A 115,343-nucleotide genomic window follows, 5' to 3' on the forward strand; every position below is an offset into this window, starting at 1 on the left:
ACAGGGATTTCACCGCTTGGGTCTGTATAACGAATCGGATTATTGGCAGCGTAGCTGTAGGGAGACCAGTGCTGTGGATTCTCAAAACGCTCGCTTTGGACAAAGACAGGATCCGGCGTAATAAACTGCGCAGATGCATGTCCGAGATAACGATGGGAAAAATAGCCAAGGTCAGACTCATCGTCTTGCTTTTTACTACTAAACCGTTTGAGATGTTCTTTCTCTTAATTACCTTGGAAATATTTTACCAAATAAAATTCATTACGAGCTTTGATCTAAAATTTGTTCTAAATTGTGACTATTCGCGAACAACACAAAACAATTTCTGTCCCAAATCTATATGTTTGGTGCCAATTTTTTACTTTATGTTAGTTATTTAACAGTTCAGGGTCTTGCCAAACATCTTCATAACCTTCATCTATCAAAAATCGCCATCCTTCTGGCAATCCTAGATATGGTATTACAATCTCGGCCCAATCGACCAGATGTAAACCATGAAGAGGCGCAAAAAAATCTGACTTATCTGACCATTCACCTGCCCAAATATACCAGCCACTTGTTCCGTTTTCCTCTTTGACTCTCAGACCATGTAATGGCCTAACGCCATCTTTAATATTTTTTGAGACACCAACTTTCAAATTTAAATCGCATGCCTGGTATGAAGTAGAATACTTCTTACAAATGTCTTTTTGTTTTTTTGAATGCATCATAAACTCTTAAATTATGTATTTAAAATACCAATTACGAACTCGATATCATTTACATATCGTGACTATTTCATGCTCATTTTCTCGATAAAATTCTCGAATGGTTTTGAGGTTTCTAACTGCCTTTTTGAAGTAAAAGACTGATCTAATGTAGGTTTTTCTGATTCTATATCAATGACTTCTATATGACCTATGTCATTATCCCAGAAGATTAGTCGACAGTAGTAGGAGTTGTATTCAAAATCTACAGTGATTGATTTCGTATCTGACTCTTGAGGAGAGTAAGATACTTCAAATTTACAACCATACTGCTTAAATATGTTCGTGTTTGATTTTAGCCAATTAGTGATTTGTTCTAGCATTGAAATCACCCAAATTAACTTGCCTTATACAAGTTACTTTCCGTGTTTGAGTTTAACTTACTCTAGATTACTCATATCCGATCGAAATGAAAAATAATTGGCCATAAGCTCTTCAGCACTCCTTTTGTCGCCATTTAACCAGGATCTCTTTGATCCGCTAAAATTTCAGATAAGTCGGCTAGCAAGGCATTGTCATCATTACTAATCGTGGACAACATTTGAAAAAACCATTCCAGTAGTTCTCCATTGGTGATACGGGAAGTGCTGGAGAGTCTGATCATCAAGTATCAGTCCAGACGCTGGGATTCTGGAAGGCAAGCGGCTAAGACATAAAGTAAAGCCCGCGACTGCGGGCTTAGATATACTATTTAAGGTTTTTTAAGAAATCAGGATCTATCCAAGCAGATTCCACTTGGCCTTCCTTAAGTTCTACACTATCAGGGTCAAAAAGTTTCAATTTAGATAAAAAATCATAAACATCACTCCCTAGCAAGGTTTGATTTTCAGGCTCTTCGTGATCCCAAAAATAAATAGATGCATTTTTATCAAAATCAACAACCACATAGTTACCACCTTCTGCCCATGCGATTGGAAAAACATTTTCTCCGACATTATCTAAGTACTTTTGTTCCTCAATCATTTGAGAAATAGGAATCAACTTATTAACTCCTGATTCGTTTTTCTCATCAATTGAAAAAATATTCGTTTCTGGCTGAGCACCATTAAATTCTTGCAAATACTTCTTAAATTTTTCCGGCACAATAATACCAGTGCTTTGGACAAAGTAATCTATCTCACCTTGCAACAAAGCAACTGGATTCGAAAAATTAACACTCATAAATCACACTCCAGCCCTATTGATTCCGCAAAATCGCTGCTCCCCCAGTGTGACGAGCAGCGTTATGTATATCTTTAGATACTAATTGCATCGTCTTGGCATTTTCAACATGGTGCCAAACGTACCCACTTGGAGTACTTTTCAGGCCTACGGCTTTATTAGCCATTGCCGCATCTTTAGCGTAGTTACCAGTCAACCCTTTAATATCAACTTGAGCTTTAGCATGAGGTGAAAAATCTGGGAATCCTTGCTCATTAAATTTCACGCCAGAAGGATGAGTCTTACCAGCATACTTACTATTAATTGGTTTCCGACCATTTATGAGCTTAACGCCTCCACTGTTTGTAACCTCAGCCACATCCGAAGATAAGCGGGCTACTTTGGTGCTGCCAGCAGGAACATAGGGTATTAGAATCGCGGCGGTGTCGCAAGCTAAATCAACCAGGCCATCATTGACCATAACAGGGTTATTGGTCGCATAGCCGACGCCAACTTTACCCAAATCATACACAATGTTGAGCCCATCCCAAACGGTATCGACAGGGATTTCACCACTTGGGTCAGTGTAACGAATCGGATTATTGGCAGCGTAGCTGTAGGGAGACCAGTGCTGTGGATTCTCAAAACGCTCGCTTTGGACAAAGACAGGGTCCGGCGTAATAAACTGCGCGGATGCATGTCCGAGATAACGATGGGAAAAATAGCCAAGGTCAGACTCATCGTCTTGCTCTTTACCCGTAAATCCATAAGGTGTGGCGCTGGATTTACCAAACAAGGCCAAGCGATCGCCAAACGGTGTAAAGCGCTGAGCGCTGATGGCTTTGGCCTGTTTATTCAGCACCAAAGAGGTTGAGCCGATGTGGTCATTAAGATAGAACTGCTCAGGGCTAAACTTGGCACCAGCTTTGTCGCTTGATGCTACTTTTTTGCCATTGAGCTCAACATACTTGACCAGCTTGCCGTCGCGAATCTCATTTAAGCTGTCAAGATAGACTACCTGAGATGCCTTACCGTCTTTTAAGCTGACCTTTTTGTAGCGTCGCTGACCATCAAAATCGTACCCGTATTGAGCACGCCCATGGTCAGTATCAATACCAACTAGGCGATTATCCGCATTCCAATGGTATAAGCGAGTGCCATCAAACAGTCGATTGCCGACCTTGTCATAGCCGAGGCTCTCACCATTGGAGGTTACCGCGTTTGGCCCTGCGGAAAATTCAGCTTGATAGCCTTCTCGGCCAGTGTTGTCATCACTTCCACCGTAAAGGAAGGAAGTTAGCTTAGCTTGACCGTTATTGACTAGATTTTTGCTCAGCATATTGCCGATTGGATCGTAGCGATATTGGAAACGCAGAGCGCCATAGTCGGCATCGGTCAATCTTGAGTATGCATCGTAAACAAAGCTGGCACTCTGGTTGAGCTTGGCAATATCTGTTGCTAGTTGAGTGGCCAGCGCACCTTTGTCAGCGTCACTGCGAGTATCCTCAATGGTCGCCAAATTTGAGTCTGTACCATAGCCATAATGGCGGCGTTCAAACGTCATGGTTGGTGTCGATGAGGTTTGCTCAACTAAGCGGTGGCGCGCGTCAAACTCACGTTGTGTTGTCACGCCGTTACTAAAATCAAGTGCGCTGATTTGACCACTAGGATGGTACTCAATCCTATCCATCACATCGGCAATTGATGCCAGTTTGCCAGACGCATCATAGGCATAGCTTAACGTGCTGCCATCGGCATAGGTGTATTTGGTTAATCTATCTGCGCTATCAAATGTCTGACGGATTTGATAAAACGGCGTGTCAATCCCATCACCTGTCACTTTACGCTGATGCAGGACTTGGCGTCCACGCGCATCGTAACCAAAACGTGACTCCCCTGACTCATCCACAATACGCGCCACTTGCCCTGCAAGGTTAGTTTGGGCGGCATCAACAGCACTATCGTATTGATACTGATGAACAAGTTGAGCACCAGCTCGTGAAGGCGGCTCGGTGACATCCTCTGGGGTTAAGCTTTTGTAGTAGGTATGAGTAACGCGAGACGCCCCATCATACACAAAATGCTGCTCTTGATTACGACCATCACGAACGGCGGTTAGCTTACCTTGCGCGTCATAAAATGACCAATGTTCACCACGGTTGGGGTCGCTCACATAGCGCAAATTACCCAGGCTATCGTAGTCCATGATACGCTGGTTATTTAGGCTATCGGTTAAGCGGGTAAAGTTGCCTAGAAGATCAAAATCATAGCGGGTGACGTAAGTCTGAGCGCCAGTTTCTTCACCTTGGGCATCAATTCCTACCATTTCATTGACTTGGCGAAGGTTGCCCAGAGCGCTGGCCTTATTGGCTAAGCCATCATATTCAAGCAGCTTGCCTTGCCCAACGAGTGATGAAGTTTGGCTCTCATTTTGTCGCCAAATTGCGAGTGGGCGGTATTCATTTAGGCGATAGCTCGCCACAGCTTCATCTGAGGTTGTTGGATGAGTGTGGCGAAGCGCTCGCCCTAGCGCGTCATAGCGAATTTGTGTCTTTGCTTTATCGGCTTGAGGCTGATAGGCAAAGCCGCTGGCAGAGTAGGGCAGATAACGGTTTACCTCAAAGCCACGGGCACTGTAATCAACGCTATCTAAGACATCAACACCTGTTTTAGATTGTTTGCGTGTCATACGTAGGCGACTTAACCCATCGTAGTAACGGCGCGTATTAATCGAAGTGCCGGTTTTATCGCCTCGCTGCTCGGTGTGTATCCAGTTGATGCTGCCATTGGCAAGTGCATGCTTGACGCCGTAGCGGTAACTGAGTGTTGGCGCAGACAAGCTATCACCAGGGCGTGCAATGGCAGTTAGTCGGCCAAAATCATCGTAATCAAACTCAGTCGGATGGCCATTCATGTTGGTCACACGAGTCATCACACCGAAGCGATGATCATAACTGGCTTTGGTGGTTAAACGAGCGCTTCCGGTATCAATAGTCTCTTGGCTGGCAAAGGCATGGAAGGTGTCATCGTAGGAAAAATAACGAGCATGGCCTGGCTCTTCGCCCCACATAGGATCAAATTTGGCGATAACATTGCCGTATTGATCATAGCGTTGGCGCACTGTGTATCGAGCGCTTTCTGCTTGGTTTGGGTCACGCCATTCTAGCTGCGCCGTCAGTAACCCTGAGCCAATAATACTGCCGCCGCTGGCGTTAAAGCTTTCATCATCATAGAGCCAACGCTGTTTGTAAATAAGCGTTCCACTGTCATCAATAATGCGCTTTTCTATAGGGTAATTAACTTTGTTTTGTGCAAGGTTCGCAGGCTCGTCACCACTGTATTGCCACTCAGTGCGGTGAGCCGTTTGCCAACGATTGTCCGAGCGACCTAAGTGGCGCTCTAACGTCTTATTGCCATGCGGGTCGTAGTCAAATTGGGTGGTTAAGGTAATGGGGGAATATTGCCCGCCTTCAATAATGTGATGCTTTGTTTCGGTTAGAGCGGCAAAGTTAACGCTGCGCGTATCACCGTCTTGACCTTGATACAGCTCACGAGCTTGCCAAGTGTAGTCATCTTGCCAAAAAACCTTGCCAGCGCCATTACTTGCTTCGACATGTTTGGGTTTGCCCGCCAGTACTTCATCGGTCATTCCGAGATGGAATTTGTGCTTGGTAACTAAGGTGGTGGTATCACTGTCACCTTGTTCACGCTTCTCGGTCAATTCAAAACCGCGAAACGCTTTGTCAGCATGATGGTAATAGCCATTGCGGTAGCTAAGCTTGGTCAGCATAGCCTTATCGCTCACGCCATCGCGAGTTTCAACCTGATTCACGACTTGCATAGCGATAGGCACTTTATACTGCCAAGGCTCTCCAGATTGCTGTGATTGAGATTGCTGCTCGGCTATCGACTGATAAGACAGGGTCGTGTGACCACCAATGCCGTTGTCTATGGTCTTGAGTTGATTGGGTTGTTCGCCATTAAATAGCTCTATGTAGGTGTAACTGCCTTTTCTGTAGCCTCTTGAATACCAGACAATATCGGTGGAGCCATTGCCGTTGATGTCGACAAATCGCACCGCTTCTTCACGCATGTCACGTTTGCCTTTGAACCTAACGTGATTGGCCAGTCTAAAGCGTCCGTTTTGCATGCCTTGATTAAGCATAAGGCGCACGTTATTACCGACAATGTATAACACATCGGACAGACCATCACCGTTCATGTCTGCTAAATGAATCGCCGAGTCCTGAAAGAGATTCGCTGGCATGCGATCAAATTTCACCGCTCGACCAAAGCCTTCCAAACCGCGATTCGGGAAATAGGTCAGCTCGCCGTTGGTGGCATAAACAATGTCTTGTAACCCATCGCCGTTCATATCGGCAATATGGATTTGGCTGCGCGTAAACGAGGCAATATATTGAGAGCGGTTAAATGGCAGGGAAATATTGTCACTCCACCTATGGCCCTCAATATTTAATTTCACCGAAATACTGCTGACAATGCCGTCATAGCCGGATACCGTTTGTACCACATCGGTGCGCTTATCGTTGTTGATGTCCATCATGCGCACTTGAGGATTGTGTAAATCTAGCCCTGCTCGATAAAATTGACCGCTTTTCGCCCAGCTTCCGCGCTCGTCTATGCCGTAGTAAACCGTTCTACCACTGTCATAAACCACCAAGTTACTGTGGCCATCGCCGTTAATATCGGCCCATTTTATCGAGGGGGAGCGAATGTTGGCATGAAGGTTCACGCCCATGTATCGGCGACTTGACCAAAGCGGCTCGCCGTTTTGATCTATCCCTTGGTGCAGCCAATAACGGTGACGAGCGTTACTGGTGTCTATCATATCTGCTAGGCCGTCGCCGTTGAGATCGATAAAATCGACACTGGGTGAGCTTAATTGAGCGGTGGCCAGCGTAGGCAAATAGCCTTTTTTCTCTGTTGGCGTAGACGACGTGTAGCCAAAGCGTTGAGTCATTAAGGTGTTCTGGCCACTGGTATCAAGCTGAGCAATGTCAGTCAGTTGAGATTGGGTGCGCCAAGGAGTTAGCTCGGCATAGCTAAGCTGATAATGGCGTACATCTTGCCCAGCTACGCGCATGGTGACTTTGCTAAGTCGCTGCTTGGTCAGTAGCTCAAACGAAGGGCGATAATCAAGCAGCTCATCCGGTCTGGCTTGGTACTCAAACACCACCTTCATCGACTGAGCGCCGCTTTGGCTGTATTCAATGTCGCTCAAATAGACTTGCTGGGTGTCGTCTAACGATTGATAGTGATAGTGGGTGACATCACCGTTTAAGTGCTTCACCTTGGAAAGGTGCCAGCGAAAGACCTCGCCCGATTGAGATTGCACTGTGTCTGTTGCGCTTTGACCAAAAAAATACTGAGTGCCATCGGGATACAGGGCTTGCCAGCCTGCTTCTAGGCGCTGATAAACCACAAAACCTGTGGCAAATTTTGCTCGGTATTGGCCTTGACCCACTGCCACCAGCTCTTGACCTAATCCGGTAATAAAACTGTCTTTATCTTCGCCATCTCTTTGATAGCGCGGCAGGCCTTTTTCCGTTTGGCGCTGAATATAAGGCACAGACAAGCGCCGACCTAAACCAAGAATGCCGTTACCAAGACCACTGTTATAAGACAGTGATAACTGAGGCGCCGTATCGCCGCGCCCTTTAGGCACATTAAATTGAAATTCGTGATTGGCGGTGCCTGTGTTCAGATCTGGCACAAAAGATTCGCCCAATCCCTCGATTGAACCTGGCCCTGTGGGCAAAGATAAAAGGTTCGGTTTCAAAGCAGACTTGTCGAGTGCGAGCGCTGACAATGAGCACAAAGCAAGACAAGTTGCGACAATTTGTCGGTACATACATTTTCCGAAAGGTTGTTAAATGCGGTTGCTTGTAGAAAAACCAGCACGGCTGTGCTGGTTTGTTTGGTTTAACTCATTAATACAAATGGAAGTTGAGCATTACCAATCTTCATCGCCCCATGCGCCATCATCATCTGAAGTACAATCTTCAGGGAAGTCTCGATCGGCAAAGCGATGTTTAAACACCAGCTCAATATCTTTGATTTCATCGATATTGAGCACTGGGCGACGCTCGCTGCCAATAGCCAGTTTTAAGCGCCAATTGGTCGCGGCAACGCTACGCTCTTGAAACGCAGTGTTAAACGCCAGTGGGATGGTTTGGTCTACACGCGCCATCATGGATGTCTTCGAGCTATTAAGGTAGCTGTAGGGTTCTTGTGCTGTGTTCCAGAACTGGACTGGGAAGTTCAAAAACTCATTTTCTGCCAACAGTCCTTGGTCAAACACCTTACCTGTTGCTCGCGTTCTAAATAAACTCACGCCGCCATAGTAAAGTGTGGCTGGTAGGGCTTTTTTATTGGACGCGCCAGACTCGTTCTTAATATTGATCGCAATCGACTCAATTTTGTCCATATAGGTTCCGGTATCTACGAGACAATTGTTGTTTTTCGCGCCTTCAAGCACTTCTGGCCCTCTAAACAGCAGCGTATCGCCTGCGGTTTTGTTGGTCGCAAAAGAAAGATCCAAATAGCTAGGGTAGCGCTTGGAGCGTTTTTGGCTCAGTTGATAACGAAACGCTTCGCTGGCTGTGACTTTACCGCCCACTTCCGTATTCGGGTTGGCATAGACCGCTAGCTCGGCACCGTATTGATCAAACACGTCTTCATAACCCATCACATCGCGTTTAAGCGAGAAAGTATCGGTGTGCTGCTGAACAGAGGTTGAGCCCATGTTTTGCGTATTGTCGAAATCTTCTAGCGCAACTAAGTAATCTTCCAGTTGCTGCTCTGTGGTAAGGGCGAACAAGACGTCACGGCCACGCTGTCCTTCAAACTCAAAGCTTTCCATCCACTTATACTCAAGGGTATTAGTGGCGTAGAACAGCTGGCGCTGAGTATCGAGCAAGGCTTTTTCTGCCGCCAACAGCTCTTGGCTTAGCGCTTCAGAGTGAATGGGGTCGGCAAAATAGCGCTCTGCCAGACTGGCGTTAAAGCTGCTTTGCTGCTGAAGGGTAAACAAGGTGTCGTTGAGCAGGCCAAGGTAGCGCTGCACCTCAAGCTGAGCGTTATGCTGGGCAAGGGCAATATCGTACTCTAAGCGGTTAATGTCCAGCCACATATTTTCAATTAAGGCAGCGCTGCTGATTGAAGCAATGTCGCCATCGAGTAAGGTCAACTTGGCGCGCTCTTCGGCGGCAAGGCGCTGGCTAAGCCCTTGCAAAGCGCCAATGCTATTGGCCATACTGGCATCGGCTGATGCGGTCTTGGTTGCACTGGCCATAGACATGACCCCACTTGCTGCCGCCACATAATTGCCAGAGGCGGCGCCAACCACAGCATTTAAGCCACCAGTAAAGGCGCCCATTTTGCCTCTTTTCCTAGCTGCCTCTGCTTGTAATCTGGCAATCTTAATTGCGATTTGCTCTTGCTTTTCACCGTAATCAATAATGAGATCAGCTTTGGTTTGCACCACATCACTGACTTGCAGCATGCGGTCAATCTCTATATCAATCGAGTTGAGCTTTTGATCGTACTCGTTAAACATGCGCTCAATATTGAGCTTAGCGCCATGAATCGTGCTGATCTGATTGTACAATAGGCTGCCTTTTTCTGGCTTAAGCAGGCCTTTTTCAATGTTGTTTGAGGTGTAGCATACCTCTTGGTTACTGGCGCAAGGTTTGGTTGCCCAGCCAGTTAAATTAAACAGCTTTTGCTGGTATTGCTCTGAGCGAGCATTAAAATTGGCCGCTACTGCATCAGCGCTCACACTTAGGTTGTGTTGTCTTTGCTCTGCTGCTTGATAGCTTTGTTTTAAACGCTCAATTTCACCCAGTGGCGCTTTTAATTTTTTTAAGAACCAGTCAAAAGAATCAAACTCTGGGTTGTTATTAACAATAAACAACGCGTTATCTTCAAGGTTGAGCAGGTTACTGTCACCGCGTAGCCATGCTTTGGCTTGATCTAGCCTCATGGCAGCGGTTTGGGCAGAGCGAATATCTTTATCAAGGCCTGCTTGTTTGGCGGTTTGCGAGTCAACAAAGGTCTCAGCGCCTTGCGCAAACAGGGCTTGTACTGCGTGATCTTGCTCGGCAAAATCTTGCTGCCAAAGGCTGATCTTTTCAATCAGCGCTTGGCGATCGGCGTTGTCATAGCCTTGCGCCGTCATAAAGCGAGCTTGTCTTAATAACGCTTGTGAGGCTTTTTCCATCGCGCCGTAGATAAAGCGCACATCTTTATAGCCTTTGAAAAACCCTTCTTGGCTTGAAGAATACAAGGTTTTTTCCCCGGTTTGCGGGTTATACGCAAACGGCAAGTCTTGGTTGCGGTTATGACTAAAAGCAATTAAATCATCGCTGGCAATCGTTATACGGGCAAGATAATCGCTGACTGCTTGTTCAAGCAGGGCAAAGGCATCTTGATTAAAGCGCAGCTCATCGGCCACATTGCCGGTTGCGCTCACCAGTTGCATGCGGGCGCTGTCCATTAAGCCTTGCGCCTGCATTACCGCAGCGGTCACTTCATACAGCTCAGCATCGAGAATATACTCGCCAAGCACAGTGTGCGCAGGGTGGGCTTGGTAAGCGGCTTTAAAAGCGGCAATCGCTTGGCTAACCTTGGCTTTATCCTCTTGAGTAAATAAGCGGGCAAAATCGAAGTCACCATGTAAAGAAAAGCGGGTACTGACAAATTGTCCAGTGGCTTCATCGATGCGATACAACTTATCTAAATAGCGAAAAGCGGCCTCTTTATTGCCAGCTTTGCTTAGGTATAAACTATCCAGCGCATCATCGACCGTATTAGAGCGCCTAGCCGCTGCGCTGCGGCCACATTGCAAATTGCCATCGTAATCGATAAGCTCAAGGCCTAACTCACAGGCGTTAATCGATTTAACACAAGTTTCCCCTTGTAGAGTAAAATCAGCAGGGCAGCGTTTTAGTGCGTCAGTGACAACGGTTTTGGTTTTTTGATATTCGTATACTATCATCAAATCTGCAATAAGAGGTATTTGGCGGACAACAGTATAGTCCCAACCGTTATGCGAAAACCTGCTCTGCCTGCCTTTATTTATGTAAACGGACGGCCCCTTTAGCACTCGCTCCAACATTTGTGCTTTGTTTAGACTGCCAACATCTCCTAGTTCGTACATGCCACGTTCGGATCCTCTTATAAAAGAGTTACTTCCTCTTACAGTTTTTTTACATTGATTACTATTTTGCGGTGCCTCTCCTGCACGACAATAGAACTCGACAGGTTGAGTTGTTGTGCATAGATTGTTTTCTGTATTAAAGCTTTGGCCTTGATCACATTGTTCTTTAACTGGCTCTGGTTCACTCCATAAACATTGCTCAGGGTTGCGTGAGTTATCATAGCCGGGTTGGCAGTGGTAGGTGGTGAATTCGTCGTTTAAAAAATCGTGATTATTCCAAGTGAGGTTAACGGCTTGCGCCTGCGTACTGACGCCAAGCACCAAACCCCATTGGGCAAGTCGGCCCAAAATGGATTTTGCGGGTATTCTCATGAATGATTATCTTTTTGTTATGCGTGATATTAACGCGCCTTTAAGCCCTACCAACTGATTTTATTTCATCAGCCAGCGTTACCTTTAAAAGGCGACAGTAAAAATTGAAGTAAAATCAATCGCTAATGATTTTACTTAAATTCATTACGCATAAGAATGTATGAAATAGAGTTATCTAACATTTGTTTTGTATATGAGATTGTTATCACACTTTTGTGGCAAGCAGAGAGCTGTGCCAGATTTGATCTATTCCTTTAACCCATAAAGCACATGCAGCGCTTCTAATTTTCCCTTAGCGTGGTTTTTAAAATAGTTATTGAGAATCGAGACGATTTTTTCTGCCTCTGGGTGGTCTTTGCGCACGGCAGAATGTAATGGAGTGGAGTCAAAATAGGTTTTACTGTAGTGAAGGGTGCCTTTGGGAATTTTCATCCCATAGGCGGTCCACTTTGCCACGGCTTCATCGGCAACAAGCACATCGGCTTTTTTGGCCAGCAAATAGCGAAAGCTGTTGGGTAAATCTAAGGTTTTGACGATTGTCATGTCTGGGTAATCGCGCAAGTTGTTGGCGTAGGCGTAATCGTTAATTAGTGCTACCTTCATACCCTTTAAGCTATCGAGTGATTCGTATTCAAATTTGCTCCCGCTAAGTGAAATAAACACCATGTTATTGCGCATAAAAGGTTCGGTGTATAAGAGAAATTGCTGTCTTTCTTCGGTTTTCCACAGTGAAATAATCACGTCACTTTGGCCAGATTTGGTTTCTTTTAGTACTCGTGTCCATGGTTTTACTGAGTATTTGAGATCGTAACCAGCAGAGATAAGAGCATCGGCAACAATATCATGGGCAATACCGCTGCCTTGCACCGAATTCATAATGTAAGGGGGCCATAAATCTTGTGAGAGTTTTAAGGTGGCTGACCAAGTAAACTGGCTCCAGATAAGCAATAGCATAGAGCCTAAATAAGATAGCGTTATCCTCATTACCACAGTCCTCTCACCAAGTTTTCATCTTACATTAATTATTCACCTTACCTTTGGAGGATAGCTTATATCTGCTGGGTTAGCATTTGGGGATGTGACGGGAAATACCTTAATCTAGTCTTATCGCTGCTCTGAGGTAGTTCTCTTTGGTATTAAGTGGAAAAATTTTAACTATATCTGTGCAGTGAGCTATCAACTAAGTGCACTTAGTGTGCAAACTAGAATTGAAAGAGTTAGGCGCACAAAGCACCTAACTCGATAAAATCAAGTTCTGACCGTCAGGTTTTTAGGGTCAATTTGCCGAGTATATTCGTCCTATTGGTGTTGACTGCTGACTATGTAGATAGGTTGCACATAAACCTGGTAAAGTACATGCAGCAGCGTAAAGCCCTATTAAACTTGCAGAGTAGGATGTCGATATCTCTACAATTAGAGGTGTTAACCCACCGAATATAGAAAGAGCTATATTGTAGCTAATCCCCAATTGTACCGTTCTATTTTTAGCAACGTCTGCTAAAACTGAGGCTAAGTTTGTCAGTATGAAGGCTGAGATGAGTGTAATTGCCCCCATAGACATTATTGAAACAGTCAACGGACTATTCGTTAGGAGCCAGTACAAAGGGAAGTATAATACAACGCCAGCCAAGCATCCTTTTATGTATGTTTGCCGTGTTGTTGATAACTGATCCGTAACGTATCCTGCAAAAATGACTAAAACGAATAGAAAAGTTGAATTTAGTAATGAAAAATAAGGAATGTTTGTTGATTTGGATATTATCGAGCTCGCTAAATTTTGTATATAAAATACAGCGCCTCCTGTGACTGAAATAGAAAACAGTTTAACCCATAAGGTATTGGCTTTAATTCTAGCGCTTGACTTTACACTGGGGTTGACTTCATCAGGGAGCTTGAATCTGAACCAAAAACTGACAACGATATTGAGAGCGCCTATTAAAAGAGGAATTCTCCATCCGTAACTTTGCATTTCTTGTTCAGATAAGATGGTTTGAAGTATGGATACAATTAATAAAGACAATATGACACCAGCAATTGAACTGGCAACGATCATACTGCCAGTTCTGGCGTGTTGAACTTTAGGAGAGTTGTTCATTAAATAGTTGATGATGGTAGGAAACTCTCCTCCAAAGCTGAATGCTTGAACCATCTGTAGAGCTAATAGATAGAAAGCGATGTACTCTGAATTCAATGGTAGTAGAGCCATAGATAGTGTTGAAAGCCCTGTCAATGAGCTTGTGATGATTAGAGCGGTTTTCTTACCGTTATGGTCAGCAATTTTTCCTATAATTAATCCCCCAAAAGGCCTAAGTAGAAAACGCAGCCCGAACATTCCCCACACGAGCATGCCAGCATCGCTATACCCATTGGTTGAAAGTATATTAATGATAAATGGTGAAATTGCAGCGAATACAGCGATGTCATAATACTCAAGTGTATTACCAGTAACTACTCCGAGCCTATTCTTCCAGCTTAAGTTCATGAGTTTTCTCTTATTTCATAGTCTTTGGAAGCATGATGATAAGGGCAACTCTATCGCAATCTTTTGTTATTATTTCTTTGATATGATACCTGTCACATAATTGATGGCATTTTAAAGTAAAACTTGATGAATATTATGAAATTGACACAAGTAAGATGAACTAATATTGGATGCTCTACACCTTTTGTGTATTTTTTACCTCTTCTTTACGAACAAGAAATTTTATGAATAACGATAAGTTTGCAATAGTGACTGGCGGTAGTCGCGGTGTAGGGTTTGGTATAGCCAAAGTGCTTGCTGCGAAAGGATACAATATTGGCTTGATTTCGATAAATAGCGATAGATTAAGTAAAGCGGGTATTGAATTAGCCAATATGTATCCGAATGTAGATGTGGACATTTACTCAGCGGATGTGTCTGACGCCGAAAGAATAGGTGAAGCGATTAGTTTTTTTGCAAAGAAACACGGAAACGTTGATGTTCTTGTTAACAATGCAGGTTTGTTTGAAAGGGGAGCGATAGAGAGTTTCGATTTGAGTGATTATCAATCCTTAGTCATGACGAACCAGTTTGGAAGTTTTAATGTGCTTAAATGCATTGTACCTATGATGAAACAGCAAAAGAGTGGTTACATTTTTAACATTGCTTCTATGTCTGGCCTGAGAGCGTTGGCTGATCATGGTGCCTATGCATCTACAAAATTTGCGCTAATCGGACTCAGCCAGTCATTAAGAAAAGAAATGTTGCCATATGGAGTAAAGGTAACTGCAATTTGCCCTGGTGTAGTCGCGACAGACATGACTGCAAATATAGCTATATCTGAAGAAGATAAGATTCAGCCAGAAGATATTGGTAAGCTCATATCATGTTGTTTAGATATGAGCCATTCGGTAACTATTGACTACATACCTGTGGAGTGCTCGTCGCAGGTATAGGTATCAGTCAGTTTTAGTATTCGCCTTGTGGCAACGCATTTATCGCCAAATCTTTTTATTCCGTCTGCTCTCATATCGGCAGACATCTCATTAATATAGGTTTGAAGGTTATGTTCGTTGTCGACATAGTAGGAGGCCACGACATTTGTCTTACCGTCTTCCTGCTCGGTATTTTGGTAAAGTTCTGCCTTGATAAACCCTTCGAATTTTAACATCGCTTGGATATGTGGTTTGAGCCATGCCATATAGTCATCGGCAATCTCATTTGAAATAGTAAGATTTACTTCATATAAAATCATTGTTAATTCCTTTTTTAGCTCACCAGTTAATAAAGTTTATGTATTGTTAACCTATTTTTTAGTATTATCAAGTTAAATCCAATCGGTAACCTATTGATTATGAAGTTAATTAATAAATTTAACGTCTCCTCTCAGTATGACTTAAGTAGAATAACCAAATCTTTAGAATCTATTGGTATTACTTATGTTTCTTATGTATGCATTGGTCCTGATGGTAAGCGATTTCATTATCATACTAATGAAGAATGGAGTGGTATATTTTTGGGGAATGACTTATTAAAAGATTGTGTCTTGAACAAATTCTGTGAAAAGTCTGTTAGACCAGCTTTGCTTTCGTGGGAAAATGCTCATGTTGGAACTCGTGCTGAAAGAGAAGTTATGTGGGCTAGACATGATATGCAGATTTATAATGGTATTACGATTACCGATTTTTTCTCTGATTACCAAGATATAATCGCATTGGGAACAAACCATGAAAAGCACAATGTATTTGAAATGTATATGAGAAGCCGGCAGATTATCAGAGAATCTCTCCTAGACTGTAGAGCTGCCGCTTTAAAGGATTGAGCCAAGTTTAGTTCTGTGCCATATAATAGGAGCGATAGATATTATTGTGGCATTATAGATTATAGGAACATCCGAGCTGGTACACGGGTTTATTGAAGACAAATTGTAAGTACTTGTTTTTATTGCTTGATGAACCCGTCTTATTACAGTATCTCCTGTGCTGGTTTCTACAATGCAATTTTTACCTACGAACAATTCATGGTCTGTGTTAGAGATTAGTACCCCTCCCACGTAGCTTTGCCTTTGAAAGGTTGGCTCCATTGAGTCATCAAGTACGATTTTTACAATAGAATTTTTGTTGTTGTTTCGGAAAAAATTTATCTCGTTCTGTATTGCTTCATCTTCTGAAATTGACGCCTGATATCGCTCTTCTTCGGCTTCAAAGAATTTAGTTTGGGGAGGAAGCCCTTCACCATAAAGAAGCCACTCTTGGGAAATTTTCATACCCTCACTTTCAAAGACCTCAGCAAGTTTCTTTGCTCCTTTTGCGGATAATTTGTTTCTTCCCAGCTCCCAAGACTGCAGCGTATTGGTATTTAATCCATACTTGTCCAGAATATGCTGCCTAGTCAGACCAGAGAGGTTTCGAGCTGTTCTAATACGTTCACCTTGCGTCATTTTCATACTGATTGTGATTGCTTTATGGAGTTGAAATTGATTGTTTTTATCATATTTGAGACGTCACTTAAATACATTTTTTTTACACGTCTGTTTACTATGTGTATTTTATGTGTATTATGGGTGTGAAAACAAGATAGTGTAAAGACTTTTGTTACAGTCGACACTATTCATAGTGATCCTTTGGTTAATGGTGTTTTCGACACGTGATAAGGGAGGTTAATTAGATTTACAACGCCATGCTTTATTTGAAGCTAAGCTAAAATGTCACTTTATGTATACAGCTATTGGCTATGGACTTTTTAATACTGGAGAAAGTTCATAGCGCAGTATTTTCTAGAATCCAGAGTACTGCTAGTTAGCCAATATAAATTGCGCTCACCACTTGTTTTGGGCGATAGCTTAACCTTTCACCTCACTGTATTGGTGGGGTAACTTTTATAAATTTTATAGGTCTTCCAAGTGCCGTTAGCACAATAGCTAGCTTGGATCACTTAGCTAAGGGGTAAATCTATCTCAGCTAGCTCTGGATAATCGCTAAATTCTCGAATTATCGTTTTCGCTGAGTCCATCACCTTGTTTTTCAGTTGATTAAAGTGAAGTGGATTGTCGTATGGTTTCCATGGAGCGGTGACGATACATGATATTGATTGGTTTTCTTGGCTCAACGAAAATGAAAACAGGTTGTAGTACCCGTGGCTTGCCATTGTTTGAATGTAGTTTGAGTTATATTCCCCTAATTGATTTGGATAACACACTCGGCCAGCGTTTTGCTCGGTAAAGTCAAATGTATCATCGATTTTATGATACTGATTTTGGTAATAGATGTCTTTGTAAGCGCAAGGCATATTGGAGATGATCTGACTTTGTTCTCCACTGGTGAGTTTCAAAGAAAGGTATACTTCACCCAACTTTATCCTATGGTTAATTTCTGTAGTGATACTCATAAATCATCCGATATTCAGTCTCTTACAAGAAGAAAATAATGGTTGGCCGCCTTCGAGTCAATAAAAGACGGTTGTCCAGAAACGTTTCTCTATGAGTTGGAAAGGCTATGTTTTTGAGGTACTTAATTCCTGAATTTGATTGAACACTTCTTCAGCCTCGGCGGTAAGTCTAGAGTAGGTTCTTATGTCACCATTTCTTTGCGCGTGCATCGCTTGCTCTAGCAACATTGAGTGACGTTTTTTGAGTTTTTGCGCGGGTCTGTTCTTAAAAAAAGAAAACATGGATAGCTCCTTTGAGGTATGAACTTATGTGTACGTTCAAGGAGAGGAAAGAGCTCAAAGAAAAGCTCCCAATCGGGAGCTTTTTGTCGGTGTTATATCCGCGCTATTGTCTATCTTGATCAAAATCACCGTGGAAGTGATCATGATCAGACACGCTTTCGGCCGCTTTGAGCTTCTCGCCAATACGCAGTTTTTCCTTTGGTTGCGATGTGAGTGAGCTTGCCATTGCTTGTGGCTTGGTTTGATTCTCTTTATCAGGGAACAACTGCTCGCTTAACGCGTAATAGGTGGTGGTATAAGCCATGGCTTGAGTGTTTTTGTATATGGCTGAATGGTTGATGTTGTTAATATCATCACAGGCTTGGTGATAGCATTTATCGTAAGAAACCCCCGCTTCGCCACCATATTTTAACACTTCTGCGGCAGTTTTTACTTTTTCAGCCCCCGTAAATAGGCCGCCAAATGCAATCCCCCAATCAGCAAAACCCGCGTAGTCTGAACGCTTTGACAAAGCTTGAGGTATGGTTGATTCTTCTTTTTCAGTGAAAAACTCATTGAAGATAGATTCAATATCCGAGGTGCCGTAAGGAGGTTTGAAATCACCCTTATAGGCGTTATCTGGACTGTCTTTGGTATCGGATAAGTCGCCATCCATCACCCCGTAAATATAGTTAGGCGAGCCTATCATATCGAAGTTTAGGTACATTTTAACCCTGTTGATTTGCGTGTATCTGGCTTCGACTAAATCCACTTGTTCTGGGGTCAACTCACTTGGATCTTTTAGGCCAAGTTCATCGAGGATTTGCTGCTGTGCTTTATCATAAATGGGTGCAAACAAGTTTTCTGTGTAATATTCAGAGCCCACAAGCCCCGCTTCTTCGGCTGCCCACCAAGCAAAGCGAACCTTGTTTTTCACAGGCACTTCTAGCTCAGATAAAGTAACCGCATATTCAAGTAATCCCGCGCTGCCTGAGCCGTTGTCGTTGATCCCTGGGCCCTCAGGAACCGAATCAAGGTGCGCGCCGAGCATAACGACCTGCTCTGGGTTACCAATCGGGGTTTCGGCCAAAATGTTTTGTGTGACTACATCTTCATCTTGAGTATTGACCGTTAGGCTTGCCAATACTGGCTCAGATTGGCTCTTAACGTACCAGTCGTATCCAAGTTCAAAGCGTGCACCGATGGTGGGAATAACAACTTGGGTTGTGCTGCCCAAGGTGCCGCTCACCACGGATTTCCGCCCTTCATCGTTGCCTTGGTTAAACACGATTAGCGCTTTTGCCCCTGCATTTTGCGCATTAAAGGCTTTAGTATCAAATGCACATCCACCACGTTGAATTACTGCGATTTTTCCGTTGAGATCTTTACCTTCAAAGTCAGAAGCCTCACAACCGTCTGTGCTGTCATAATCGGGCTCATCGAATCTAAAATCAGGAGTGACAAAGGCCAGCTCGCCATTAAGCTCACCATCAGTTTTTCCTGAATATGACATCAGAGCAAAGTCAGGCTCGACCCCATCAGGTGCCGTTTTTTTGCTGATTAAGTTTTTACCGTCTGCTGTGGCTTTGGTTCCAGCAAGCTCTTCCCATGCCCTGAAATCGAATTCTTGGAGTGTGACAATAAAGCCACGCTCTTTCATTGTGGCGACGATAAACTCAGTCGAGTTCTGATAGCCCATAGTACCCGCCGCTCTGGTAATGGATTTTCCGTCAGTGGTTTTAGATGCCAAGCCTTCAAGAGTGACTAGGTGGCCAATTAACTGCTCTTTATCAACACTATCACTGACGTAATTCGCGCCGCGACGAGGATCATCCCAGAAACACCCTGTCAGCATGGTTGTACTGATCACTGTTGCGAGAATGGATCTTTTGCTTGTTATGCTTACCTGCATTTTTGACTCCTTTTTAAACAATCCGTTTTATCTTTAATCAAAAATTCAGATAGTAAGAAGACTAATACTTGTAAATATTTATGAATGTGAATGCTTATCAATAAATACTTGTCATAAAAATGAAAAGAGAGACGAAGATTAATATTTTCACGCGCTTTGCGTCACATATTTATCTTGATATTTATGTTTTTAGGGATGGGCGTAATAATGATTTTAAGAAAGGGATAACTCTATTTATTACATTTAAATGTGATTTGAAATTAATTTATTAAAGGGGGATGTACCCCCTATGAAATATTTAATTACTAAGTCTTATTAATTCTATAACGGTATGACCTGTTGGTAGCTTTTGAGTCTTAACCACTGTTAATTTACTTTCGCTAAATAACTCTTCAAGATCGGTAAAGCATCTTTGATAGGTACCATCTTCGCAGATGACAGATTGAAACAAGGCATTAAAAAGCAATCGAGGTGAGTTTTCTTCTGATTCAACGAGAGGTTCTATTACTAATAGCCTGCTGTTTTTTAGCGATTGACTAATGTTATTAAGAATTTTTAGACACGACTGTGCGTTCCAATTGTGTAATACGTTTTTTAATACATACACATCATAGTCTTTTGGAATATCAGCAAAAAAATCACCTGCGCAAGTTTGGATGCGATCTTTGATGTTCGCTGGCAGAGACTCAGAGCTTCGCCTACAGACATCGTGTCTGTCAAAGATGCATGCGGTCAGGTGTTGATGGTGTTTTACCAGCTCCATTGAGATGACGCCACTTCCTCCACCGATATCAATAACACTTTTCGCGTGGCTAAATAGTTCGGCGCAGACATTTGCTAACAAAGTGCCAACGGGCCTTGAGAAGTCGCGCATTGCTAAATCATAGACTGAAGCTCTGGTTGGCGTTTCATCCAAGTATTGGTACAAGGTTTTATCAAATACATGCTTAAACCCAGACTGACCAGTTTTGCATGTGTGATGCAAACCTTCATAGCCGCGATAATATTCGTCACCAAATAGCATGCAAAAATGGCGCATTGATTGAGGATGATCGGATATGAGTAGCTCTGAGCTTGGGCTATTTTTGACAATCTTTTCTTGGTCAATTGAGAAAAAACCCAATAGATCAACCACTTTAAACATATTGAGCAAGATGGTTTGGTCAGCATTGCAGGCTTGTGCCAGTGCATCGATTTCTAAAGGTACCTCTTTAAGTAAGTCGGCGACACCTAACTCAGCGAGAGTAGAGAGCGTCTTGGCTGCGAGAGGCATCATCATTATTTCTGATAACTTTTTTGCTGATTCTGCATTATTCATAACACCACCATTATTTGTCAGTTGTTATGCAGCAAGCTAGTTAACCTTTCTTAATATTTAATTAAGATGTGTAATCTCTTGTCGATAATCGATATATAGATAACTCAATCATCTTCTTTGTAAGAAAACAGTAAATTTAATATCAGAGAAATGTCTTAATGTTTTTTATGTTAATTCAATATCATGAAAGTAATGACATTTATTTTTTATAAATAATCAACTCTAATCATTAAACAAACATCAATTGATTTCCTTAAATAAATCCTAAGTTTCAAAGATTATCTTTCTAAGTATTCCCGATGCAAATATTGTGGCTTATATAAAGTTATAACTATATTTTATGAGAGGTGAGTAGCGTGATAAATCTAAATTCAATATTTAAAACCATCTCAAATTATTCGTCACTTATTCCTGATAAAGTTGCCGTTATATATAAGGACAGCTATTTAACTTTTGCTGAGCTAGAAGAAAAATCGGATCAATTAGCTGGCTATTTACGTGAACGATATCACCATCAAAAAGCAGGTAAAATTGCGCTTTATATAGAGCCCAGTCTTGATTTACCTATTGCGATATTAGGTATTATGAAAGCGGGTCATAGTTATGTGCCACTCTCCTCGTTTCAGCCAGTTCAGAGGATCGCGCAGATAATTGATGACTCACAATCCTTTCTTGTCCTAACCAATAAAACCTCTTATCAAAAATCCAAACTTCAGTTAAACCAATCGATAGTTCTTGATATGGACGATCTCAATTGGAGCGCACAAGCTGTCAATACCGAGTATCCAGAGATAGATGGGTCACAGCTTGCTTACACCCTGTATACTTCAGGCTCGACGGGCAGGCCCAAAGGCGTAGAAGTTGAGCATGGCCATTTAGCTTATTACATTGACTGGTTTAACACCCATGTATGGTCACAGACTAAGGCCCAACTGCCTTTGACGTCATCACTAAGCTTCGCCGCCGCCGTGACCCAATTATTCTCGCCACTTGCGCGTGGTGATACGCTGCATATCTTGCCAGAAAGTTCACTGAATAACCCCAAGTTCCTATTTGAGTGGTTTGCAGCTCATGCAAACACGGCGATTTACTGTGTACCGACTCTTTGGAAGGAGTTACTTAACTACAAACACTTGATCGATCCTACGGTGAGGTTTCCTGATACGGTCTTTTTGTCAGGTGAAGCAGTGGCAGAAGATCTCAAGCAGCGCACTTTTGCTGACATAGACAATATCAGAGTATTCAACCTCTATGGACCAACCGAAACCGTCGCCAATTGCTCCTTTATTGAATTACAGCCAGAGTCGCCCATCACAATAGGTAAGGCGATGTCGGGCAGTGAATTTATTCTACTCGATGACAATGGTGTGCAAATTGAGGGTGAGGCAATTGGAGAGATTTGTATTGCAGGACCTGGCGTTGCTCGTGGTTATGCGAACCTTCCACAGCTAAGTGACGATCGATTCTTTAACCATCAGGGCTTGTCGGCCCATAAAACTGGTGACTTAGGTCAATTCGATGCTGAGGGTAACATGGTCTACATTGGCCGAAAGGACCGTCAGGTCAAGTTGTGCGGTGTAAGAATTGAGTTAGGTGATATAGAGGTTTGTTTACGTCGTCATTCCAGCGTTCAAGATGCGGTGGTTAGGATGGTAGACGAAGAGCTTATCGCCTATTTGGTGACCAGTGCTAAGCCGACTGCTTGGGATCTCAGAGCTTATCTTAGTGACTATTTTTCGCCAGTGATGACTCCAGCTCAATTTGTCTACCTAGACAGTTTTCCAAAGCTACCGAATGGAAAGCTTGATAATGCGCGATTGCCAAAGCCTGCCTCGTCTCGGCCTGATCTTAAGCGTGTCTACCGTGCTCCCTCAAACGATCTAGAGCAAGATTTGGTCGATATATGGCAAGAGGTATTAGGTCTCAAGGGACTTGGTGTGGATGATGACTTTTTCGCCTTAGGCGGGAATTCATTGCAGGCGATGAGAGCCAGAAACATGATCCGCCGCCGTTTGTACAGTGACCTTGATTTTGATCTTGTGATGCGCAATGCCACGCCAAGTCAGCTTGCTGCAATTATTCCCTATTACCTCACCGACGGCATAGAATCAGACTCGATTTCTCAACCCAAAGCGGAGGAGTCAAAAGATACATTTAGCGTACTTTCTCCATCACAAGCGTACTTTGTTACTTTGGAGCAAACCAGTGTTAACCCTGTCGCTTATCAGCCTGCATTTAGTGTTTTGCTTGAAGGTCAAGTCAATGAAGACGCTATCCTATGGTCAATAAATAAGGTTTTGGATAACAACCCAGTACTGCGATCTCGTTTCAATCTTGATGATTTTACTGCTAAGCAAGGTGGCTATGCGCTTGAAAAATTTAATATTCAACATCACAAGCTAGCGAACATAGATAAACCTTTGGCGGATTATTCTCAGCAAGAATGGTTGGCAATGGCCGATATGTCAGTGATCGATATTGATAACACTCCTGCTATCAATGTGACCTTGCTTAGTCACCAAGATAGTCAATATGTGGTGCTGGTTCGAGTCCATCATGCTGTGTTTGATCATGAGTCAATTACGCTGTTTTTTAACCAGTTCAAACAAGCCTATCAAGCTTATTCGGTAGGCGATCTGAGCTTCTCAAGTAAGAGTGCTCACAATCTCAACTTGGCTCATCATAAAGGCGCTGTGGTTGAGCAAGAAAGTCAGATTCACTTTTGGCTTTCAACTTTGCAGCGATATTTACATCAGGGCGCGGACGCTTCTTTGCACGCAGTGAAAGACTACCCGACTCCAGATGGTTACCAGATTGAACTTTCTGACATCTTTACTCAGCAAATTAAAGCGTTTGCCCGCAAACATAACACCACTACATATGTGTTACTTCTCACGCTGTTTAATCTTACGTTAAGTCGAGAAACTAGATATAAGAATGTGACGATTGGCCTGCCTACATCGAGTCGGTCATTACTTCAAAATGATGATCAAATTGGCTGCTTCGTTAATATGGTGACTTATTTTCAGCCCGTCTCTGATGCTGACAACAGGCTGGCGCTAATACAGTCAAGCAGCAAGGCAGTGTATTCGCTTTTGGACAATCAATCTGTTTCTTATCAATTGCTTGTGGATGAAATGCGACGTCACGCTTGGTTAGATAAGCTGCGTTTTCCAATTACATTTAACTATTTATCTGCAATGCCTACGACACAAAATGTGGCGCAATGTCAAATGACGGTCCAGCACATAGTAGAACCATCTGCACGATGCGATTTAGCACTGACTGTCGATGATGGTGAGAGATTACGTTTGAGCTTTGACTTTGAAACCTCTGCCTTCACCAAGCAGCAAATCATGCTCTTTGCAGAGCAATATTTAGCCATGATATCCGAGACACTATCTTTGTGATTCTGGGTTTGTTTGACCAATGAAAGATCATCCAATTGTGGGAGTTTGGAAATATGTCGACATTAGTTCATCTTCAGTTTGCTAAACAATGCCAGTTAACACCAGATAATATTGCTCTGCGCAGTCGTGGTGGAAATCTCACTTACCGTCAACTTGAACATTGCTCAGATGTTATCGCACAGCAATTGCTCTCGCGGGGGATTAGCTCTGGTGATGTTGTAGGCGTTTATATGGAGCGCAGCCAACATCTAGTTTCGACACTATTGGGCATCATGAAAGTTGGAGCTTGTTATCTTCCGCTAGATCCTTATTACCCGCACAATCGATTAACCTATATGGTTGAGCACTCTGAAACCAAGCTGGTTGTCACTGACCGAGTGGACGAATTGGAATGGTTGCCAGAAGATTGCCAGATCATAGATATTGCAGCCGCTGATTTCTCTCAACCAGTATTGCCGGTTAAGCCTAGCACTGATGATAATCAGCTTTGCTACATTATGTACACTTCGGGGTCGACCGGCACACCCAAAGGCGTCATGGTCAAACATGATACCGTGGTCAACTATCTCAATTGGATGCAAAATGCTTTTAAGCTCGAGCAAGATAGCTGTGTCTTAAGCCAAACCACGTTTAGTTTTGATATCTCAGTTTGGGAGATGTTTTGGCCACTGATCACGGGCGCGAGTACTGCGCTCATCTGTGAAGAAGTTAAGTACGATCCGGCATTGTTGGCGGAGTTTATCAAGCATCATCAAGTAACGGTTGCACAATTTGTCCCAACCGCGCTTAGAATCATTGTCGATGAAAGAGTCCTAGATCAATGCCAGTCACTTGAACACATTTTCTCTGGTGGAGAAGCGCTACCCCAGTGTTTGGTTAATGATTTATCGACGCAATTTGAGGGTCAAATTCACAATTTATATGGCCCAACAGAAGCGACTATCTTTGCTTGCCATTGGTTATGTCAGCCTAATTCAGCCGACACCATAGTGCCGATAGGCCGCCCCATTCCACATGCGAAAGTTCTGGTATTGGATGAGAATTTAGAGCTGGTGCCACCCAATCACAATGGTGAACTTTACTTGGCCGGAGACATATTGGCTTTGGGGTATTTAAAGCGTGAAGACCTTACCGATGAACGTTTCTTAATAAATCCTTATGCATCCAGCAAGACATCGAAAATGTATCGGACTGGCGATCTTGTCAGTGTTAGAGATGATGGCGTACTGCTATTTCATGGTCGAATCGACTCACAAATAAAGCTAAGAGGCCATCGGATTGAGCTGGCGGAGATCGAAGCGCAGCTTCAGGCATTGCCTTGGATATCAAATGCTGCAGTTATAGTCGATGGCAGTGATGATGGAAAAAGCCAATACCTAACGGCGTTTTATGTCCCTTATCAAGACACGGATACCGATATACAGGCGATTAAGCGAGAAATGGCACAAGTGCTGCCTTATTACATGCAACCCTCGCGCTACTATGCCGTAGACAGTTTACCCACACTCCCCAATGGAAAAATCAGTAAATCAGCACTTAGTGCTAAGTAACGAGAAGGCGCGACAACATGCTAAACAACAGACAGGATTCTGAAGTCGAAAAGCAGATCATTGCGATTTGGAAATCAGTATTAGACGTTAAGAAAATAGCGGTAGATGAAAACTTTTTTGATGCCGGTGGAAACTCATTACTGATGAGTAAAGTGCATCGTCAAATCAAAAAACAACTTGATATTCCGATTAATATTATTGATTTATTTCAATGTCCTACTGTTGAGTCTCTAAGCAAAAATATATTGAAAAAGTATCCGAATGTTTTACGTGAAACATCAGATGAAGTTTAAACATCAAAACTTTTAATTAAACCTTAGTCATCAGGAAATACCGATCCCTCGCCTTGAGGCAGGGACGCATTTGCCCTGATTTTAGAAACCCAATACACCCTATTACCAAATCACGATATAGAACCATGAGGTAGCATATGAAAGACCAAGCAACATTGCGCGATAAAGACATAGCTATTATTGGCATGTCAGGCCGATTCCCTGGAGCCGAAGATCTCTCAACGTTTTGGAGTAATCTTGCTGAGGGGCTAGAAACCATTACCACTTTCAGTGAGCAAGAGCTGAGGGAGTCGGGCGTTGATGAAGAACTGATTGCTTCACCTCACTATATCCCTCGTCGAGGTATTTTAGGCAATGCCGAGCATTTCGATGCGCATTTCTTTGATATCACGCCTCGTGATGCGGAAATTATGGATCCTCAACACCGTGCGTTTCTGGAATGTAGCTGGCATGCGTTTGAAGATGCGGGCTATGTTCCGGCAAGTTATCCAGGCAAGGTAGGGGTCTTTGGCGGAACCGGTGCAGCATGGCATTTGAACAAAGTCCACTCGCATCCAAGCGTGACTCAGTTTGCAAGTGGCGCATCGATTGTTACCAACAATGATAAAGATTATGTCACCACTCGAGTGTCCTATAAGTTGGACCTAAAAGGGCCAAGCGTCAACGTACAAACTGCCTGTTCTACTGCTATGGTGGCGGTCGTAATGGGCATTAACAGCCTGTTAAGCGGTGAGAGTGATCTTGTGGTGGCGGGCGGTGTGTCCATAGATACTCCTGAACGTCGTGGCTATCCGTATATGCAAGGTGGCATGGATTCAGCAGATGGGCGTTGCTATGCGTTTGACTCTCGAGCCAATGGTACTGTCTTTAGCCGCGGAGTGGGGTCTGTATTACTGAAACGAGCAAAAGATGCCATAAAAGATGGCGATCATATCTACGCAATTATTAAGGGCGGTGCAATCAACAATGACGGCGGCTTAAAAGCAGGCTTTACCGCTCCGGGCATTGAAGGGCAAGTAGAAGTTGCCAAGCAAGCTATTGCGAATGCCGATATTGATGTAGAGAATATTCGCTTTGTTGAAGCGCACGGCACGGCGACAGCGCTTGGCGATCCGATTGAGTTTTCTTCTTTGTCGCAGACCTTTCAGCAGTACACAGACAAAAAGCAGTTCTGCCGTTTAGGTTCGGTTAAGACCAATATTGGTCACACAGATGCCGCATCTGGTGTCGCGAGCTTAATCAAAGCCTCGTTAGCACTCAAATCTGGTCAGCTTCCAGCGTCTTTGCATTATTCTAAGCCGAATCCAAACATCGACTTTGAAAGCAGTCCATTTGTGATGAATACTGAGCTTACCTCGTTTAAGCAGTCGGATAAGCCCAACAATGCGCTCGTCAATTCGTTTGGGGTAGGCGGTACTAACGCCTGCGTTATTTTGGAAGCGGCGCCGGAACTTTCCTCTGGCGATGAGCACCAAGCTCCGGTATTGATGACATTTTCAGCCAGAAGCCGCAATGCGCTTGGCGAAATGAAACGTCGAATGGCGGCGCATCTCGAAACGAACCCAGATGCAAATCTTGCTGACGTTGCGTACACTCTGCAAACTGGACGCAAGCAGTTTGAGTTTTCAACCAGTGTGGTTGGCCAAGACCGCGAGTCCCTTCTGGAATCTTTGGGCAAGGCATCCCCAGTTGCGGTTAAAAACAAGTCTAAGCGTCCTGTGGTCTTTATGTTCCCAGGACAAGGCAACCAATACGCAAACATGTCGTTGGATCTTTACCAGACATATCCCGTGTTCAAGCAGGCAATGGATCAATGTTGCGATTACCTCACTTCGATCCTTGAACAAGACCTGAGAGAGATTATCTTTCCAAAGGACGAAGAAGTCGCGGCACTTATTAACCAAACAAAATTCACTCAGCCAGCACTGTTTGTTGTCGAATACAGCTTGGCCAAATTGTGGATGTCGTGGGGCATTCAGCCAGATGTGATGATCGGCCACAGTGTCGGTGAATATGTTGCTGCTTGTTTATCGGGTGTTTTCTCTCTAGAAGATGCGTTAAAAGCGGTCGCAATTCGCGGCAAGCTGGTTCAAGCTCTGCCGCCAGGTGCTATGTTAGCGGTATTGATGGAAGAAGCGGAATTAAGTGAAAGAATCGCTAATCTGGACTTGGACATCGCTGCTGTTAACTATCCAGAGTTGTCTGTCGTTGCAGGTGAATTAGAAGCGGTGAAAGCCTTCCAATATGAGTTGGAAGAAGAAGGCATATTCTGCAAACACTTAGACACTTCGCACGGCTTCCATTCCAGCATGATGGATCCTATGTTGCCTGAGTTTAAACAGGTGATAGATGGTATCGAGCTTCATGCTCCGCAAATTCCGTTTGTCTCTTCGGTGACAGGTGAGTGGATCTCTGAGGCATTAGCCAAAGACAGTGATTATTGGGTGCGCCATGTAAGAAACCCAGTTTTATTCTCACATGCGTTTAAGACCTTGATGGAAGAACACCAAGACGGCTTTATTGCTTTGGAAGTGGGACCAGGTCGCTCGCTAGAATCAGCGGCAAAACAGCACTTTAAAGAAGAAACAGACATTGAAGCGGATATATTCTCTTCGCTCCCAACGGCAAAAGAAGTGGCGTTATCTGGTCAATATTTCGTCTCAACCCTCGGCTCTATGTGGGCGCACGGTCTGAAAGTGGATTGGTCGCTATTGTACACAGGTGAGCGTCGTTGCCGTGTATCTTTACCTGGTTATCCGTTTGAGCGAAACGAGTTTAAGCTGCCGAGCATTCAAGGCGGTAATGCTGATAGTCCATCCCTAGCGGTTGACGAATCTTCTCTAAAACGTAAAAAGCAAGATATTGCAGATTGGTTTTACATGCCAGCATGGAAACGCACTGTGCCTGCGGCATTTATGCCAAACGAGAAGGCTGAAAACGAGGCGGACTGCTGGGTGCTATTTGCCGACGAATACGGTGTTGCTGCCCAAATGCAAACTCAGCTACGTGAGACTGGTGCACGTATTGTGAGCGTGCTTCAAGGGGACAGTTATGTTGATAATTCAGTACCTGAAGATCATACCTTCAACTTCATCATTAACCCTCGTGAGCGTGAAGATTACATTCAGTTACTACAGGCAATCAAAGCACAGGGTATGGCGCCAGTGCGTATTGTCGATATGTGGAACTTGTCACCTCAGCATAAAGGCTTGGATCTAGAGCAGTGTCAGAATGGCCAATACACTTCTTTCTATGCGCCATTGTATCTACAGCAAGCCTTGGTGAGTGAAAATGTGTTAGATAGGGTGCGTTTATTATTCGTTACCAACAACACATTTAGCGTGTCAGGTGAAAAGGTTATTTGCCCAGAGAAAGCCTTGCTTGTTGGCCCTGCTAGAGTCTTCTATCACGAGTATCCCGATGTACAGTGTCATTTGGTTGATATCGATTTCCCACTTAATGAACAGGGTGAGATTGACCAATATAACCAGCAAGTCGCCAATTACTTAATTGCTGAAACTGACCTTGCGACAGATGGTAAATTAGTGGCGTATCGAAGCGGTTGCCGCTGGGAAGAAGAATATCAAGCGGTTCGTTTGCATGAACAAGTGTCTGGTATTAGCGCTGAGTTCAAAGATGAGGGCGTGTATCTCATTACCGGAGGGCTCGGTGGCCTTGGTATGTTAGTCGCAGGCCATATCAGTGAATTGTGTAATGCGACACTGGTATTAACTTACCGCAGTCGTTTACCTGCAAGGGAAGAGTGGCAAGCTTGGATCGAGCAACATCCCGTTGATGATGCCATGAGTGAGAAGCTGGTGAGCATTCTTCGTCTTGAGGAAATGGGTAACACCATAGACTTGGTTCAAGTCGATGTGTGTGATTACGCTGAAATGGAGAAAATGTGTCAGCGCTACCCAAGATTTGACGGCATTTTCCATACTGCGGGTATTGCGGGTGGAGGAATTATTCCGCTTAAATCTGATCAAGACTGCGCGAGCGTTATTGATCCCAAATTGACGGGAAGCCTTATCCTCGATGAATTAACCAAAGACAATCAACCTGATTTTATGGTGCTGTTCTCTTCCATCACATCGATACAAGCAGATGAAGCACGTATCGATTACTGCGCGGGTAATGCCTTTTTAGATACCTACGCCAGCTATCGTAACCAGAACCGTAATGGCCGCACTATTTCAATAAACTGGGGTAAATGGGGCGATGTCGGCATGGCGGTTCAATATGGCCGTGAATTGGATGAGAAAAAAGCGCAGCTGGCTCAACCTGAAGATTCGGGGCTATTGACACTGGTTGATCGTAAAGGTCTAGAAGAAGTGTATCGAGTGAATCTCGATGTCCATAAAGACTGGGTATTGAACGAACATTGTTTGTCTGAGCAGCCAACCATGGTCGGAACCACCATACTGTCTATGCTGCATAACTTCGTCAATTACTTTAAACCGCAAGAGCCGCTGCAGGTGAAAAATCTGCTGTTGACCAAACCGGCTATTTATCACAATGCTTGGCCACGTGAAATGCGCTTATTTGTTCGCGCAGAAGGCACTGGCTATAGTTTTAGCCTGCGTAGTCGAGGTATTCGAGAGATTGATTGGGAAGAGCATGCCATCGGTAATCTTGGTTCTGGTGTTGAGACTACAGAAAGTCTTGCCGCTTATATTGAGCCACTCGAAGTCATTCAAGCGCGTTGTAGTGAGCGTTTAGACGAAGAAGATGTTGGCAAAGAGTACATCAATGCGATAACTGGCGAGGTTTTCCTCTCTCTTAGTGACCGCTGGAGTACTACTAAGACAGCATGGCAAGGGGATAATGAGTGGCTGATCCACAAAGAACTTGATGCTCAGTATCAGGGTGATTTCGAGCAGTACCCCTATCACCCAGCGGTAATAGATTCTGTGTCGATTCGTTGTATCAACCTGATCTCAAAAGAAAACTTCTTGCCGATTAGTTACGGTAAGGTCAGCTACTTAGCGCCGCTTGACGTGGATTGCTATGCCCATATCAAGCTAAAGCAAGCCTACAAACAAGAAGATAACACCATCATCATGGATATCACTTTCTTGGGCGCAGATAGTCAGCCATTAATGGTGATAGAGAATTACACCTTGGTTCGCATGAAAGCAGATAACCAAGTGCAAGACTCCGTCTCAACGTCAAGCAAGGCAAGGTTTGATGTCAATGTGTCTGACAAAGACATCATGTTCTACGAAGGACTGGATGCTCTCAAGCGTCAGTTAGCTCACTTAGAGTTTGAGCAAATGGTGGTTGTGACGAGCGACTTGGGCCAGCTTATTCACGAAGCGATTCCTGAGCGAGAAGAGGTAGAAACCATCGCGACCAACTCAGAGGCAAACCAAGGTCATGCTCGCCCTGAGCTTTCCGTTGAGTATGTGGCGCCGGAAAATGATATTGAGAAAGAGGTCATTGCTGTCTGGCAGTCCGTTTTGGGAATTTCAGGGATAGGAATCGATGATAACTTTGTTGAACTTGGAGGCAACTCTCTGCTTGCGGTGCAAATTGTCTCCAAAGTATCGGCCAAGTTCGAAGTCGATATCCGAGTGGATCTTTTCTATCAAGATCAAACCGTAAGAGGGCTTGCTGGATTAGTCATTCAAGCTTTCGAGTCACTATTAGAAAGTGAGTAAAAATGATGCCCGGGTAAAGCTTGGGCATCACATGAATTTTTGGCTGCTTTCGCGAGCAGCCTAATCGACCAAATATGATAGGGGCATGGCTGTGACGACTAAAACACATAAAATTTTGCAATCAATGGGGATTGAAGAGCTCAAAAGACTTGCTAGAGAGAAAAAAAATAGCAAAGCACAGCTCACGGAAACGAATCCAACATCGGATAACAATCGAAAGATCTTTCCTTTGACTGATGCACAAAAGAGTATTTGGGCGTTAGAGCAGTACCAAAAAGGTAATAAAGCTTATAACAATCCGCTTGCGGTTACTTGTCACGTTGACCATGAATTTAGCCCCGATCGTCTTCAAGACACATTAAACAAAATGGCCGAGCGCCATAATATATTTCGAACTAAGATCCGCATTGTTGACAACGAGCCGTGCCAATATGTTGATGACAAAGTGACGATGGATGCTGGCTTTGATGATATTTCGTCTATGCCTGAAGAAGAAAAACACCATTGGATCATCCAAGTGGCAAAAGAAGAAGGATGTAAATCTTTTGACCTAGAAAATGGGCCATTATTTCGTTGGAGAATGGTGAAGACACAGCCTGGTGAATATGTCGTCATGCTGACCTTTCATCACATTATTTCTGATGGCTGGACGGTCAGTTTATGCTTTTTGGAGTTCATGAAAACCTATTTTGGGCACGGTAATGAAAAAGCGCCTCAATTTACGGAATATGCGCTAGACCAAAGCCTCTATTTTGAGCAAGGAAAATACCAAAAGGGTATTGAATACTGGAGTGATAAGCTAAGCGGAGCAGAAGGGATTCTAGATATTGCCACGGATCATCCTCGCCCCGATACCATGAGCTTTGCAGGCAGCTATGTCAGCAAGTTTCTTAGTGGAGACGTTTGCCAAAAGCTTCAATCGGCTGCTGCTAAGCAAGGTGCGACCACTTTTCATGTAATGCTGGCAGCCTACCAACTGCTCTTACACAAATACAGTGGTCAACAAGACATCATTGTTGGCGTTCCTTTCGCTAATCGTCTGGATGCTAAAACGCAAGATATGTTGGGGCTTTTCATGAATACCCTGCCACTGCGTTTTCAATTAGATAGTCACTCGAGCTTAGCATCTGTTGTTGAAGCTGCGAAAAAAGAAAGCTCGCAGGCCATGACACATCAGGATGTGCCCTTTAATCGTATCCTTGAGGCTATTGATCATCCACGTGACTTAGCAATCAACCCACTGTATCAAGCCGTGTTAAGTTACCAAGTCTACCCACATTCACGTGGACAAAAAGGATTTAGCTATACGCCATTAAAGGTCGATTATGGTGTCGCCAAACTGGATCTAAACCTATGGGTAGAGGAAGACGGAGAAGGTTTAGTTTGCACCATTAATTATGATACGGCTCTATTTGAACGCGCAACAATAGAAAAAATGCTCGATGGTCTAAATACAATTCTTGCTGCTATTGTAGAAACGCCAGATAAGACAATTGCTGATTTGTCTTTGCTGACTCAGAGTCAAGAGCAGCAACTGCTTGAAAACTGCTCTGCTAGAGAGCAGACGTCACTACAGCCGATCCACCTTAACTTTGAGCATAATGCAGAACATTTCCCCGATGATATTGCGCTGTGTTGCGCTAATCGCACGCTTAGTTATCAAGAATTAAACCAGTCAGCTAACCAGCTTGCGCAAAGGCTACTGTTAGAGGGAGTCAGCCTAGGTGAACCTGTTGCTATCGCGATGGATAAAAGTGAACTCAGTGTGGTTGCTATTTTGGGGATTCTCAAGGCGGGCGGCTGTTATCTTCCTATCGATATCAATTTGCCGGAGTCAAAAGTCGAGTACATCCTAAACGATGCAAAAGTGAACAACCTTGTATACGCAGGAAAGATCCCACAACACTTACAAGACCTTGCGCAGCGAACATCATTAAGCTGGATCGATCTACAGGATGAACGAGAAGGCGATGAATTATCGCAGGAAAACCTGTTTACTGACCCTAACAGTGAGCGTCCAGCTTATATTATTTACACTTCAGGCAGCACGGGCAACCCTAAGGGTGTGTGCGTTTACCACTCGCAGATCAGTGCCTATTGTCAATCGGTTGCACCAGTATTGGCTCAATCTGAACAGGCTCGCTATGGAATGTTTTCTTCATTCTCAACTGATCTCGCTCATACCATGCTATTTCCTGCTCTTGTTGGGCGAGGAGAGCTGGTTATTATCACTAAAGAAATGTTAGAAAGCCCTGAAACACTAGCAGCTCACCTAAAAGACCATCCGATTGATTGCGCTAAAATAACCCCCACGCATCTTGCTGCCTTGTTGAATGTTGCCAATGCAAGGGATCTGTTACCCAAAAGCACTTTAGTGCTTGGAGGAGAAGCCTTACCTGCTTCCTTGGTGAAAAAAGTCAAAACCTTAAGGCCGGACTGCCGCCTTGTGAACCACTACGGACCAACAGAATGTACTGTTGGGGTGACCACATATTTATTACCAAATGATCTAACCCAATTGGACGCAAAGTTTGTTCCAATTGGTCAGCCTTTAAACGGCAATCATGTATTGATTTTGGATGCAAACCAGCAGCTTGTGCCATCGGGTTTAGCGGGTGAAATTTGTATCGGGGGCCGACAAATTGCAAGCGGGTACATAGGTGAATCGAATATCAGTCAACGTCAGTTTATCGACCACCCATATCTAGCGGGAGAGCGCTTGTACCGCACAGGAGATAAAGTTCGATTCAACAGCCATGGCGATCTTGAGTATCTTGGCCGGTTGGATAGGCAAGTAAAGGTCAGAGGCTTTAGAGTCGAACTTGGCGAAATTGAAAAAACCATTGGTGAGCAAGATTGTGTTGAGAGTGCCGCCGTGATTCAAAAGCATCAAGATCAGCTAAGTCAATTGATCGCCTATGTGAGCTGTTCTTCAGAGCAAATCAATAGCGAAACTCAATCAATCATTAAGCAGCAAGTTGAAAAAAGTTTGCCTGCTTATATGCATCCTGAGAGCTGGGTTTGGCTTGAGTCTATGCCCATGACAGCCAGTGGAAAGATAAACTACCGACAGTTGCCTGAAGAGTCGATAAGTAATCAAGGTAACAATGCAGTAGAGCCCAAAAATGACTTGGAGGTGCGTTTACAGGCAATTTACCACAGGGTGTTAAGCCGCGATATTATGAGCACGGAAACCAAATTTCTTGATCTTGGCGGCAACTCTATCAGTGCTTTGAAACTTCTGATTGAAGTGAATAAAGCATTTTCCATGGCAATGACCTTAGGCGAATTTTTTGCACACAGCAGCATAGTCGAGCTAGCCATGTACATCGAGCAATATTCAGAAAGTACTGGCGGGCGTCAATCTTTAGTGCTTCTCAACAAAGGCAATTCAGAGACCCATCCGAGCTTGGTTTTAGTCCATCCGGCTGGTGGAAATGTGCTGTGCTATGACGAGTTTACTCACGGCTTAGATAGGCGTTACCCTGTTTATGGTATTCAAGTGTCAGACTTTAGCACTGTGGCTGAATACAATCATGAATTGTCTCGTTTGGCTGAACATTACGTAGAGCAATTGGGCACGCTTTCTCAGCATTCTGATCTTATTATTGGTGGATGGTCTTTAGGTGCAACGATCGCGTTTGAAATGGCTTGTCAGATTGAGCAGCTTACGGGTAATCAACCCAAAGTTTTAGTGTTTGATCAGCCGGCGCCTCAAGTGAATGTTGATGATAGTGCAACAATGCAAGAGCATGAAAGGCTGGCTTATTTTGCGCACAAAGTAGAGCGGTTTACTGGAGTATCATTTAATACTTCAGGTCCCCAATTAGCTGCCATGTCTAATATTGAGAGAAGCCATGTGTTTCTCGATGGCTTTCGCCGTGCCCAAATGGTACCAGATAATATCAGCGCGGAAGACTTTCAATATTTTCTGACTATCTTACAAGCGCACATGACAGCGACCGACCAATATCAAGGACGTGTGTATGGTGGAAAAGTGATCGTTGCAGAGGCGCAAGAGATATTACCCGGCCGTATCCGTTTGAATGAAAGGGGGCTGGGCTGGCAAGCCTTTAGCCAGCAGCCTGTGAGTGTCATTCCAGCCTTGGGCGATCATATCTCTATGATGAATGCTCCATTGGTGACTCAATTGGCACATGGCCTACAGGAGACCCTAATTTGACCAGTATTGCTACGGCGACGCAGGAGAATGAAGTCGTTGTTTCAAACAAGGAATGGTGGGCGATAGTTGGCGGTCTTATCGGTGGCTTTATGGCCATATTGGATATTCAGATCACCAACTCGTCGATGAAAGTCATACAGGGGGCGTTGTCTGCCTCCTTGGATGATGCTTCTTGGTTGATGACTTCATACTTTACGGCCGAAATCGTAGCGATTCCACTGTGTGGGTGGTTATCTCAAGCTCTGGGAACAGGGCGATACTCTCTATGGTGTATTGGTGGGTTTCTTTTCTCCTCGCTACTTTGCTCTATGGCGTGGAATCTTGAATCCATGATTGTATTTCGGGCTATGCAAGGTTTTTGCGGCGGGGCGCTTATTCCTTTATCGTTTCGGCTCATTATTGAAATTCTGCCGCAAGAGAAAAGGCCGATGGGGATGTCGCTGTTTAGTATTATTGCGACGTTTGCGCCAGCGATTGGACCTGCCGTCGGTGGCTGGCTTACAGAGCACTTCTCATGGCATGCGATTTTTTACGTCAATGTCTTCCCCGCAGTATTGGCTTGGGTGTTGATTCAGCGCTCTATGAAACACCCCATCATTAATTGGAAAATTATTCGCCAAGGTGACTATTTGGGCGTCGTGACTGTGATGGTTTTTCTTGGCACCTTAGAAGTAATCCTAGAAAAAGGCGGAGATGAAAACTGGTTCGATTCAAGGATGATTTGTATTTTAACCCTTATTTCGGCCATCAGTTTTATTGTCTTTGTGTACGATCAGATAGTATGTCGTCATCCACTAATCAATATTCGTTTGTTTAGGGATCAGCAATATACTCATGCCCTATTGATTTTTGCCATGTTGGGGTCGGCGATTTACGGCACCTTATTTCTGGTGCCTTATTACCTCACCATGATTCATGATTACAACGCAACAGAAATAGGTCATGTGGTGATTTGGATGGGGCTACCGCAGCTGGTGATTTTACCATTCATTCCCTATCTGATTCGTCGATATAATCCTAAGTACCTAATCTTCATCGGCTTTATGGGATTAGCCATCAGCTCATTTATGGATTGTTTCATGAGCGCTGATTTTGCAGGGCCGCAGATGATTGCTTCCATGTTGGTGAGAGCATTGGGTCAACCTTTTATCATGGTGCCACTTTCTATGCTCGCGACGCAAAACATCAAAGCAGAAGATGCCGCATCTTCTGCGGTTTTGATTAACGTATTTCGCAGTATTGGCGGCTCGATGGGCACCGCAATATTGTCGACCTATTTCATCACTCGGATTGATTTTCACCTCGATGCGGTTAAATCCAGAGTCTCAATTGGTAGCCAAGAGTTTTACCACTATCTGGGCGATGTGAAAAATGTTCTTTTAAATCAGGGGCTACCAACGGGTAACGAACACTTGCAGCAAACTGCCGTCAACATTCTTGGAGAAAGAATGGTTGTGCAGTCACAAATCATGGCATTTAACGATCTATTTATGATCATGGGTGTCATGATGCTGGCAACGGCAATTATGGTGTTGTGTTCAAACCGTGATTTTCGGCTTCAACTCAAGCAGGAGGAAGCAATATGAGTGATAAAAAGTCCATGGGGATCAGCAGCTATTTGTTATCTCGTGAAGCTCGCATGACGATTATTATCCCTATCCTTATATACAATATTGCTTTTTGGGTGTTGGGTGCTGGTTTAGCTTTAATCATCACGGCATGCTATTCAGCGGCGCTAGAGATGTTTAGTCGACGCACTGGCTCCTTGGCTATTATTGCGCTTATTTTAACGTCAGGTTGCGTTCACTATTTATATTTGCATGGCTACCGTTTTTTGGGAATTGGCGAAGAGAGCGTTTTACTGTCTGTGGGCGGTTCTCTCTCGGTTATTCTTGTGTTTGGTTTCTACTCCTTTATTGGCCGCCCTGTGGTGCGAACGCAAGCGGAAAATGCGCTTCCTCGTTTGACTCAGATGTCTGTATACGGCACGCCTAAATACGCTCGGGTATGGCAAGAGGTGTCTCTTGCGTGGATGTTTGCTTATGCAGTTAAAGCACTGCTTGTGGTTATGCTTGCAAGCGATCTACCTAATTATGCGGACTATTTTGTTTTTGTTGGCGCGTGGCCTCTGACCATCGCCATGATTTGTTTTAGTTTTTATTGGCCTAGCTTTCGCTTGGCATCAGAAAAGTCAATCAAATCTTCAACAGGCGACTCATCACCTTAGAAGATTGATCGTTATGGGCAGGCTTTGCACATCATTGATAACCAAAAACTCAAAGGGAAACAATATGAATAAATTAGTCAATCCGGCAATTGTTCTTGATAGCTATCCACAAGGTGCTATTGCTACGGATAACTTTCGTTTATCAAACAATCCGCTCGGAGAGCTAAAGGATGGTGAATTCTTGGTTGAAAATTTATGGTTATCGCTGGATCCATACACTCGTCCTCGCCTGAATAAAACCACGGCTTATGTTGAACCCATTGGTTTAGGCAATGTCATTCAGGGTGAGACGATTGGTAAGGTGGTTGAAAGCAAAAGTTCAGAGTATCTGGTAGGAGACCTAGTGGGGACTTTTTCGGGCTGGCAGAAATATTATATCGCTCACGAAGATGAGCTCATGGTTAACCGTCTTCCTGATACACATTTATCACCCACTCTCTTTCTTGGCGTATCAGGCACACCTGGCCGCGCCGCATATTTTGGTCTGTTTAAAATCGGCAAACCTAAAGCAGGTGAAACCATGGTCGTCTCTGCGGCATCAGGCGCGGTCGGTTCTGTTGCTGGGCAAATAGGAAAAATGCTTGGCTGTCGAGTGGTTGGCATTGCGGGGAGTGAAGAAAAGTGTCGTTATGTTGTCGATGAGCTTGGATTTGATGAGTGCGTAAACTACAAAGATGACAATTTTAGTGACGCGATTGCCAAGGCTTGCCCTGATGGGGTGGATGTCTACTTTGAAAACGTGGGCGGCCGAACGTCTTCGATCGTAGCTAGGCACCTCAATGAAGGGTCACGTGTCCCTATTTGCGGAAGTGCTGCTTTATACAACAAAGGTAAAGATGTGGACTCAAACACACTATCGCGTTTTTATTCTTCGTTACCTACCGCCCCTGAAAATCGTTTTTTCCTAGTGACAGAGTGGATGAATGATGCTGCAAGCGCGGTTCGATGGCTAACCGATGCGGCTGAAGCTGGTCAAATTAAGTTTCGTGAAACCATAACCGATGGACTGGAAAATACGCCCCAAGCCTTTGTTGATTTGCTGGAAGGGAATCATTTCGGCAAACCATTAGTTAGGATTTAGTTCTTTCGCCTTTTTTAATGAGTTGGTCATGTTATGAAAAAAATACTCAAGATAGTTATTCCGCTAATGACGTTAGTGATGATTGGTAGCGCTTATTGGTATTACTATGGGCGTTTTTTTCAAACCACAGATAACGCCTATGTACAAACCGACATTACTCACGTTAGCTCGCGGATTGACGCTGAGGTAGTAAAAATCTTTATTCATGATAACCAACGAGTTAAAAAAGGCGATGTATTGGCACTGCTTGACGACAGAGAACTAATCATAAAAAAACAGTTAGCAGAGGCCAATTTAGCTCAAAGTCGGGCAGAGCAATCTAATGCGGATGCCGCCTTCCAAATGCAGAAAAGTACCATTGAAGAATATCAAAGCAAGGTCATTTCTGCCAAAGCAAAATACCAATACTCACTGGAACAATACAAACGTTTCCAAGCGTTAGAGAAACAAAATTACATCTCTAAAGGGGAGCGAGACAATAGCGCTTCTGCCTACAAAGTGGACGAAGCGGCTTACTATGAAGCGCAAGCCAGTTTAAAAACGCAGCAAGACAAACTTTCTGTGCTAAAAAGTGAAATTGAACAAGCCAATGCGATGGTGATTCAAGCTGAAGCTAGTCTCTCACAAGCCAAGTTAGAACTGGGCTATACACGTATCCTTGCTCCCATTGATGGCGTCATTAGTAATCGAAATTTACAAGTCGGTATGATGGTTCAGCAAGGGCAGTCCATGGTCAGCATAGTGTCTGATCGCATTCCATGGGTGTTAGCAAATTTCAAAGAAACTCAGAAAGCTCGCATGCATAAAGGGCAACCAGTCAACGTCACTATTGATGCTTACCCCGGAAAGACATTTGCAGCAACCATTGATAGTCTTGCTCCGGCTACAGGCGCGACCTTTGCTCTGCTGCCACCTGATAATGCCACAGGCAACTTCACCAAGGTGGTTCAACGAGTGCCTGTTAAGATAATCTTTGACCACCCTGTTGAGATCGACAACGGTTTATCGGCGGTTGTAACCGTTGATACTCGCTGAAATTTGCAAAAACTTAAACCTTTTTTAAGTCTGATAGATTAAGTTGGTGGCATGTGTCGGCCTTTTTGTGTTGACTGTGACTCTAGATAAGTAGGGAGATGAAATGCGTATATTACTTGTTGAAGATGATCCTATGCTGGGTAACGCAATTACGGCCTCCCTTGCTAGACATCATTACACCGCTGATTGGGTCACTTCTGGAGAAAGTGCTTTGCATGCACTTAAAGCCGATGATTTTCTTCTGATCATTCTTGATATTGGTCTACCAGGTATCAGTGGATTACAGGTACTAAAAGAGCTCAGAGACAAAGGGGATAAGACGCCGGTTTTGATTCTCAGTGCCCGAGATGAGTTAAACGATCGTGTTTATGGACTTAATCATGGTGCAGATGACTATTTGGTCAAACCCTTTCAGCTTGAAGAGTTACTGGCTAGAATGGGCGCTCTGATCAGACGTTCTGCAGGGATTGCAGATGATACTATTGTGGTGGGAGACGTATCTGTGTCTGTCAATTCTCACAAGGTTGCGGTGGCGGGGAAGGGGATCAATCTAACACCTAATGAGTTTAAAATACTGCTGTATCTCGTCACTAATTCAGGTCGGGTGCTAAGTAAAACCCAGATATTACAGAACATGCATGGCTGGGATGAAAGTGCAGGGCTTAATTCTATCGAAGTTCATATTCATAATTTAAGAAAAAAAATGCCTAAAGATACGATAAAAAATATTCGTGGCGTTGGTTATATTGTTCAGTAAAAGCATGAAGTTAAAATCAATAAAGCGCCGCGTTGCAACCGTTAGTGTTGAGCTGTGCTTGGCGGTGATCACTGTCTCCATCATCTGGGTTTACTTTGACACCTCAAAAGCAATCAATGATGTTAATGACGCGCGCCTTGAAGATTTGAGCGAGAGTTTTTTGAAGGTGCTGGTCATGACTGACCCTTCGGTTTTGGGCGAGAATCAAGACATGGCGCCAGAAGACCTGTTAGCTCAAATCACAAGTAAAACGTCACCAGAGGACAAGCTTGAGCAGTGGTCATCAGAAAAGCTGCTTAAAGATGATTTTGCATATTTGTTGCTAAACCGACAGGGTAGCGTATTGGCTAATTCGGCTAACGCGCCACTTATTGATTTAGACTTGATGCGTCGACCTGGTCTCAACGACATAAAAGATTATCAAAAGGGCAATACATGGCGCGGGGTTACTATGGTGTTGACCCAACCCAAAAGTGGTGAATTACTCTGGTTATGGCTCGGAGAGGACAAGCAGCTACGCGGTAAGATTGAAAATAAAATCGCGATGCCAGCCATTGTTCCTTTGCTGGTGACCACTCCACTTTTATGTGTGCTATTAGTGCTGTTTACCTACCATTTGTTTGCTCCTATCAGCCGTCTTGAAAAGGAAATATCTGAAAAGTCGATAGATAATCTGTCTCACGTCAACATCTCTGATGTCCCTACCGAGATTGACGGCTTAGTAAAGCGATTAAATTTCTTATTTGATCAGGTCGATGCGGCTTGGCAAAGAGAAAAACGTTTCAACCAAGATGCAGCGCATGAGCTAAGAACACCACTTGCGGTCATAAAGCTCAACGCCCAGAATGCGCTTAAAACCGATAATGCAGAAGAAAAAAACCACGATCTCGCCCAAATAGAAGAGAGTATTGTTCGTTCAGAAAGGACAATTGAACAGCTTCTCACTTTAGCCAAGGTAGAGAGTGGGTTAACAGTAGATCTCGACAAGCCCGTTGATGTGGTCTCTTTGTTACGCAGTGTTATTGCCGAGCTGGTGCCGCTGGCACTTAAACAAAATCAGGAGATGATGCTGGATGCTGAGTTCGAATCTTGCGTCATACAAGGAAATGATATCTTTTTAAATTGCCTTTTTCGAAACTTGATTGATAACGCGATTCGCTATTCAGGAGATGGCACTAGCATATGGGCAGAAATTGTTCCAAGCCATGATAGCGTGCAAATCATCATATCTGATAGTGGCCGCGGGATGAGTGAACAAGATATAGAACGTATTTTTGACCGTTTTTTCCGAGCCAGAGAAACGCAAAATAAGGTACAAGGAGCCGGATTAGGCATGGCGATTGTAGAGCGAGTTATTGCCTTGCACAATGGCACTATCACAGTACAAGCGCAGCATCCGGGTCTTGCCTTTATCATTACTTTGCCCTTTCAGCGCAGTGAAACTCAAACATTAACAACCGAAACCTAGAAAAGCCCAATAAGTTAATGTCTTACTCCTGAGTCATTAATACAAATAGCGCTTCACTTAGCTTGAACATCTACTACGCATAGTGTTTAATGCGTGCCCCATTTTATTTGATGCTTTGGAGCTTGTGTATGGCGGTAGGATTTGATTATGGAACAGCAAACTGCTCAGTATCAGAGTTTATCAATTCAGAAATTATTCAAGTGCCTCTCACAAAGGAAGGGTGCTATCTTCCTTCAACCTTATCGGCACCCAATACTGAGTCGGTATCTGAATACCTTTTTAAATGCAAAGGCATTAAGCCCGAAGGTGAAGTAGGAGAAGCGCTGCTCAGAAGAGCAATTAAGCACAATAAAGAAGAGGGTTTAGTTATTCATCCTGATGATCTTCAGTTTGGAGATCAAGCCTTCGATTCATATCTTGCCGATCCAAGAGATACCTACTTTGTAAAATCACCCAAATCCTTTCTTGGCGTCATGGGCCTGCGTGATGGCCAGCTGGCTTTTTTTGAAGACTTAGTGTGCGCCATGATGGTCAACATTAAAAATCAGACAGAGAATCACTTGCAAAAAAGCGTCACTCAAGCGGTCATTGGCCGACCTGTGAACTTTCTTGGCCGAGGTGGGCAGGACTCTAACAGACAAGCTGAAGGTATTTTGCGCAGAGCCGCTGGTCGTGCTGGATTTAAAGAAGTTGAATTCCAATTTGAGCCACTTGCGGCGGGAATTGATTACGAAGCAAATTTAACCCATGACAAAAACGTACTGGTAGTCGATATCGGGGGTGGGACAACAGACTGCTCTTTTGTTCAAATGGGGCCGAGTTGGCGTGACAAACAAGACAGAAGTGACTCACTCATTGCTCACACAGGGCAGAGAGTAGGGGGCAATGATCTTGACATCTACACTGCGTTTAAATGTTTTATGCATGAATTTGGTATGGGATCGCCCAATACTATGGGTTTGGATGTGCCTATCACCCAATTTTGGAACCCTATCGCCATTAATGACGTTCAAGCTCAAAGGCAGTTTTATTCTCAAGAGAACTACAAACAACTTAAGTTGCTGTCAAAGCAAGTATCTGAGAATCATAACTTGCTACGTTTGTTAGAGGTTCATCAAGGAACACTTGGCTACGCCATTGTGCGTGAAGCTGAACAAGCAAAGATATCTTTATCGAATCAGACGTCCTGCCGCGCCGAAATACAGTTAATTAAAGAAATACTTTGTTGTGATATTACACGCGGACAAGTCGAGCAAGCCTTATCAACTCCAATCGAAAAAATGACGGCTTTAGTTACCGAAGCGATTAAACAAGGCAGCACAAATCCGGATGTTATATATTTGACCGGAGGCTCGGCGCGCTCGCCAATTATTACCAAGGCGATCGAATCCATAGTTCCGAATACTCCAGTGGTTGGAAAGGACTATTTTGGTTCTGTGACATCAGGACTAGCTCGCTGGGCTGCGTTAATTTTTAAATAGTGAAGAGTTTTGCGCGTTTTGACTGAATCAACAAGATAAATGCGCACTACAGGGCACACGACATACTGTTTAGTCAAAAAAATATAACAAACTATTCAACAGAGATTCGCAATACTTAGCATTTCGTTAATCAAAATAATTATTTTTCTGATAAATGCCTCAAAAACATCGTTGAGTATGATAAACAATTGAATCTATTGATATCATTTGGCTTTTTATTATAAAGGTTAACCCAAAGTTCATCTTTGTAAAGGGTTAGTTTTTAAAAACCTCGAGGGAATGATGCAAGATAAAAGAGTACAAGACGTATATAGCTCGTATTTTTATTTTAATAATGAGCGAACTCTTTCAACCGATTTGGCGAGTAAATTATTTACTACCAAGACGCAAGAATATTCTGTTTTTGTAGATATAACGCGCAAGTATGACAATCAAATAATTGTTCATGATATTTGCAGTCATGAAAGGTTAGACGCCCAACTCAATCTGTTTGAAGGTGGTTTTTCGCCGGAGATTTCTGTTGAGCCGCAGGCAATGACACACGATCTGAAAACATGGTTGTCCAGTCATGAATTTAAACTCGATTATGAACATGAATTTCTCGAATTAGAGGCATCCAAATACACCAAGCCTGCTGTGATGTCAAAGCACGTATCCGTCGAGCGCTGGGACCATAATCAAGTCGATGAATTCTTAGCTTTACTTAAAACGTCAGGTTTAGAGTGTACCGATAACATATGGGCAAAGAAACGCTCGCTGTATTGTACGGAGACGTTTCGTTGTTATGTAGCAAAAATAAATGGTAAGCCTTGCGCTTGGGCAACAAGCTTTATTGAAAACGAGTATGCAATATTAGCCAATGCCTATACGCAAGAGGCTTATCGCTCGAATGGCTGTCAAACCGCTTTATTGAGAGCTCGCATAGAAGAGGCAATAGGTTTCGGCGTTAAGGTAATCCTGACCGATGTTATGCCAAACAGTATTAGTAGCAAAAATTGTAAATCTGTGGGCTTTACCAGCGCTGGCACACGAAGTGTTTGGTGTAAAGATTAAAACCATTCGATCATCTCACCTTAACATAGTGGGCTACGCACCTTGGTTGCTAATTTTTTAAACGGCTACTTTGTGTGGTTTAAGCGAGGCGTTAATAATCAATGAGAATGAACTATATACAAGAAAGAAGCAGAAATGTTCCATGGTATACAAGCCTTGTCGATGTTTGTAAATGGCTGGGTATTCGCCCAGAAGATTATGATTGGCACTTTTCGGATGTAGATGGTGGTTGGGAAGAGCTAAGTGATCCGGCATGGGTGCTGGGTGAAGAGTTATCAAAAAAAATAACGGAATATAATTATCAGTTTGTTTGGTCTGTAGTGTCTGTGTATCCCAAGGGCACGAAGCCTTTCACTAGCGAAAAGCCCTTCGCAGATGGTAACTCTGAGTTCTGGGAGGGTATTCCTAAAAAGCAATTGAGTGACTCACTTTTTGAAATTGTTTGCTGGGATAGCAGCGCAACACTATTCATAGAATTGCCCCTGGAACTAAGTGAATCGCTGCTTAAAAATGCACCAGACATTAGAGATTTAAACAGAGAAAATGAGAATCGTAAGTGCTAGTAAATAAGAGTTGGTTTTCGCTCTTATGTAAGTATTAGACATTCTCGTACCGAAAAAGATAAATTATCCTGTTTTCTGGTGTTCTGTCCTTACTATAAAGTTCATTGAGGTTGAATCAGACTTACGTATGAAAAATTGACATTTCAATAAGGTAAATTAATAAATTATTGTTAAATAATTTATTTATGGTAGGTTGGAAGACAGTTAAGTATGACTCTATGCGCACTAATCGATAAGGAATAATTTGATTGAAAGGAAACTGTTTGTGTGGAGAAGTTTGGTTTGAGCTATCAGGTGAATTACCATTCATTTATCAATGTCATTGCTCATTATGTCGCAAAGTCTCGGGTTCTTCATCAAACTCAGCTTTGATAGTCAAAGTACCCAATTTTAAATGGTGTGGTGGCGAGCATAAAATTAAGTCTTTCTCTACTAAATCGGGTTTTAAATCTGAGTTTTGTTCTCAATGCGGTAGCCCAGTACCAAATATAAGTTCTGATGGTAATTCATATTGGGTACCTGCTGGTTTGTTGTCCGAGCCTGTTGATACAAAGGTTGCTGCTCATGTTTACGTCGGTTCTCATGCAAGTTGGGACAACGGGTTCATAAACGATGGGCTCCCACAATTTGAGACCATGCCAAGTGAACAAGATTGGCTAGAGCTACAAGGTTAGTGTAGGGCTCAAGAACAGACAAAATACAGTTGGGCCTTTCTCCTTCGCTGTTTAGTCTAGCCAATTATATTCTGCTATGAACAGAGCGCCAGCTTATTAATGGATACTAAATGCAAATTATCGAGAAAAGTAGAAACCTAGATCTAGATGAGTTTTTATCTCAGCCCTTATATGCTTTTTTAGCAAGTGAGTCACAGGATGGACCTTGTTGTTCTCCTGTCTGGTTTTTGTGGGAAGATGGGAAAATTTGGATCATCTCCGTAAAAGGTGACTCCTTCTCTAAAAGAGTGGCGCAGCAACCCAAAAGCGCCATCAGTATTGTTGATTGGGATAGGGCATCGGGTAAATCTATCCATGCGGGTTTTAGAGGCATTGCAAATGTTCACGAGTTTGACTCTTCGCGTGCTGAACGTTTATTGAATAAGTATCTTGGTAACGACAAATCAAAATGGAATGCACGTTTTATCGACTTTCAGTCTAACTCTGAGAATGTCTTTGTATGCTTTGCGCCTGAAAAAGTCGTATTGCGTGACCAATCTTATTAAGATAAATCCTTGTAAACACCCCTACGCTGCGCTTTTTGGACTTGGTATGAGTGTTAAAAACATTTCAATGATCTTTTCTCGAATTTAAACGGACTTTTGATGCTCGCTATTCCCTTACCATTTGTCGCATCCTTGCTGTTATTTATAGCCGGTGTGGTGCTTCGATGCCGTTACCCACAAACGAGTCAAAAACCATTCCGGTTTATCATGCTGTGTGTATTAATAATGATGGTAGTAGGGCTGAGATGGACGCTAGATATTGCCTTGGTTCGCTTCCTACAGCCTGTTCTTAGCGCAAATGTGCCAGTCGCGGCTTGGCTCTGTTTTGCAGGAGCTCATCGGAGTATATCTAATACTCAGTTACATTGGTTAGGTCCGTTTTCGGTTTTGGTTGGCTCATTTTTTTATCACCATATCTGGGTTGGTACCGTCGATGTTTTGCTGATCTTACTCTATCTCGGCTATGGTAGTGTGTTGCTAAAGTCGTCGTTTAGTGTGCCGGAAAATGTTCGGCTAACTGACATATCGAAAGTGGTCGTTGCCCAGTGGGTTGCGGGTGGACTTCTGCTGTTTTCTGCTTTGGTTGATGGCGTGCTCTCTTATGATATCTTGCTACTTAATGCGCAGCACACGAGTTGGATACTATCGGCTGGTTATCTTGTGTTTATTCCTGCTATTGTTGCGGCAGTGGTGGTTGTTAGCCTAAGTACAACCTCTACGAGCGAATACAAGCAGCCTCAAGTTGAGCCTTCCATATTATATGGCTCTCCTGAACAAGCGGTTATGCCAGCCAACTCAGTGAAAAGTTTAGATGAGGACAAAGCTGAAGAAACTACGCAGATCATGACTAGGTTTGATGTATTGATGAGAGAGCAACAAGTATTTAAAGACCCAGATCTGTCTCTTAATCGGTTAGCGCGAAAGTTAGGTATTCCGGCCCGAAAAATATCGGCAGCGGTTAATCAAACTCACAAGCAAAACATCTCGAAGGTCATCAATGCTTATCGAATTGAGCATGCGAAGACTCTGCTTAAGCAAAGTGATGAGTCAATAACGGATATCTTTCTTAGCTCGGGCTTTCAAACCAAATCCAATTTTAATCGTGAATTTTCAAGGATAACTGGGCAAACTCCGAGTGAGTATCGAAGCTCGCCACAAGGATTAGATTGAATAGGGTTTGCTTGCTGTTTATCGGTTCAGAAAGTTAAGGATGTCATTTAACATCAATTGATGTAGCTCGCGGCGCGATGCACCTAAGCCATCTTTGCAAATAATGCCATCGCCTGATACCTCATTTTCGAGCATAACCTCTGCTCCGAGTTTACAGTCTTGCATAAAACTGAAATGGGCCGCTTTTTCATAGACTTTGTAGCGTCTTAAATTCAGAGGCATGTGCTCAGCAATATAACCAGACTCTAATGCCTGAGGCAGATCGCCTATATCGACGCCAGCCGCGAGTATTAAGCTTGGTACATTGATGTCTCTTAGACTCTTAATAGAAAAGCTTCGAGCAAGACCTAAATCCAGACTTACGATACGCTTGATTCGCGGATCTCGCAGCGCTTTATTGTATGGCTCTGAAGTTTGGACCCTTGATAACCCAAGCTCTTGAGACAGTCCACAGGTTCTTGGGTTAGGGTATAGTAGACAATCAGCCTCAAACCTTGCTCTATTTACTTTCGCTCCAGCTAATAACATCACTGTCCAGCCGCCCAATGAATGTCCGATCGCAGTAACATCGTTAGGGTTTGTAGAGGGCTTCCATTTGGTTGCGGTTAATAAGTAATCCAGAACGCGTGACACATCTCTCGGTCTTTCCCACCATTTTACCGCCTGGACGGATGATTGGTCGAAAGAGGTAGTTCCCGGATGATCAGTGGCCGCTACTATGTAGCCGCGCTGAGCAAGCTCGGTTGCCAACCAGTTCTGGTTTCGCCAGTTTCCTCGGTAGCCGTGTGATAACAACACCACAGGAAATATGCCGGATTTGATATGGGCACCCTTTATAACTTGTGTTCCAACGAAAACTGGGTTGTCACCAATCAAGGCTTTTGCTGAAACATCTTGTGTAGGATACCAAATAGCGGTGTTTAGTGGTCGATGAGGATCATCGGTTAAGGTGATTTGTGTGAATCCAACACCGGAAGCGCTGACGGAAGCACAAAGAAAATATAAGGATGCGAACAGTAAATATGTCCATTTCATGATATTAGCTCCAATTGAATTTATTGGAGCTAATATGGACTAAAGCTAGATATCACGAGACCTAAAACACGATCGAGGACGCTCTAGATCGTGTTTGACTACCGAATTTATCGACCAAGTTTTGGTTGTTTGTCTCCAAGACTCTACTGGTAAACGTCGAGTTTTAATGTTTATAGCTCTTTTAATGTGCCCTAATTTGGTTCCTTTAGAGTGTATCCTCAAGTAGCTCTAAAATGGCAAATCGCCCACTCATATTTATATGCTGGCAGAGTGAAAAATATGAAGATTATGCTTTTTGTGTCTTATGTTAGATTAAATGACTGTCTTTATATACAGTATTTGTATTACTATTTAGCCCTTACATATTAATTAGAGAGAAAAATGAAAGAGTTTAAACTGAGTAATGATGTGATTCTTCGTTATCAGGATCTTCCTGGTCATGAAATACCGATTATTTTTATTCATGGTCTTGGTTGTACATCTTCATTTGATTATCCACAAGTCGCCTCAATGGCTTGTTTGTCTAATCACAGATGTATTCTTATTGATTTAGTTGGCTCAGGATATAGCGATAAACCTAAATCATTTGACTATACAATAGAAAATCATGCTAACTATCTTGAAGCATTGCTGGATTTTTTGCATATAGATGAGTTTGTGATTTTCGGTCATAGTATGGGAGGTGCTGTATCTATCACCTTAGCCAATTTAGTCAGCTCTAGAGTTAAGTCGCTTATTTTAAGTGAAGCTAATCTAGATTCTGGCGGTGGGTTTTTTAGTAAAAAAATCGCCAATTACAGTGAGAAGGATTTCATAGAATCTGGCTATAAAGACCTTATCAATGAAAGTATATTTTCTGGTAATACAGAGTGGGCCACGGGATTATCGAATAGCTCTCCGATAGCAATTTATAGAAATGCTGCGTCACTTATTAAAGGTCATATACCAAGCTGGAGAGAAATATATTATTCATTAGAGATGCCTAAAACATATATTTATGGTAGCAATACTTTACCCGACCCCGATTATGATGAATTAATAGGAAAAAATATTAATGTGGTAGTCGTACCCGATGCAGGGCACTCAATGGCGTGGGAAAACCCAGAAGGGCTGGCATTAATGATCAAGCGATCAATATAAAAGCCTGCATTGTGTGGTACGAAAGACGACAATCTATCGTTTTAAAAGCGTTATATACGTTGGAGAGCAAATGGACTTATCCTCAAATTTCAGAATGTTGGCGCTGTATAACCAGCGTATGAATAAACAATTACTTGGTGCTTGCAGCAAGCTGACTCATGAGCAGCTGCATCATAACACCCGTTCATTTTTCTCTACAATCATGGCTCACTGGAATCATATATTGTTCGGCGATTTGATTATGCTACAGCGCCTTGTAGCCAATGAGCTGGTAGCAGTTGATGCCACAGTTTTAGAGATGTTACCCGTTCCCAAGTCTGTTTCTGATACTTTCGCTTCGAACTTAGAGGAACTTTCTGAATTACGAGAACTAGTAGACTCAATCTACCTTGAAATCACTGATCAGCTTACCGCTGAAAGTTGTAACCAAATAGTTAGTTACACGACAACAGAAGGACAGATGATTGAACGAATAGTTGGTGAGTTTTTCCAACATGTTTTCAATCATCAAACTCACCATAGAGGTCAGCTAACCTGCTTGTTAAGCCAGTTTGGAATAGATTTTGGTTGTACAGATCTACCTATAATCGTGCCAGAGGGAGCACTTACATAATAATAAATTCAACGTTCTGAAGGTAGTAAACGTAAATGGGTTCAATGTTAATAGCTGTGTAACAATCACAACCAATTAGGACGTAATACAGTTGGCTTTTGTTTCTTCGTCACTTATCCTAGCCGACTTATATTTAAAATATAAATCGGGCATTAGCTTCAAGCACTATAAGGTATTATCGATGATAGAGAGAAAGCGTGGAATTTACGATGGGCGTAATAAATCATCAGCATATAAAGATTTAGTTTGGACGGTAGCAACCTCTTCTGATACATCAGTAGGTATTGAGCAACAAACCCAATTAACCCTCGAAACCATACAAAGTAATTTGCTTGAACTAGGTTCTGATAAAACTCAAATTGTGTCAGCTCAAGTTTATATTACCAATATGGATGACAAGCCTATTATGGACTCTGTTTGGACAAATTGGTTAGGTACTAATCCCGAACATTGGCCGCAAAGAGCCTGTTTAGGTGTTGCTCTTGAAGGGCAAGTTTTAATTGAAGTAACGGTAACAGCAGTTCGTAGTTAAAGTAATGTGCCAGCAGTGTTCTTGCTGTTACCTAACAATTGTAAGTTGTGAGTTTTAGTTTTTATAAAAACAACTTTCCGAATTCGCGGTATTTTCAATCGGACAGGATTCCATATAAGGATCATGGGGTACGCAGAAGGTATAAGCGCCATCTGTTTCTGCACGAGTGCCTTTTACCCAATCATAAGACCAATTATTGTATACAGCATATCGGCTTCCAGGTTCGTTGCTTTCTGCACTCCATACATATCTTTCATGCATGGGCTCTTGATTTGAAGGCTTGGTGTTTTTGTCATTAAGATAATCAATGATTATTTGATAGGGTGGAAGCTCCCAACCGCTATTGGCACAGCGCCCAGATGCTTTAGAAAAATCCTCCCAATCTACGTAATACTCGTAGGCTCCATTAAGGAGAAAGTACTCGCTACATACCCATACTAAAGAACCGTGAGAATTGATTTGCGAGCATTGCTTCTTCTTCACATTAGAATATGAGTTAGTGGACCATGTTTCCGAAAAGTAATCCGATGGTGGGATATAGGCATCATAATCTATCATGGAGCCAATTTTATCACCTTGGGCCCATGACTTACCGGTTTCGTCGGTACAGGCTTTGTTAACAGTATGGGTAACTTCGACATGTGGCATGGGTAATCCAGCGACACTGATCTGTTTGATATGCGTAGTTGTCGAGTTATCTACGGCAGCGCATTTTCCAAACCAATTAAAATCACCGCTCCAACTTCCTTTAATCGTCCAGCCTTTAGAGAAAGTGCCCATATAGCAATCGTCGCAGCCAATTTCTGGCTTTTTATCCAAGAAGTCACAGGTAAAATTGCCTGGCGTACTCCATGAATTGCACGAAAGACGCGTAGACGTTTGAGAAACTTCCGATGCTTGTTGTTCTTCAAGGCTCAGTGATTCATTTTCACTGGAAATCGCGATAGAAGGGGCGAGCATCAAGGGTGCCCATAGCAAAGTAAGAAATTGACTGATTTTCATAGTTTACCACCTACCTAGTTCGCCGACTTTTTGCCACTCAACTAATGTTCAATGTTTGCGAAACAACTAATAACAATGTGTTGATAATATTCCAAACTACATTAATTGAGTTAATAATCAATAAAAATTTAGCATGTATTGGTATGGAGTAAAACTCTATATGGGATGTATGTTTATGTTTTCCCATGAATCTTAACTTTATTCACTGATGTGTTGGTGGGACTCACTATGCAAGTCTGTGCTTTGTTTAAAATCCGTCACTTTACGGCTAATAGTATCATCTAAAGTCAATATTATCAGTGATTTGCTTTTTATCGTATTCCATGTTCTTGATCAACTCACATGTACTTATATGCATTTAGGTTGTTATTTGTGGGGAGTATGATGACTGCCAGTGGTAGAAATTGTTGTACTGGCGATGACTTTATTTGGGGCAGGTTTTCGTTAGTTAGCCACGTAATAATGAGTTCCACAAAAACGTTGAATAAAGGAAATCGACCATGGTAACCGATGCAGTAGAAACCAGAGAATCTGAACAACCAGCTGTAGAATTACATTCTGAGAAAGTTGGACTGTCATTTTATGATTACAGTTCAAATGGTTGGCAAGACTCCCCTTTGACCATTAGTACTGACGATAATGTCGGGGCACTGAATAGTGATGGGTATTATAAGGTCAGCAAGTTAAGGCTGAAGTATAAGTTAAGAATTCATATCTCCAAAGCTGGAAAGGAGCAGATAGTCAAAGCAGGTAGTACTGTTATTGATTACATCAAGAATCATCTAACTTTACGCGTTCACTATGGTGAGTGTAGTGTCGTCGCTGATAACTACACTCTAGAAAATGACACAGGAAAGATAGACTTTAGTCGTACACATAGATCGTCAACCTCGCCAGCAGCATTTAGCGATATTGTTTCAAACGAAGTGGTTAGTGAAGAGAGACAAGGTGGTCACGGTCGAGATTACCACTATAACCTTTCTTTCGATATTTCTGCGCAGCCTGACCATAAGTTTGAGATAGGTAGCAGCCTTTCGACAGCCAAACCTATTTGGTTCACCATGGAGGCGATAGCCAATAATTTCTTCTCGGCAGAACACATAGAGCCTATCCACTTCTTTTATAACGACCACGATAACAAAGAAGTAAGCGCTAGTAATCAGAGAGACGTGATCACAAATCAGAACTTTGTCGTTTTTTCAAAAGAGCTTGAAACGTATACAAGAGGCCCAAACCAGTCAGGAAGACTTCAGCTAGGTCAGAAAAATTATTATGGGTTCGATCCTTCTTTTACCAATCTCAGCGGTTGGACGCAAAATGATATCAATCTTGAAACGACAGAGGTAACCACTCAGCTTAACCTATTGGCTAAAGCGTTAGTCGATGCAGGATATGAGGGTACAAGCTTTGAGTACACGAGTGATTTAAGCAAGGCTAAGCTGGTTTTCAAACGAGATCCTAACCAAGCATCACAAGGTGCATACACCATCTTCCAGAATGGGAGAAATGAGTTTATCACCAATACCGGTAGGCTATTTACTTGGAACCACAGTTACCATGTGGTGATACATGAAGCATTACACGCATTTGGTCTGCGACACCAAAGTAATCAGGTTCAGTCGATAATGAACTATAAGAGTCTGCCGAATGGTGGCCTGATATCGTACCAGAACAATGATGCTTTTTCAGATTTAGATAAGCTGATGATAGATAAGCTTTATCAATCAACCCATCCAGCAGCAAGTACTGATTAAAGCGCCGTTGAGTTCTCATATGAGCTGGTCAATTACTCTGTACAAACGGCAATACAGTAATTGGCACAGCTCATTGAGCTGAACATAGTTTTGTAACGCCCAGAGCAGACAGAACCTCTCTCGGCTTGGTATTGGGTCATATTAGTCTTAATTTTGAACCCAAGAAGAAAAATATCTCATAGGTGCCTGAGGGCAGACATGTGGGTTAATGAGGTAAGGCGGTGAATGCCCAAAACCTTCAGGCACTAATTAATAGGGAGTTAAATCTTTTCTTGGGGCCTTCGTAAAAATATCAATTGACACTGTATGCATAAATAGTAACCTTTGTTCATATTTTTTTGTTAGCGATATAGGGATATTGATGAAGTTAAAAGATAAATTGCGTAAAACCAGACGTAGGGCAATGGTTGCCAGAGTTTGTATCTTACTAGCTGTGATTTATTTATTAATGGTGTTCGTTAAAACTGTTTACTTAGCTAGTAAAGGCGTTGATTTTTCCTTTTTTCAACATATACATCTGCTTTCAGCACGAGCAATTTCTATTACCTATGTTTTTCCAGTCGATATTGTGTGGGAGAGTGCTAGATATATTCGTTTTGAGGGTAAGCCAGACCTCATTGAGATGTACTCCATTTTTGCGATACCTTCAGTTTTTATTATCGTATCTGCTTTTTTCATCAGTGATCATAAAGCACTAAAGAGCAAATATCACGAGTTAAGAGCTCAAATTCAAGAAGATATCTACTTACGCGAAATGCGAAAAGATGCTGATATAGAGACTGTTCCAGAAAATGCATCTGTAGATATTATTATAGATTCGGCTAAAAATGATGATCCAGCTTGGCATAATACAGGGTGGGGCAAAATCTTAGTTGGTGTTTTCATAGCAGCTATAGCGGCGGCTATTGGGCTTAAATAAAGCCTTTCAACAAACGGCTTTGTCGTTAATCGCTAATTTTTGGCTATGTTCTCATCCTAAATGATGTGATCTCGTTTGGGCATATGGCTAACTCGAAGGCAGTTTTGCTTGCCACTTATCAATGCGTTAGCTTCACTAGGAGATTGTATAAATTGAAACAAGAGTTTTGGATAGGAATTACTCTCATAGTTTGTATATCATTCTGCGTAGTATTTTTTGCCCCAATTACTGACATTTACAAGGGTATAGCTTCTATTCCAGGTGTGGGAGGCTTGGCGGTAGCTCTGTTTCAGCTAGTTAGAGATAACACTCATCATCAGAGAAACCTTGAGATGCAGCAGGGACAACAAGTATTCAATCTAGGTGCCACCTCCCATATGGCAAACACAGTTTTTGATAAACACGTTGAGTTCTGTGAAAAATACTTGGCGGAAGTCCACCAATTAGTTACTACTCTAACTAAAGAAGGTCCGACAAGAGAGGCTTTAGAACATTCGGGAAAGCTCTACGAGCTTCGCATTGAGTATACCGCTTGGATAACCCCCCAAATTGAAGAAAAGCTCATGCCTTTTGAGCAAGCTGTTAGAAATATTGGTGCGAATTCAGGTTTGGCCGAAGCATTATCCGGTTCCGAACAACATTGTGACACTCGCTCAAAAGCAATTGAACAAATGTTTAATGAGTTCAGTAACCTTATGAATATTGGTGAGCCAAATATAAAAAATGCAGAATCAACAATAGTTGAGATCAAAAAAAGAATTAGGGAAATACTTCAAATTAACCAGCTCATAGACGTTCGAGAACTCTTGGTTAACAATGCCGCAAACATTGCAGCTAACAAGCTTTTCAACAGCGGTTCATAAAGCTTGGCGTCTTCAGATAATAGTTTGTGTTTATGGAACAATAAATCAAATTGGGTGGAATGCATTGTAGTTCTTTGGCGGGATGTTAGGCTTACATAACAGGAAAAAAATGACTTTCGAAAAATTTGTAGCAATTGTTGGTTTGATTGCAACGATACCTGTCTATCAAGGTTGGGTAATTAAAATTTGGGTTTGGGGCAAGGCCAAAAAGGTTTCATCTTTGGAACAGCGACTTGAGCAAATAGAAAAACTGCACAGTGATAACAAGTATCTGATGATTTACATTGGTCAGTCTATTCTTATGGTACTTGCTTTGATTGCTATTGCACAGGTTTACCAGCTTATGAATATCGCTTCGGATGGGGAGGATATATCGTCTATTTTTATTAGCTTGATGTCTCTAATAGCATATCTTGTGGCTCTTAATTGTGGGGGTAAACTCACCAAGGTTAAGAACTTCGATAAGTATCGTGAAGACATAAACGGAAAAATCGAGCGTTTACAATCCTAACAAAACACTCTGGCGCCAATCTTTAATTTTTGGCGCCGTTTAATCCTCTTCGTAAAATCAATGCTTTACATTTGAAACATCCTTGTAACGCAACCTCTAAAATACCCCTTTTATAACTATGTGTTTCAGGCTGGGAAAGGCTTGAACGCTTCAAAAAGGCCAATCAGTGCGGCTTTAACTCCCCACTTGATACAAATTAACTGACTATTTATATATTTTGGATGAATAATTAGCCAAAAAATGATACCTATGCCACACTGTTGTTAATATTGTTAATTTATTTGTTTACTATTGATTCGACTTATGTGATCACTATTGACTTAATTAACAGTAGGAGTGTGAGCTATGAGAACATCCAATACTTTTAAAGTTTTGATTCCATCCGTGCTTATTTCCGTTCTGTCTGCAAACGCACAGGCTAAGATTTATCCTGACCAGTTGGTCACTGATCAATTGGGTGAAGACCGCTGCCGTACGGGTTACCGCCCGATAGATCGCTTCGAAGCAAATGCACAAAAGGACTACATTGTTTCTCGCATGGGTCAGTGGCAAATTACTGGGTTAAAAGATGACTGGGTGATCATGGGGCCTGGCTATCACGGTCGAATCAAGCAGGATATTCCCAATAGTACCACTTGGTGTTACCCTGTTAATGCGGTGTCTGAAATTACCACTATGCCTAAGGCATCCATTCCTGAAGGCGATGAGGTAGACATTCAGTATGCGCTGGTAACTGATCACGCTAACTTTGTGCGTCCATTGAGTTATCTCGCTCATTACCTTGGTTATGCTTGGGTAAGTGGCAATCATAGCCAATTTGTCGGCGAAGATATGTATGTTAGACGTGAAGGCGACGCTTGGGTGATTCAAGGCAATGAGGATGGCTCATGCGACGGCTACCGCTGTGATGAGAAAAGCAAAATCACAATCAATAATTTTGCGTATACTCTCAACGATAGCGACTTCTCCCACGGTGACATAACCGAATCTGAGCGCCAGCTGGTAAAAACGGTGACTGCGATTGCTCGCAATAGAAGTGACATTCCACAGCAGGTGGTGGTGGATCTGTCATTGAACGAGTCAACCAATTGGTCTAAAACTGACACTTATGGTTTTGCTCAGTCGGTATCCACAGAAAATGAATTTATGTGGCCTTTGGTTGGTAAGACTAAGCTGTCGATTTCACTTGAAGCTAATCAAAGTTTCGCCAAAACCAATGGCGGCTCAACTAGCCAGCAGGTGACGCTCCAAGCAAGACCAACCGTTCCTGCTAATTCTGAGATCCCAATTCGTGTCGAACTTTATCGCTCGAGTATTTCTTATCCATACAGCTTTGGTGCGGATATAAGTTATGATGTCACATTTGATGGATTTTTACGTTGGAGTGGCAACGCTTGGCATTCTCACCCAGATGACCGTCCTAACGTAAAACACACTTTTACTATGGGACGTGTCAGCGATAAATCAGCAGATATTCGTTATCAATGGGACCACCGTTATATTCCGGGTGAAGTCAAATGGTGGGACTGGAGCTGGGCTATCACCGAAAATGGCTTAAAAAATATGCAAACTGTGACAGGAGAGAGTCTACGTCCCTTTTACTCTCGTGTTTCTGGTGACTTTAATGCGGAATCACAATTTGCTGGTACGATAGAAATTGGTCAAGCCACACCGATAAGTAATCGCGTTAAGCGCTCAGCGGAGCCTCTGGTCAGTGAACAAGTTGGTGATGTCGAAATCACAACCAACTTTGACGCACAAGAACTAGCAGAGCTTGGCTTTAGTGATGCTCACCTAAGCATTACCCCTGCCGAATAATCTAAACCTGAATTCCAGCTTCGCTGGCAGATGTCAGTCCTAACAGAGCAGCTTAGCTGCTCTGTTTATTTGATTTTGGCTTAATAAAAGCAAAAAGGTGAACCAATTGGTTCACCTTAGATTTAAGCAATTATAGGCTGTGATATATTGAATATCTTATGCTTCTGCTCGGCGGTCACGATTATGACCACGCTCACCGCGATAATTTCCGCGATTGTCGCCACCACGATTACGATCGAATCGGCGCTCTCCGTCACGGCGTCCACCTTCGCGGTTACCACGGAAGTTACCTTCACGACGACCACCTTCGCGATTGCCACGGAAACCACCCTCGCGACGTCCGCCATCACGACCGCGACCTGAGTCACGACGTCCACGAGGCTCACGGAAATCGTCAAAGTCACACACGACAGCATCTACCTGCTTTTGGCGGATACGTAGTTTACGCAGTTTACCTGCCGTTTCAGAAGGCATTGCTTTAGGTAGCTGAACGTAAGTCTCACCTTGTGCAAGTTTGATAGCGCCGATTGAGCCTTTAGTCAGGCCAAGCTCATTGGCTAATGCACCAACGATGTCTTTAACCTGAACACCTTGCTCACGGCCAACTTGAAGTTGGTATGTATCCCAATCTTGATTGTTGAAGCTACGATCTCTACCACGGCCATCTCTACCGCCTTCACGGCGCTCTTTACGGCGTTGTTTGTCGCGTTCGATTGCTTGGATCATCGGATCTTCGCCAATGTAAAACAATGGACGCTTACCTTGCTGACGCTTAAGTAAGATTGACGCCAGTGTGGTCGCGTCTAGCTCTAGAGTCTCCTGAAGCTTTTCTACCAGCTCAGTGAATTTTTCTAGAGATTTATGTTCTTTATCTTGCTCAAGTTCAGCACCTAGCTTAACTAAGCGAGCTTCTGCTACTTTATCGCGCAGTGGAAGTTGGATCTCTTCCATCGATGATTTAGTCACACGTTCGATAGTACGAAGCATGCGGATCTGATTGGTGCGAACTAAAAGGATCGCTTTACCTTTACGTCCTGCACGACCTGTACGGCCAATCCTGTGAATGTAAGACTCTACATCAAAAGGAATATCGTAGTTAAATACGTGAGTGATTCTTGGAACGTCTAGGCCACGAGCAACAACATCTGTTGCAACAAGAATATCGATCACACCCTGTTTGATATGATCAACAGTACGCTCACGTAGAGACTGTGGAATATCACCATGCAGCGCTGAAGCTTTAAAGCCGCGAGCACATAGCCAGTCTGCTAGGCGCTCTGTATCTTGACGAGTGCGAACGAATACAATAGACGCGTCAGTTTCTTCGGTTTCCAACAGGCGAGACATTGCTTCATCTTTCTCGACACCTTTTACAACCCAGAATTGCTGCTCAACTTTATCTACAGTGTGATTTTTACCTGCGACATCAATTGTCACTGGCTCACGCAAAAAGCGCTCAACAATGTTTTTTAGCATTGGAGGCATAGTTGCAGAGAACAAAACACGCTGAGCAGACTCAGGAGCATGCTCCATGATTTCTGTAACGTCGTCGACGAAGCCCATGTTTAGCATTTCATCTGCTTCGTCGAGAACAAATGTATGTACTTCGTCTAGATGCAAGCGTTCGCGGTTGATCAAGTCTTGAACACGCCCTGGTGTACCAACAACAATGTGCGCACCATTTTTGAGCGCTCGCATTTGATCAACGATGGATGCACCACCATAGATCTCAAGAACTTTTAGACCGGATATGTTCTGGCCTAGGTTTTTCATTTCTGCTGCAACTTGGATCGCTAGTTCGCGAGTTGGTGCAAGAACAATAGCCTGAGGTTTACGCTGAGCTAGATCTAGCTTGTTCAATAGTGGAAGTGAAAATGCCGCGGTTTTGCCAGTACCAGTCTGAGCTTTGCCTAGTGCATCGGTGCCTTCCATCAGGTGAGGGATAGCAGCAGCTTGAATTGGGGTTGGTGATACAAAGCCCATTCCGTCTAGAGAAGAAAGGATAGCGTCATTTAGCGCTAAATCGCTAAACTGAATTACAGAATCTGTCATTGGGATCCTACTAAAGTAAATGTCAACAAAAGGTCCCACGAGCTCTACCAATTCCATTACCAATCCAGTGAGTGCTGAATCCGTTCAGATGCGGATAAGTCGTAAATCGCATCAAGCCGCTAGGGACATATCTAAGGGGGGCGAATTATTCCTTAAAACCACAAAAAAATCCAGAAAAAATTGAAATACATCACAATTTTTTCCTAGCTTTAAGTGATTAAGAACAGAAGACTCCAGCGCTTTGTTCATTAGATAGATACAGGGCTACTCAGTGTTTGTCATTGATATACATAATAAATTAATAAAGTTTATATGAATTAGGTGGTCAATTTCTGCGATATACATTAGGGGCATTACCTAGTAAAATGTTATACACAAATTGGCTCGACTGGATGTGGTTGTGATGGGTTGAACCCCCGCAATTGGTTTAATCAGCTGTAAATGTACTAGTTGATGCCATACATCCAGAAAATAAAACGAATTAGTTAAGAAGTTTGCATGTTCCAAGATAATCCCCTACTGGCTCAACTGAAGCAGCAGATACAAGAAAACCTTCCCAAGAAAGAAGGTACGATTAAAGCGACCGAGAAAGGCTATGGCTTTTTGGAGGTTGATAACAAAACGAGTGTCTTTATTCCGCCACCATACATGAAAAAATGTATGCATGGAGATAAGGTAAGAGCCATTATTCGTACCGAAAAAGAGCGAGAAGTTGCAGAGCCAGAAGCCTTATTGGAACAGGGCATTAACCGTTTTATCGGTCGAGTTAAGTGGTTTAAAGGCAAGTTAAACGTTAATCCTGATCATCCACAACTTAAAAAATTATCGCTTAAAGCTAAGGTCACAAAGGGCTTAAAGCGGGACGATTTGAAGGAAGGGGACTGGGTTGTTGCCCATCTAATCCAACACCCATTGGCTGACGATAATGGTTTTTTGGTCGAAATATCAGAAAAGATTACGGATGCCGATGACAAAATAGCGCCTTGGTGGGTGACACTAGCACAAAATGAATTACCCAATACCGAGCCTCCGGGCATAGAAAACTGGCAGATTGAGGATGACGCTGATCTAGAGCGTCTAGACATGACGCACTTGCCTTTTGTCACTATTGATGGTGCGTCGACACGGGATATGGACGATGCTCTGTATGCTCAGAAGTTAGATGATGGAAGCTATGAGCTAACGATCGCGATTGCCGATCCTACTGCCTATATTACTCCAAGCTCTGAAATGGATAGAACCGCACGTCAACGTGGATTTACTATTTATTTACCAGGGCGCAATATTCCTATGTTGCCAAGAGACTTAGCTGATGACCTATGCTCTTTGGTAGAAAACGAGTTAAGACCCGCGCTTTGCTGTTCTGTTCACATTGGAGCTGACGGTGAACTAGGCGATGACGTTAAGTTTTTTGCGGCCACTGTGAAATCCCACGCACGTTTGGTTTACGAACATGTTTCAGATTGGCTGGAAAATAGCGAGTTAAAGTCGTGGCAACCTGATAGCAGCACGGCTTCAGTGATAAACGCCCTTTATGAGTGTTCGCAGGCTCGAATTCAGTGGCGCGAGAAAAATGCCGTTGTTTTCCCAGATCGCCCAGACTACCGTTTTGAACTTAGCGAAGATAACGACGTTATTGCTATTCACGCAGACATTCGTCGTAGTGCAAACAAAATAGTAGAAGAATGCATGATTACTGCAAATATTTGCGCAGGTAAAGTTCTTCAATCCAGTTTCGATTCAGGCGTGTTCAATACTCATTCTGGCTTTAAGCAGGATAAGCTAGCTGACGTTATCGATCTTATCAACAGCGAAAACAGCGAGCAGACCTTTACCATAGAGGGTATTGCTACATTGGCTGGCTTCTCTGAGCTTCGCCGTTGGCTAGCTAAGCAAGATACCAGTTATCTCGAACACCGTATTCGCAAGTATCAAGCGTATAGTGAAATTGGTAATCAAGCTCTACCTCATTATGCAATGGGGCTTGAATTGTATGCTACTTGGACCTCACCGATTCGTAAATATGGTGACATGGTCAACCATAGAATGTTGAAAGCTCATATTATGGGCAAAGCACCGGTTCAAACTGCTGATGGTGATCTTGGCGATGAATTAGCCCTGCACCGTAAACACCATAAAACGGCGGAGCGTAATGTCTCTGATTGGCTATATGTGCGCACTTTAGCGGAAGAACCAGCTAAAGGTACCCAATTTCATGGTGAAATTTTTGATGTTTCTCGAGCAGGGTTACGCGTTCGTTTACTCGAAAATGGTGCGGTTGCATTTATACCTGGTACTCTAATATTGGCCAATAAAGAGCGTTTAAAATGTAATTCAGAGCTTGGATTATTGTCTATTGACGATGAGATTGTTTACCGTGCAGGTGATGTCATTAAGCTAGTGTTAAATGAGGTAAATCAAGAAACTCGTAGCATTGTTGCTAAACCTGTTGAAGTATTTGTTGAGGCAAAAGAAGCCGATTAAAAAGAGACGGATAAGTAAGGGATCATGACTTACTTATCCACTTCTCCGTATCACTGAGTTTATCCGAACACTGGTTTCAGACCTTTACCAACTTCTCGCTTATTCACCGTTAAATCAACATTTTTCACAAAAATGTAACCTTACCTACATATTATGCCACCAGTGTATATCCTTTATTTGAATCGGAGATAGTTATGATTCGCACCGTTTTCACTGTTTTATTAAGCGCATGTTTTAGTTTTAACCTAGCGGTAGCCAGTGAGGTCAATGTATCAGGATCGACCTCAGTAGCGCGTGTGATGGATGTATTGGCTGAAGACTTTCATCAAAGCCACCCTGAAACCTATATCGCAGTACAGGGGATTGGTTCAACAGCAGGCATTACCTTATTGAAAAAAGGAGTCGCCGACATAGGTATGAGCTCTCGTTACTTGACAGAGAGCGAGCAAGACGAGTCTCTCACTGTCACTCCATTGGCTTATGACGGCCTTGCTGTTGTTGTTAATAAATCCAATCCGATCAGTAATATCAGCCGAGAGCAGCTTTTTGACATATATAAGGGCAAGATAGTCAATTGGAACTCAGTGGGTGGGCTTGATCAAAAAATTGCAGTGGTGACTCGTGAGGCTTCATCTGGTTCAAGGTACAGCTTCGAGAATCTTCTTGGGCTAACTAAGATAGTCAATGGTCGACAAGTTTCCTCAATCAGTCAAAATAATTTGGTGGTTAACAGTAATAGTATGGTGAAAACCTTAGTTAGCCATAACAAACAAGCGATAGGCTTTATCTCAACTGGCTCTGTAGATAGCTCGGTAAAAGCGATTAAGTTCGATGGAATAGAAGCGAGTACTCAAACTATAGCAACAAATAAATATGGCCTATCTCGACCTTTTTTGGTGTTGTATAAACGCTCTGAATTAGGCGAACAAGCAAAATCGTTTGTTGAATATTTGCAAGGAAAGCAAGCTAAAGGCCTAATCCGAGAATACGGATATACACCCATTAGCAAATAGATAAGTTACGGGAGAGGGGACGCTGGCCCCTCTTCAAAAATGAAGCTGTATTACTGAGACAACAACGGCTCCAGGGCGTCTAACCCCTTCGATCTCAACCTTGATTTCACGTTCTATCTCCAATCCTTTTTTGATAGGTGTTACTTTAGATAGCTTGCTGACAGCGCGAACGCGGCTATTGGCTTTGACTGGATATGGAAAACGTACTTGGTTCAGACCAATGTTGACCACCATTTTGGCTGTTGGGAAAAGGGAATGATCTGGGTTCACACTGTCTGTGAGTTTTGGAAGCATAGCCAGAGTTAAAAAGCCATGTGCAATCGTTGTCTTGAAAGGTGACTCAAGTTCGGCACGCTCTGGATTGGTATGTATCCACTGCATATCTTCAGTGACTTCACCAAATTGATTAATACGTTGCTGCGAGATCTTCAGCCACTCACCTGTATGAATCACTTCGCCAAGCTTCTCTTTAAGCTGATCGTAAAGTACCTGTGCTTCAGGTTTTAATTCAACGGGCTTATTCTCAACATCATTTGATGCGTTGGGTGCTTGGACCTCATCATTGACCGCTGGTCTTTGCATGTCCCAAAAACGTGCAAATAAATAGCGGTGGTTATTTGTCTTTTGTATAAACTCATCCCAATATTCACGCACGGCAGGAGACATCCACTGCATAAATTCGGATTGCGACTTTTCACCACGATGTTTGAATAGGTCTGCGACTTTCATAAAACCTCAGAAATCTGATATTAATATACGTCAACTTGTTAATTTTGAATCACTTCACAATTGTGCGCAACGACTTTCGGGCGTACACATGTTTTCTGACTACTGTATTGTTTTTGTTTATCAGTTACTTAGAAATAAAACATTATTTTATTAGATAATTATCACTAGAGTATATACCCTAGATAACCATCTTGTGTGAGAACGAAAGTTATTTATTGCTCCGATGCCCGCTAAGCACGCAGACAATCCATGGTCTAGACTACAAAACAAAACTCGTGCCAAGATAGGTTGAACCAAGCTATTCACTTTATTTATCATACCTTAAGCTCTTTTCTTTTTGCATTGTATTGTCAATGCGGAAAGGAATGGTTTGGCTAGGGCGGCAATATTTGTTTCCCCCGTAGGCTAACGCAACGTTAAGGAGCTGGATAAACCATAGGGAATTCTAGCATAGGGTGTTTTCCTATCATGCAGCGATAACCATACACCGACATAATCATCTCTGCGGACAAAGCGTCTTCGGGGGATGCATCGCAGGCTATGATACCTTCGTTGAGTATGACAAGACGATCAGAATATTGTGCCGCGAGATTTAGGTCGTGTAACACCACCACTACTGCCGTATTTTGCTCATCTGCTAGCTGTTTCATTTTGGATAACGTATTGTGCTGATGTGTGAGATCTAAGGCTGAAGTCGGTTCATCAAGCATTAATATTTTACGCTCCCCCGATTGTGCTAATTGCACGAGAACACGAGCTAAGTGCACTCGCTGTTTTTCACCTCCTGACAAAGATGGGTAGAGCCGTTCGGCAAGATGGAGGACGTCAGTCACCCTCATATAGTGATGGGCAAGATCTCGTACTTCACTATTGGCTAATGTTAAGGGAATTGCGCCTAGCTCGACGACCTCTTGCACAGAGAAAGGAAAAGTGAGCGTATTTTGCTGCGGTAACATGCCTACATGTTTGGCTAATTCTTTAGCATTCCAGAAGCTTTTTTCTTTACCAAAATAGGCTATGTCGGCGTTGGATTGTCTCTCACCACAAAGTACTTTTAGTAGCGTGCTTTTACCTGCACCATTTGGCCCTAACAGGGCGGTAACTTCGCCAGAACGTATTTCGAGACTCACATTGTTGAGGATCAGACGTGAGTCTACGCGTATGGAGATATTGTTTGCGCAAAGTGCATGACTATTCATTAAAAAATCTTTCCTCTTTGCTTAAATAGGAGGTAAATAAAAAATGGAGCGCCAATCATTGCGGTGACGATTCCTACCGGAAGTTCGGCCGGCGCAAGCACTGTGCGTGAAATCATATCGGTTACGGTAAGAAGCAACGCGCCTAGGCAGGCTGATATTGGTATCAGGGAGCGATGATCGGGGCCACACAACATGCGGCCTAAATGAGGAATAATTAAACCGATAAAACCTATCATGCCAGACACACTAACGGCCACGCCAACCCCGATCGCAGTTAATAACATCAACAAACGCTTGAGCTTTTGTACTGGGATCCCCAGATGAGCAGCTTCCGCTTCACCCAAGAGTAAAGCGTTTAAAGGCATTGCATTGCGTGTGAAGCAGACTAGCAATAGGAAAAGAGTGGCGGTGCAAAGTAAAATACTGGTCCAACTCGCGCCGGCTAGCGAGCCCATCTGCCACAATGAAATGTCTCGCAACATCTGGTCGTTGGCAATAAAATTCATGTACCCAAGGCCGGCAAAAGATAGAGTAGTCATTGCTACACCCGCTAATAGCATGATGGTCACAGACGTACCTAATTTGTTAGTACCTAATCGATATACAAAACCAGTGGCCACTATGGCACCCAAGAATGCGAATAAGGGAACAGCAATGATATTAATAACATTCGGGTAGTCAGTGTTGTATTCAGAAAACAGGACTATCGCGATGGCTCCGCTGAGAGATGCGCCTGCAGAAACCCCTATAATGCCTGGTTCAGCGAGAGGGTTGCGAAACAACCCTTGGGTTACTGTGCCACAAATTGCCAATATCGCGCCGACAAGAATACACAGCAAGGTTCGTGGTAGACGAATTTCATGGATGACCATATGAATATGATCTGGAAGCTGATTTGAATATGTAGCGACACTCATTAGACTATCCATGAAGCTGATATTCATGGGACCGACACTAATCGATCCGACAGCGGTAAGTAAAATAAATGAGCTTAAAACAATGAGTATTGAAGAAAGGGAGGTATGACGTAGCATAGTAAAGAGCTCTACTTCATTGTATTAAGTATTTTGTTTAAGCGCTGGGCCTCTGAAAGGCTTTTTAAACCCAAACCACCAACGATTGCGTGTCCATCGATTGGAATAATGTTTTTGGCTTTTCCGGCTGGTGTCGCAGCAAGGAGAGGCATTTTGTCAAAAATTGTCTCTATCCCGCCGATCTTATCTAGGCTTCGGCCGCTGACTAGTATGATGTCAGGCTGCATCTCTAACATTGACTCTGTAGAGAGCGGCTTATACGAATCAACTTTTTGCGCTGCTGGGTTTAAACCACCAGCTAACTGAATGATTGCGTCTGGCACCGTGTTTGCGCCTGCAACATTTGCGGGCCGACCCTCATGTACGAGAAGAAACAACACTTTTTGCTTTCGTTGCAATGTTGAGCGATTTGTCTCTAGCGCTTGAATGGTTTGTTGTATGTTGGCCTTTAGAGCTTGTGCTTTCTTTTCACTATGAGTGATCGAGGCAATGTCATCGATGCGTTCTAATAGGCCTTCAGGTGTGGGTGATGAATTGATCACATCAACACTGACTCCTGCATTGGATATTTGGTCTAACACATTTTTGGGCCCCATTTCTTCTGAGCCAATAACAAGGGTTGGATTAAGAGCAAGTAGGCCTTCTGCCGAAAGGTTTCTGTGATAGCCGATTTTGGGGAGCTCAGTTTTTGATGGCACTTCACTCGTGATATCTACTGCTACGATTTGGTCTTGCTTATCAAGTGCGATCAGCAATTCGGTGACAGCGCTACCGGCACTAATGATTCTGTCACTTGCTGATGTTGATGCTGCAACAAGAAATAGGGAAAGCGTAGAGACGCCTTTAGCAATGATAGGTTTGAGCATAGCTTGACCTTAGTGTTTTGTGTCTTGGGTAAGTAACTGGGTGGCTTGAATATTATTTTCTTGCAGAAAGGCAAGTAACTTTACTAAATGCTGCACATCTGCCGTTTTTTCCGCTCCTATAACGATAGATTTTTGATTATATTGATATGCCTGCTTCACTGCATGGGAGAAAGAGTCCCAATCTGAATACTCTTGACTATTTAATGCCCAGTAAGGCTCTGTTGGTAAAATGTTCAGTGTTATTACTTGGTTTTCCACACTCGTTGTCATTGGCGAGTCTATGGTGGGTAACTTTACCTCCAGAGAATCAAGTTTGACGGCAGCGGTTAGCATCAAAAAAACCATAACAATAAAAATAATGTCTAATAAAGGTGTTAAATCCGGTGTTAAGCTCACGGGATTCGATTGTCGATTTACTTTGATCATGGCATCGCCTCATGAGAGGCTGGAGATGGTTGAGTGTTTGCTTGTTGAAACTCGACCCCCTCTAGCCAGAGGTTAGTAAAATTGAGAGTATGCGCCAGCTTAGCCATTACCTTGTCTGCCCAAAGGCCAAGTAGTTGAGCACTTGCGATCGCTGGCAAGGCAATGATTAAGCCTGCCGCCGTTGTTCGCATTGCGATACCTAGGCCATCGGCTAAGTCATTTGGAGTAATGTTACCTGATGATGTTGCAACACCTTTAAACATCTCTATTAGACCAAGTACAGTTCCGAGTAGCCCAATTAGAGGGCTTATCACGCCAATTAAGCCAAGAAGACGAAGGCCTGAGTTGAGTTGCAGACGTTTTTCTTCCAACCACATACCAGCGGTATCTTCGCGTAAATTTTTCGGATAACAATGATGTTGGAGCAAGATGGAAACGCCCTGATAGAGAGGTGGTCGATGGTGAGAAAACTTTGTAGCAAGGCTAATAATTTGTTGAACATTTGAAGGGGAGATTTGCTTAAGCTCTGCATGAATGGCTTTTCTTCCTCTACCAGAGCAGATACAAAGCTGCATGAGGCGTTCGAGTACAATCATTACTGTTACGAATGAGCATAAGATGAGTGGCCATGTCATTAGGCCCAGTTGTTGCTGGAGGTAATTTATATGTTCCATTGTTAATCCATATTGAAACGTACGGGAATTCTTACTCTATGAGCGATTTTCTGGCCGTTAATACTGTGTGGAGAGAACTTCCACTTCTTTATCGCCTTTAGCGCGGATTTATCTAAGATAGTTTGGCCTGAAGAGGAGATGAGTTGTTGAGATACTTGCTGGCCATCTTCGTCTAACCAAACTTCATAAGTCACCACGCCTGTTAATCCTCTCTTCCTCGCTAACCTAGGGTAAATGGGTTGGACTGGCTTGGATATAAAACTTGGTTTGTTCACCAACACGGGTTTTGTGGTCGCGCCCTGATGAGAACTTGCAAGTTGAGGTTGGGTCATTTTTTCTTCAATAGGCTTATGAACTGCCTTGTCTGGCTCTTGTTGCTTTTGCGGTTTGTCTGACTGTTCGCTGACCTTTTTTTTTGCTGCAAGCTTAGCGCTCTCTTTTTTATTGATAGAAGTGGCCGCAGCGAACCGACTTTTGACTTCATCAGTGACTTGTGAGGTTGCTGATGAGTTTTGCTCTGTTTTGGGCCTAGCATTCTCACTCTTTTGGCTTTCTGCAGAAGGAGACGTGAAATGAATAGAGACTGAAGAAGGTGCATTTCCTACAGGTATGACATAGGCTTTAGGCTCAAATTTCACTCCAAAAATCATGCTGTGGATAGCGATGGATAGACTACCCGCAATCACATACCTGTTCAAATGCATATTAGTGTTATGACAAAAATCATCAAGAGGTAAAGTATCTAACAAGATGCAAATAATATCAATTATCAATTGCATTATCATTTCTGTGCTTCTATGATTGCGTGAATTTTGTCACGCTCGGCTCTTACTACGGCAAAAAGAGTTTCTCATCGATGTTCGAGGAATGTATCTCACTGTTGTTAGTGGCTTGGCGCTATGAGGAACATATATGCAGATATTGAAGGAAAAAGTGGCCGAATTGGTCTTTGAAGAGCCAGCGTTATTACCCGCAGAAATTGCTGAGGTATTAAATGTTTCTGAATTTGAGGTTGTCAGCGCTTTACCGGATGACATGGTGGGCCTGGCTGGTGGGGAGCAAGCCCAATTCTATCTTGAAAAACTGGTTGGATTTGGCCCTGTGACGACTATTGTGCACTCCTTTGGTTCAATTTTTGAAGTAAAGGCACCTTTCCCAAAAGGTAAAATCGCAAGAGGCTATTATAACTTGATGGGAAAAAGTGGAGAGTTACATGGCCACTTAAAGCTAAGTAATGTGGTTAATATAGCTTTGGTTAGTAAACCCTTTAGAGGTCGTGAGAGTCATTACTTTGGTTTCTTCTGTGAAAAGGGGAACAACATATTCAAAGTTTATCTAGGTAGAAATGATCAAAGAGAGTTAATTCCTGAACAGGTAATCGCGTTTAGACAGTGGCAAAAAGACTTAAAGTAATATTAATCGTAGGAAAATAAAAACCCGACAAATTAACCATCATAATAAGAAGGAGGTAATATATGGATGATCATGTTAAACAAGAGCGCTTACAAGGGCGCTTGGGGCCAGAGATCCAAGAGTTTCGTCAAAATTGTCTCACTCTTCAACTTGCTACTGTTGACGAACAAGGTCAGCCTAATGCCAGTTATGCGCCGTTTGTACAAAATGAATATGGGTATTTTGTATTAATATCTGACATTGCCCGCCACGCTCGTAACCTTCTTGTGAGCCCTAATGTTTCGATTATGATGATCGAAGATGAAGGACATTCCAAGCAACTTTTTGCTCGTAAACGTCTGACGTTTGATGCTACTGCAGAGGTAGTAGAAAGAGACACACCTTTATGGAATGATGTTATTATGCAAATGAACCAACGATTTGGCGACATTATTGATAACTTAAGTCAATTACAGGACTTTATTTTATTTAAAATGCAACCTAACAAGGGATTGTTTGTGAAGGGTTTTGGTCAGGCTTATCAAGTGTCTTGTGATGATCTCGTTGACTTTGTTCATTTGGAGCAGGGACATAAAAAAGTGCAGCAGTCTTAGCCCAAAGGAGCACATGAGGCTCCTTTTTTGTTTCTGGGCTTTTATATCGACATATTCTCGTTTGCAATGAACGAGATTAATCTGGAAAGTTGACCCCTGCTTCCCGAAAGAGTCTCTGGCACGCTTTTCCATCACTGTGGAATAGATGACAGCGATTGGCGGGTATATCAACAATGAAATTATTACCTACCTCGATGTCTAAGGTATCTGGCTCGCGATATATAACATCTGCGTCGGCTGCGCCAATATGCAGGTAGACTTGAGTTTCATTTCCGAGTTTTTCGACTATGTTAACTTGTCCCTCAATTGAAGCATCACCTTGACCACATGGCAGCAAATGTTCGGGTCTAACTCCCAGTGACATTCGTGAACCTCGCGTGACGCTTGTTCCGTCAACTGGGATCCAAAATGCGGTGCCATTGGCAAGCTGAACCATGACTTTATCGTCTTCTACCGCTTCAATGAAAACACTAATAAAGTTCATCTTAGGTGAACCAATAAAACCAGCAACGAAACGATTACTTGGATAATGATAAAGCTCTAATGGCTTGCCAACTTGTGCAACATAACCGGCATCGAGAACGACAATTTTATCCGCCATTGTCATCGCTTCCACTTGATCATGTGTTACATAGATCATGGTACACCCTAGCTTTCGTTGCAGCTTGGTGATTTCTGAACGCATTTGTACCCGCAAGGCTGCATCTAAGTTGGATAAAGGTTCATCGAGTAGAAACACCTTAGGCTGTGATACCAGAGTTCGCCCGATAGCAACTCTTTGTCTCTGGCCGCCAGATAAAGCTTTGGGCTGTCGGTCGAGCAGATGACTGAGTTGGAGTACATCCGCTGCGTGTTCTACACGTTTATCAATTTCACTCTTATCTGCTTTACTGAGTTTGAGACCAAATGACATATTCTCATACAGATTTAAATGCGGATATAGAGCATAGGATTGAAAAACCATACCGACGCCACGTTTAGATGGCTCGATATGATTCATCAATTTAGAGTCAATATAAAGCTCTCCTGATGTAATATCTTCGAGACCAGCAATACAGCGCAGTAAGGTTGATTTACCGCATCCTGACGGACCAACAAAAACAACAAACTCGCCTTCTTTTATGTCTAGGTCAACATTCTTTGAGATTAATACGTCGCCATAAGCCTTTGATACATTCTTTAATGTGACACTTGCCATCTCGCTTGTCCTTGATCAAAATTCTATCTTTTTATTGGGTTGCATATCAATTATCTATGTGTGGTTATATTAAGCTGCACCGATGGAAATCACCACTGGGCGTAAAATATGGTCACAGGTAACTATCAAGTTGTTACGAAAGCTAGTGCTTGCTCGACATGCTGGGTTCAATGTAAGAAATTAGGGTGGTGGAGCTCACACCACCCGCCATCGCCAATACAGAGTCTGTTCCCCTACGTGAAAATAACCGTATCAGACCCGCTAACGAAATCGCTATTTTGTGTCTGTGATGTTACACAATTATTGTCTATTACGGCGACTCCTGGCCATGTAATCCAGTCTTTAGACTTAGCTAGAAAAGTCTGATAAAAACTGGAAAGGTTCCTACTTATCCGCTCTTGGACCAAGCTAGTTTGCTTTTTTGACTATTGTTATACATCCTCCTAGTCCTTGTCTATCTGGGGGGAGTAGTTAGGGAGTAGATGCATCTATTGTTTGATGGTGTGTCTAGATCAAATTCAAAGAAATACAGAGCTTATTGGTGAATTTGATCACGGCATGCGTATTTTATGTGAATTATGTCGTTTTTGTTCATCGATGCGGATCACGAAAATACGCCATAATAGGCGAGGCGTAGAAGATGGGATGATGAGCTAATTGATAATTTGGCGAGAATTAGTTACCCCAGTGGGTAATAACCCCTGAAATAGCTTGAGCTCATAATTCAAAGACAAAAAAGGATGTGAACATGAGAAACCCCCTGACTAAAGTAACCCTGGCCGCACTGTCGGTGTTTACTTCCATAAGTGTGAATGCGGCTATCGAAGAGGGGCAGTTGACCATCTGGGTAGGAGGGGATAAAGCTTATGAAGGAATGGCTCAAATAGGTCAGCGTTTCGAAGAAGATACAGGTATTAAAGTCACAGTGGCTTTCCCTGAAAAATTAGAGGAAAAATTCCCTAAAGTTGCCGCTTCCGGAGAAGGGCCTGATATTATATTTTTTGCTCATGATCGCTTTGGTGGTTATGCAGAAGGTGGATTACTTGCTGAAGTCAAGCCCTCGAAAGAAATTGAGCAAGGAATTGTTGATTTTGCGTGGGATGCCGCTACATATAAAGGTAAAAAAATAGCCTATCCTGTTGCTGTCGAGTCGGTCTCTTTAATCTATAACAAAGCACTATTACCGACACCGCCAAAAACGTGGGAAGAGATCCCAGCCTTAAATGCAAAACTTCAAAAGTCAGGTAAAAAAGCCATTATGTGGCCACTGCGAGATGGTGCTTATTTCACTTGGCCGCTTCTATCAGCTGATGGTGGGTACGCGTTTAAGCAAGTCAAAGATGGCTACGATATTAACGATGTAGGAGTGGCTAAAGATGGAGTCCAAGCCTCTTTAACCTTTATTAATAACATGATTAAAAACAAGGTTATTTCTGCTGATATGAACTACTCCGTTTCTGAGTCGGAATTTGCGGCTGGTAATGTTGCAATGACCATTAATGGTCCTTGGGGTTGGGCGAACATAGATAAAGCAGGAATTGACTATGGAGTAACGACATTACCTAAATTCAATGGGCATGCTTCAAAACCGTTTGTCGGTGTTTGGGTTGGAGGAATAAGCTCGGTTTCTCCAAACAAAGAGCTAGCCGTTGAGTTTCTTGAGAACTATTTGCTCACTGACCAGGGGCTTAAGAGTCTTAATGATGATAAACCACTTGGTGCTGTCGCTTTAAAATCATTCCAGAAGCTGGTTAACTCTGATGCTCGTATTGCCGCAACAATGGACAATGCGATGAATGGAGAGGTAATGCCAAATGTCCCCCAGTTTACGACCTTTTGGTATAGTATGAAAGATGCACTGGATAATGTGGTTGATGGACGTCAAAGCGTAACTGAAGCATTGAAAACAGCTGAAAAAAGAATGACGCAATAACTAACTTGGTATCGAGAAGGGGGGATAGCCCTCCTTCGTTTTTCTATCATCGTGAGCAGGATATTATATGCAGTCAGTTCAGGGCACGGTTACCATGCCATCGCCAAGAGTCAGCTTGCTTTCTAACAAAAAAGTGTTGATCAAATGGGCCTTTTTGGGCGTGTTAGGCGTTATCAACGGCTACGCTAGTATATTGATGTACTCAAGAGGCGAGTTCGCGTTTGCGCTACTTACCCTTACCCTCACAGCACTAGCCTTGTTCATTTTTGGCAGTGCTAAAACCTATGCACACCGTTATATCTATCCGGGTATTGCCGGAATGATATTATTTATTCTTTTTCCTCTAGCCTATACGGTAAGCCTTTCTTTCACTAACTACAGTGCTAAAAATCAACTCTCTTTTGAGCGTGCTCAATCTGTTTTACTTGAACGCACTTACCAAAGTGGTGAAAGCTATCCGTTCTCGCTATTTCGTACATCGACAGGGTATCGTATTGCAATCACTAAAGCGGACAGTTTGTTTGTAACTGATGAGTTAGATTTGGAGGCTTTGAACTCCGAGCTGTATTTATCGTCTGCAAAACAAGTTGAGGGGAAAAAAGAAGCAATAAAAACCATCATAAAAAACAAGTCTTTGCTCGGTGGACTTGCACTTCACTTACCGTCAGGTGAAGTGGTAAGAATGAGCGGACTGCGTAAGTTTGCTTCCGTTGGACCACTCTATACACTGCAAGCTGATGGTGAAACTTTATATAACAATGAGACCCAGCAGTATCTGCGTCCCAATAACGAAATTGGCTTCTACCAACCAATCAATAACGAGGGACAGTTTATAGGTTCTCCGGTCTCACCTGGCTACATAGTGACGGTTGGGACATACAACTTTGAACGCGTTTGGAAAGAAGATGGTATTAAACAGCCATTTGTCAGTATTTTCGTCTGGACTGTGGTTTTTTCCGCTTTGAGTGTTGGGCTCACTCTCATCCTAGGCTTAGTTCTAGCGAATATCGTTCAGTGGGAAGCGTTAAAAGGTCGCGCCATTTATCGAGTCCTTTTGATTCTGCCTTATGCCGTTCCTGCATTTATTTCAATATTGATCTTTAAGGGCTTATTTAACCAAAGTTTTGGCGAGATCAATATGGTATTAGAGGCTCTTTTTGGAATTAGCCCTAGCTGGTTTTCCGATCCTTTGATGGCTAAGGTCATGATCATTATTGTTAACACTTGGCTTGGTTTTCCTTACATCATGATCTTATGTATGGGACTTTTAAAAGCCATTCCTGATGATCTCTACGAAGCATCAGCGATTGACGGAGCAAATTTCATTGATAACTTTCGTCGAATTACTTTACCGTTAATGATTAAGCCGTTAACACCTCTTCTTATCGCCAGCTTCGCATTTAACTTCAATAATTTCGTATTGATTCAAATTCTTACTAAAGGTGGCCCTAACATGATAGGCACAACAGAGCGAGCCGGTCATACGGATTTATTGGTAAATTATACCTATCGAATTGCGTTTGAAGGTGCAGGTGGACAAAACTTTGGTTTGGCAAGTGCAATTGCGACTTTGATTTTTCTTCTCGTCGGGGCATTAGCATTGCTTAACCTTCGTGTAACTAAAGTCGCTCAGGAATAAGGAGAGTTGTAATGGCAATGGTACAAGGTCGGTCACTGAAATACCGAGTTTGGGCGACACACATCTTGTTGTGGTGTTTTCTTGCTTTGATTCTATTTCCTTTATTGATGGTTATTGCAATTTCCTTGCGTGAAGGTAATTTTGCAATTGGAAATATTATTCCTGATAACCCTTCTTTGGAACACTGGAAATTGGCGTTGGGATTTTCGGTGACAAATGACGACGGCTCTATCACTTCTCCACCGTTTCCAGTTCTGACTTGGCTGTGGAACTCGATTAAAGTTGCCGGTATCTCATCAATTATGATTGTCGTACTTTCAACAACATCCGCTTATGCTTTCGCCCGAATGAAGTTTAAGGGGAAAAATACCATTCTTAAGGCGATGATGATCTTTCAAATGTTTCCGCCTGTACTTGCATTGGTGGCTATTTATGCCTTGTTTGATAAGCTCGGTCAGTACATTCCATTTTTGGGTTTAAACACTCATGGCGGCCTAATTTTCGCTTATCTTGGCGGGATAGCTTTGCATGTATGGACGATTAAAGGGTATTTCGAAACCATAGATAACTCCCTTGAAGAAGCAGCAGCTCTTGACGGTGCTACACCGTGGCAAGCGTTTAGATTGGTTCTTTTGCCTTTGTCGGTACCGATTCTAGCGGTTGTGTTCATTTTGTCATTTATCATGGTGATTGGTGAAGTTCCAGTGGCGTCGGTGTTGCTTTCTGATGTAGACTCATATACGTTGGCTGTAGGGATGCAGCAGTATTTATACCCACAAAATTATTTGTGGGGAGACTTTGCAGCAGCAGCGGTTCTATCCGCACTACCAATAACGGTGGTATTTTTATTGGCGCAGCGTTGGTTGGTAGGAGGACTTACTGCTGGCGGTGTGAAGGGCTAATTCTAATAACTAGGGTACCTGCGAGGTTATCCCATTGCTTCTCGACTCTACCTACTTTGGTTTGGCCGCCGATCAGTAGAGGAGAGAGCAGCTCTGGCGTTACGCATAGCTGGCTGTTAGCTTAGATTCCTTACGATGTTACTACTAACAGTTTTTGTAACCATAACCCGAGTAAAATCGGGTTTTTATTTAGGTGGTACGCGCATGGGTTCTTTGTCACTATTTCTTATTCTTGCGGGGCTAAGAGAAGTTTTACAACTCTCGATTAGAAGGGGCGCAGCCTAGATATTTCAGCAGAACGTAAATACTTTCTTGCGATAAAGCAACTTTGCGAAACAAATCGGCAAAGATATCGTCTCCGCCGAAACAAGTTTGGATATAATGATTAATGTCTTTACTGGTATATCCCTCAGCGTATAAGCATCTTACCCACTGATATTCGAGAGCTTGCTTGTTGAGTAAGGTTGTTTCACTGAGAGTGATCTGGTTCAACTTCAACCTGATTCCTTAGCCTAAATTAATCTTTGCTAATTAAATCAGACTAAGGTGAAGAAAAAATGACAAGGCAGTGACTTTCACTAGTTTATATCGCTTCACTATTTGAGATATTTAACATGAGCTTCCATCTCTTCCCCAATTTTTGTCCGCATGTTCATCAATCTTATGGCGGAGTCTCTTAACTGTATATCATCCTCTGTTTCTGGTACCCACTCTGGAACGGTAGAGGGCTTTCCTTCTTCATCTACAGCTACCATGATTACAATGCAGTGAGTTGTAAGCCGGTTTTCCAGTACTTTAGGGTCACTGGCTTGTACATCAATAGCAATATGCATGGATGTTTTTCCTGTGTAAATAACTTTTGCGCTTACTTCAACAAGGTTGCCGACATGTATCGGAGCAACGAAGCGAATACCGCCAGCGTAAGCTGTAATGCAATATTTACCACTCCATGCAGCCGCATTTGCGTACGCAGCCAAATCAATCCATTTCATTACGGCTCCACCGTGGACCTTCCCGCCAAAATTCACATCTGCAGGTTCGGCTAAAAAACGGAGTGTTATTTCTCGTTGGCCATTACTCATTCGTCAATTCCTTAATAATTCCCATTATCTTATTTAATAATAATGTTAATTAAATGCAATCATTAATTCCAGCTTAGTCTAAAAACACAATATGCCCCAGAATTGAGGGGTGAGACATTCATAGGGTGTATTTTAAACAGTGGGGCTAAATGTAAGGTTTTGTTCAATGAGTATTAGTGTAAGAGAGCTGAAAGGCGTTTGGTTGAGTAACTGAATTAGTACGGAATCGAACTTACAATGGCCGCGGTGGCGACAGCGGCCAGATAGAAAGTAAACGCAGTGGTTTTTTGAGTATGGTATTTAATGTCTTCGATGTTACTTTGAGATGTCTTCATACTCTCCCTCCAAGACAGAACCGCGAGGTGACTGTTGAAAGCGCATTCCGCTCTGGCGTAAAGACTTTTCTATTTTTCTTCCTGTTAGAAGAGCGAAAATGGTTAGTGGAACTAACATTATCATGCTGAAAAATAATGTAAAAATACCTATAAATAAGGCTAATACGCTTGCTATTACTTTATTCATACTATGAAACCTCTTGTTTGATGTTTCTATAATAAAGCGTCATAAATGAACCAAAGATGAATAGAAGGTAAGAAAACAAAAAAGCCGCTTTCTTGGAAAGCGGCAAAGATGAAGGATATTGTTATTGTAGTTGTGGAGGTAGGTTCCTAATTTGCATTAGGAAAAGCTTGTCCGTTTATACAAAGGGGTAGGTTTTGTAACGAACCCCCATCATTTGTTCCATACAGTGTACAACTTGGCAGCTATATCCAAACTCATTATCATACCAGATGTAAAGAACACATCGGCTGTCTTGTGCAATAGTTGCAGCTCCGTCTACAACACCAGCAAAACGCGATCCTACTAAGTCAGTTGATACAACTTCGGTGGACTCTGTGTAGTCGATCTGGGCAGAAAGTTCAGATTTGAGCGCCATCTCTCGCAGGTAGGCATTGAGTTCATCTTTATTTGTTTCTGCGCCAAGGTTAAGGTTGGCCACAGCCATAGAAACGTTTGGAGTTGGAACTCTGATCGCGTTGCCTGTTAGTTTGCCTGCGAGTTCTGGCAGTGCTTTTGCGACTGCTTTTGCTGCGCCTGTTGATGTTAAGACCATATTCAGAGAAGCGCTGCGGCCTCTTCGCTCTCCTGAATGGAAGTTGTCAATGAGATTTTGGTCATTAGTAAATGAATGAACTGTTTCTATATGACCAGAAGTGACACCATATTTATCATTGACCGCTTTCAGAACAGGTGTAATGGCATTCGTTGTACAACTGGCCGCAGAGATTATGGTGTCTTGAGGAAGGATCGTATTATCATTGACGCCAAAGACTATGTTTTTGATATCACCTTTTCCAGGTGCGGTTAGAAGCACTTTTTCCGCCCCTTCACAGTCAAGGTGTTGAGCGAGACCTTCGCTATCTCTCCATACCCCAGTGTTATCAACCACTAGAGCATTATTGATTCCGTAAGCGGTATAATTGACGTCTTGAGGCTTATTGGCATAAATGAATTGGATATAGTTACCATTGGCAATGATGGCCTTGCGTTCTTCATCAACGATTATACTGCCGTTGAATTGGCCGTGGACAGAGTCTCTTCGCAGTAAGCTTGCGCGTTTTTCCAAATCACCTTCTTTGCCACCACGTACAACGACAGCGCGTAAACGCAGAGGGTAACCCGGCCCACTTTTTTCTACGAGAAGGCGAGTGAGGAGTCGACCAATACGGCCAAATCCATACAAAACAACATCACGAGGCTCAGTAACTGTCTCTCCATTCATTGCGCCAAGCAAAGAGGTATGAAGAAAATCCTTCACTCCGTGGTCATCATCTCGGCCTTTCCAAAACTGATGAGCGAGTTGCCCAATATCGACTCGACATGGTGATAGTTCCATCTCAGATAAGGCTTTAATAAGCGGGAGCGTTTGTTCGGTAGATAATGGGGTTCCAGTGTATCTTCGAGCAAGCTTATGTGCCTTGATAATATCGATAGTAGCGGCATTGACCAAAGTTTTACCAAACAGGAGAACTTCAACGCCTTTATCACGGTAAAGTTGACCAAGTAGGGGAGAGATTGTTTCCGCAATCGTTTGGCTTATTTGCCACTCTAAGAGATGTTTCTCTGGACTCATGGTGTTTTTGGACCTTTCACGTTTTTTGGACTGGCTCTACACTGCTATGTAGGGTAGCTAGTGTAGAGGAAATATTATTTTATTTTTACGGCGCGGATTGTAATACCTAGTGTCTTTTTCTGCTAGAAAAAATAATTCATGGTTTGGATGATTTCTTATTGGCTAAAAACACATTTTTCAACCTATTACGCTTGTTGATGTTGAAAGTTACTAGAACTTATTTTTTAACGAAAAATACCACGTTCACATTATTTTAATAAATAAAGGCGTAATTGTGTTTTTATTGTGTTTTAAATCACGTTTTTGTGGTGTTATCTAAAAATAAATTAGTATCTGTAGACTGTGGAAGAATTCTGTACACGCATGACGTCAATATGGAAGAAATTTATGGATATTACACGAGTCTATAAGTACTAAAGCTAAATCTTAGTGAAAGGCCCTATGGCGTTGTCAAAAAATCTCATAAATTCCGTGTTTTAGACAAGATTTTGTTGAGTTATGGTCTAATATAAACTCTTTAGTGGTTGTAAAATGATTCGAAGGAACGAGTCTCGATGCTACTCTCCAATATCTCGATTAGAAGTCGATTATTGACCTTGTGTCTAATCCCTACGTTAGTGATTGTCGCGCTCTCTGTGCATCTGGTCAGGCAGGTGCAAGTAAAGCTTCACAGTAATTTAGTGGTTAGTGAAAAAGTTGAATCACTGAAGTATTTAACCCAGTTGACCAGTCATTTGCATCAAGCTCTTGATCAAAGTAATGACATGCATACTAGAGCTAACGGGGAACTTCTTGCGAAAAATTCCATTAACACTCTGTATCAGGTCGCCCATACTGAAGCGAATACACACCATGGCGTTTCGGATTCCAATAACACACTTTCCCATATTCAGAATCTTGATGAACTTATATCAGGAATCGTTGATCTTGATGGTAGAGAAAGACTAGATAAAGGTAGAGAGATATACAGTGCGTTGTTAACTCTTTACAACGCGGTACTTTCAATGGACGTGCACGATTTAGATGTGAGAACTCAGCAACTTGAATTAGCACTGACTGACCTTAATTGGATGTATTTTTGGATGGAACAAGAGGTATGGCTTGCTCAGGAAGTAGAAGCTAATCAATTATCTTATATTCAGTTTGTGGAAGAATACTTTAAGATAAATGAACGACAGCAAATCTACTTGGATAGAATCATCACTAGAGGCCATCATCTCCATCAATTTGAACCTTTAATAGAAATGCTGTCAGAAATAAACTTGCAGCGAAGCCAACATTCAGAGCAAATTATTTCGTTAAGCCAGATAGAAACCTATGATTCTAAAAAGTTTTCTTTCTGGGTTGAAAACCGTAATCAGTTGGTGGCGAGCCATTTAGAAGCATTATCGGCGGGGCTACGCAGCGAGCTATTGGCAAACATTAAATACCATGAACGCGTACTCTATGCTTTTGCCGTAATCGGCATGGTTGTTTTGGCAATGATGTTTTTTTGGGGAGCCAGTACTTTATATCGAATTAATTCTAAATTGGCCAATATTCTCTCTGCACTTGGCAGCCTGCGCGGTAGCAAACACATTGATCTGATCCAGGTTGATGGTAAGGATGAGTTCACTAAGTTTGCTCAAGGAGTGAACTACGTTATCCAAATACAAAAAGACTATGAAAAAGCTTTGCTTCTAGCTAAAGACAAGGCGGAATCTGCAAACCAAGCTAAAAGTGTATTTTTGGCTAACATGTCTCATGAAATTAGAACACCTTTGAATGGCATTATAGGTATGACGGAGATTTTATCGGAAAGTCACCTTAATTCATCTCAGAGAGAGTTGCTATCTGATATCGATGTGTCTTCCCAAGCTTTACTTGTACTGATTAACGATATTCTCGATTTGTCTAAAATTGAGTCTGGAAGTCTCGAATTGTCACCCATCCATACAGATATTCGTGAAGCAACGTTCGAAGCTATGAGTATGGTCAGTACCAAAGCACTAAAACAGCAAGTAGAATTGAACGCACATTTTTCTTCAAATATACCCGATAGCCTGTATTTGGATGAGTTTCGCTTTAAGCAAATTCTCATGAATTTCCTCAGTAATGCGGTTAAATTTACCCAAGATGGTAGTGTTTCCGTGGTTGTTGAGCTTTGTGATGATGGTGAAAACACTGTTTTGAATTGCCGAATTTTAGATACAGGAGTTGGCATACAAGGTGAAAAGTTAGAGGAAATTTTCCTACCTTTCATTCAACAAGATAATAGCATCACCCGCCGATACGGTGGTACGGGATTAGGCTTAACCATTTGCCGCCAAATTGCTGAGCTTATGGGCGGGGAAGTATCAGTAAGCTCTATTCTTGGCGTTGGCAGCTGCTTTGGTTTTAAAGTACCAATACAGGAAAAACAGATAGGTACATCAAGCCAAAATCAAATAAAAGGTCAGGCACTTCTGGTTGCCAATGACAGTCATTATCGAGCGTTAATTCAAAGTGAAGCCAAACGTTTTGGGCTAGAGCTTACTACAGTGCTTAATACCCATCAGGCTGTACTTATAAATGACCAATTTAATGTAATACTCTACAACTATCATCCCCAATGCAGTTCACGAAAAGATATTGCAGCATTAAAGGCGCACTTTAATTTTGCTGAAATTATAGGGCTTCAGCATCATTTATATATGTTGCCTGATTATGCCGCATTCGTGTCTTCGAATCTGACATTACCCTTTCTCGGTCGCCGATTTGAGTCTGCGATTTCAAAAGCAATCAGTGAAACTAAGCTTGATGTGATTGATACAAGTAAAGAAAGAGTTCCAAGTGTTGCTGGTGGTGAAATAGGGTGTATTTTGATTGTTGAAGACAACTTAATGAACCAGAAAATCGCTAGTTTCTTTCTTGAAAAAATAGGTATTGAGCACCAGATTGCTAGTAATGGTGCAGAAGCAGTGGCTATGGTTCAATCTGGTCAATCATTCATGGCAATTCTTATGGATTGTATGATGCCTGTGATGGATGGACTTACGGCTACCAGAAATATTAGAGCTTGGGAAGCAGAATTAGGCAAAGAGCGAACACCTATCGTCGCATTGACAGCAAGTGTTTTGCCTGAAGAAATAGATCGCTGCTTTGATGCTGGAATGGACGCCTACTTATCCAAACCCTACAAATCTCAGCAGCTCTTTGATGCGCTCGAACAATTAAATGTCGCTGTTTAGGTCGTCAATCGGCAGCCAATTGACTTTAACACCAGCTTGAAGAAACATTTCTTGGCTAATTTTAATCTTCTCCCCCCAGCGAGATAAAAAATCTTGAGTTTGCTCAGGGCAGTGTACCGAAGAAATTCCCGTTTGGATGATTTTTGCAGCGCAGTTAGGGCAGGGGAAATGGGTAACCCATATCTCGCAACCATCGAGATCGCGTTTAGCGAAGAGAATAGCATTTTCTTCTGCGTGGAGGGTTTTCAGATATTTCATTTCTCTGTCGTCTGTCATTGCACTATCCGAAATTCCGTGCGGATAACCATTAAATCCTACCGAGACGATACGATTTTGTTTGGTAATAACAGCGCCGACTTGAGTTGAAGGATCTTTGCTCCAAGAGCCTACTAGGACTGCCATCTGATAAAATCGCTGTGCCCATTTAGATATCATGTTGTTATTCCTCTATGAAAGAAAACCCTAAACAGGGAAAGTGGAGTGGCAAATATCAAAGATAATATCCTGTTTCGTTCTGATTTAGTCTAGAAAAATTCATTCAGCAATTATGGCTATGGTCCCACAGTATGATTTTTGTGATTTTTTCCACATTTTAATATTTGCCAAACAATATGGAAAACAACCAAATTGCCCTTTTTTTTGTGCGATATTTCTCACAAGGTCGTGAGTTTAGTGATAGTTGTGGATGTCATTATCACTACTTTTTGTTTTCAAGTCTTTGTACATAAAGATTTTTTTGATATTTCTTTAAGCTTAGGCTGAAAACGCGATCGAAACCACTATTGCTAAATTTCTTGGTTATCTTAATCTTAAGTTGTCAGCGGGAAGCAGACATGGAACAGGAAAGACCCACGGAAAGGTCATCTTCAGGAAGAAGATTTGATTATTTAGGATGAATAATCAGCATGGAGAGCATTAGGACATTAGCTGGACGCTGGTAACTAGGACGGTTACAACAAGGAAAGTTAATGGACACTCAAGGGACAGAGGATTAGCTGTTAGGAAGACAGCACAAAGGACACCGCTTTAGGATAGAGCGAAGAGAGTTAACTAGGATAGTTAACGGGCTGGATTGCCGAGGACACCGCTAGGAAGGCGACGTTAAGGAAAGTGCTGAAGGAATCAGCGTACTATCACGGACTAGATGCATGGAGCACTGTAAGTAGCCGGAATGCTGCGAGTAAGAATAAACCCCACTAAGCGAAAGCTTAGTGGGGTTTTCTTTTGTGTTTTGATTGTTTTTTAATCCTCCAAGAAGGATTACTAGAAATGAAAAAAGCCAACCTCAATAGGTGAGGTTGGCTATAAAACTGTGAACAATTCATCATTCACTAACAACGTCAGTTGGCTAGGTGACTCTCTGATTTTAGAGGGTCATATCTAGATAAGCATTTTATGTGCCATGTTTTATATCGTGTAAATGCATTGTTTCCGTCCATTAAATGCTGAATTTCAGGTTTTCATGTGCATTTTGCAATTGCAAAATGCACATATGTTCATATTGCTAATGGTAAGTGTAATGTTTTAGTGTCACTTGAAAATCACTGTCCTACCTGTGTCGTTAGCTCGTTTTTTAAGGTAACTGCCTACCAAGCATATGAACCAATCGTTGTTACTCAGCGCCTCTAAATAGAATAAAAGTAGTAAAGCTGTGATTTCATCCGGATAATTATTCCTCTGAGCACATCAAGAAAAGCCATGAAACTGATTGGTTTTTCAGCACTAATCCATGCTAGACCGACAGAGCCAACAGGAATATCGTAACCCTCAGGCTCGTCGATTTTTAAGCGCACAAAATGATGCTTATTTTGGAGATTGTTACCTGTAGTCACTCGAACAGAGTCATCCCAACCAAGTAAATTTCCTTGTGATTCGCCTGTGGCTTCAACTATACCTTCAACATGTGCGGAAAATATTTTTCCCGGATAAACAGATGAAGAGAACTCCGCAACTTGTCCAGGTTTTACATTACGTATTGCTTGGTGATTAACACGCATTAACACATACTTTTCATTGGTGTACATTTGCAATCTGGGTAGCCGAGATACCAGTTGACCCTGTCGAAGTATAAAGTTGGTTACAAACCCATCAGCTGGAGCATATACCTCGGTACTGTCTAGGTCCCATTTAGCCTTGGCGAGTTGTTGTTCTGCTGTTTTTAACTGAGCCTTTTTCGTTTGAGTGTTTAATTGCGATTTTTCGATGGCCAGTTTTGCTTTTTCAACGTCAACTTGTTTAGTCTTTAGCTGTGATTCAAGAGTTGTCATGTTTTGCTTGGCTAACGTTGTCGATGTTTGCTGTTTGTCGATATCACTTGCGGTTATCGTATTACTCACGAGCTGATTTTGTTTCTTATAACGGCTTAGCATTTTAAGCTGCAAGCGATAGTCTGCTTTTGCAGCGCCCAGTTGACTTTTGATGGTATCTAACTCTTGCAGAACAGACTGGTAGGCGCTTTTAGAAATGGCAATATCTTGATAAGCGATATCTAATTCTGCCTTTGCTGAAGCTTGCTTTTCCTTTGCTTGAGTATAGCTAATTTCGTATTGAGTTGGGTCTATTTGATAAACCAATTGCCCTTTGTGAATTTTTTGATTGGGGGAAATATGGATTTGTTCGACTTTTCCTGCGACATTCGGTGAATCTGGTCTAAGTTGGATATGTGGTGATTGAACAAGTGAGCCACCGGATAAATCCATCGGAGCATAATTGAGTAGTCCGACCCAAACAAACAGTAACCAAGAGACACCGCCTAAATAGGAAAACGACTGGGTAAACTTATTCCACGGCATTCCGATCAGCCTGAGAAGATAAATGAGTAGTGACCAGACAGCAAGACCTTCTAACATTATGCTTCCTCACGTTTATCATTTGATTGCGGGGCATGCTTCCATGTATCTCTCAAGTGCACAATCGCTTTTTCCATGTCAATAAATGCAAACATCACAGCAACAACCCAAACCCAATGCCAGATAAAGCCTATCCATGTTAATGCTGTTATCAGCCCAATCTGATGATGTTCTTTACTGTGTGCTTTGTTGATTGGTAGCTCGTGAAATCTCCATATACCGTACAAAGTCGCGCTAATGGTAACAACCAAGAGAACCGTTGCGATGACATGCAAAACAGTATCTACACCTGTGTCGACAAAAGGAACACTGAATAAACTCATAATCACTCCCAAATAAATAGAAAAAGTATTGTGATCGAGATTTGAAATTCTAGTTTTAATGTGACAGATTAATTTTAAATAGGCATTTAAATGACGTAATTTGTACATGAAAGGGATTAGATTTATGCGAGCTTTGGGTATTGAACATATCCACCGAGTAGCAAAGCTCAGATACGGCATTCCAGATAATGGTTTGGGTATTCCAGAGTCTGCCTTTCAAAACCCCATGACATTAATCCCCATGTCAGAAATTAACCTTTGGTACGACAGACTAGAGCAAGAGACGAGCAACCCAGATGTGATCCTTGATATCAGCTTTGATGCTGATCTGAGCCATATTGGAGCGATGTCCCGTTGGCTACTCTCTGGTAGTGATTTGGCTTCTACGATTAGAAGGGTCAATTATGGTTTCACAAGCCTTCAAAACGGAGCGTTTCTATCTGCGTCTATTAGTGGTCCACTGATTAAATGGACCTATCAAAATCCGTTTGTCGCTTCTCAATCTAAAGTTCATGATAGTATTCGTATTGCATTGGTGTTGACCAAGGTATTGCGTTTATATCTTGGCAGTGATTTTTCGCCCTTGCGGGTACAGCTGCAGGGTAGCCGCAAGAACAATGCGAGTTATCAAAATTACTTTGGTTGTGACATTGAGTGGAATCACTCGACGACTCAAGTATGGTTTCATGCGGATCTGCGCTTGGCAACTATGCAAAAAACAAGAGTACAAATTGGTCCGCTAGCAATGAATTATTCTGATCTTGATGAGCTATTGAACATGCCAGATGCAGAAGATGAAATAAAAGTGATTTATGAGATCCTAAACTACAGTCGGCATCATGGCTTGCCAACAATAGGACTGGTTTCTAGCCTACTCGGGCTATCCATACAGCAATTTCAGCGCCGTTTGAGAAGCTTAGGAATGAATTTCACTACTGTTAGTGGTTATGTAATGAGTAATATTGCAGTAGAAATGATGCGCCGTGGACTGTCTCCTGAGGATATTTGCTTTAAATTGGGATATCAAAACCAAGGCAGTTTTTCACGTATGTTTAAGAAACAGAGAGGCTTAACACCAAGTCAATATAAACAGCGTTATTTCACTTAACGCTGTTTAAGCTTTACCTTGGTTGTTATTGATTACTGAACCAACGCTCCCCATACGCAGTGCTGTAATCTGGCTCTGTTATATCGCTCGAAGAGTCTGCGGATTGCAGAGGCCCGACAACCGTTTTATAAGGCAGTATTCCAGCCCATACTGGCCGGTCCAAGTCATACTCTTCATCTCTTACTCCATGACAACTGATTTTAACCGAGGCTTCTGTTAAAGGCATTTTAAGTAACGTGGTTGCAGCAAGCTCTCGCTGACTGCTGGGTCGCACATCATGGCTTCTACCGGGTGCTATTTGTTCTAAGAAGTGATTAAGTAGTCGGTCTTTCTCAACGTTATCGCCGACAAGTTCAAATTTTCCTAGCACGGCTGCTGAACGGTAATGAGCACTATGATGAAATGCAGACTTTGCTAGCACCCAGCCATCAAATAGAGTAAAGGTTAAACAGGTTTGATATGACTTACCCAAGTAGCGCATCAAGCGGCTGTTGTTTGCTCCGTGAATATAGACGTAGTTGTCTACCCTCCATGCAAGCATGGGTATGACAATCGGACCTTGTCCATCATCGATTGCGATGTGAGCGATAAGGCTCTCATCAATGATTTTGTCCAATTGGTTTCTATCGAACACGGCTTTATGAGCGCCTTTTTTAATTTGAGTACGTGGTGTGCTAGATAGCATAGGGTTTCCTTAACACTTGACTTTGTGTTACTAATCTAGACTTAAACTGGTATTCTATTAAGCACCAGTTTTATTATATTTATGGGACCAATTTTGGCTTTGATTGATGTCGGAGACTTGACTCTCAGCGGTGGTAAGGAAACACTTCAGCAGCAGCTATTTAATGCAGTGAAAGCTAAAATTGTTGGTGGTTTATGGCCGTTGCAAGGAAGACTGCCTTCCAGTCGAAAACTTTCGCTTGAACTGGGTATCAGTCGCAATACGGTTAATGGTGCTTATGAGCAGCTTGTGGCTGAAGGTTATGTTGAAAGCAAGCCCGGTTCAGGGTTTTATGTTTCGTTGGAGCTACCGGGTAACTTTTTACCAGAAATGGATACAGATTGCCTGATTGTTCAACCCTTGGTTTCGGCCAGCCGTAATACTTCATTTGATCGCGGCGTTCCAGAATTAAAGCAATTTCCCATGAAAACTTGGCACCGGCTAATACAAAGGCATGCTTTGCGCGTTAGTTTACTGGGGAGTCAAGATATTCAAGGGTGCATGGCACTTAGATTAGCGTTATCCGAATATCTGTCAGCAAGCCGCTCAGTCAGTTGTTCTGCCGATAATATCATTATCACTGCTGGCGCTCAGCAAGCACTAATGATTGCAGCCATGAGTGTCCTATCTAGCCATGACACTATCCTTATGGAACAACCTGGTTACACGCAAATGGCTAAGATTATCGAACTCAATCACTACCAATTGGAACCCTTGCAAGTGAGAGAGTTAATAGGGTTTGACTTGCAAGATGTATTTAGAAGTCATGCGCGCGCATTATATATAACACCCAGTAATCAGTACCCCATGGGGACCACGCTTGATACGGAAGCCCGTTTGCAGCTTGTTAAGTGGGCCCAAAAACGGCAAAGCTGGATAATTGAAGATGACTATGACAGCGAATTTCAGTTTGCTCATCGGCCTTATTCTTGTTTACAGGGCTTAGCTGCCCAGATAGGTCTATCAAAGCATGTCATGTACACTGGTTCAATGAGCAAAGTGATGTTTAACGGCTTAAGGTTAGGTTACCTAGTTGTTCCACCGTTTCATGTTCAACGCTGCCTTGAGATAAAAGATGCATTGAGCGGCGATTCTCCCTCCCATACGCAGGCGGCGCTGGCAGACTTTATCTCTGAGGGGCACTTGTTGCGCCACATTCGAAAGATGCGTCGTCTGTATAAACTCAAGTATCAAACCCTGATTGATAGTTTTGAACTGCATTTAGGAAAAGACGTGATCGTGATTAGTCAAGCGGCAGGTCTGCATGTCACCGTCAAGTGGGAAGGCGGGATAAGCGAGCAAGAATGGGTAGAAAGGGCAGCGAGTTACCATATTAACATACAGGCATTGAGCTACTATGAACATAGCAGGGTAGTGAATCGATCGTGGCAAGCGGTAGTGCTGGGTTTTGGCAACATGCCGCTAGAAGAGATAGGGCCTAATATAGAATTACTTGCTAGGTTGTTTAAATCATGATTCTATGCCTAATCTTATCAATAGTTTTAAGGAGTTTTTATGTGCCGTTGGTTAGCTTATCAGGGTGAATCAATTTATCTCGATGAGTTGGTGTACGAGCCTGAGCACTCATTAGTGCAGCAGAGTATCGATGCCAGAAAAGCGGTTACGCGAGTAAATGCAGATGGTTTTGGCCTTGGTTGGTATACAGAAAGAGAGACTCCTGGTCAATTTCACGAGGTATTACCAGCGTGGGGGGATGAAAACCTTCGCTCTCTCACCCATCATATCCGCTCTCACCGATTTATGGCGCATGTGCGCTCTTCCACAGGAACTCAAGTGTCTCGGTCCAACTGCCACCCATTTATTATTGATAATTGGATGTTTCTTCACAATGGGCAGATAGGTGAGTTTGAGCAGGTAAAATATGACTTGCATCAGCAGCTACCTGAAGATCTGTTCTTAAAGAGAATGGGAACCACAGACAGTGAGCTTATCTTTCTGCTTATGCTCAAAAATGGTTTGCGAGAACAGCCCGTTAACGCGATAAGACAAACTCTACTGGATATTACTCAGTTAATGGAGAACCGCAACATCAAAGAACCCCTGAAAGCATCAATATGTATTTCCGATGGTGTGAAGCTTTGGGCGGCTCGCTACAGCTCTGATAATGAGGCGCCGACCGTATTCATACGTAAGAAAGGATCTAATATTTCGTTGGCATCTGAGCCTTTGGAGCGAAATCGTGATTGGAAGAAAATTACTGCGCAGAGTATCCTAGTCATTGAAGGTGATACTGTAACCTCGCATACCATTTAGAAGTTTGGCAATTCAATGTCGTTAAACCACATCAATCTTAACTTGCTGCGCTCGTTACAAGTATTACTCGAAGAATGTCATGTAAGCAGAGCTGCATTTAGACTTAATATCACGCAATCAGCAATGAGTCGTCAACTTGCTCAATTGAGAGAATTGTGCAGTGATCCCTTGCTAGTAAGGCAGGGAAACACTTTAGTGCCGACTTCAAAAGCCGTGGGTATGAAAGAGCAGCTCACGTATCTTTTGGAAGAGTTTGAACAACTGCTACAAGACAAGCCATTTGACCCTAAAACGTGGCAACAGGAGTTCGTGTTTTCTTCCAGCGACTATGTGGCTCAGTATATCGTCCCTGATGTGGTTTCTGAGATGGTAAAACAAGCGCCTAATGTGAATCTCGCTTATCGCTTATGGAAGCCAGACTATATGCAGAATTTTTCTGAGATGGGGATACATTTGGCTTCTACTATGCAGCCTAAAAAGCCCGAAAATATGATGAGTATTAAGATTGGCGAAGATACATCTGTATGTCTAATGCGCAGAGGACACCCGGCATCAAAAAATAGAAACCTAACGGTTAATGATTTAGCTTATTACCCGCACGTTAAAGTAACGGGTGGGGGAGATAAAGACTCAATAGCAGACCAGGCATTGCGAACCATGGGAGTGGATCGTCGTATCGCATTACAAATTCCATTTTTCTCGGCAGCAGTGAATGCGTTGCTCTCAAGTGACTATCTTATGATAGTTCCTGAGCATATAGCGGCAAATCTATCTCAAGAGCATCCACTGATGTTTTCTTCTCTGCCATTTGATCCTGAACCTCACCGATATTGGCTGATGTGGCATCCAAAATACGATCAAGACAAGGCACATTCTTGGATACGTGACTTGATACTCGGTTGCATTCGTACATCCAAACACTCAGTCGCTATGATTTAAAATCATAACAGATATCGCTAGTTTTGATTTCAAATCATCTCTCTGATTCGATAATCTAAAAGCATGGGATCTTTTAGAGAAATAGTATGACAATCACAATTTGGTTATCACTTTTTACAATCTGTATTTTAGGAGCCATGTCACCGGGGCCTAGCCTTGCTATGGTCGCGAAGCATAGTCTAACTGGTGGTCGGGGAAATGGGTTAGCGACAGCTTGGGCCCATGCTTTGGGTATTGGTGTTTATGCGTTCGTGACTTTGATTGGTTTGGCTGTGGTCCTTCAGCAGTCACCTCTGATCTTCAAAGCGATTAGCTATTGTGGTGCCGGGTATCTAGCCTATCTTGGTTATAATGCATTGCGCTCTAAAGGAGGCGTGGCAGCAAAGCTGGAATCTGGTGAAGAGACCTCGCTGTGGCAATCCGCAAAGGAAGGTTTTCTAATTTCGATTCTCAGCCCTAAGATCGCGCTATTCTTTATTGCTTTGTTTAGTCAATTCGTTGCCGTTGGAGACAGCCTAACTGCAAAGTTAGTGATTGTTTTGACTCCGCTAGTAATTGACGGTTTGTGGTACACCATCATTACTTTTTTACTATCAAGTCCGCGCCTGTTAGATAAAATTCGGTCCAAAGTGCAATTAATAGATCGCTTGTCAGGTATTGTTTTGATACTTTTGGCATTAAGGGTTGTTATGACTGTATAGCACGACAAATTTTCGCGTAATTTAACAAAAGGAGCGGTTTGCTCCTTTTGTTATGGTTGGAGAAAAGTGATGATAAGACTTGCCATAGTGGGGACTAACTGGATTACTGACCAGTTTATTGAAGCGGCGTTGAAAACCCAAAAGTACCAACTCGTTGGTGTGTATTCTCGTTCACTTGACAAAGCGAGAGAGTTTTCTGAGAAGTATGGCTCTTTGGCTTTGTATGATGATTTTGATGCGTTTGCAAAGTGCTCGTCGATTGACGCTGTCTATATTGCCAGCCCAAATTCACTTCATGCACCTCAAGCAATAAAATTACTCGAATCGGGTAAACATGTCATCTGCGAAAAGCCCTTGGCAGCCAACGATACGTTAGCAAAAAAAATGTATCGAACGGCCTTGGATAATGAAGTTGTCTTATTTGAAGCTTTTATGTCCCCTCACACTCCAAACTTTAAACTGCTTAAACAGCATTGCAGCAAGCTTGGTAAGCTTCGCAAAGCTTTTATCACTTATTGCCAGTACTCTTCTCGTTATCCTAGATATCTTGCTGGGGAGATGCCTAATACTTTTAACCCAAAATTTGCCAATGGCTCAGTGATGGATATTGGCTACTATTGTGTAGGCTCGGCGGTGGAGTTATTTGGCGAGCCGCTGTCTGTTAAAGCACATGCCCAGCTTTTAGATTCAGGGGTCGATGGTAGCGGTAGCATTATTTTAGGTTATGATGGATTTGAAGTGGTTCTTCAGCACTCAAAAACTAGTGATTCTTATCTACCGAGCGAGATTCAAGGTGAAGAAGGTGCGCTGCTAATGGAAATGATTGCTACCGGTAAAAAGTTAACCAAGATTACCAAAGGCAGTATAGGCATTGATTTAACGGTCAAACAAGACCCTAACCCCATGTATTATGAAGCTCTGGCGTTTGCTGACCAATATGCTCAGAATCAAATTGATGAAGCGTGCATGAAGCGCTCATTGATAGTGGCTAAATTATTGACAGAAATTCGCAGACAAACGGGTGTGAAGTTTCCAACTGATGGAGAGTGAAAATTATTCTAATGAGTTTGGAAGTAAAGCTGTCAGAAATAGATATTATGAAATCTAATCTCTATTAACTCTATATAACTTATTGATTAACAGTTGAACTAACATAGTTAACCTTGCATTATAAAAAGTGGAAAGCGAGATTTTGAACAATATAGACCTTGTGTTGTTTCATGAATTTTAAGTAAGGAAAGCATTTGAAAATAAGACGTATGGAAGATTCTGACTGCAAAGAACTTCATCAAATTTATAGCTATACATCTGTATCCGAGAATACATCTCAACTACCTTTCCTCAACTCTTCCCATGTCTCTGGGCTGTTTTCAGGTTCAGAACAGTACACATTAGTTGCAGAGATTGATGGAGACCTTGTCGGGCATGTAACTCTGTTTTTAACCAATAAAATACGTGATAGACACTGTGCGGGCATCGCTATTGCAGTTCATCCAAACAGCCACGGTAAAGGCGTTGGTAAAGCCCTTATGAAGGAAGCCATTAATCAGGCAGATAATTGGCTAAATTTAGTTCGAGTTGAGCTTGAAGTTCATACTGATAACCTGTCAGCGGTTTCTCTCTATGAAAAAGTCGGTTTTGAAACTGAAGGTATTAAACGTCTCAGTACATTTAAGAATGGTCGCTACATTGATATGCTGCTAATGTCTCGGATTAACCCACATTTTCAGGAACCCTAATAAACAATGATTCAATCAAGTTAACAATGATTAGTGTTTTAGCTTTGTCTCACCATGCAATGGTTAAATCAAGGCTCTTTAATGAATTTTATGTAGATAATTAAAAGTCACTCAAGTAAGTGGCTTTGTCACTTTAAATTGGACATGAGAATGATGAAAGCAGAAGTTAAGTGGCTCGAAGACCTTAAGTTCGTTGGTAAAACTGATAAAAAACAAGAAATTATTTTTGGGGCAGGTGACAGTGCACTTGTATCACCAATGGAAATGGTACTTATGGCGGCAGGTGGATGCAGCTCTGTTGATGTCGTTGATGGATTGAAGCAACATGGACAACGAGTTTCTGCGTGCAGCGCCAAGTTGACCACTGAACGTCGTGATACTGCCCCTCGACTATTTACTAAGGTAAATATTCACTTTGAAATATCCGGAGACGGCTTGGACACTGACATTGTTGAGAAGGTCACGGCAGACTCACTACAAAAATATTGCTCAGTGTGCTTAATGCTGGGGGCTGGTGTCGAAATGACCCACAGCTGGGAAGTGATTTAGTACTGCAATGAACCTATCGCTGTTTTACGCGTCCTATAAAGTTGTTATTAAGGGTTGGATTTGAATAGGCATAGATTTACTTGCTGTGGTGTTTTAGCCATTCTGCTTTGGAGCAGTGTGACTGGGATGGCGCGAGCGGTCACAGAATTACTAGGACCTGAGGGCGGCGCTGCAGCGATTTATACAGTCGCTGCTTGTTTTCTGGTACTTGTGATGGGGCTTCCTACACTAAAACGTTACCCTATAAGGTATGTTTTAGTAGGGGGTGGGTTGTTTGTTGCTTATGAAGTTTGTTTAGTCCTTTCTATCGGATTAGCACACTCACGTCAGCAAGCTATTGAAATGTTGGTGATCAATTATCTCTGGCCAGCGCTCACTGTTTTATTGGCAGTGCTGGCAAGTCCTAAAAAGACCAATCTACTCATTTATCCTGCCATTGCACTAGCGTTTTTTGGAGTCGCGTGGAGCATTTCTGGTGAACAAGGTTTATCTATCAATCAGATAGTAGCGAATGTGAAAACGAACCCAATTACTTATTCCATGGCATTCGTTGGGGCATTTTTGTGGGCAATTTACTGTAACCTGACGAAACGCTTGGCTGGTGGGCAAAATGCTATTACCCTATTTTTTATCATGACGGCTATCGCGCTATGGGCCAACTATGCGATTACGGCAGACCAAGATATGAGTTTGGATCTCGAATCCGCTACCTGGCTTATTCTCGCTGGAGTGGCGATGGGAAGCGGTTATGCGCTGTGGAATTATGCAATCATAGGGGGCAACATGGTGTTTTTAGCGACCTTATCATACTTTACTCCTGTACTCTCCACGGTTATCTCATCTTTCATATTGGGGTTAGTACTTACTGATACATTTTTACAGGGTGTCGTTTTAGTGACATTAGGTTCTTTGCTTTGCTGGTGGGCTACACGCGAGTCGAAAAAGGTTGGAACTGAGGAAGGGAAAATTTTTGACAGCTGATTTACCATCGAATATCAATCGGGGTGCCTGGTTGGACTAGAGTGAGTAACTCATCCATCTCTTCGTTGGTGATAGCAATACAGCCATTGGTCCAGTCAAAGCTTTGAACAAAGTTAGCTGGGCGAGTTTCGCCATTTCGTAGGCCATGGATTTTGATATTTCCACCAGGCTTTATTCTCCGTGTGGTTGCATAATCGATATCACTTTGGTTAGGGTAGCTGATGTGGATTGAACGATAAAATTCTGATTCATCGATAATAAAGTCTAAGTAGTAACGCCCTTCTGGCGTGCGTTGATCACCTTCTTGTCTTTTGTGGCCTTTTGGTGATTTCCCTAACGCAATGCGAAACTCACGTATGATTTGATGATCATCAATCAAATACATTCGGCGCTTCGACTTATCGACTTTGACTAAATCAACTTGTGCCACCGAGATAGACGTGAAAATAAGACAGCACGCTGTGATAGCAATTTGAGCAATCTTAAGCTTCATTTCCCTTCCACTTAAAATAGAAAGGTAGCGTTTTAGCTACCTTTCGTGACAAATTATTTCATCAGGGCGAAATAGAGAACATATCACGCTCTGTAAATCCCAGATTTTTTAATGCTTCGATTGCTTCCGCGCGACTCTTGGCGTCAACTTCAAGGGAAGCCATATGGGAACCATCAAAATAAACGATGACATAATGAGTACTGGGATCTGGCTTTTCAATTGCCGACATCATTCCTCCAGTTACCATTTCTCAATGTACTAGGACCTGAATAATGCCTCTTTTTTCTTGCCTTCATCTCGGTTACAGCTTAGCCAGTTCCTCCTCAGGCCTATTATTTGAACGAGGCATCTTGTCCACCTTTTTAATAAGTTTAAGCAGGTTTGTTGCATTCCAGCCAGTTTCTTGCGAAGAAAAATAGGATTTCTGCATCAGGTCTAACTCATTTCTTACTTCCTCAATCAAGGTTTTGTCGTCAATACTCACCTGATTTAGCCACTGTGAGGCGCAGTGCTGAGCCTTAAAATAGTCTTTGGACTCTAGAGCATCGATAAGAGCTGAACTTGAATTTGGCTCCAATTTTCGGTTGGTTTTTGGTTCTGAGCCCTGAACTTTACTTCGTACTAGCAGTACACTGGTGATGAGCCAAAGTAGTGCAAATAGGGCGGTGAGATATGGCCAAAACCCCGCGTCATGCACGGTAATGGTGTTTGTCTCAACAGGTGCTGAATACTGAGGCGCTGGAATTGAATTATTGAGATTCTCTCCTGGCTCAACAGCAAGAGTTAGCCCCTCTAAATGTGCTGTTCTTTGTTTTTTGTTTTGGCTATCCCACCAGTTCAGATCTAAACTTGGTAGCTCGATACTACCAGCCTGTTTAGGGATCAATACTTGTTTAAGCGTCATACGTGTAACGCCACTTTCAAGCTGCGAAAACTGGGGCTTTTCTGCATAAACGCGAATGTTTTCTGGGTAGTTGATATTGAGCTTAGGAAGACGCTCTTGAGGTAATCCTTCTACATCCAAGGTTATCTCACGAGTAATTGAATCGCCCACTTTGGTCGCAAGCTCGGTGCTCGGTGTGATTTTCTCTCCATTGGCTGCTGTCCATGTCTGTTTAAGAGACAGCATCGAAGTGGGTAACCATACGCCAGAGTATCCCTCAGGCTTTGGTTCAACATTTATGTTAAAGATTTCTGCGGGGATATTGACCGAGACAAGCTTTGTGGTGCCCACTCTATCGTTCCCGTAAATTACCGAGCCTTTAAATGCTGCGCTGTGCAAGGTATAGTTTCCTGAGTTGTCGGCTGTCACTCGATAATCTTGGTCAAGTACGGTGACTTCAACGCCATCAAGTACACTTTGATACTGATTAGGCTCACCAATTTGTGTGAGGGTAAGCCCCTCGACTTTTGGTGGCACAACTTGGGGATTTTGCAAGCGTCTTGGATCCGCTTTAATGATCAATCGCGTTCTTAGCGAAGCACTTTCATTTGGGTAGAGTTGGGTTTTATCTAAAGAAGTTCTGAGCTCGACCAAATCCGATACTTTTGGCTCGTCAGAGTCTTGTGTTACTTGTATCGCAATGGGTTTAGAGCTATTGCCATCAATGGTAAAAGCAGGAATTTTGGCAAGCCCCAGCTTTTGTGCTGCCAAGGTGATATTCCATTCACTTCTGACGCTCCGATTGCCATTGACAATATTTATTGATGAACCAAAGCTCGGCCTGCTGACGTAGAAATCTTTTTCAAGTGCACTGAAATCTAGGTCATCAGAGGACGCTTTTTCGTCGACCACAATACGCAATTGGAAAACTTCATTTTTGACGACTTTATTCTTGCTTACGGTTGCCCATATGTTGGCAGCGATAGAAACAGGGCTAAAAAAGGCCATTGTTAGAGCGACTAAGCTCATCAGTTTAAATGCTCTTTGATTCATAATTACCACTTCTTACCTGTGTTCTCTGGTGGTTGCTTTGATTTTGCTTGTAATATCAGTTGTGCTTTGAGAAGACGACTGGGATCTCGAGCGCTCTCTACTTGTTCAAGTTTTCGCAGCGCTGGATCGATAGGTTCAGCCCCTTCCTGTCGAGAGAGTTGTTGTGATTCTTGTTCTAAGGGTTTATCGGACGTCTTTATTTCCTTTGGCGTTGATTCCTGCTCAGAAGAGGCTTGGGCCGTTTCATCTTTGTCTTTTGATTGTGGCTTTTGCTGATCGTTTGCCATTTTTTGTTCGTCAGACTGGTTCTGCTTGGACTCTTGATCTTGGGACTTTTCCTCTGCTGTAGAATTTTCCTCTGATTGAGAACCTTGTTGTTGCTCTGATGAAGAATTCTTATCAGACTCTTGTTGCTGTTGCTGTTGCTGTTGCTGTTGCTGTTGCTGTTGCTGTTGCTGTTGTCGAACAATTTCTAGGTTATGTTTGGCATCTGAGTTATCAGGTTGTTGCTCTAGTACTTGTTCATAAAGGCTTATCGCTTGGTCAAAATCTTTGTTTTGAGCATACGCATTGGCAAGGTTATACTTTCCTCTCGGTGTCTGTACGCCCTTTAATGACTCAATGGCAGCAGCAAAATCACCTGCTTCATATTGTGCCATGCCTTGCCATTCTTTATTTTTAAATAGCTCTGCTGCTTGTTTATATTCCTTAGAATCAAACAGCCTTTTTGCTTGCTGATCGTCATTAAGCCAAGGTGAAGCCTCGACACTATTGATGTTCATGGCAGGCAGAATGACAACGAGTAGAGCGAAGACCACCCCACGACGAAACGTGATGAGAGCAGGTATAAGTAATAATGGTACTAACCAGATGCCGTTGTTTACTCGGTCCATGACTTGTTTGGCTTGATTGAGCGTACTGGTTGCTTCCACTTCATTGGTTAATCGACTAATTGCTTCAATATCACTGTTGTTAAGCTGGATAGGAGTGAATAAGCTTTTAGATGTGCGAGCAAGTTTAGCCATGTTGGCGAAATTTGATTTTGCCACTACAGTGTGTCCAGACTCAGATTTAAGCAATGTACCATCGGAGAGCTGGATAGGAGCCCCGGCTTGGCTGCCCACACCTAAAATCGTCAGTCGCCACTTTGTGCCCTTGAGCAGAGTTTCAATGTTATCTGCTTCTTGGTCATCGATGTCGTCTGTAAAGAGCACTAAGTCACCTTGAGACAAGCCAGTATTTTTCATCATACTAATGGCCTGCTCTACAGCAATTGCAGCATTAGCACCTTGAAATGGCATGAGATCTGGGCTGAGATTTGGGATTAAGTTTAAAATGGTATGGGTATCTGACGTCATTGGACTGACGGTATATGCATCTCCGGCATAGACGATAAGACCTGTACTACCTTCACTCCACTGCTTTAGTAAGTCACGGGCTTTATACTTAGCTTGAGTTAGTCGATTCGGTTTAATATCAGTCGCATACATGGACATAGACATATCCATGATAAGCACTCGACCACTTTGGTTGGAAAAGCTTGGCCTTTCTGATGCAGTAAAGCTTGGACCAGCTAAAGCAACAATGGCAATAACCCCTGTGACAGCTGCTATGCTGATGCTCAGGTTACGAGATGAGTTATGACTAAGGCCCATTGCCTTTGCTAAATGCGGTGCAATCAAGGTTTTACTTCGACTGCGCTTAATCAGCCAAATAACCATGATAGCAAGTGGTAGCATCATTGCTAACCACTCTGGGTAAAGAAAGCGAAAATCAGACATGGTTTCTCCTGATAATCAACAATGAAAAGAAGCAGATAAGTGCAATAGCTAAGGGGATAGAGAACCAATCTTGCTGGGGTCGCCAAGTTTGCGTTGTTTGACTAATAGGCTCAAGCTCATTGATGGTATCGTAGATGCTGGAAAGTTCTTGGCTATCTCTGGCTCTGAAGTATTTTCCACCAGTAATTGAAGCAATTTCCTTTAGAGATTTCTCATCTAAATCCTTTGCTGTATTGACTTTTCGAGTCATAAAGAACTCTTTCACCAGCATCTCACCCGCTCCGATACCGACAGTGTAAATGGTGACGTTGTATTTTTTGGCAATATTGGCCGCCTCAATCGGGTCAAGTACGCCTGCGGTATTGGTGCCATCACTGAGTAATATCATCACTCGTTGAGGGGCATCTCCGTCGATGAAAGTTTTGGTCGCTAAACCTATCCCTTCACCTATGGCTGTCTTATCGCCAATCAGGCGAAGAACAGTCTGGTTGAGCTGCTGACTGACTGTTTTCCTGTCTAGCGTTAGTGGGGTTTGCAAATAAGCATGATCGGCGAATAGAACTAAGCCCAAACGATCCCCTTGGCGCCGACTAATAAAGTCGCCTAATACCTGTTTTACCGCCGTTAGGCGATCAATGTAATCGCCATTTAACTGCATGTCTTCTTGGCTCATTGAGTACGAGAGATCGACCACTAGCATCATATCTCTGTGCTTAGGTTGTGTGATGACAGGATCGCCGTACCAAACTGGTCTTGCAGATGCAGTAACCAGAGTAATCCAGATCACTGCGGTTAAACCTTTAGCCATTAAACTCCACGATGAGTTACCTGCCGGAGATTGGGGCAGGTAGGGCATATAAACAGGAGATGATGTTTGAGCTGGGGGCAATAAAAAATAAATTAGTAGTGGCAAAGGCAGCAGAAGGAAGTTCCACCACCATACAAACTCTATATTAGCCAACTTTTGTCCTCCTTCGTTTGGGGGGAAGTGCTTCATTGACCCATTGTGAGCAATGAGAGACGAGTTCTGACGCATTACCTAAGGGCTCTTTTGAATAAAGAGCGACCTGCCAGACTTCGTAATTATCTAAAAATATGGGCGCTTTTACCTGCGTATCGAGAAACGCGTACCACTCCTTACCAGTCAATTTAGCGACTTCTTCTCTTGGGTAGTAACACAACGCGGCTTGGCGAAGCAATTCAAACGCTTCTGCTGGCTTTTCACCGGCTTGAATCAACCTTAAAGCGGTTTTCTTTGGCGCCAGCCTTTTTTTATTCCAGCGATAAATGAGCCATATGGCCAAAATAGATAGAAGAGTGGTACCAGCGCTTGCCCACCAACCCCAAGCGATAGGAAACCAAGAGGGGAGCTCAGGCAAATGCATCGGATTGAGTGGTAACAGAGAATCCTTGTTTAATGTGCTCATTGATCACGTCCTGATAATTGTTGTAGTAGTGATTTTTGAGTCGAGAGACAAGTAAAGCTCAAACCATGACTGTGAGATAAGCTTTTTAGCTGATGCTGCTTGCTTTCAAACGCTGCAGCAATCTGATTACGTACTTTGCGAGAAGAAAAGTCTACCCACATGGTACTGCGCTTATCAGACACCTGCTCAACTCCCCGATAGTCCGTAATACCAGACTCCAAGGGGTCGGATATTTGAACTAATCTCACTTGATTGTGGGATCGCAGGCGAGAAATTAACAACTGATTTTGCTCGGAAAAGCGTAAAAAGTCGCTGATTATCACAACTTCGCTGCCTTTAGGGCAAAGACGGTTTAATGCATGAAACCCCTCATTCATATCGTTTGAGCGGATATCAGCGGGATCAAGCAATATGCTTTGATGCAGCTTTACCAAATTTTGGATCATCGCCAACGGACCTTGGTTACGACTGCTTGGCTTAAGCTCGGTAAGCTGATTTCCTGTATCGATAATGGCGCCCACACGGTCTTTTTGTGCCACAGAGAGCCAGGCAATTAAGCTCGCCATATGGGCTGCAAGGACTGACTTAAACATGAGCTTTGAGCCAAAGCGCATGCTGGCGCTCAGGTCAATGTACAAAATAATCGGTTTTTCGCGTTCTTCCGTGAATAACTTTGTATGAGGCTTGCCAGTGCGAGCTGTAACTCGCCAGTCTATGCTACGTACGTCATCGCCGGCTTGGTATTGCCTGACTTCTGCAAAGTCCATCCCTCTGCCAAGTTGCTTACTTTGGTGTTGGCCAAGTACCTGAGACCATAAACTCTTTGCTGGTGGTAACCAGTGAATAGCGTGTTGTTTAAAATACAACAGTTCATCAAGACAAAGATTTACGCCATCAGAATATGGAGATAGCTGTTTATCCATTGGTAAGCCCTACGCGCTGCCTACGAGCGAGAGCAGTCGATTGACGACTTGGTTGGCGCTAATCCCTTCTGCCTGAGCTTGATAGCTAAGTAGGATACGATGTCTAAGGACAGGGAAAGCCATCACTTGAACATCTTCGGCGGTAACATAATCACGGCCTGATAGCCAAGCGTGAGCACGCGCGCACCTATCGAGTGCAATCGTTGCACGTGGGCTGACTCCCATTTCTATCCAATTATTCAGTGTATCGTCGTATTGAGTCGGCTGGCGCGTCGCCATGACAAGTCGGATAATATAGCTCTCGACAGTTTCCGCCATGTGAATATTCAATACTTCTTGTCGTGCGGAAAATATGTCTTGCTGACTAATCTTAGGAGCCGTAATGTTTTGCTTACCTTTGGCCTCTCCTCGATTTAGGCGTAGTATCTCGAGTTCGCTCTGTGCATCAGGATAGTCAACATTAAGGTGCAGAAGAAATCGGTCGAGCTGCGCTTCGGGCAGAGGATAGGTCCCTTCTTGCTCAATAGGGTTCTGTGTTGCCATGACTAGGAACAACTCAGGCAAAGGATAGGTTTTTCTGCCGGCGGTAATTTGCTTCTCAGCCATAGCCTCTAGCATTGCAGCTTGTACTTTTGCTGGCGCTCGGTTGATTTCATCGGCTAGGATTAAAGAGTTAAATATAGGTCCAGCTTGGAAGGTAAACTCCCCTGTTTCTGGGCGGAAAATATCGGTTCCTGTCAGATCCGCGGGTAACAAATCAGGAGTAAATTGTATGCGGTGAAAGTCGCCTTCAATACAATCGGCAAGTGATTTAACCGCTCGGGTTTTCGCAAGGCCTGGCGGCCCCTCGACTAATATGTGCCCATCAGCAAGCAGTGCGACTAAAAGTTGTTTGACTAACTCAGTCTGACCAATGATTTGTGTGCTTAAATACTGCTGTAACTCGTTAAATGGTTGAGAATTCATCAATACTTATCTCCTAACTTTTTCTCTTAGTGGTTTTATTGACGAAAAAGTTCATCTAGTCTGCTTCTATGATCTAGCGATTGAATGATTGTTAATCAAATCAGATACCAGATATAAATATCATTATTTCAATTGCTTACATTATGGGGATTAATGCTCATCTTACAAGTCATCAATATTGAAAAATGGGTTTTACAAACTTGCAAACACCAGCGTTTACTCACGCCAGTATTCGAGAGACAAAACATGGTTAGCTCAGCTTAAGCAGTTAGGGTAAAATAAGGCATTGCGATGAATTGAGCCCCGAAAATATGAGTCACATAGAAAACGAATTAGAGCAGATGGCCAACGAAATTAACGATGAGCCAGAAGTCGCTCTGCCGTCACTTGAAGAACAGAAAATGATAGTGTCCGAGCTGAAAAAGCTTGAGGAAGCAGGGGAGTTAACCCCTGAAGTACTGGAACGTTACTTTGGCAAGTTCTATTCTAAAACGGACAAGCCAGTTCACTAAGCGTAACGTTTATCGCCACTTCTACCGATGACAACCAAGATTTAGCTTGTCGAGGATGGTGGATCGTAACGGTGAGACTTTTTAAAATAGTTAAACAGCGCTTTTAATATGGTTTTATCTGTGACGGATGCGCCATCAAATTTTAAGCCATAACTGAAATAATCTTCGACAGGGACGACGTGCATAATGGTGGCTTTAATCGTTATGCTTGTTCTGCCATGTGTTGCGACTTCTTGTGGTAGTTTAACTTCTATATCGACAAGGCTATCGCCCTTAAATTCGGTATTGGAGCGGACTTTGGCGCCTTCCATACTAATGTCACTTGTTAGTCCTTCAGCATGAGTACTTCCCTGTGACATTTTTACCCTAATTTTGTTATCTGCTCTTGGCTCGGCACGTTGCTCATCTTCTGGCATTGCCATCGATTCATTGATATTTGTTTCAAAGCCTCTTAGCTGTCTGTCGAGTGTCTCGGATATTTCATGTAGGTCACTGGCAACCAGCGAGGTTGTCTTGGCTTTACTGCTACTTTCTGAGAGCACTTTAAACAGCTCTTTCAACTTGGTGTCTAGATATTGCAGATTGTCAGCTTGCTCTCGGTTGAAATTAGCAATCACTTCGGCACTCTCAGTGGTTTTACTAATTCCATCAGACATGGTGGTAAAAGACTCGACGGTATTCGCAGAGGTTTTCTGAGTTTGATGTACAGCGCCAACCACGGCTTGCATTGAGTTGACCGAGTTTTCCACTTTTTCCATCAGTTGAGTGATAAGGTCTGATATTTCTTGGCTTGAGCTTGATGTTCTTGCAGCTAGATTTCTTACCTCATCTGCTACAACGGCAAAGCCTCTACCTTGATCGCCAGCGCGTGCAGCTTCTATTGCAGCGTTAAGTGCGAGTAAGTTTGTTTGCTCGGCAATATTGTGAATAGACTCTGTGATTTCATTGATTTGAAGGGTGAAGTTTTTCAGCTCCTCGATTTGTTCCGCGGTATGGTTAACAGAGTCCACGGCCGTGTTAAGCTCTTGAATACTGTTATTGACAACAACAATGCCTGATTGGGCGGTTTCCATGGTTGTTTTAGATGTGCTCTCGGTGCTTTTAATGTGTTCGCTGACTACATCAGAAATCTCCAGCAGCGATGTAATGGCTTCGAGTACCTGAGATGAGTTTTCTTGCTCTAACTGACTGCTTGATGATATTTCAGAAGAAACCGCTGAAACTTGGTGAGCGGAATGCGCCATTTGGCGACTATTTTGTTGGACGACATTAATCACATCATGCAGAGACACACGCATCTGCTCGATGTTTTGGGTTAGGTTGCCCATCTCATTGTTAAAATGCTCTTTTTCGTTGTAATCTTTTAGATCACCTGTGGTTATGCGCTGGGTGGTTTTTATTGCTTGTCCGATAGGCCCGAGCACATTTCGCAATGTTAGTTCGGCGAGAATTAATGTAAGTAACACCGAGAAAACTGCGATGATGATTTGATTGCGCTCCATTGTAAGAATCTTCTCGAAGGATTCATCATTAAACATGAGTACGGCTTTATTCATGTTTGCCAGCACTTTTACACTGTATTCACTGAGCGCTGCGAGGTTTTGAGGGTTATCGCCATCCTCTAAGATACTGGCGACATTTTTCTTTTGTTGCTCCCACATTTGTTTGACTACCTTTAGCTGCTTCTGGATGTGGGGAGGTGCGGGAGGAATATCAACAGGCTTGGTCATGCCTAAGTCTTTGTAGGTTTTTCCTCCACGGGTGAGCGCTTCGAGGGTAATATCAAACAACTGCTGTGTTTTGCGGCTGGCAGAGATGTCGGGCTTACTCTTCTTTTGGTGTGCAATATCCATCGCAAGCAAAAACTCTTTGGTGAATTTCTGAGTCAGCATTCGCTGCCTGCCCGCGATATTGATAACCAAACCATCACTTTTTTGTTTATCGAGAGAGGTGATGGTATAGCCAATGATTGTGGTAAGAATCACAGTAAAAAGTACGGTCAGGAGTCTGAGTTTTGCCTTGAGGCTTAAACTGGCAAAGTTGAACAAAACATGTTTTTGCATTGACATCGATTTTCCTTAAACCTTTCTCGAGTTGATTTTTTAATCACAACTTAAAAGTTATATCCATACTTCACTATCATCAAGTTGGGAAGGCTGATCATTTTTCAATCTGTGGTGTAAAAGGGAGATGTTTTTGATATTGACTCGCTCTGCCTTGGCAGTTCGCAAAGCCCAAACAGTATTGTTAGTAAGAACCTATAAAATAAAAAAGCGCCCTGAATGAGCGCTTATAACTTATAAAATAGTGTTGGACTTAAGGCACATTATGACCTTTAGATGCTACCCATACTCGATACCATTGCTCACGAGTTAATTCTAGTTTGAGGGAGTCTGCGGCTATTTTAACTCTCTCTATTTTGCCTGAACCTATGATTGGTATAGGTTTCGATGGGAGCATTCTTACCCAAGCGTATATAACTTGCTCGATACTCTCTGCCCCTACTTCACATCGAATCGCTTCTAATTCGTCTCTAACCCTTTTGGCTTGCTCGCTTGAACCAGTAAAAATACTGCCTCCACCTAAGCAAGACCAAGCCATTGGTTTGATGCGATTCATCTGGAGCAAGTCCAAAGTTCCATCATGGGCAACATCAAAATTGATAGGGTTTATTTCAACTTGGTTAGTGACCAGAGGCTTGGATAACCGAGATTGGAGTAAATTGAACTGACTTGGGGTAAAGTTTGAAACGCCGAAGTGTTTAACTTTGCCTACTTTGTAGAGTTCACTAAACGCATCAGCAACTTCATCAGCATCCATTAACAAGTCTGGTCTATGGATAAGCAAAAGATCAATCTGTTCTATGCTGAGCCTTTTCAGTGAGTTGTCGACGGACTGATGAATATGCTTGGCACTTGTATCGTAATGGTTAATTTTACGGGTAGGAAATTGTGCGTCACACAGCATAATGTCACACTTAGTCACTATCTCAATCTGTTCTCTGATTGAAGGGTCAAGTTTGAGTGCTTCTCCAAATAATGACTCACACTGATATCCCCCGTAAATATCAGCATGATCAACCGTTGTGATGCCTAAATCTATGTGCTGCTTAAGAAAAGATAATCTACTTTTCGCTGTCATTCCCCATTCAGCAAGCCGCCAATAACCTTGAACCAACTCAGATAATTCTGGCCCTTGGGGAGCAATTGTCATCTTCGATACCATAGCTTTGTTTCTCTTTCGACTAGATTTGGCGTTACAGTATGCTTGTTTAGGACATTACTCAAATGATAAAAATGACAACTGAGAACATGCCGACAAACTATAACTGTCTTTAGAATATGTATGCTGCACCAGAATCCTCGCTTTGATCGTTGTCTTGGCTGTTAATTCCGGTAGCGTCAGAGTCTTCTTCTATAGCTCCAACTGCGAGGGCCTTGCCATCACCCGATAAAGAAATTGAGCCAAATAGATCATCTCTGCCACTATTAGAGGCTTTGATATAAGCTTCTTGACTCCATCGGCTACCAAATCGAAATATATAGGCAGCCCCTGATTCGGCAAGAGTATTATTGTCGTTTCCGTTTGCACCAATCGCGTTAGAGTCCTCTCCTCGTGCTCCGACTGCCAATGATTTTCCGTCTTCGGATAACATAACTGTGCCGCCAAATGAATCTCCCGCACCACCATTTGAGGCTTTAATATAAGCCTGCTGGCTCCAGCCTGAATCACTTAAGCGGAAAATATAGGCAGCTCCCGAGCCCTGAGCACTATTATTATTGGCTCCGATGTTTATTTCGTTTGAATTCGAGCTTTCTTTAGATGCGCCAACCGCTAAGGTCTTTCCGTCCTGTGATAACGATACTGAAACCCCGAATAAATCTCTTGAACCAGTATTTAGAGGTTTAATATAAGCCTGCTGTGTCCAATTTTTATTACTGAACTGAAATACATAAACAGCGCCAGCGTCAACTAAGTCATTATTACTTTCTCCAACATTGATTTCTGTTGAAGATGATCTTTCTTGTGAGGCTCCGACGGCTAGGGTATTACCATCTTCTGATAGGGCAACAGACTCGCCAAATCTATCATCACCATCTGTATTGGAAGCTTTTATATAGGCTTCTTGGCTCCAATTTATACCATCAGAGCGAAACAAGTAGACTGCGCCAGCATCTGTAATGGATGGGCTGTTGCCTTGATCTTGGTTTATCCCTGTTGACGTAGAGGCCTCTTCTGTTGCGCCAACGGCAAGCGTTTTTCCGTCTGCCGATAGGTCGATAGAGTTACCAAATAGATCACCACTGTCAGTGTTGGAAGCTTTTATGAAGGCTTGCTGAGCCCAATTACTACCGTCATAGCTGTAGATGTACACAGCACCAGAATTAGTTGCTGAGCTGGGGCCTGAATTGTTGACGCCTTTTGCATTGGTCGACTCCGTTGGTGCAGCCACAGCAAGTGTATTTCCGTCTGCGGATAAATCGACGCTCATGCCGAACCAAGAATACTCATCTGTATTAGAAGCCTTAATATAAGCTTGTTGATCCCATATACTGCCATCAAACCGAAAGAGGTACGCAGCACCAGCATAAGTAAGCGAATCATTGTCTGAGTCTGAACTATTTATTCCAGTTGCATTTGATGATTCTTCAGGTGCTCCGATGGCGAGTGTCTTACCGTCCCTAGATAGAGAAACACTAAAACCAAACTCATCACCTTTGCCTGTATTAAATGGCTTTATATATTGTATTCTTGGTGTAAGGCTTTGTGGTGATATAGATTTTTCGTTCGAAATTTGCTGGCCAAAATCATTTTTGGCGATAACAAAAAACTGAGCTGATAGGTTCTCTAAAACACCAAAATCCTCTAAGCTCGACTGGGTCGTATTTGTGGAGTCTATGGCATCACAATCATCTTTCATTTGTTGGTTTTTTCTACAAAGAGTGTAGCTATTAGCACCTGTAGACTCACCCCATTTAAATTTGGCTCCTTCAGTGGAGATAACAATTTCTTCCAAATTAAACCGAGATGGTGCTTGATTTTTACTGCTACTGTTCGAGTTAGTGCTAGTTCCGCTGCCATTACCACTGTCTCCACATCCTGATAGCACAATGATCATAAATAAAGTGGTTATTTTGTATTTGGCGGACACATTAAGCATAAGGCTACCCCTCTTTGATGACTGAGTCATTTAAACTTAGGGGTAGGTTAATAGGTACGCAACATTTCTGGGTAATCAAACGAAGTTCTTACAGAATCACGCATATTTCAGGGTTCGTAACATAGATAAAACATTACGCCTGCTTTCTGATGCTACGAATTTGTATTTAATTTTTGATTTACGTAAATCAGTTCATCAGTATTAAAACCACGCTGTTTAGACATTTTTTCAAATTTCTCTATGACCTCATGACTGACGGTTGGAGTTCGAGAAAGTAGCCATAAATAGTCGTGATTTGGCCCAGAAATGAAGGCATAGCTGTAATTATCTTTATCTAGTTCAAATACGACATAAGAGCCGTAAAAAGGCCCGAAAAAGGAGACTTTCAGATACCCCTCATCGGCACTGTTAACAAAGAAGGCTTTGCCTTGGGCCTCGCTCCATTCATCGTTCCTTGCGTCGTATCCTCGATTGAGAACGGACACTCCGCCATCATCTCTTAGTGAGTATTGCGCAGTGACGTCGGATAACCCACGTTCAAAGGAGTGATCTAGCCGCGCTATCTCATACCAAGTACCAAGGTATTTGGAGAGTTCGAAGTTATCAACGGGCTCAACGGATTTAGGCATGCCTAAGCAGCCGGATAAAGCAAATAACATGGCAGCAAGTAGTATGTTTTTCATTGGTATCTCCGCAGTCAAACTAGATGATACGTCATGTATCTTGAGAGGATCACAGTATAAATATGAGAGGGATAAAGTGTTACTTAGTATCGCTTGTTGAACTCTTAATAAGTTGTACTACATACGCAGTGATGGCAAGTATTTCAAATACCCAAAACAGAGGGAGTAGACCAAATGGCTCAATTAAAGTCCCGTCATCATCGATGTGAGACCCAATTAGAGCATACGTTAACAAGCACAGTAAGCCGATAATACACAGTGTCATGCTAGTTCGGTTAGGAATAAGTTTTTTCATATTGCCCCTTTGAGATGGTTTTAGCAATGCACTTAGCCGTTGGGTCAATCTATGAATGCATGCTTCTTCGTGCAAACTTTTAAAATGGAGTTTCAGCCTCGAATGTCATTCGTTCTTTGGTGTATGGGTGTTCTATCATAAGGCGCTGTGCGTGAAGGTGTAATCGCTTTGCTCTTTGTCCATAGAGGCCATCTCCATACATGGGCATGTTGAGCCCAAGATGATGAGCACAGTGAACCCTTAGCTGATGAGTTCTGCCAGTTTTGGGGTAGAGGTATAACCTACTTTGTCCTTCTTTGACCTGGACGCACTCCCAGTAGGTCTCGGCCGGTTTACCATGTTCAAAACAGACCAGTTGACGGGGCCTGTCATCGGGATCGCCTCGCATGGGTAAATTAATTTGGCCGCTTTGGTCCTGCACTTCTCCTTCTACAATGGCTACGTAGCGTTTTTCTACGGTTCTAGTAATAAACTGTTTCTGTAAACTTTTATTCGCTCGTTTAGTTAAGGCGAACACGAGTAGGCCTGATGTCGCCATATCCAGCCTGTGTATAACAAATGGACCTTCCGCGTTAGGGTAGAGTTTTTGGAGTCGAGTAATGGCTGAGTCTTGTATGGTTTTACCAGGAATAGAGAGAAGGCCGGCAGGTTTATTAATCACAACGAGCGCTTCATCTTCAAATACAATGTCCATCGTATTATGTTCTGCCCATGCTTTCTCAAGAGGGTTATCATCCACATCCATACCTTGAAGCATGTGGCCGAGTATAGGCTGACATTTACTGTGACAAGAAGGGTAGAACGTCTTATGTTGGCGGATTTCTGATGCAGGGGAGTTACCCCACCAAAATTCAGCCATAGCCAGAGGTTTAAAGCCATGTTTAAATGCGTAGTGAAGAAGTTTTGGCGCCGCGCATTCCCCTGCGCCCGCTGGGGGAGTGATGCCTTTAAATATCGAGTTTAGTGATTTTTCTTCCGCGAGAATATTTAAAAAGCGGTACTGCTCAAACAATTTGTGCTGCAGTGCATTCGATAGCGTTTTGCGCTTATCTTTTAGCTGGTTTAGCTCATGGTCAAGCTTCTGCCACTCGCTTTTCACCTGATCAATCTTGTCTTGCCACTCTAGTTTTAGGTATTTAAGCGTGTTTTTATCATCGACACTTTGCTTTGCGAGGCTGTCCAGTACACGCTCAAGCTCGGCTCCGTTGAGGTGCGATTGAGCATCTTGGCGCTGCAATTTTCTTTCAGCCCGATTGGCGATCATTTTCGCTCGATGAGTGCTTTCTTCTTTTTTATAGTTTGATTCGAGTTTTTCAACCTGACTGGCAAGCTCTGTTAGTTGAGTACCGCTATTAAGAGCATCTATCTGGTCATTGATTGACATGATCTCTTTATTGTCGGCATGAAAAAAGCTTTGCTTAGCAAACATATCAAACACGGGAGGGACAAAGTGTGTGAGTTCACTTTGCCCAGCGACTTTCCCTGAAAAAGCCGATAGATAACCAATTTCGCCTTTTGTAGATTTGACGATAAGCACGCCGAACATTTTTCCCACTCCATCAGAATGACTATTCAGTCCAAAATTGTGAACCCATTCGCTTTGGGTGAGCAGGTATTGCTGAAGCTCGCTGGCAGCAAGCTTACACAATGGATGTGGCTCATAGAAAAACGGGAAAGTGAATTTTTCAGGCAAGCTATATTCATCAATACAAGCATTGAAAGGGGTAAAAAGAGAGAGGCTGTGATGCATATGATTTGCCAAAGTGACCAAATAGGAGCCAGATTTTACTCATTTATCGATGAATTTCCAGTGGCTCCTACTTGGGTTAGCCTCAATCTTCTGTGGGCTTCAATCTGATCTTAGGCTTCTAGATTACTCCCTAACTTTAGCTGCTTGAATCGTTTGATATTACGAAACAAGACCAAGACCGCAATGCCCATAACAATGGTTGTCATTGCATTGACTACAGACTGCGAAGAGCCATCGTAAAAGCCGCTGGCTACATCAATAGCAATCGCCACCAAAACAAGTCTAATAGAGGTAACCAAAGATGCAGCAATGCCAGTCATCTCTGGAAATACCTGCATGGAGTCTGCAAAGAAAAGTCCTATAGAAAGTGCGGCTCCCACTGAAAATACGCACACAATAAAGGTCAGAAAGTCCGGTGAGCTTAGCATCTTATTTGGCACCAGCCAAAACGAGGCGATGGAGAGAAACATCAGGCAGAGCCCAGAGCCTTTTAATTTTTCTACACCGAAGCGGTCGATAAGGCGCCCGTTGCTCAAGCTAAACAGAGCAAAGGTGCCTAGTGTGGCCATTTGGTGAAATGGAAAATGCTCGGGCTTGACCTCAAGGTTATCAACATACAAAAGCGACATATTTGAGACAAACACCATGTAGCCTGCGAGAATTAAACTGGTTATTAGTGTGCTATACCAGAATGAGTAGGATGAAAGTATGCATTTATAGTCACTCATTACTCGCTTGGGAATCAATTTCTTACGTTTTTTGCTAGGTAGAGACTCAGGAACAAACAAAAAGCACTTAACTGCTGAGATAAATACCAAGATGGCGATAAACTCAAAATTTGCATGGTATCCCATGTGAATACTGATCCACCCGCCAATCAGCGGAGCAAAAGCCATGACACTAACTGTGAGTGCGTTGAGGTCCGCCACTAATTTTGCTGCCGACTCTTCTTCAAAAAGATCGAAGATCATTGTGGTTCCCACAATGATACAGGCTGAACTGCCAAAACCTTGAATTAGACGAAACGCGAGCAACTGATCAATAGTTTGAGCAAATACACAGCCAATGCTGGCGCCAAGAAATATCAAGAAGCCAAACATCATAATAGGTCGGCGACCAAAGTGGTCTGAAAGTGGCCCGTAAATAAGTGAGCCTAAGCAGATACCAATAAAATTGTAGCTAATAATTCTCTGAACCATGACTGCATTAGTGTTTAAATCCTTAAGGATGTCTGGAAAAGTAGGCAGATAAATATCGGTCTCCATGGATGCTGCAAGAAAGATAAACACCATTAAAAAACGAAACCACTTTCCTTGATGAGATATAGGGAACATAGTTAATCCAACTGAATTATATTTTAGATACCACAAGCTGGCTTCACTGAAAAGTAAAGCTATATGCTTGATAAACATTGTTATTTTAGGAATGCGACTGGCTAGAGAGGATGTGTGCCATAAGGTAGTGCATACCCATCACTCAGTTGTGAATAAGTGATGACTCAATTTAACATTTTATTTTTATTTGACAAGTAACATTGTAAGTAAATAACAAAACAATTGCATACTGTCACAATTTTGAGATGAGTAACCGAGAGTTGTTACTCATCCACTGCAAGAATCAGGTATTAACTAAAAATAGTTGGGGGGAGCGGTTGGCAATGGCTGCTCGTCTTTTGAGTACAACAAGCAATCAGTATCCAGAATGCGCTTAAAACCCAATTTCGTATAGAACTCATGGTTAATATCGCTATGCAAATACAAAGTTTGGCAGTTTTGCTGCTCGAATAGCTCATCCTTTAGTAGCGTCACTAGTTTTGACGCATAACCTTTTTGCCTATGTTTGGGAGGGGTAGACAAAGAGCCGATTCCAAAACAACCAGTCTTAAGCCCAAATCCATCCCGGTAAACAATTGCAGATGAAACAAGGACTTCTTTATCAACCAGCACATACCAAATACCCAATTGATATTTTTTGCTTTGGCGGCAAAGGGACAGATATTCCTCATAAGATAGGCCACTTCCCCATACGTCAAACCCCATTTCATAAATAGTATCGAGCTCACAGGCTTTGGCTTTTCTTAACTGCATGTGTCTGCCTCGCAAATAACCCAATAACGAGTAATTGGGTAAGGGAAAACTTTCCCCATCACGATATCAATAAACTCTCCTCCGTTTGCTTCAATCACTCCACGGGAGGCGTGATTTTTCTCATCGGCAGTGATCAAAGCCTTCGATATACCGAGCGACTTTGCAATCGGTAGAGCGAGCTTTAGCATGGTTTTTCCATGGCCTAGTGCGCGGTAGGAAGGCGCAATATCGTATCCGATATGGCCACCTTCAAAGCAAAGAAATGGGTTATCAATGGTGTGACGAACTCTGATCACGCCAAGGATATTTCCCTTTGTGTCTACCATCCAAAAATGACTACAGGGGACATAGTCTTGGCGCAGATTTGTACCATTCGCTTCGTCAGTTAATCGCTGAAGATAGGCATCAAAGTCATCGACGCCTTCACGATAGTATTCGGCATTGATACTGTCATTGTCCTCAAAATCTTGATAGAGAGCAAAAAACGCCGCGCGATACTCAAGTGATGGTGATACCAGCCTCATTTCCTTCCTCGAGTTTATTTAAACATATGTTTCGCGTGGAACATCAGGTGATCTTCAATAAAGCTTGAGATGAAATAGTAGCTATGGTCGTAACCTTCTTGCATACGCAGCTCAAGGCTTGAGTTGTGTGTTTTTGCAGCATTGACCAAAGACTCTGGCTTCAATTGTTCGTGTAAAAAACTATCTGCATCACCTTGGTCGACCAAAATAGGCAGTGGTGATGAATTTTGCTTGAGTAACTCTGTAGCGTCGCAAGCTTTCCAGGCCTCCAGATCTTGTCCTAGGTAAGCGCCAAACGCTTTTTGTCCCCATGGGCATTGTGTTGGGTTACAAATCGGGCTAAAGGCTGAGATGGATGTGAAGCTATTGGGGTTGTTCAATCCAATGGTCAAGGCTCCGTGTCCTCCCATACTGTGCCCTGAAATCGCTTTGATGTTTGATACAGGAAAGTTAGCCTCTATTAACGAGGGTAGCTCTTTTACTATGTAGTCGTACATGTGGTAATGCTTAGACCAAGGCTCTTGGGTCGCATTTAGGTAGAATCCAGCGCCTTTGCCTAAATCGTATGCATCATCGTCCGCTACATCATCACCGCGCGGGCTAGTATCAGGGGCGACAATCGCGATACCAAGCTTGGCTGCGGTATTAAATGCCCCAGCTTTTTGCATAAAGTTTTCATCGGTGCAGGTTAATCCAGAAAGCCAATACATGACAGGAACAGGAGACTCCTTGCTTGCATTTGGTGGAAGAAATAGGGCAAAGCGCATTGTGCAGTTTAAGGCAGTTGACTCGTGAGTGACTTGTTTGTGCCAGCCGCCAGCAACTTTGTTTTGACTGATATTGGTTAAGTTCATAGTACCATCTCTAAACAGCCACCATAACGTTTGTTATGATGGCTATGAGTATTCAAAAAAGGAGGGGTTATCTGTCCATATGGATAACAGAGCGGATGCTTTTTCCTTCATGCATGAGGTCGAAGGCGTGGTTCACTTCTTCTAGGCTCATTGTATGGGTAATAAATTCCTCAAGGCCAAATTCACCTGCCATGTATCGTTCTACAATTTCAGGCAATTCAGAGCGGCCCTTTACACCGCCAAAAGCACTTCCACGCCATACGCGGCCTGTCACTAATTGGAAAGGTCTGGTGGAAATTTCTTGTCCAGCGCCTGCCACCCCTATAATGACTGATTCTCCCCATCCTTTGTGACAACACTCAAGAGCTTGACGCATAACATTAACGTTGCCGATGCATTCAAACGAATAATCGACACCACCATCTGTCATTTCGACAATGTACTCTTGAATAGGAACATCAATAGATTGAGGGTTGATAACGTCTGTTGCGCCGAGTTGTTTGGCGAGGTCAAACTTACTTTCGTTAATATCGATACCTATGATACGGCTAGCGCCTGCCATTCTAGCACCAATGATAGCTGAAAGGCCGATTCCACCGAGACCAAATATAGCGACAGTGTCACCTTTTTCCACTTTGGCGGTATTGAGTACAGCGCCCATACCAGTTGTAACGCCACAACCCAATAAACACACTTCCTCTAGAGGAGCCTCTGGATTGACTTTGGCTAATGAAATTTCAGGAAGTACTGTGTATTCCGAGAATGTTGAGCAACCCATATAGTGAAAAATAGGTTGTCCGTTGATTGAGAATCGCGTTGTTCCATCAGGCATTAAGCCTTTACCTTGTGTTTCACGAACCGCTTGGCAAAGGTTTGTTTTTCCTGATGTACAAAACTTACACTCACGACATTCAGCGGTATACAGAGGGATGACATGATCACCAACTTGTACACTGGTGACACCTTCGCCGACCATTTCAACAATTCCACCCCCTTCATGACCAAGAATGGCGGGGAAAATACCTTCTGGATCTTCGCCAGATAGAGTAAAGGCATCAGTGTGGCA

Annotated in this window: 96 protein-coding genes (1 of these 96 running past the window's edge); 45 read left to right on the forward strand and 51 right to left on the reverse strand. The window is 42.8% G+C overall.

What is annotated here, in order from left to right; all coding sequences use genetic code 11:
• Positions 1–368 precede the first annotated feature (368 nt).
• The 8 genes from MHN79_RS09740 to MHN79_RS09775 form a co-directional block, all read right to left on the reverse strand.
• Positions 369–710, reverse strand: coding sequence for a hypothetical protein (locus MHN79_RS09740; protein ID WP_239172728.1), 342 nt, complete (start codon positions 708–710; stop codon positions 369–371).
• A gap of 62 nt (positions 711–772) precedes the next feature.
• Entirely contained in the window at positions 773–1,069 is a 297-nt protein-coding gene (locus MHN79_RS09745) for a hypothetical protein (protein ID WP_239172729.1), read from the reverse strand.
• 134 nt (positions 1,070–1,203) lie between these two features.
• Positions 1,204–1,350, reverse strand: coding sequence for a hypothetical protein (locus tag MHN79_RS09750; RefSeq protein ID WP_239172730.1), 147 nt, complete (start codon positions 1,348–1,350; stop codon positions 1,204–1,206).
• An 83-nt stretch (positions 1,351–1,433) separates the two neighbouring features.
• Positions 1,434–1,907, reverse strand: a complete 474-nt coding sequence (locus tag MHN79_RS09755) for an SMI1/KNR4 family protein (protein WP_239172731.1) — start codon at positions 1,905–1,907, stop codon at positions 1,434–1,436.
• A gap of 16 nt (positions 1,908–1,923) precedes the next feature.
• Entirely contained in the window at positions 1,924–7,758 is a 5,835-nt protein-coding gene (locus MHN79_RS09760; protein WP_239172732.1) for a toxin TcdB middle/N-terminal domain-containing protein, read from the reverse strand.
• A gap of 102 nt (positions 7,759–7,860) precedes the next feature.
• Positions 7,861–11,439, reverse strand: a complete 3,579-nt coding sequence (locus MHN79_RS09765) for a hypothetical protein (RefSeq protein ID WP_239172733.1) — start codon at positions 11,437–11,439, stop codon at positions 7,861–7,863.
• 246 nt (positions 11,440–11,685) lie between these two features.
• On the reverse strand, positions 11,686–12,423 hold the full coding sequence (locus MHN79_RS09770) for a transporter substrate-binding domain-containing protein (protein WP_239172734.1): 738 nt from the start codon (positions 12,421–12,423) through the stop codon (positions 11,686–11,688).
• Positions 12,424–12,715: 292 nt separating this feature from the next.
• Entirely contained in the window at positions 12,716–13,921 is a 1,206-nt protein-coding gene (locus MHN79_RS09775) for an MFS transporter (RefSeq protein WP_239172735.1), read from the reverse strand.
• 224 nt (positions 13,922–14,145) lie between these two features.
• On the opposite strand from MHN79_RS09775, the gene MHN79_RS09780 reads away from it, so the two are divergent.
• Positions 14,146–14,856, forward strand: a complete 711-nt coding sequence (locus MHN79_RS09780) for an SDR family oxidoreductase (protein WP_239172736.1) — start codon at positions 14,146–14,148, stop codon at positions 14,854–14,856.
• Here the strand turns inward: MHN79_RS09780 and MHN79_RS09785 are convergent.
• Positions 14,823–15,155: a DUF4286 family protein gene (locus MHN79_RS09785; protein WP_239172737.1), complete on the reverse strand. Its 333-nt coding sequence runs from the start codon at positions 15,153–15,155 to the stop codon at positions 14,823–14,825. The two genes, MHN79_RS09780 and MHN79_RS09785, sit on opposite strands and share 34 nt — an antisense overlap.
• A 93-nt stretch (positions 15,156–15,248) precedes the next feature.
• On the opposite strand from MHN79_RS09785, the gene MHN79_RS09790 reads away from it, so the two are divergent.
• Positions 15,249–15,722: a hypothetical protein gene (locus MHN79_RS09790; protein WP_239172738.1), complete on the forward strand. Its 474-nt coding sequence runs from the start codon at positions 15,249–15,251 to the stop codon at positions 15,720–15,722.
• On the opposite strand, the gene MHN79_RS09795 is transcribed toward MHN79_RS09790, so the two are convergent.
• The 5 genes from MHN79_RS09795 to MHN79_RS09815 all read right to left on the reverse strand — a co-directional run bounded on the left by MHN79_RS09795 (position 15,711) and on the right by MHN79_RS09815 (position 20,778).
• Complete coding sequence (locus tag MHN79_RS09795; protein WP_239172739.1) at positions 15,711–16,346, reverse strand: S24 family peptidase; 636 nt, start codon at positions 16,344–16,346, stop codon at positions 15,711–15,713. The genes MHN79_RS09790 and MHN79_RS09795 overlap by 12 nt on opposite strands.
• Positions 16,347–16,834: 488 nt before the next feature.
• Positions 16,835–17,287, reverse strand: coding sequence for a hypothetical protein (locus MHN79_RS09800; protein ID WP_239172740.1), 453 nt, complete (start codon positions 17,285–17,287; stop codon positions 16,835–16,837).
• A 105-nt stretch (positions 17,288–17,392) separates the two neighbouring features.
• Positions 17,393–17,569, reverse strand: a complete 177-nt coding sequence (locus MHN79_RS09805) for a DUF6435 family protein (protein WP_114783897.1) — start codon at positions 17,567–17,569, stop codon at positions 17,393–17,395.
• A 103-nt stretch (positions 17,570–17,672) separates the two neighbouring features.
• Positions 17,673–19,460, reverse strand: a complete 1,788-nt coding sequence (locus tag MHN79_RS09810) for a M28 family peptidase (RefSeq protein WP_239172741.1) — start codon at positions 19,458–19,460, stop codon at positions 17,673–17,675.
• 298 nt (positions 19,461–19,758) lie between these two features.
• Complete coding sequence (locus MHN79_RS09815; RefSeq protein WP_239172742.1) at positions 19,759–20,778, reverse strand: methyltransferase; 1,020 nt, start codon at positions 20,776–20,778, stop codon at positions 19,759–19,761.
• 356 nt (positions 20,779–21,134) lie between these two features.
• Here MHN79_RS09815 and MHN79_RS20990 point away from each other — a divergent pair, with 356 nt between their 5' ends.
• The 17 genes from MHN79_RS20990 (at position 21,135) to MHN79_RS09900 (ending at position 47,931) form a co-directional block, all read left to right on the forward strand.
• Positions 21,135–24,188 (forward strand): amino acid adenylation domain-containing protein, encoded by a 3,054-nt coding sequence (locus MHN79_RS20990; RefSeq protein WP_239172743.1) that lies wholly within the window; start codon positions 21,135–21,137, stop codon positions 24,186–24,188.
• A 53-nt stretch (positions 24,189–24,241) separates the two neighbouring features.
• Positions 24,242–25,738, forward strand: coding sequence for an amino acid adenylation domain-containing protein (locus tag MHN79_RS09825; protein WP_239172744.1), 1,497 nt, complete (start codon positions 24,242–24,244; stop codon positions 25,736–25,738).
• A gap of 17 nt (positions 25,739–25,755) precedes the next feature.
• Positions 25,756–26,031 carry a phosphopantetheine-binding protein gene (locus MHN79_RS09830; protein WP_114783887.1) on the forward strand — a complete coding sequence of 92 codons (276 nt, stop codon included), beginning with the start codon at positions 25,756–25,758 and terminating at the stop codon, positions 26,029–26,031.
• 137 nt (positions 26,032–26,168) lie between these two features.
• Complete coding sequence (locus tag MHN79_RS09835; protein ID WP_239172745.1) at positions 26,169–31,694, forward strand: type I polyketide synthase; 5,526 nt, start codon at positions 26,169–26,171, stop codon at positions 31,692–31,694.
• An 85-nt stretch (positions 31,695–31,779) separates the two neighbouring features.
• Complete coding sequence (locus MHN79_RS09840) at positions 31,780–35,877, forward strand: amino acid adenylation domain-containing protein (RefSeq protein ID WP_239172746.1); 4,098 nt, start codon at positions 31,780–31,782, stop codon at positions 35,875–35,877.
• Positions 35,874–37,463, forward strand: a complete 1,590-nt coding sequence (locus tag MHN79_RS09845) for an MDR family MFS transporter (RefSeq protein WP_239172747.1) — start codon at positions 35,874–35,876, stop codon at positions 37,461–37,463. The genes MHN79_RS09840 and MHN79_RS09845 overlap by 4 nt, the downstream gene beginning before the upstream one ends.
• Positions 37,460–38,104 carry a hypothetical protein gene (locus MHN79_RS09850; protein WP_239172748.1) on the forward strand — a complete coding sequence of 215 codons (645 nt, stop codon included), beginning with the start codon at positions 37,460–37,462 and terminating at the stop codon, positions 38,102–38,104. The genes MHN79_RS09845 and MHN79_RS09850 overlap by 4 nt, the downstream gene beginning before the upstream one ends.
• Positions 38,105–38,168: 64 nt before the next feature.
• Entirely contained in the window at positions 38,169–39,185 is a 1,017-nt protein-coding gene (locus MHN79_RS09855) for an NADP-dependent oxidoreductase (protein ID WP_239172749.1), read from the forward strand.
• A 33-nt stretch (positions 39,186–39,218) separates the two neighbouring features.
• On the forward strand, positions 39,219–40,220 hold the full coding sequence (locus MHN79_RS09860; RefSeq protein ID WP_152432596.1) for an HlyD family secretion protein: 1,002 nt from the start codon (positions 39,219–39,221) through the stop codon (positions 40,218–40,220).
• Positions 40,221–40,323: 103 nt separating this feature from the next.
• The gene (locus MHN79_RS09865) at positions 40,324–40,977 is read left to right on the forward strand and encodes a response regulator transcription factor (RefSeq protein ID WP_114783875.1); all 654 of its coding nucleotides are present in this window, start codon (positions 40,324–40,326) and stop codon (positions 40,975–40,977) included.
• A 4-nt stretch (positions 40,978–40,981) separates the two neighbouring features.
• Positions 40,982–42,445, forward strand: a complete 1,464-nt coding sequence (locus tag MHN79_RS09870; RefSeq protein WP_239172750.1) for an ATP-binding protein — start codon at positions 40,982–40,984, stop codon at positions 42,443–42,445.
• Positions 42,446–42,573: 128 nt separating this feature from the next.
• On the forward strand, positions 42,574–43,926 hold the full coding sequence (gene yegD, locus MHN79_RS09875) for a molecular chaperone (RefSeq protein WP_239172751.1): 1,353 nt from the start codon (positions 42,574–42,576) through the stop codon (positions 43,924–43,926).
• 282 nt (positions 43,927–44,208) lie between these two features.
• Positions 44,209–44,979: a GNAT family N-acetyltransferase gene (locus MHN79_RS09880; RefSeq protein WP_239172828.1), complete on the forward strand. Its 771-nt coding sequence runs from the start codon at positions 44,209–44,211 to the stop codon at positions 44,977–44,979.
• A gap of 101 nt (positions 44,980–45,080) precedes the next feature.
• The gene (locus tag MHN79_RS09885) at positions 45,081–45,542 is read left to right on the forward strand and encodes a hypothetical protein (protein ID WP_239172752.1); all 462 of its coding nucleotides are present in this window, start codon (positions 45,081–45,083) and stop codon (positions 45,540–45,542) included.
• 263 nt (positions 45,543–45,805) lie between these two features.
• A complete protein-coding gene (locus MHN79_RS09890; protein WP_239172753.1) occupies positions 45,806–46,216 on the forward strand; it encodes a GFA family protein in 411 nt (136 codons plus the stop codon).
• 110 nt (positions 46,217–46,326) lie between these two features.
• The gene (locus MHN79_RS09895) at positions 46,327–46,761 is read left to right on the forward strand and encodes a pyridoxamine 5'-phosphate oxidase family protein (RefSeq protein WP_239172754.1); all 435 of its coding nucleotides are present in this window, start codon (positions 46,327–46,329) and stop codon (positions 46,759–46,761) included.
• Between the two features lie 96 nt (positions 46,762–46,857).
• Complete coding sequence (locus MHN79_RS09900; protein ID WP_239172755.1) at positions 46,858–47,931, forward strand: AraC family transcriptional regulator; 1,074 nt, start codon at positions 46,858–46,860, stop codon at positions 47,929–47,931.
• An 18-nt stretch (positions 47,932–47,949) separates the two neighbouring features.
• Here MHN79_RS09900 and MHN79_RS09905 read toward each other — a convergent pair whose 3' ends face one another.
• Positions 47,950–48,966, reverse strand: coding sequence for an alpha/beta fold hydrolase (locus MHN79_RS09905; protein ID WP_239172756.1), 1,017 nt, complete (start codon positions 48,964–48,966; stop codon positions 47,950–47,952).
• A 381-nt stretch (positions 48,967–49,347) separates the two neighbouring features.
• On the opposite strand from MHN79_RS09905, the gene MHN79_RS09910 reads away from it, so the two are divergent.
• The 3 genes from MHN79_RS09910 (at position 49,348) to MHN79_RS09920 (ending at position 51,251) form a co-directional block, all read left to right on the forward strand.
• Positions 49,348–50,106, forward strand: coding sequence for an alpha/beta hydrolase (locus MHN79_RS09910; RefSeq protein WP_239172757.1), 759 nt, complete (start codon positions 49,348–49,350; stop codon positions 50,104–50,106).
• Between the two features lie 70 nt (positions 50,107–50,176).
• Positions 50,177–50,719 (forward strand): DinB family protein, encoded by a 543-nt coding sequence (locus MHN79_RS09915; protein WP_239172758.1) that lies wholly within the window; start codon positions 50,177–50,179, stop codon positions 50,717–50,719.
• 181 nt (positions 50,720–50,900) lie between these two features.
• Complete coding sequence (locus tag MHN79_RS09920; protein ID WP_239172759.1) at positions 50,901–51,251, forward strand: RidA family protein; 351 nt, start codon at positions 50,901–50,903, stop codon at positions 51,249–51,251.
• Between the two features lie 54 nt (positions 51,252–51,305).
• Here MHN79_RS09920 and MHN79_RS09925 read toward each other — a convergent pair whose 3' ends face one another.
• Positions 51,306–52,253 carry a hypothetical protein gene (locus MHN79_RS09925; protein WP_239172760.1) on the reverse strand — a complete coding sequence of 316 codons (948 nt, stop codon included), beginning with the start codon at positions 52,251–52,253 and terminating at the stop codon, positions 51,306–51,308.
• A 500-nt stretch (positions 52,254–52,753) separates the two neighbouring features.
• Between MHN79_RS09925 and MHN79_RS09930 the strand changes: the two genes are divergently transcribed.
• From MHN79_RS09930 to MHN79_RS09950, 5 genes are all read left to right on the forward strand, one after another.
• The gene (locus MHN79_RS09930; protein ID WP_239172761.1) at positions 52,754–54,007 is read left to right on the forward strand and encodes a hypothetical protein; all 1,254 of its coding nucleotides are present in this window, start codon (positions 52,754–52,756) and stop codon (positions 54,005–54,007) included.
• Positions 54,008–54,368: 361 nt separating this feature from the next.
• On the forward strand, positions 54,369–54,926 hold the full coding sequence (locus MHN79_RS09935) for a hypothetical protein (protein WP_239172762.1): 558 nt from the start codon (positions 54,369–54,371) through the stop codon (positions 54,924–54,926).
• Positions 54,927–55,078: 152 nt separating this feature from the next.
• Positions 55,079–55,789: a hypothetical protein gene (locus MHN79_RS09940; protein WP_239172763.1), complete on the forward strand. Its 711-nt coding sequence runs from the start codon at positions 55,079–55,081 to the stop codon at positions 55,787–55,789.
• Between the two features lie 109 nt (positions 55,790–55,898).
• The gene (locus MHN79_RS09945; protein ID WP_239172764.1) at positions 55,899–56,300 is read left to right on the forward strand and encodes a hypothetical protein; all 402 of its coding nucleotides are present in this window, start codon (positions 55,899–55,901) and stop codon (positions 56,298–56,300) included.
• Positions 56,301–56,645: 345 nt separating this feature from the next.
• Positions 56,646–58,118 carry an aerolysin family beta-barrel pore-forming toxin gene (locus MHN79_RS09950; RefSeq protein WP_239172765.1) on the forward strand — a complete coding sequence of 491 codons (1,473 nt, stop codon included), beginning with the start codon at positions 56,646–56,648 and terminating at the stop codon, positions 58,116–58,118.
• 156 nt (positions 58,119–58,274) lie between these two features.
• Here MHN79_RS09950 and MHN79_RS09955 read toward each other — a convergent pair whose 3' ends face one another.
• Positions 58,275–60,170, reverse strand: coding sequence for a DEAD/DEAH box helicase (locus MHN79_RS09955; RefSeq protein ID WP_160928459.1), 1,896 nt, complete (start codon positions 60,168–60,170; stop codon positions 58,275–58,277).
• Between the two features lie 498 nt (positions 60,171–60,668).
• Here MHN79_RS09955 and rnb point away from each other — a divergent pair, with 498 nt between their 5' ends.
• Complete coding sequence (gene rnb, locus MHN79_RS09960) at positions 60,669–62,654, forward strand: exoribonuclease II (RefSeq protein ID WP_239172766.1); 1,986 nt, start codon at positions 60,669–60,671, stop codon at positions 62,652–62,654.
• A gap of 194 nt (positions 62,655–62,848) precedes the next feature.
• Positions 62,849–63,667 carry a phosphate ABC transporter substrate-binding protein gene (locus MHN79_RS09965; protein ID WP_239172767.1) on the forward strand — a complete coding sequence of 273 codons (819 nt, stop codon included), beginning with the start codon at positions 62,849–62,851 and terminating at the stop codon, positions 63,665–63,667.
• A 33-nt stretch (positions 63,668–63,700) separates the two neighbouring features.
• On the opposite strand, the gene MHN79_RS09970 is transcribed toward MHN79_RS09965, so the two are convergent.
• The 7 genes from MHN79_RS09970 to MHN79_RS10000 all read right to left on the reverse strand — a co-directional run bounded on the left by MHN79_RS09970 (position 63,701) and on the right by MHN79_RS10000 (position 69,374).
• Positions 63,701–64,396: a MaoC family dehydratase gene (locus MHN79_RS09970; RefSeq protein WP_239172768.1), complete on the reverse strand. Its 696-nt coding sequence runs from the start codon at positions 64,394–64,396 to the stop codon at positions 63,701–63,703.
• A 416-nt stretch (positions 64,397–64,812) separates the two neighbouring features.
• Positions 64,813–65,595 (reverse strand): heme ABC transporter ATP-binding protein, encoded by a 783-nt coding sequence (locus tag MHN79_RS09975; RefSeq protein WP_239172769.1) that lies wholly within the window; start codon positions 65,593–65,595, stop codon positions 64,813–64,815.
• Entirely contained in the window at positions 65,595–66,629 is a 1,035-nt protein-coding gene (locus tag MHN79_RS09980; RefSeq protein ID WP_239172770.1) for an iron ABC transporter permease, read from the reverse strand. The genes MHN79_RS09975 and MHN79_RS09980 overlap by 1 nt, the downstream gene beginning before the upstream one ends.
• Before the next feature lie 11 nt (positions 66,630–66,640).
• Complete coding sequence (locus MHN79_RS09985) at positions 66,641–67,495, reverse strand: hemin ABC transporter substrate-binding protein (protein ID WP_239172771.1); 855 nt, start codon at positions 67,493–67,495, stop codon at positions 66,641–66,643.
• Between the two features lie 9 nt (positions 67,496–67,504).
• Positions 67,505–67,921 carry a biopolymer transporter ExbD gene (locus tag MHN79_RS09990; RefSeq protein WP_239172772.1) on the reverse strand — a complete coding sequence of 139 codons (417 nt, stop codon included), beginning with the start codon at positions 67,919–67,921 and terminating at the stop codon, positions 67,505–67,507.
• Complete coding sequence (locus MHN79_RS09995) at positions 67,918–68,595, reverse strand: MotA/TolQ/ExbB proton channel family protein (RefSeq protein ID WP_239172773.1); 678 nt, start codon at positions 68,593–68,595, stop codon at positions 67,918–67,920. The genes MHN79_RS09990 and MHN79_RS09995 overlap by 4 nt, the downstream gene beginning before the upstream one ends.
• A 2-nt stretch (positions 68,596–68,597) precedes the next feature.
• Positions 68,598–69,374, reverse strand: a complete 777-nt coding sequence (locus MHN79_RS10000; protein ID WP_239172774.1) for an energy transducer TonB — start codon at positions 69,372–69,374, stop codon at positions 68,598–68,600.
• A 133-nt stretch (positions 69,375–69,507) separates the two neighbouring features.
• Here MHN79_RS10000 and hutX point away from each other — a divergent pair, with 133 nt between their 5' ends.
• A complete protein-coding gene (hutX, locus tag MHN79_RS10005) occupies positions 69,508–70,008 on the forward strand; it encodes a heme utilization cystosolic carrier protein HutX (RefSeq protein WP_239172775.1) in 501 nt (166 codons plus the stop codon).
• A 62-nt stretch (positions 70,009–70,070) separates the two neighbouring features.
• Positions 70,071–70,601, forward strand: coding sequence for a heme utilization protein HutZ (gene hutZ / locus MHN79_RS10010; RefSeq protein WP_239172776.1), 531 nt, complete (start codon positions 70,071–70,073; stop codon positions 70,599–70,601).
• Between the two features lie 76 nt (positions 70,602–70,677).
• On the opposite strand, the gene malK is transcribed toward hutZ, so the two are convergent.
• Positions 70,678–71,799, reverse strand: coding sequence for a maltose/maltodextrin ABC transporter ATP-binding protein MalK (gene malK, locus MHN79_RS10015; RefSeq protein ID WP_160928439.1), 1,122 nt, complete (start codon positions 71,797–71,799; stop codon positions 70,678–70,680).
• Between the two features lie 748 nt (positions 71,800–72,547).
• Here malK and malE point away from each other — a divergent pair.
• From malE to malG, 3 genes are all read left to right on the forward strand, one after another.
• A complete protein-coding gene (gene malE, locus MHN79_RS10020; protein ID WP_239172777.1) occupies positions 72,548–73,732 on the forward strand; it encodes a maltose/maltodextrin ABC transporter substrate-binding protein MalE in 1,185 nt (394 codons plus the stop codon).
• A gap of 67 nt (positions 73,733–73,799) precedes the next feature.
• The gene (gene malF, locus MHN79_RS10025; protein ID WP_239172778.1) at positions 73,800–75,371 is read left to right on the forward strand and encodes a maltose ABC transporter permease MalF; all 1,572 of its coding nucleotides are present in this window, start codon (positions 73,800–73,802) and stop codon (positions 75,369–75,371) included.
• Between the two features lie 11 nt (positions 75,372–75,382).
• Positions 75,383–76,273 carry a maltose ABC transporter permease MalG gene (gene malG / locus MHN79_RS10030; protein ID WP_239172779.1) on the forward strand — a complete coding sequence of 297 codons (891 nt, stop codon included), beginning with the start codon at positions 75,383–75,385 and terminating at the stop codon, positions 76,271–76,273.
• Between the two features lie 252 nt (positions 76,274–76,525).
• On the opposite strand, the gene MHN79_RS10035 is transcribed toward malG, so the two are convergent.
• The 3 genes from MHN79_RS10035 to MHN79_RS10050 all read right to left on the reverse strand — a co-directional run bounded on the left by MHN79_RS10035 (position 76,526) and on the right by MHN79_RS10050 (position 79,489).
• Positions 76,526–76,771 carry a hypothetical protein gene (locus tag MHN79_RS10035; protein ID WP_239172780.1) on the reverse strand — a complete coding sequence of 82 codons (246 nt, stop codon included), beginning with the start codon at positions 76,769–76,771 and terminating at the stop codon, positions 76,526–76,528.
• A gap of 98 nt (positions 76,772–76,869) precedes the next feature.
• Positions 76,870–77,355, reverse strand: coding sequence for an acyl-CoA thioesterase (locus MHN79_RS10040; RefSeq protein ID WP_160928433.1), 486 nt, complete (start codon positions 77,353–77,355; stop codon positions 76,870–76,872).
• A 697-nt stretch (positions 77,356–78,052) separates the two neighbouring features.
• Positions 78,053–79,489 (reverse strand): glyceraldehyde-3-phosphate dehydrogenase, encoded by a 1,437-nt coding sequence (locus MHN79_RS10050; RefSeq protein ID WP_239172781.1) that lies wholly within the window; start codon positions 79,487–79,489, stop codon positions 78,053–78,055.
• A gap of 554 nt (positions 79,490–80,043) precedes the next feature.
• Here MHN79_RS10050 and MHN79_RS10055 point away from each other — a divergent pair.
• Complete coding sequence (locus tag MHN79_RS10055) at positions 80,044–82,698, forward strand: ATP-binding protein (protein WP_239172782.1); 2,655 nt, start codon at positions 80,044–80,046, stop codon at positions 82,696–82,698.
• On the opposite strand, the gene MHN79_RS10060 is transcribed toward MHN79_RS10055, so the two are convergent.
• From MHN79_RS10060 to MHN79_RS10070, 3 genes are all read right to left on the reverse strand, one after another.
• Complete coding sequence (locus MHN79_RS10060) at positions 82,681–83,133, reverse strand: cytidine/deoxycytidylate deaminase family protein (protein ID WP_160928427.1); 453 nt, start codon at positions 83,131–83,133, stop codon at positions 82,681–82,683. The two genes, MHN79_RS10055 and MHN79_RS10060, sit on opposite strands and share 18 nt — an antisense overlap.
• A gap of 1,190 nt (positions 83,134–84,323) precedes the next feature.
• Positions 84,324–85,547, reverse strand: a complete 1,224-nt coding sequence (locus MHN79_RS10065; RefSeq protein ID WP_239172783.1) for a biotin/lipoyl-binding protein — start codon at positions 85,545–85,547, stop codon at positions 84,324–84,326.
• The gene (locus MHN79_RS10070) at positions 85,547–85,870 is read right to left on the reverse strand and encodes an MFS transporter (RefSeq protein ID WP_239172784.1); all 324 of its coding nucleotides are present in this window, start codon (positions 85,868–85,870) and stop codon (positions 85,547–85,549) included. The genes MHN79_RS10065 and MHN79_RS10070 overlap by 1 nt, the downstream gene beginning before the upstream one ends.
• Before the next feature lie 106 nt (positions 85,871–85,976).
• Between MHN79_RS10070 and MHN79_RS10075 the strand changes: the two genes are divergently transcribed.
• The gene (locus MHN79_RS10075) at positions 85,977–86,978 is read left to right on the forward strand and encodes an AraC family transcriptional regulator (protein WP_239172785.1); all 1,002 of its coding nucleotides are present in this window, start codon (positions 85,977–85,979) and stop codon (positions 86,976–86,978) included.
• A gap of 25 nt (positions 86,979–87,003) precedes the next feature.
• Here MHN79_RS10075 and MHN79_RS10080 read toward each other — a convergent pair whose 3' ends face one another.
• The gene (locus MHN79_RS10080) at positions 87,004–87,663 is read right to left on the reverse strand and encodes a pyridoxamine 5'-phosphate oxidase family protein (protein WP_239172786.1); all 660 of its coding nucleotides are present in this window, start codon (positions 87,661–87,663) and stop codon (positions 87,004–87,006) included.
• An 81-nt stretch (positions 87,664–87,744) separates the two neighbouring features.
• Between MHN79_RS10080 and MHN79_RS10085 the strand changes: the two genes are divergently transcribed.
• The 8 genes from MHN79_RS10085 (at position 87,745) to yddG (ending at position 94,885) form a co-directional block, all read left to right on the forward strand.
• The gene (locus MHN79_RS10085; RefSeq protein ID WP_239172787.1) at positions 87,745–89,178 is read left to right on the forward strand and encodes a PLP-dependent aminotransferase family protein; all 1,434 of its coding nucleotides are present in this window, start codon (positions 87,745–87,747) and stop codon (positions 89,176–89,178) included.
• Positions 89,179–89,217: 39 nt separating this feature from the next.
• Positions 89,218–89,976 (forward strand): class II glutamine amidotransferase, encoded by a 759-nt coding sequence (locus MHN79_RS10090; protein ID WP_239172788.1) that lies wholly within the window; start codon positions 89,218–89,220, stop codon positions 89,974–89,976.
• A 15-nt stretch (positions 89,977–89,991) separates the two neighbouring features.
• Positions 89,992–90,915, forward strand: a complete 924-nt coding sequence (locus tag MHN79_RS10095; protein ID WP_239172789.1) for a LysR family transcriptional regulator — start codon at positions 89,992–89,994, stop codon at positions 90,913–90,915.
• Between the two features lie 86 nt (positions 90,916–91,001).
• Complete coding sequence (locus MHN79_RS10100) at positions 91,002–91,616, forward strand: LysE family translocator (protein ID WP_239172790.1); 615 nt, start codon at positions 91,002–91,004, stop codon at positions 91,614–91,616.
• Positions 91,617–91,685: 69 nt separating this feature from the next.
• Positions 91,686–92,666, forward strand: a complete 981-nt coding sequence (locus MHN79_RS10105) for a Gfo/Idh/MocA family oxidoreductase (protein ID WP_239172791.1) — start codon at positions 91,686–91,688, stop codon at positions 92,664–92,666.
• Between the two features lie 194 nt (positions 92,667–92,860).
• Positions 92,861–93,355: a GNAT family N-acetyltransferase gene (locus tag MHN79_RS10110; RefSeq protein WP_275436238.1), complete on the forward strand. Its 495-nt coding sequence runs from the start codon at positions 92,861–92,863 to the stop codon at positions 93,353–93,355.
• 153 nt (positions 93,356–93,508) lie between these two features.
• On the forward strand, positions 93,509–93,904 hold the full coding sequence (locus MHN79_RS10115) for an OsmC family protein (RefSeq protein WP_239172830.1): 396 nt from the start codon (positions 93,509–93,511) through the stop codon (positions 93,902–93,904).
• A gap of 54 nt (positions 93,905–93,958) precedes the next feature.
• Positions 93,959–94,885: an aromatic amino acid DMT transporter YddG gene (gene yddG / locus MHN79_RS10120; RefSeq protein ID WP_239172792.1), complete on the forward strand. Its 927-nt coding sequence runs from the start codon at positions 93,959–93,961 to the stop codon at positions 94,883–94,885.
• Between the two features lies 1 nt (position 94,886).
• Here the strand turns inward: yddG and MHN79_RS10125 are convergent, their stop codons facing one another.
• From MHN79_RS10125 to MHN79_RS10160, 8 genes are all read right to left on the reverse strand, one after another.
• Complete coding sequence (locus MHN79_RS10125) at positions 94,887–95,378, reverse strand: L,D-transpeptidase family protein (RefSeq protein ID WP_114783791.1); 492 nt, start codon at positions 95,376–95,378, stop codon at positions 94,887–94,889.
• 61 nt (positions 95,379–95,439) lie between these two features.
• Positions 95,440–95,625, reverse strand: coding sequence for a RuvA C-terminal domain-containing protein (locus MHN79_RS10130; RefSeq protein WP_239172793.1), 186 nt, complete (start codon positions 95,623–95,625; stop codon positions 95,440–95,442).
• A gap of 54 nt (positions 95,626–95,679) precedes the next feature.
• Positions 95,680–97,314, reverse strand: a complete 1,635-nt coding sequence (locus tag MHN79_RS10135) for a BatD family protein (RefSeq protein ID WP_239172794.1) — start codon at positions 97,312–97,314, stop codon at positions 95,680–95,682.
• A 2-nt stretch (positions 97,315–97,316) separates the two neighbouring features.
• Positions 97,317–99,095 (reverse strand): VWA domain-containing protein, encoded by a 1,779-nt coding sequence (locus MHN79_RS10140; RefSeq protein WP_239172795.1) that lies wholly within the window; start codon positions 99,093–99,095, stop codon positions 97,317–97,319.
• A complete protein-coding gene (locus MHN79_RS10145) occupies positions 99,088–100,056 on the reverse strand; it encodes a VWA domain-containing protein (protein WP_239172796.1) in 969 nt (322 codons plus the stop codon). Before MHN79_RS10145 ends, MHN79_RS10140 begins: the two co-directional genes overlap by 8 nt.
• Positions 100,049–100,522, reverse strand: a complete 474-nt coding sequence (locus MHN79_RS10150; protein WP_239172797.1) for a DUF4381 domain-containing protein — start codon at positions 100,520–100,522, stop codon at positions 100,049–100,051. Before MHN79_RS10150 ends, MHN79_RS10145 begins: the two co-directional genes overlap by 8 nt.
• Complete coding sequence (locus tag MHN79_RS10155) at positions 100,519–101,445, reverse strand: DUF58 domain-containing protein (RefSeq protein ID WP_239172798.1); 927 nt, start codon at positions 101,443–101,445, stop codon at positions 100,519–100,521. The genes MHN79_RS10150 and MHN79_RS10155 overlap by 4 nt, the downstream gene beginning before the upstream one ends.
• Positions 101,446–101,454: 9 nt before the next feature.
• Complete coding sequence (locus tag MHN79_RS10160) at positions 101,455–102,411, reverse strand: MoxR family ATPase (protein WP_239172799.1); 957 nt, start codon at positions 102,409–102,411, stop codon at positions 101,455–101,457.
• Positions 102,412–102,722: 311 nt separating this feature from the next.
• On the opposite strand from MHN79_RS10160, the gene MHN79_RS10165 reads away from it, so the two are divergent.
• A complete protein-coding gene (locus MHN79_RS10165) occupies positions 102,723–102,923 on the forward strand; it encodes a restriction endonuclease subunit S (protein ID WP_239172800.1) in 201 nt (66 codons plus the stop codon).
• 41 nt (positions 102,924–102,964) lie between these two features.
• Here the strand turns inward: MHN79_RS10165 and MHN79_RS10170 are convergent, their stop codons facing one another.
• The 11 genes from MHN79_RS10170 to MHN79_RS10220 all read right to left on the reverse strand — a co-directional run.
• Positions 102,965–104,992, reverse strand: a complete 2,028-nt coding sequence (locus tag MHN79_RS10170) for a methyl-accepting chemotaxis protein (protein ID WP_239172801.1) — start codon at positions 104,990–104,992, stop codon at positions 102,965–102,967.
• Between the two features lie 247 nt (positions 104,993–105,239).
• The gene (locus MHN79_RS10175; RefSeq protein ID WP_239172802.1) at positions 105,240–106,148 is read right to left on the reverse strand and encodes an aldo/keto reductase family oxidoreductase; all 909 of its coding nucleotides are present in this window, start codon (positions 106,146–106,148) and stop codon (positions 105,240–105,242) included.
• Between the two features lie 109 nt (positions 106,149–106,257).
• Complete coding sequence (locus MHN79_RS10180) at positions 106,258–108,084, reverse strand: FG-GAP repeat protein (RefSeq protein WP_239172803.1); 1,827 nt, start codon at positions 108,082–108,084, stop codon at positions 106,258–106,260.
• 152 nt (positions 108,085–108,236) lie between these two features.
• Positions 108,237–108,767, reverse strand: a complete 531-nt coding sequence (locus tag MHN79_RS10185) for a lipocalin family protein (protein ID WP_239172804.1) — start codon at positions 108,765–108,767, stop codon at positions 108,237–108,239.
• A gap of 79 nt (positions 108,768–108,846) precedes the next feature.
• Positions 108,847–109,062 carry a DUF3955 domain-containing protein gene (locus MHN79_RS10190; RefSeq protein WP_239172805.1) on the reverse strand — a complete coding sequence of 72 codons (216 nt, stop codon included), beginning with the start codon at positions 109,060–109,062 and terminating at the stop codon, positions 108,847–108,849.
• 79 nt (positions 109,063–109,141) lie between these two features.
• Complete coding sequence (locus MHN79_RS10195; RefSeq protein ID WP_239172806.1) at positions 109,142–110,812, reverse strand: RluA family pseudouridine synthase; 1,671 nt, start codon at positions 110,810–110,812, stop codon at positions 109,142–109,144.
• 110 nt (positions 110,813–110,922) lie between these two features.
• Positions 110,923–112,146 (reverse strand): multidrug effflux MFS transporter, encoded by a 1,224-nt coding sequence (locus tag MHN79_RS10200; RefSeq protein WP_239172807.1) that lies wholly within the window; start codon positions 112,144–112,146, stop codon positions 110,923–110,925.
• Positions 112,147–112,440: 294 nt separating this feature from the next.
• Positions 112,441–112,899 carry a GNAT family N-acetyltransferase gene (locus MHN79_RS10205; RefSeq protein ID WP_239172808.1) on the reverse strand — a complete coding sequence of 153 codons (459 nt, stop codon included), beginning with the start codon at positions 112,897–112,899 and terminating at the stop codon, positions 112,441–112,443.
• Positions 112,890–113,423, reverse strand: coding sequence for a GNAT family N-acetyltransferase (locus MHN79_RS10210; protein WP_239172809.1), 534 nt, complete (start codon positions 113,421–113,423; stop codon positions 112,890–112,892). The genes MHN79_RS10205 and MHN79_RS10210 overlap by 10 nt, the downstream gene beginning before the upstream one ends.
• A 14-nt stretch (positions 113,424–113,437) precedes the next feature.
• A complete protein-coding gene (gene fghA / locus MHN79_RS10215; RefSeq protein WP_239172810.1) occupies positions 113,438–114,277 on the reverse strand; it encodes an S-formylglutathione hydrolase in 840 nt (279 codons plus the stop codon).
• 67 nt (positions 114,278–114,344) lie between these two features.
• On the reverse strand, positions 114,345–115,343 hold the 3' portion of the coding sequence (locus tag MHN79_RS10220) for an S-(hydroxymethyl)glutathione dehydrogenase/class III alcohol dehydrogenase (protein WP_239172811.1). The gene runs 150 nt beyond the window's last position; only the last 999 of its 1,149 coding nucleotides appear in the window; the start codon falls outside the window, past its right edge; the stop codon is at positions 114,345–114,347.

The organism is Vibrio sp. Of14-4 (assembly GCF_022347625.1).
Lineage (GTDB): Bacteria > Pseudomonadota > Gammaproteobacteria > Enterobacterales > Vibrionaceae > Vibrio > Vibrio pristinus.

Bases quoted from the DNA above. Each gene is read 5' to 3' on its own strand.
- MHN79_RS09895 (WP_239172754.1), top strand. From the start codon at position 46,327: ATGCAAATTATCGAGAAAAGTAGAAACCTAGATCTAGATGAGTTTTTA.
- MHN79_RS09835 (WP_239172745.1), top strand. From the start codon at position 26,169: ATGAAAGACCAAGCAACATTGCGCGATAAAGACATAGCTATTATTGGC.
- MHN79_RS09950 (WP_239172765.1), top strand. From the start codon at position 56,646: ATGAGAACATCCAATACTTTTAAAGTTTTGATTCCATCCGTGCTTATT.
- rnb (WP_239172766.1), top strand. From the start codon at position 60,669: ATGTTCCAAGATAATCCCCTACTGGCTCAACTGAAGCAGCAGATACAA.
- MHN79_RS09995 (WP_239172773.1), bottom strand. From the start codon at position 68,595: ATGGAACATATAAATTACCTCCAGCAACAACTGGGCCTAATGACATGG.
- MHN79_RS09785 (WP_239172737.1), bottom strand. From the start codon at position 15,155: ATGATTTTATATGAAGTAAATCTTACTATTTCAAATGAGATTGCCGAT.
- MHN79_RS10115 (WP_239172830.1), top strand. From the start codon at position 93,509: ATGAAAGCAGAAGTTAAGTGGCTCGAAGACCTTAAGTTCGTTGGTAAA.
- MHN79_RS09945 (WP_239172764.1), top strand. From the start codon at position 55,899: ATGACTTTCGAAAAATTTGTAGCAATTGTTGGTTTGATTGCAACGATA.
- MHN79_RS10040 (WP_160928433.1), bottom strand. From the start codon at position 77,355: ATGAGTAATGGCCAACGAGAAATAACACTCCGTTTTTTAGCCGAACCT.
- MHN79_RS09830 (WP_114783887.1), top strand. From the start codon at position 25,756: ATGCTAAACAACAGACAGGATTCTGAAGTCGAAAAGCAGATCATTGCG.
- MHN79_RS09755 (WP_239172731.1), bottom strand. From the start codon at position 1,907: ATGAGTGTTAATTTTTCGAATCCAGTTGCTTTGTTGCAAGGTGAGATA.
- MHN79_RS09910 (WP_239172757.1), top strand. From the start codon at position 49,348: ATGAAAGAGTTTAAACTGAGTAATGATGTGATTCTTCGTTATCAGGAT.
- MHN79_RS09850 (WP_239172748.1), top strand. From the start codon at position 37,460: ATGAGTGATAAAAAGTCCATGGGGATCAGCAGCTATTTGTTATCTCGT.
- MHN79_RS10105 (WP_239172791.1), top strand. From the start codon at position 91,686: ATGATAAGACTTGCCATAGTGGGGACTAACTGGATTACTGACCAGTTT.
- MHN79_RS09860 (WP_152432596.1), top strand. From the start codon at position 39,219: ATGAAAAAAATACTCAAGATAGTTATTCCGCTAATGACGTTAGTGATG.
- MHN79_RS09810 (WP_239172741.1), bottom strand. From the start codon at position 19,460: ATGCAGGTAAGCATAACAAGCAAAAGATCCATTCTCGCAACAGTGATC.
- MHN79_RS10100 (WP_239172790.1), top strand. From the start codon at position 91,002: ATGACAATCACAATTTGGTTATCACTTTTTACAATCTGTATTTTAGGA.
- MHN79_RS10135 (WP_239172794.1), bottom strand. From the start codon at position 97,314: ATGAATCAAAGAGCATTTAAACTGATGAGCTTAGTCGCTCTAACAATG.
- MHN79_RS09840 (WP_239172746.1), top strand. From the start codon at position 31,780: ATGGCTGTGACGACTAAAACACATAAAATTTTGCAATCAATGGGGATT.
- MHN79_RS09780 (WP_239172736.1), top strand. From the start codon at position 14,146: ATGAATAACGATAAGTTTGCAATAGTGACTGGCGGTAGTCGCGGTGTA.
- MHN79_RS09795 (WP_239172739.1), bottom strand. From the start codon at position 16,346: ATGAAAATGACGCAAGGTGAACGTATTAGAACAGCTCGAAACCTCTCT.
- MHN79_RS09870 (WP_239172750.1), top strand. From the start codon at position 40,982: ATGAAGTTAAAATCAATAAAGCGCCGCGTTGCAACCGTTAGTGTTGAG.
- MHN79_RS09865 (WP_114783875.1), top strand. From the start codon at position 40,324: ATGCGTATATTACTTGTTGAAGATGATCCTATGCTGGGTAACGCAATT.
- MHN79_RS10200 (WP_239172807.1), bottom strand. From the start codon at position 112,146: ATGTTCCCTATATCTCATCAAGGAAAGTGGTTTCGTTTTTTAATGGTG.
- MHN79_RS10090 (WP_239172788.1), top strand. From the start codon at position 89,218: ATGTGCCGTTGGTTAGCTTATCAGGGTGAATCAATTTATCTCGATGAG.
- MHN79_RS10150 (WP_239172797.1), bottom strand. From the start codon at position 100,522: ATGAGCACATTAAACAAGGATTCTCTGTTACCACTCAATCCGATGCAT.
- MHN79_RS10165 (WP_239172800.1), top strand. From the start codon at position 102,723: ATGAGTCACATAGAAAACGAATTAGAGCAGATGGCCAACGAAATTAAC.
- MHN79_RS10000 (WP_239172774.1), bottom strand. From the start codon at position 69,374: ATGCAATTGATAATTGATATTATTTGCATCTTGTTAGATACTTTACCT.
- MHN79_RS09985 (WP_239172771.1), bottom strand. From the start codon at position 67,495: ATGCTCAAACCTATCATTGCTAAAGGCGTCTCTACGCTTTCCCTATTT.
- hutZ (WP_239172776.1), top strand. From the start codon at position 70,071: ATGGATGATCATGTTAAACAAGAGCGCTTACAAGGGCGCTTGGGGCCA.
- MHN79_RS09805 (WP_114783897.1), bottom strand. From the start codon at position 17,569: ATGTTTTCTTTTTTTAAGAACAGACCCGCGCAAAAACTCAAAAAACGT.
- MHN79_RS10070 (WP_239172784.1), bottom strand. From the start codon at position 85,870: ATGAGTTTATTCAGTGTTCCTTTTGTCGACACAGGTGTAGATACTGTT.
- MHN79_RS09980 (WP_239172770.1), bottom strand. From the start codon at position 66,629: ATGCTACGTCATACCTCCCTTTCTTCAATACTCATTGTTTTAAGCTCA.
- MHN79_RS09855 (WP_239172749.1), top strand. From the start codon at position 38,169: ATGAATAAATTAGTCAATCCGGCAATTGTTCTTGATAGCTATCCACAA.
- MHN79_RS09975 (WP_239172769.1), bottom strand. From the start codon at position 65,595: ATGAATAGTCATGCACTTTGCGCAAACAATATCTCCATACGCGTAGAC.
- malG (WP_239172779.1), top strand. From the start codon at position 75,383: ATGGCAATGGTACAAGGTCGGTCACTGAAATACCGAGTTTGGGCGACA.
- MHN79_RS09815 (WP_239172742.1), bottom strand. From the start codon at position 20,778: ATGAATAATGCAGAATCAGCAAAAAAGTTATCAGAAATAATGATGATG.
- MHN79_RS10170 (WP_239172801.1), bottom strand. From the start codon at position 104,992: ATGTCAATGCAAAAACATGTTTTGTTCAACTTTGCCAGTTTAAGCCTC.
- MHN79_RS09760 (WP_239172732.1), bottom strand. From the start codon at position 7,758: ATGTACCGACAAATTGTCGCAACTTGTCTTGCTTTGTGCTCATTGTCA.
- yegD (WP_239172751.1), top strand. From the start codon at position 42,574: ATGGCGGTAGGATTTGATTATGGAACAGCAAACTGCTCAGTATCAGAG.
- MHN79_RS10075 (WP_239172785.1), top strand. From the start codon at position 85,977: ATGAAAGGGATTAGATTTATGCGAGCTTTGGGTATTGAACATATCCAC.
- MHN79_RS10175 (WP_239172802.1), bottom strand. From the start codon at position 106,148: ATGGTATCGAAGATGACAATTGCTCCCCAAGGGCCAGAATTATCTGAG.
- MHN79_RS10080 (WP_239172786.1), bottom strand. From the start codon at position 87,663: ATGCTATCTAGCACACCACGTACTCAAATTAAAAAAGGCGCTCATAAA.
- MHN79_RS09800 (WP_239172740.1), bottom strand. From the start codon at position 17,287: ATGAGTATCACTACAGAAATTAACCATAGGATAAAGTTGGGTGAAGTA.
- MHN79_RS10190 (WP_239172805.1), bottom strand. From the start codon at position 109,062: ATGAAAAAACTTATTCCTAACCGAACTAGCATGACACTGTGTATTATC.
- MHN79_RS09740 (WP_239172728.1), bottom strand. From the start codon at position 710: ATGATGCATTCAAAAAAACAAAAAGACATTTGTAAGAAGTATTCTACT.
- MHN79_RS10095 (WP_239172789.1), top strand. From the start codon at position 89,992: ATGTCGTTAAACCACATCAATCTTAACTTGCTGCGCTCGTTACAAGTA.
- fghA (WP_239172810.1), bottom strand. From the start codon at position 114,277: ATGAACTTAACCAATATCAGTCAAAACAAAGTTGCTGGCGGCTGGCAC.
- MHN79_RS10050 (WP_239172781.1), bottom strand. From the start codon at position 79,489: ATGAGTCCAGAGAAACATCTCTTAGAGTGGCAAATAAGCCAAACGATT.
- MHN79_RS09765 (WP_239172733.1), bottom strand. From the start codon at position 11,439: ATGAGAATACCCGCAAAATCCATTTTGGGCCGACTTGCCCAATGGGGT.
- MHN79_RS09750 (WP_239172730.1), bottom strand. From the start codon at position 1,350: ATGATCAGACTCTCCAGCACTTCCCGTATCACCAATGGAGAACTACTG.
- MHN79_RS09970 (WP_239172768.1), bottom strand. From the start codon at position 64,396: ATGAAAGTCGCAGACCTATTCAAACATCGTGGTGAAAAGTCGCAATCC.
- MHN79_RS10210 (WP_239172809.1), bottom strand. From the start codon at position 113,423: ATGAGGCTGGTATCACCATCACTTGAGTATCGCGCGGCGTTTTTTGCT.
- MHN79_RS09825 (WP_239172744.1), top strand. From the start codon at position 24,242: ATGTCGACATTAGTTCATCTTCAGTTTGCTAAACAATGCCAGTTAACA.
- MHN79_RS09990 (WP_239172772.1), bottom strand. From the start codon at position 67,921: ATGATCAAAGTAAATCGACAATCGAATCCCGTGAGCTTAACACCGGAT.
- MHN79_RS09925 (WP_239172760.1), bottom strand. From the start codon at position 52,253: ATGAAAATCAGTCAATTTCTTACTTTGCTATGGGCACCCTTGATGCTC.
- MHN79_RS10065 (WP_239172783.1), bottom strand. From the start codon at position 85,547: ATGTTAGAAGGTCTTGCTGTCTGGTCACTACTCATTTATCTTCTCAGG.
- MHN79_RS09880 (WP_239172828.1), top strand. From the start codon at position 44,209: ATGCAAGATAAAAGAGTACAAGACGTATATAGCTCGTATTTTTATTTT.
- MHN79_RS10055 (WP_239172782.1), top strand. From the start codon at position 80,044: ATGCTACTCTCCAATATCTCGATTAGAAGTCGATTATTGACCTTGTGT.
- MHN79_RS09955 (WP_160928459.1), bottom strand. From the start codon at position 60,170: ATGACAGATTCTGTAATTCAGTTTAGCGATTTAGCGCTAAATGACGCT.
- MHN79_RS10185 (WP_239172804.1), bottom strand. From the start codon at position 108,767: ATGAAAAACATACTACTTGCTGCCATGTTATTTGCTTTATCCGGCTGC.
- MHN79_RS09965 (WP_239172767.1), top strand. From the start codon at position 62,849: ATGATTCGCACCGTTTTCACTGTTTTATTAAGCGCATGTTTTAGTTTT.
- MHN79_RS10160 (WP_239172799.1), bottom strand. From the start codon at position 102,411: ATGAATTCTCAACCATTTAACGAGTTACAGCAGTATTTAAGCACACAA.
- MHN79_RS10155 (WP_239172798.1), bottom strand. From the start codon at position 101,445: ATGGATAAACAGCTATCTCCATATTCTGATGGCGTAAATCTTTGTCTT.
- malK (WP_160928439.1), bottom strand. From the start codon at position 71,799: ATGGCAAGTGTCACATTAAAGAATGTATCAAAGGCTTATGGCGACGTA.
- MHN79_RS10060 (WP_160928427.1), bottom strand. From the start codon at position 83,133: ATGATATCTAAATGGGCACAGCGATTTTATCAGATGGCAGTCCTAGTA.
- MHN79_RS10085 (WP_239172787.1), top strand. From the start codon at position 87,745: ATGGGACCAATTTTGGCTTTGATTGATGTCGGAGACTTGACTCTCAGC.
- MHN79_RS09775 (WP_239172735.1), bottom strand. From the start codon at position 13,921: ATGAACTTAAGCTGGAAGAATAGGCTCGGAGTAGTTACTGGTAATACA.
- MHN79_RS10180 (WP_239172803.1), bottom strand. From the start codon at position 108,084: ATGCTTAATGTGTCCGCCAAATACAAAATAACCACTTTATTTATGATC.
- MHN79_RS09935 (WP_239172762.1), top strand. From the start codon at position 54,369: ATGAAGTTAAAAGATAAATTGCGTAAAACCAGACGTAGGGCAATGGTT.
- malF (WP_239172778.1), top strand. From the start codon at position 73,800: ATGCAGTCAGTTCAGGGCACGGTTACCATGCCATCGCCAAGAGTCAGC.
- MHN79_RS09885 (WP_239172752.1), top strand. From the start codon at position 45,081: ATGAGAATGAACTATATACAAGAAAGAAGCAGAAATGTTCCATGGTAT.
- MHN79_RS09905 (WP_239172756.1), bottom strand. From the start codon at position 48,966: ATGAAATGGACATATTTACTGTTCGCATCCTTATATTTTCTTTGTGCT.
- MHN79_RS09930 (WP_239172761.1), top strand. From the start codon at position 52,754: ATGGTAACCGATGCAGTAGAAACCAGAGAATCTGAACAACCAGCTGTA.
- malE (WP_239172777.1), top strand. From the start codon at position 72,548: ATGAGAAACCCCCTGACTAAAGTAACCCTGGCCGCACTGTCGGTGTTT.
- MHN79_RS09770 (WP_239172734.1), bottom strand. From the start codon at position 12,423: ATGAGGATAACGCTATCTTATTTAGGCTCTATGCTATTGCTTATCTGG.
- MHN79_RS09745 (WP_239172729.1), bottom strand. From the start codon at position 1,069: ATGCTAGAACAAATCACTAATTGGCTAAAATCAAACACGAACATATTT.
- MHN79_RS09920 (WP_239172759.1), top strand. From the start codon at position 50,901: ATGATAGAGAGAAAGCGTGGAATTTACGATGGGCGTAATAAATCATCA.
- MHN79_RS10125 (WP_114783791.1), bottom strand. From the start codon at position 95,378: ATGAAGCTTAAGATTGCTCAAATTGCTATCACAGCGTGCTGTCTTATT.
- MHN79_RS09915 (WP_239172758.1), top strand. From the start codon at position 50,177: ATGGACTTATCCTCAAATTTCAGAATGTTGGCGCTGTATAACCAGCGT.
- MHN79_RS10130 (WP_239172793.1), bottom strand. From the start codon at position 95,625: ATGGTAACTGGAGGAATGATGTCGGCAATTGAAAAGCCAGATCCCAGT.
- hutX (WP_239172775.1), top strand. From the start codon at position 69,508: ATGCAGATATTGAAGGAAAAAGTGGCCGAATTGGTCTTTGAAGAGCCA.
- MHN79_RS10140 (WP_239172795.1), bottom strand. From the start codon at position 99,095: ATGTCTGATTTTCGCTTTCTTTACCCAGAGTGGTTAGCAATGATGCTA.
- MHN79_RS10205 (WP_239172808.1), bottom strand. From the start codon at position 112,899: ATGCAGTTAAGAAAAGCCAAAGCCTGTGAGCTCGATACTATTTATGAA.
- MHN79_RS10195 (WP_239172806.1), bottom strand. From the start codon at position 110,812: ATGCATCACAGCCTCTCTCTTTTTACCCCTTTCAATGCTTGTATTGAT.